The 89,317-nt window shown below is 59.8% G+C and carries 93 protein-coding genes and 1 pseudogene; 67 read left to right on the top strand and 27 right to left on the bottom strand.

All coding sequences use genetic code 11. The features are described from left to right. The 16 genes from WA145_RS05105 to WA145_RS05030 form a co-directional block, all read left to right on the top strand. The coding region (locus WA145_RS05105) for a hypothetical protein (RefSeq protein ID WP_422580522.1) at window positions 1-244 on the top strand (244 nt) is incomplete at its 5' end. A 10-nt stretch (window positions 245-254) separates the two neighbouring features. Then, complete coding sequence (locus WA145_RS05100) at window positions 255-1,361, top strand: polysaccharide pyruvyl transferase family protein (RefSeq protein ID WP_422580521.1); 1,107 nt, start codon at window positions 255-257, stop codon at window positions 1,359-1,361. Next, a complete protein-coding gene (locus WA145_RS05095) occupies window positions 1,358-2,479 on the top strand; it encodes a glycosyltransferase family 4 protein (RefSeq protein ID WP_422580520.1) in 1,122 nt (373 codons plus the stop codon). The genes WA145_RS05100 and WA145_RS05095 overlap by 4 nt, the downstream gene beginning before the upstream one ends. Window positions 2,480-2,560: 81 nt before the next feature. Next, on the top strand, window positions 2,561-3,670 hold the full coding sequence (locus WA145_RS05090) for a DUF1972 domain-containing protein (protein ID WP_422580519.1): 1,110 nt from the start codon (window positions 2,561-2,563) through the stop codon (window positions 3,668-3,670). Window positions 3,671-3,682: 12 nt separating this feature from the next. Next, window positions 3,683-4,744, top strand: a complete 1,062-nt coding sequence (gene rfbB, locus WA145_RS05085) for a dTDP-glucose 4,6-dehydratase (protein WP_422580518.1) — start codon at window positions 3,683-3,685, stop codon at window positions 4,742-4,744. A 164-nt stretch (window positions 4,745-4,908) separates the two neighbouring features. Further along, the gene (locus WA145_RS05080) at window positions 4,909-5,265 is read left to right on the top strand and encodes a four helix bundle protein (RefSeq protein WP_422580517.1); all 357 of its coding nucleotides are present in this window, start codon (window positions 4,909-4,911) and stop codon (window positions 5,263-5,265) included. A 119-nt stretch (window positions 5,266-5,384) separates the two neighbouring features. Beyond that, on the top strand, window positions 5,385-6,308 hold the full coding sequence (gene rfbA / locus WA145_RS05075; protein ID WP_422580516.1) for a glucose-1-phosphate thymidylyltransferase RfbA: 924 nt from the start codon (window positions 5,385-5,387) through the stop codon (window positions 6,306-6,308). Beyond that, window positions 6,305-6,838: a dTDP-4-dehydrorhamnose 3,5-epimerase gene (gene rfbC, locus WA145_RS05070; protein ID WP_422580515.1), complete on the top strand. Its 534-nt coding sequence runs from the start codon at window positions 6,305-6,307 to the stop codon at window positions 6,836-6,838. The genes rfbA and rfbC overlap by 4 nt, the downstream gene beginning before the upstream one ends. A gap of 623 nt (window positions 6,839-7,461) precedes the next feature. After that, window positions 7,462-8,343: a dTDP-4-dehydrorhamnose reductase gene (gene rfbD, locus WA145_RS05065; RefSeq protein ID WP_422580514.1), complete on the top strand. Its 882-nt coding sequence runs from the start codon at window positions 7,462-7,464 to the stop codon at window positions 8,341-8,343. A 60-nt stretch (window positions 8,344-8,403) separates the two neighbouring features. After that, a complete protein-coding gene (galU, locus tag WA145_RS05060; RefSeq protein WP_422580513.1) occupies window positions 8,404-9,237 on the top strand; it encodes a UTP--glucose-1-phosphate uridylyltransferase GalU in 834 nt (277 codons plus the stop codon). Between the two features lie 654 nt (window positions 9,238-9,891). Beyond that, complete coding sequence (locus tag WA145_RS05055; protein WP_422580512.1) at window positions 9,892-11,205, top strand: undecaprenyl-phosphate glucose phosphotransferase; 1,314 nt, start codon at window positions 9,892-9,894, stop codon at window positions 11,203-11,205. Window positions 11,206-11,525: 320 nt separating this feature from the next. After that, window positions 11,526-12,776: an O-antigen ligase family protein gene (locus tag WA145_RS05050; protein WP_422580511.1), complete on the top strand. Its 1,251-nt coding sequence runs from the start codon at window positions 11,526-11,528 to the stop codon at window positions 12,774-12,776. Between the two features lie 143 nt (window positions 12,777-12,919). Beyond that, the gene (locus WA145_RS05045; protein ID WP_422580510.1) at window positions 12,920-13,888 is read left to right on the top strand and encodes an NAD-dependent epimerase/dehydratase family protein; all 969 of its coding nucleotides are present in this window, start codon (window positions 12,920-12,922) and stop codon (window positions 13,886-13,888) included. Further along, entirely contained in the window at window positions 13,885-14,892 is a 1,008-nt protein-coding gene (locus WA145_RS05040; protein ID WP_422580509.1) for an MraY family glycosyltransferase, read from the top strand. Before WA145_RS05045 ends, WA145_RS05040 begins: the two co-directional genes overlap by 4 nt. 450 nt (window positions 14,893-15,342) lie before the next feature. Further along, window positions 15,343-17,343 carry a polysaccharide biosynthesis protein gene (locus WA145_RS05035; RefSeq protein WP_422580508.1) on the top strand — a complete coding sequence of 667 codons (2,001 nt, stop codon included), beginning with the start codon at window positions 15,343-15,345 and terminating at the stop codon, window positions 17,341-17,343. Window positions 17,344-17,510: 167 nt separating this feature from the next. Beyond that, window positions 17,511-17,834 carry a ComEA family DNA-binding protein gene (locus WA145_RS05030; protein ID WP_422580507.1) on the top strand — a complete coding sequence of 108 codons (324 nt, stop codon included), beginning with the start codon at window positions 17,511-17,513 and terminating at the stop codon, window positions 17,832-17,834. Between the two features lie 73 nt (window positions 17,835-17,907). Here the strand turns inward: WA145_RS05030 and WA145_RS05025 are convergent, their stop codons facing one another. From WA145_RS05025 to WA145_RS05015, 3 genes are read right to left on the bottom strand one after another with little or no spacing between them, the layout of a single operon-like run. Next, window positions 17,908-18,624 carry a glycerophosphodiester phosphodiesterase gene (locus WA145_RS05025; protein ID WP_422580506.1) on the bottom strand — a complete coding sequence of 239 codons (717 nt, stop codon included), beginning with the start codon at window positions 18,622-18,624 and terminating at the stop codon, window positions 17,908-17,910. Further along, a complete protein-coding gene (locus tag WA145_RS05020; RefSeq protein WP_422580505.1) occupies window positions 18,621-18,923 on the bottom strand; it encodes a phosphodiesterase in 303 nt (100 codons plus the stop codon). Before WA145_RS05020 ends, WA145_RS05025 begins: the two co-directional genes overlap by 4 nt. A gap of 12 nt (window positions 18,924-18,935) precedes the next feature. Then, window positions 18,936-19,517 carry a PilZ domain-containing protein gene (locus WA145_RS05015; RefSeq protein WP_422580504.1) on the bottom strand — a complete coding sequence of 194 codons (582 nt, stop codon included), beginning with the start codon at window positions 19,515-19,517 and terminating at the stop codon, window positions 18,936-18,938. Between the two features lie 93 nt (window positions 19,518-19,610). Here WA145_RS05015 and WA145_RS05010 point away from each other — a divergent pair, with 93 nt between their 5' ends. Genes WA145_RS05010 through WA145_RS05000 form a run of 3 tightly spaced genes read left to right on the top strand, consistent with a single transcriptional unit; the run spans window position 19,611 to window position 22,796 of the window. Further along, a complete protein-coding gene (locus tag WA145_RS05010) occupies window positions 19,611-20,861 on the top strand; it encodes a lipoprotein-releasing ABC transporter permease subunit (protein WP_422580503.1) in 1,251 nt (416 codons plus the stop codon). A gap of 7 nt (window positions 20,862-20,868) precedes the next feature. After that, the gene (gene lolD / locus WA145_RS05005) at window positions 20,869-21,552 is read left to right on the top strand and encodes a lipoprotein-releasing ABC transporter ATP-binding protein LolD (RefSeq protein WP_422580502.1); all 684 of its coding nucleotides are present in this window, start codon (window positions 20,869-20,871) and stop codon (window positions 21,550-21,552) included. Further along, window positions 21,552-22,796, top strand: coding sequence for a lipoprotein-releasing ABC transporter permease subunit (locus WA145_RS05000; RefSeq protein ID WP_422580501.1), 1,245 nt, complete (start codon window positions 21,552-21,554; stop codon window positions 22,794-22,796). The genes lolD and WA145_RS05000 overlap by 1 nt, the downstream gene beginning before the upstream one ends. A 51-nt stretch (window positions 22,797-22,847) precedes the next feature. On the opposite strand, the gene WA145_RS04995 is transcribed toward WA145_RS05000, so the two are convergent. Further along, window positions 22,848-23,381, bottom strand: coding sequence for a DUF2062 domain-containing protein (locus tag WA145_RS04995; RefSeq protein ID WP_422580500.1), 534 nt, complete (start codon window positions 23,379-23,381; stop codon window positions 22,848-22,850). A 134-nt stretch (window positions 23,382-23,515) separates the two neighbouring features. Between WA145_RS04995 and WA145_RS04990 the strand changes: the two genes are divergently transcribed. From WA145_RS04990 to murB, 8 genes are all read left to right on the top strand, one after another. Continuing rightward, the gene (locus WA145_RS04990) at window positions 23,516-25,741 is read left to right on the top strand and encodes a DNA internalization-related competence protein ComEC/Rec2 (RefSeq protein WP_422580499.1); all 2,226 of its coding nucleotides are present in this window, start codon (window positions 23,516-23,518) and stop codon (window positions 25,739-25,741) included. Window positions 25,742-25,813: 72 nt separating this feature from the next. Then, window positions 25,814-26,446, top strand: coding sequence for a MotA/TolQ/ExbB proton channel family protein (locus WA145_RS04985; protein ID WP_422580498.1), 633 nt, complete (start codon window positions 25,814-25,816; stop codon window positions 26,444-26,446). Further along, the gene (locus tag WA145_RS04980; RefSeq protein WP_422580497.1) at window positions 26,443-26,871 is read left to right on the top strand and encodes an ExbD/TolR family protein; all 429 of its coding nucleotides are present in this window, start codon (window positions 26,443-26,445) and stop codon (window positions 26,869-26,871) included. The genes WA145_RS04985 and WA145_RS04980 overlap by 4 nt, the downstream gene beginning before the upstream one ends. Window positions 26,872-26,884: 13 nt before the next feature. Beyond that, window positions 26,885-27,886, top strand: a complete 1,002-nt coding sequence (lpxK, locus tag WA145_RS04975; RefSeq protein WP_422580496.1) for a tetraacyldisaccharide 4'-kinase — start codon at window positions 26,885-26,887, stop codon at window positions 27,884-27,886. 61 nt (window positions 27,887-27,947) lie between these two features. Continuing rightward, window positions 27,948-28,133, top strand: a complete 186-nt coding sequence (locus tag WA145_RS04970; protein WP_422580495.1) for a Trm112 family protein — start codon at window positions 27,948-27,950, stop codon at window positions 28,131-28,133. Continuing rightward, window positions 28,134-28,898: a 3-deoxy-manno-octulosonate cytidylyltransferase gene (kdsB, locus tag WA145_RS04965; RefSeq protein WP_422580494.1), complete on the top strand. Its 765-nt coding sequence runs from the start codon at window positions 28,134-28,136 to the stop codon at window positions 28,896-28,898. Continuing rightward, window positions 28,898-29,362 carry a low molecular weight protein-tyrosine-phosphatase gene (locus WA145_RS04960; protein ID WP_422580493.1) on the top strand — a complete coding sequence of 155 codons (465 nt, stop codon included), beginning with the start codon at window positions 28,898-28,900 and terminating at the stop codon, window positions 29,360-29,362. The genes kdsB and WA145_RS04960 overlap by 1 nt, the downstream gene beginning before the upstream one ends. After that, window positions 29,359-30,378: a UDP-N-acetylmuramate dehydrogenase gene (murB, locus tag WA145_RS04955; RefSeq protein ID WP_422580492.1), complete on the top strand. Its 1,020-nt coding sequence runs from the start codon at window positions 29,359-29,361 to the stop codon at window positions 30,376-30,378. The genes WA145_RS04960 and murB overlap by 4 nt, the downstream gene beginning before the upstream one ends. A 96-nt stretch (window positions 30,379-30,474) precedes the next feature. Here the strand turns inward: murB and rne are convergent, their stop codons facing one another. Beyond that, complete coding sequence (rne, locus tag WA145_RS04950) at window positions 30,475-33,570, bottom strand: ribonuclease E (protein WP_422580491.1); 3,096 nt, start codon at window positions 33,568-33,570, stop codon at window positions 30,475-30,477. Between the two features lie 580 nt (window positions 33,571-34,150). On the opposite strand from rne, the gene rluC reads away from it, so the two are divergent. Genes rluC through sppA form a run of 3 tightly spaced genes read left to right on the top strand, consistent with a single transcriptional unit; the run spans window position 34,151 to window position 36,792 of the window. Then, window positions 34,151-35,104 (top strand): 23S rRNA pseudouridine(955/2504/2580) synthase RluC, encoded by a 954-nt coding sequence (gene rluC, locus WA145_RS04945; protein ID WP_422580490.1) that lies wholly within the window; start codon window positions 34,151-34,153, stop codon window positions 35,102-35,104. 7 nt (window positions 35,105-35,111) lie between these two features. Continuing rightward, complete coding sequence (locus WA145_RS04940; protein WP_422580524.1) at window positions 35,112-35,822, top strand: HAD-IA family hydrolase; 711 nt, start codon at window positions 35,112-35,114, stop codon at window positions 35,820-35,822. Further along, window positions 35,812-36,792, top strand: a complete 981-nt coding sequence (gene sppA / locus WA145_RS04935; RefSeq protein ID WP_422580489.1) for a signal peptide peptidase SppA — start codon at window positions 35,812-35,814, stop codon at window positions 36,790-36,792. Before WA145_RS04940 ends, sppA begins: the two co-directional genes overlap by 11 nt. Window positions 36,793-36,841: 49 nt before the next feature. Here sppA and WA145_RS04930 read toward each other — a convergent pair whose 3' ends face one another. Next, the gene (locus WA145_RS04930; protein ID WP_422580488.1) at window positions 36,842-37,420 is read right to left on the bottom strand and encodes a Maf family protein; all 579 of its coding nucleotides are present in this window, start codon (window positions 37,418-37,420) and stop codon (window positions 36,842-36,844) included. Window positions 37,421-37,540: 120 nt separating this feature from the next. Here WA145_RS04930 and WA145_RS04925 point away from each other — a divergent pair, with 120 nt between their 5' ends. From WA145_RS04925 to WA145_RS04865, 13 genes are all read left to right on the top strand, one after another. After that, window positions 37,541-38,068 carry a YceD family protein gene (locus tag WA145_RS04925; protein WP_422580487.1) on the top strand — a complete coding sequence of 176 codons (528 nt, stop codon included), beginning with the start codon at window positions 37,541-37,543 and terminating at the stop codon, window positions 38,066-38,068. A gap of 13 nt (window positions 38,069-38,081) precedes the next feature. Next, a complete protein-coding gene (gene rpmF / locus WA145_RS04920; RefSeq protein ID WP_411185231.1) occupies window positions 38,082-38,264 on the top strand; it encodes a 50S ribosomal protein L32 in 183 nt (60 codons plus the stop codon). 3 nt (window positions 38,265-38,267) lie between these two features. Then, complete coding sequence (gene plsX / locus WA145_RS04915; protein WP_422580486.1) at window positions 38,268-39,278, top strand: phosphate acyltransferase PlsX; 1,011 nt, start codon at window positions 38,268-38,270, stop codon at window positions 39,276-39,278. A 104-nt stretch (window positions 39,279-39,382) separates the two neighbouring features. Then, entirely contained in the window at window positions 39,383-40,321 is a 939-nt protein-coding gene (gene fabD, locus WA145_RS04910) for an ACP S-malonyltransferase (RefSeq protein ID WP_422580485.1), read from the top strand. A gap of 15 nt (window positions 40,322-40,336) precedes the next feature. After that, the gene (gene fabG / locus WA145_RS04905; protein WP_422580484.1) at window positions 40,337-41,080 is read left to right on the top strand and encodes a 3-oxoacyl-ACP reductase FabG; all 744 of its coding nucleotides are present in this window, start codon (window positions 40,337-40,339) and stop codon (window positions 41,078-41,080) included. Between the two features lie 196 nt (window positions 41,081-41,276). Next, window positions 41,277-41,510: an acyl carrier protein gene (gene acpP / locus WA145_RS04900; RefSeq protein WP_058066290.1), complete on the top strand. Its 234-nt coding sequence runs from the start codon at window positions 41,277-41,279 to the stop codon at window positions 41,508-41,510. Window positions 41,511-41,617: 107 nt separating this feature from the next. Further along, window positions 41,618-42,862, top strand: a complete 1,245-nt coding sequence (gene fabF / locus WA145_RS04895) for a beta-ketoacyl-ACP synthase II (RefSeq protein ID WP_422580483.1) — start codon at window positions 41,618-41,620, stop codon at window positions 42,860-42,862. Continuing rightward, window positions 42,862-43,677 carry an aminodeoxychorismate lyase gene (gene pabC / locus WA145_RS04890; protein WP_422580482.1) on the top strand — a complete coding sequence of 272 codons (816 nt, stop codon included), beginning with the start codon at window positions 42,862-42,864 and terminating at the stop codon, window positions 43,675-43,677. The genes fabF and pabC overlap by 1 nt, the downstream gene beginning before the upstream one ends. 3 nt (window positions 43,678-43,680) lie before the next feature. After that, window positions 43,681-44,733: an endolytic transglycosylase MltG gene (gene mltG, locus WA145_RS04885; RefSeq protein WP_422580481.1), complete on the top strand. Its 1,053-nt coding sequence runs from the start codon at window positions 43,681-43,683 to the stop codon at window positions 44,731-44,733. Between the two features lie 9 nt (window positions 44,734-44,742). Then, on the top strand, window positions 44,743-45,375 hold the full coding sequence (gene tmk, locus WA145_RS04880; RefSeq protein ID WP_422580480.1) for a dTMP kinase: 633 nt from the start codon (window positions 44,743-44,745) through the stop codon (window positions 45,373-45,375). After that, entirely contained in the window at window positions 45,368-46,354 is a 987-nt protein-coding gene (locus WA145_RS04875) for a DNA polymerase III subunit delta' (RefSeq protein WP_422580479.1), read from the top strand. The genes tmk and WA145_RS04875 overlap by 8 nt, the downstream gene beginning before the upstream one ends. 36 nt (window positions 46,355-46,390) lie before the next feature. Further along, on the top strand, window positions 46,391-46,747 hold the full coding sequence (locus tag WA145_RS04870; protein WP_422580478.1) for a PilZ domain-containing protein: 357 nt from the start codon (window positions 46,391-46,393) through the stop codon (window positions 46,745-46,747). A gap of 62 nt (window positions 46,748-46,809) precedes the next feature. Then, complete coding sequence (locus WA145_RS04865) at window positions 46,810-47,592, top strand: TatD family hydrolase (RefSeq protein WP_422580477.1); 783 nt, start codon at window positions 46,810-46,812, stop codon at window positions 47,590-47,592. 301 nt (window positions 47,593-47,893) lie between these two features. On the opposite strand, the gene WA145_RS04860 is transcribed toward WA145_RS04865, so the two are convergent. Further along, window positions 47,894-49,027: an aminotransferase class V-fold PLP-dependent enzyme gene (locus tag WA145_RS04860; protein ID WP_422580476.1), complete on the bottom strand. Its 1,134-nt coding sequence runs from the start codon at window positions 49,025-49,027 to the stop codon at window positions 47,894-47,896. A gap of 76 nt (window positions 49,028-49,103) precedes the next feature. Between WA145_RS04860 and WA145_RS04855 the strand changes: the two genes are divergently transcribed. The 5 genes from WA145_RS04855 (at window position 49,104) to WA145_RS04835 (ending at window position 52,959) form a co-directional block, all read left to right on the top strand. Continuing rightward, window positions 49,104-49,742, top strand: a complete 639-nt coding sequence (locus tag WA145_RS04855) for a TetR/AcrR family transcriptional regulator (protein WP_090247979.1) — start codon at window positions 49,104-49,106, stop codon at window positions 49,740-49,742. A gap of 79 nt (window positions 49,743-49,821) precedes the next feature. After that, entirely contained in the window at window positions 49,822-50,790 is a 969-nt protein-coding gene (locus WA145_RS04850; protein WP_422580475.1) for a GTP 3',8-cyclase MoaA, read from the top strand. Between the two features lie 27 nt (window positions 50,791-50,817). After that, complete coding sequence (locus WA145_RS04845; protein WP_422580474.1) at window positions 50,818-51,708, top strand: radical SAM protein; 891 nt, start codon at window positions 50,818-50,820, stop codon at window positions 51,706-51,708. A gap of 75 nt (window positions 51,709-51,783) precedes the next feature. Continuing rightward, window positions 51,784-52,386: a DUF4823 domain-containing protein gene (locus WA145_RS04840; protein ID WP_422580473.1), complete on the top strand. Its 603-nt coding sequence runs from the start codon at window positions 51,784-51,786 to the stop codon at window positions 52,384-52,386. A 3-nt stretch (window positions 52,387-52,389) separates the two neighbouring features. Next, window positions 52,390-52,959, top strand: coding sequence for a DUF1285 domain-containing protein (locus WA145_RS04835; RefSeq protein WP_422580472.1), 570 nt, complete (start codon window positions 52,390-52,392; stop codon window positions 52,957-52,959). A 231-nt stretch (window positions 52,960-53,190) separates the two neighbouring features. Here WA145_RS04835 and WA145_RS04830 read toward each other — a convergent pair whose 3' ends face one another. Beyond that, a complete protein-coding gene (locus WA145_RS04830; protein WP_422580471.1) occupies window positions 53,191-53,481 on the bottom strand; it encodes a hypothetical protein in 291 nt (96 codons plus the stop codon). A gap of 190 nt (window positions 53,482-53,671) precedes the next feature. Here WA145_RS04830 and WA145_RS04825 point away from each other — a divergent pair, with 190 nt between their 5' ends. The 4 genes from WA145_RS04825 (at window position 53,672) to htpG (ending at window position 57,885) form a co-directional block, all read left to right on the top strand. Next, window positions 53,672-54,136, top strand: a complete 465-nt coding sequence (locus WA145_RS04825) for a PaaI family thioesterase (RefSeq protein WP_422580470.1) — start codon at window positions 53,672-53,674, stop codon at window positions 54,134-54,136. Then, window positions 54,133-54,579, top strand: coding sequence for a PaaI family thioesterase (locus WA145_RS04820; RefSeq protein ID WP_090253305.1), 447 nt, complete (start codon window positions 54,133-54,135; stop codon window positions 54,577-54,579). The genes WA145_RS04825 and WA145_RS04820 overlap by 4 nt, the downstream gene beginning before the upstream one ends. A 49-nt stretch (window positions 54,580-54,628) precedes the next feature. After that, entirely contained in the window at window positions 54,629-55,882 is a 1,254-nt protein-coding gene (locus WA145_RS04815; RefSeq protein ID WP_422580469.1) for an MFS transporter, read from the top strand. A gap of 98 nt (window positions 55,883-55,980) precedes the next feature. Next, window positions 55,981-57,885 (top strand): molecular chaperone HtpG, encoded by a 1,905-nt coding sequence (gene htpG, locus WA145_RS04810; protein ID WP_422580468.1) that lies wholly within the window; start codon window positions 55,981-55,983, stop codon window positions 57,883-57,885. 255 nt (window positions 57,886-58,140) lie between these two features. On the opposite strand, the gene WA145_RS04805 is transcribed toward htpG, so the two are convergent. The 3 genes from WA145_RS04805 to WA145_RS04795 form a co-directional block, all read right to left on the bottom strand. After that, window positions 58,141-58,542 (bottom strand): META domain-containing protein, encoded by a 402-nt coding sequence (locus tag WA145_RS04805; RefSeq protein ID WP_422580467.1) that lies wholly within the window; start codon window positions 58,540-58,542, stop codon window positions 58,141-58,143. A gap of 20 nt (window positions 58,543-58,562) precedes the next feature. Next, a complete protein-coding gene (locus WA145_RS04800; protein WP_422580466.1) occupies window positions 58,563-58,991 on the bottom strand; it encodes a hypothetical protein in 429 nt (142 codons plus the stop codon). 63 nt (window positions 58,992-59,054) lie between these two features. Next, on the bottom strand, window positions 59,055-61,805 hold the full coding sequence (locus WA145_RS04795; RefSeq protein ID WP_422580465.1) for a response regulator: 2,751 nt from the start codon (window positions 61,803-61,805) through the stop codon (window positions 59,055-59,057). A 149-nt stretch (window positions 61,806-61,954) separates the two neighbouring features. On the opposite strand from WA145_RS04795, the gene cysM reads away from it, so the two are divergent. The 5 genes from cysM to WA145_RS04770 all read left to right on the top strand — a co-directional run bounded on the left by cysM (window position 61,955) and on the right by WA145_RS04770 (window position 68,209). Next, entirely contained in the window at window positions 61,955-62,866 is a 912-nt protein-coding gene (gene cysM, locus WA145_RS04790; RefSeq protein WP_422580464.1) for a cysteine synthase CysM, read from the top strand. Further along, window positions 62,866-64,218, top strand: a complete 1,353-nt coding sequence (rlmD, locus tag WA145_RS04785) for a 23S rRNA (uracil(1939)-C(5))-methyltransferase RlmD (RefSeq protein ID WP_422580463.1) — start codon at window positions 62,866-62,868, stop codon at window positions 64,216-64,218. Before cysM ends, rlmD begins: the two co-directional genes overlap by 1 nt. Window positions 64,219-64,390: 172 nt before the next feature. Then, entirely contained in the window at window positions 64,391-66,634 is a 2,244-nt protein-coding gene (gene relA, locus WA145_RS04780) for a GTP diphosphokinase (protein ID WP_422580462.1), read from the top strand. 150 nt (window positions 66,635-66,784) lie between these two features. After that, window positions 66,785-67,618 carry a nucleoside triphosphate pyrophosphohydrolase gene (gene mazG, locus WA145_RS04775; protein ID WP_422580461.1) on the top strand — a complete coding sequence of 278 codons (834 nt, stop codon included), beginning with the start codon at window positions 66,785-66,787 and terminating at the stop codon, window positions 67,616-67,618. A 51-nt stretch (window positions 67,619-67,669) separates the two neighbouring features. After that, window positions 67,670-68,209 carry a DUF2058 domain-containing protein gene (locus tag WA145_RS04770; RefSeq protein ID WP_422580460.1) on the top strand — a complete coding sequence of 180 codons (540 nt, stop codon included), beginning with the start codon at window positions 67,670-67,672 and terminating at the stop codon, window positions 68,207-68,209. A gap of 91 nt (window positions 68,210-68,300) precedes the next feature. Here WA145_RS04770 and WA145_RS04765 read toward each other — a convergent pair whose 3' ends face one another. From WA145_RS04765 to purM, 3 genes are read right to left on the bottom strand one after another with little or no spacing between them, the layout of a single operon-like run. Beyond that, window positions 68,301-69,017 carry a DUF3108 domain-containing protein gene (locus WA145_RS04765; protein ID WP_422580459.1) on the bottom strand — a complete coding sequence of 239 codons (717 nt, stop codon included), beginning with the start codon at window positions 69,015-69,017 and terminating at the stop codon, window positions 68,301-68,303. Between the two features lie 12 nt (window positions 69,018-69,029). Then, entirely contained in the window at window positions 69,030-69,680 is a 651-nt protein-coding gene (gene purN, locus WA145_RS04760; RefSeq protein ID WP_422580458.1) for a phosphoribosylglycinamide formyltransferase, read from the bottom strand. Then, window positions 69,680-70,738, bottom strand: coding sequence for a phosphoribosylformylglycinamidine cyclo-ligase (gene purM / locus WA145_RS04755; protein ID WP_422580457.1), 1,059 nt, complete (start codon window positions 70,736-70,738; stop codon window positions 69,680-69,682). Before purM ends, purN begins: the two co-directional genes overlap by 1 nt. Before the next feature lie 310 nt (window positions 70,739-71,048). Here purM and WA145_RS04750 point away from each other — a divergent pair, with 310 nt between their 5' ends. The 3 genes from WA145_RS04750 to hda all read left to right on the top strand — a co-directional run bounded on the left by WA145_RS04750 (window position 71,049) and on the right by hda (window position 74,017). After that, a complete protein-coding gene (locus WA145_RS04750) occupies window positions 71,049-72,098 on the top strand; it encodes a DUF2066 domain-containing protein (protein ID WP_422580456.1) in 1,050 nt (349 codons plus the stop codon). Between the two features lie 126 nt (window positions 72,099-72,224). Next, the gene (locus tag WA145_RS04745) at window positions 72,225-73,316 is read left to right on the top strand and encodes an AI-2E family transporter (protein WP_422580455.1); all 1,092 of its coding nucleotides are present in this window, start codon (window positions 72,225-72,227) and stop codon (window positions 73,314-73,316) included. Beyond that, window positions 73,313-74,017 carry a DnaA regulatory inactivator Hda gene (gene hda, locus WA145_RS04740; RefSeq protein WP_422580454.1) on the top strand — a complete coding sequence of 235 codons (705 nt, stop codon included), beginning with the start codon at window positions 73,313-73,315 and terminating at the stop codon, window positions 74,015-74,017. Before WA145_RS04745 ends, hda begins: the two co-directional genes overlap by 4 nt. Window positions 74,018-74,189: 172 nt before the next feature. On the opposite strand, the gene WA145_RS04735 is transcribed toward hda, so the two are convergent. The 3 genes from WA145_RS04735 to arsC are packed head-to-tail and all read right to left on the bottom strand — an operon-like array spanning window position 74,190 to window position 75,545. Continuing rightward, a complete protein-coding gene (locus WA145_RS04735) occupies window positions 74,190-74,597 on the bottom strand; it encodes a DUF2069 domain-containing protein (RefSeq protein WP_422580453.1) in 408 nt (135 codons plus the stop codon). After that, window positions 74,590-75,195, bottom strand: a complete 606-nt coding sequence (gene wrbA / locus WA145_RS04730; protein WP_422580452.1) for an NAD(P)H:quinone oxidoreductase — start codon at window positions 75,193-75,195, stop codon at window positions 74,590-74,592. Before wrbA ends, WA145_RS04735 begins: the two co-directional genes overlap by 8 nt. Beyond that, a complete protein-coding gene (gene arsC / locus WA145_RS04725; RefSeq protein WP_422580451.1) occupies window positions 75,192-75,545 on the bottom strand; it encodes an arsenate reductase (glutaredoxin) in 354 nt (117 codons plus the stop codon). Before arsC ends, wrbA begins: the two co-directional genes overlap by 4 nt. 104 nt (window positions 75,546-75,649) lie before the next feature. Here arsC and WA145_RS04720 point away from each other — a divergent pair, with 104 nt between their 5' ends. Continuing rightward, on the top strand, window positions 75,650-76,879 hold the full coding sequence (locus WA145_RS04720; protein WP_422580450.1) for a virulence factor BrkB family protein: 1,230 nt from the start codon (window positions 75,650-75,652) through the stop codon (window positions 76,877-76,879). 167 nt (window positions 76,880-77,046) lie between these two features. Further along, window positions 77,047-77,268 (top strand): hypothetical protein, encoded by a 222-nt coding sequence (locus tag WA145_RS04715; protein ID WP_422580449.1) that lies wholly within the window; start codon window positions 77,047-77,049, stop codon window positions 77,266-77,268. Between the two features lie 49 nt (window positions 77,269-77,317). Here the strand turns inward: WA145_RS04715 and WA145_RS04710 are convergent, their stop codons facing one another. Together WA145_RS04710 and WA145_RS04705 are read right to left on the bottom strand one after the other, a co-directional pair. Then, window positions 77,318-77,710 (bottom strand): hypothetical protein, encoded by a 393-nt coding sequence (locus WA145_RS04710; RefSeq protein ID WP_422580448.1) that lies wholly within the window; start codon window positions 77,708-77,710, stop codon window positions 77,318-77,320. Window positions 77,711-77,849: 139 nt separating this feature from the next. Beyond that, window positions 77,850-79,259 (bottom strand): PilZ domain-containing protein, encoded by a 1,410-nt coding sequence (locus WA145_RS04705; protein WP_422580447.1) that lies wholly within the window; start codon window positions 79,257-79,259, stop codon window positions 77,850-77,852. A gap of 30 nt (window positions 79,260-79,289) precedes the next feature. Here WA145_RS04705 and WA145_RS04700 point away from each other — a divergent pair, with 30 nt between their 5' ends. Further along, on the top strand, window positions 79,290-79,769 hold the full coding sequence (locus WA145_RS04700) for a TlpA disulfide reductase family protein (RefSeq protein ID WP_422580446.1): 480 nt from the start codon (window positions 79,290-79,292) through the stop codon (window positions 79,767-79,769). A gap of 4 nt (window positions 79,770-79,773) precedes the next feature. Continuing rightward, window positions 79,774-80,049 (top strand): acylphosphatase, encoded by a 276-nt coding sequence (locus WA145_RS04695; protein ID WP_422580445.1) that lies wholly within the window; start codon window positions 79,774-79,776, stop codon window positions 80,047-80,049. Window positions 80,050-80,198: 149 nt separating this feature from the next. Here WA145_RS04695 and WA145_RS04690 read toward each other — a convergent pair whose 3' ends face one another. From WA145_RS04690 to WA145_RS04680, 3 genes are read right to left on the bottom strand one after another with little or no spacing between them, the layout of a single operon-like run. Next, window positions 80,199-80,771, bottom strand: coding sequence for a transglycosylase SLT domain-containing protein (locus tag WA145_RS04690; RefSeq protein ID WP_422580444.1), 573 nt, complete (start codon window positions 80,769-80,771; stop codon window positions 80,199-80,201). Window positions 80,772-80,777: 6 nt separating this feature from the next. Continuing rightward, the gene (locus WA145_RS04685) at window positions 80,778-81,731 is read right to left on the bottom strand and encodes a hypothetical protein (RefSeq protein ID WP_422580443.1); all 954 of its coding nucleotides are present in this window, start codon (window positions 81,729-81,731) and stop codon (window positions 80,778-80,780) included. A gap of 26 nt (window positions 81,732-81,757) precedes the next feature. After that, window positions 81,758-83,473 (bottom strand): proline--tRNA ligase, encoded by a 1,716-nt coding sequence (locus WA145_RS04680; protein ID WP_422580442.1) that lies wholly within the window; start codon window positions 83,471-83,473, stop codon window positions 81,758-81,760. Window positions 83,474-83,591: 118 nt separating this feature from the next. On the opposite strand from WA145_RS04680, the gene WA145_RS04675 reads away from it, so the two are divergent. After that, window positions 83,592-83,999: a PaaI family thioesterase gene (locus WA145_RS04675; RefSeq protein ID WP_422580523.1), complete on the top strand. Its 408-nt coding sequence runs from the start codon at window positions 83,592-83,594 to the stop codon at window positions 83,997-83,999. Between the two features lie 65 nt (window positions 84,000-84,064). Here WA145_RS04675 and WA145_RS04670 read toward each other — a convergent pair whose 3' ends face one another. Continuing rightward, the gene (locus WA145_RS04670) at window positions 84,065-85,348 is read right to left on the bottom strand and encodes an OprD family porin (RefSeq protein ID WP_422580441.1); all 1,284 of its coding nucleotides are present in this window, start codon (window positions 85,346-85,348) and stop codon (window positions 84,065-84,067) included. 751 nt (window positions 85,349-86,099) lie between these two features. Between WA145_RS04670 and WA145_RS04665 the strand changes: the two genes are divergently transcribed. Both WA145_RS04665 and WA145_RS04660 read left to right on the top strand, forming a co-directional pair. Continuing rightward, complete coding sequence (locus WA145_RS04665; protein ID WP_422580440.1) at window positions 86,100-86,525, top strand: HIT family protein; 426 nt, start codon at window positions 86,100-86,102, stop codon at window positions 86,523-86,525. 3 nt (window positions 86,526-86,528) lie between these two features. Continuing rightward, window positions 86,529-86,735 carry a SlyX family protein gene (locus WA145_RS04660; protein WP_160015123.1) on the top strand — a complete coding sequence of 69 codons (207 nt, stop codon included), beginning with the start codon at window positions 86,529-86,531 and terminating at the stop codon, window positions 86,733-86,735. Window positions 86,736-86,954: 219 nt separating this feature from the next. Here WA145_RS04660 and WA145_RS04655 read toward each other — a convergent pair whose 3' ends face one another. From WA145_RS04655 to WA145_RS04640, 4 genes and pseudogenes are all read right to left on the bottom strand, one after another. After that, window positions 86,955-87,179: a cold-shock protein gene (locus tag WA145_RS04655; protein WP_169852850.1), complete on the bottom strand. Its 225-nt coding sequence runs from the start codon at window positions 87,177-87,179 to the stop codon at window positions 86,955-86,957. A gap of 57 nt (window positions 87,180-87,236) precedes the next feature. Further along, a pseudogene (locus WA145_RS04650) lies at window positions 87,237-87,557 on the bottom strand (cold shock domain-containing protein membrane protein); the annotation flags it as partial. A gap of 166 nt (window positions 87,558-87,723) precedes the next feature. Beyond that, on the bottom strand, window positions 87,724-88,791 hold the full coding sequence (locus WA145_RS04645; RefSeq protein WP_422580439.1) for a GGDEF domain-containing protein: 1,068 nt from the start codon (window positions 88,789-88,791) through the stop codon (window positions 87,724-87,726). Window positions 88,792-88,892: 101 nt separating this feature from the next. Beyond that, on the bottom strand, window positions 88,893-89,317 hold a 425-nt coding region (locus tag WA145_RS04640), incomplete at its 5' end, for a Dps family protein (protein WP_422580438.1).

The following is an 89,317-nucleotide window of genomic DNA, read 5'->3' as shown; positions in this document are numbered from 1 at the left end:
TCTTTTTAAGGTGATTATGTCTGTGTGCTCGGTTTATATGCTTCTTTTCCGCTCGGGCTGGTTAAGAGTTTTTCCTGGAATTATGGGAGTTGTTTTATTGGTTGGTTCTTTGTGTTTCTTTATGGAGGAAGGTGAGTTGATTCGGTTTTATAAAATTGTAATAGTCTCGAATTTTTTTGCCGCTTGTTTTTCTCTATTTCTATTTCTGGGGTTGGCTTTGAGGAAAGGGGTGAGATTTGTCTAGGGTTATACTTATGGGTGGTTTTGGTGGAGACAATTTAGGGGATGAGCTTATTTGCTTGTCTATGATAGCTTCACTCGTTAAGGCACGTTCTGAACAAGAAATAAAAGTATTCACTTTTGATAAGAACGTATCGAGGAAGAACTTTCCAAATTTCGAGGGCGAGTTTGTTGATTACTGCTGTATCTGGGATTTTGTGCAGATAATAAAGAACTTTATTCGTTTGCGCTTGTGTCGTAGATTTAGGTTTCATAGTGGGGATGTTGTTGTTATCGGCGGTGGTGGGTTGTTTTATGAATATAGTATGGGGCATCTGGTATCTTGGTTCTCAAGAGTGCTGTATTTGCGATTAAGGCATATTGATTATGTAGTGCATGCTAATAGTTTTCACTCTCCCAAAGGATGGCTTGGTGTTTTTTTTGTAAAAAAAATAGTTGGATGGGCTAAATTTGTAACTGTTAGGGATAGGTTGTCGCTTCGTAACTTGCGTCTATATGGAGTAAGTAGAGATATTGAGCTATGTAATGATGTTGTATTTGGTATCCCTGCGAAACGTTCAGAGGTAAATGGGAGTAGTGGGCGGAGTCAAGTTGCTTTTATTTTAAGACCTTGGGTGTCCTATGGCGATGTTCAGGTTGCTTTCTGGGCGGAAAAGATACAAGAAGTTTTAAGGGAAGGGGGGGGGGTAGACTTGTTGTGCTTTGATTTGAGAGAGGATGTGTCTTTCGCTCATGCTATTCGAGAGCAGGTTGGTGTGGATTCATTGGGGATTAAGCCTCTTTCAGCTGATATGGGTATTGGATCAATCCTTTCAGTTATTTCCGGCTATGGCGCTATTGTTAGTATGCGGTTTCATGGTTTGGTTTTAAGTGTTATGGCTGGAGTTCCAGTGTTGTCTATTGCTTATGATGACAAGATTCTGGGGCTCTGTAGCGAGTTGGGAATGGATGACTTTTGTAAGGTTCTACAAGGCGATGATTTGGCTTTGACTGACTTGGCTGATGTGCTTGACGACGTTCGCTCAAGAGAAAGCTCTTTCCTTGATTCTTGCGAACGTCTGACGGCAGATAAAAGCTACGAGAATTTACTGATTGATGCTGTAAGAAGGTGCGGAAAATGAAAGTCCTTTTTCAAAGTAGGGTTACGCTTTTCTCAAGCCCAGGTGGAGACACCACTCAAATATTGAAAACGGCTGAGTATTTGAGGAATCTAGGTGTTGTTGTTGATGTGACGACAGATCTTGAACCTGATGTTTCAGCGTATGATGTAGTTCATGTTTTTAATCTTAGAAATCCACAGGAAATTTACCTTCAGATAAAAAATGCCAAATCATATGGTAAGCCGGTCGCTCTTTCTACTATTTGGGGTGAGTATGTAGAATACGATAGGTATGCCCGTGGTGGTATTTATGGTGTGCTTTCTAATATTCTTGGAAATTATTCTATTGAGTATTGTAAGGTTGCGGCTCGGGCTGTTTTAAATGGGGAGTTTCATAAGGGGACAATCAAGTTGTTGATGACTGGATACCATCGTCTTCAGTTGCAGGCTTGCTCAATGGTTGATGTTTATTTGCCAAACTCAGAGTCGGAGATGAGGCGGGTGGAGCAAGATATGAACTTGAATGGTGTTGAATATGTTTCGGTGCCCAATGCTGTTGATGTGAATGTATTCAATTACGACTCTGTTTCTATTCCTGAAAAGTATATGGCTTTTGAAGGTTGCCTTTTAAGTGCTGCTCGTATTGAGGGAAGAAAGTGTCAGCTTCAACTGATCCGTGCTATGGAAGGGCTCCCATATAAGTTGGTGATAGTTGGTAAGTCAGGGCCTAACGCTCAAGGGTATTATCAGCAGTGCTTGGCTGAAGCACCTGAGAATGTACATTTTATTGATTACTTGCCTCATGAGGAGCTTCCGGCTCTATATAAAGTTGCTAAGGCTCATGCCTTAGTCTCTTGGATGGAGACTCCTGGCCTTTCGTCTTTAGAAGCTGCCGCCATGAGATGTAACCTATTGATTACCGAGAAGGGTGATACCAGGGATTACTTTGGCTCTTATGCAAGGTATTGTGATCCGTCCTCTTTGCAAAGTATAAGGCAAGGTGTGGTTGATGTTATGACGCAGGATTTTGACCAGCGTATGCATGATAGAGTTGTCTCGAATTACACGTGGGATAAGACTGCAGAAGCGACTCTTCAAGGTTATAGCAAAGCTGTTTCTAGAGTAAAGGCTTTTGCATAATTTTATATGTTGAAATGTGTTGGGGGTTATAGTTTTTTGCTTGCGGGTTTGGCTGATTAAATTTTGATTTGGTGATCTTGGATGGAGTATCGGATTTCTATTTTAGGCATTCGAGGCATACCAGCTAAGCATGGTGGCTTCGAAACGTTTGCTGAAAAGCTCTCTCTTTTTCTCGTGGCCAAGGGATGGCAAGTTACTGTTTATTGCCAAGAGAATGGTGAAGGTGATCGCTGGGAAAGTAACTGGCAAGGCGTGCGCCGTATACACATTCCGGTCAGTCGGGATGGTGCCGCAGGTACTGTGATTTTTGACTTGAAGGCGACCCGTCACGCACTTTCTCAGCAGGGCCTTTTCCTGACGCTAGGTTACAACACTGCGATTTTCAATTTGATGCAGCGTATCAAAGGGCAGACCAATGTCATCAATATGGATGGTATTGAGTGGCGTCGCGATAAGTGGGGATTTATCGCCAAAACCTGGTTCTGGCTTAACGAGCGCGCAGGCTGTTGGGTTGGTAATCATCTGGTAGCGGATCACCCGAAGATCAAGGAGCATCTTGCTACCCGTGTTAGCGCCGACAAAATCACCATGATCCCCTATGGTGGTGATCAGGTAGAGTCCGCTGATATCGATTTGCTGACCCCTTATGGTATTGAGCCGCATCAGTACTCAATCATTATTGCGCGTCCCGAGCCGGAGAATTCATTTCTGGAGATGGTGCGCGCTTTCAGTAAGACTCGCCGTAATCACAAGTTGGTCGTGTTGGGTAATTTCACACCGCAAAGCAATAGCTTTCATCGTCAAGTGATGGAAGCTGCCAGCGATGAGGTGATTTTCCCTGGGGCGATTTATGAGGCCTCCATCGTTCAGGCGTTACGTTTTTTCAGCCGTTTCTATCTGCACGGCCACCGTGTCGGCGGCACCAATCCATCCCTGGTTGAAGGTTTGGGTGCGGGATGTGCGGTGATTGCTCACGATAACCACTTCAACCGCTGGGTGGCCGGTCCTGGCGCTGCCTATTTTAAGGATGAGTCAGCCTGTGCAGCTGCGTTTGATAGCTTGTTGGCGGATGACGCGGCTATGGCGCGGATGAAGGCTGCAAGCCTGGCACGCTTTCATGAGCGTTTTACCTGGCCCCAGGTATTACGCGAGTACGAAGAATTGCTGACCCGTTGGTACCCAAGTAAATAAGATGAGTACGTTATGACTTCTCGCATTCTTGTCACCGGCGGTGCCGGTTTTATCGGCTCTGCTGTGGTTCGTCACCTGATTGACAATACCGCCACCGAGGTGGCCAACCTCGACAAGCTGACCTATGCCGGCAATCTGGAGTCTTTGGCTTCCGTGTCCGATTCGCCGCGTTACCACTTTTATCAGGTGGATATCTGCGATGGCGCGGCCCTGGATGCGGTGTTTGCCGAGTTCAAGCCAACGGCGGTGATGCATCTGGCTGCGGAGTCCCATGTGGACCGCTCCATTGATGGCCCTGCGGATTTTATTCAGACCAATATCGTTGGTACCTACAGCCTGCTGGAGGCCAGCCGCCGTTATTGGAACGGCTTGGCGGACGAGCAGAAGGCGGTGTTCCGCTTTCATCATATTTCCACCGATGAGGTATATGGCGACCTTGAGGGGACGGATGATCTGTTCACCGAAACCACGTCCTATGCGCCCAGCTCGCCTTATTCGGCCTCCAAAGCCAGCTCCGACCATCTGGTGCGTGCCTGGCAGCGCACCTATGGCCTGCCGGTGCTGTTGACCAATTGCTCGAATAACTACGGGCCTTTCCACTTCCCGGAGAAGCTGATCCCGCACGTTATCCTCAATGCCTTGGCTGGCAAGCCATTGCCGGTATATGGCGACGGCTCGCAGATTCGTGACTGGCTGTATGTGGAAGATCATGCGCGGGCCCTGTGCGAGGTGGTCAGCCGCGGCGTGGTGGGTGAGACCTATAACATCGGCGGGCATAACGAGAAGCGCAATTTGCAGGTGGTGGAGACGATCTGTGACCTGCTCGATGAGCTGGTGCCGTTGGATGCGGATCGCGGCTCCTACAGGGCGTTGATTACCTTTGTGAAGGATCGACCGGGGCATGACCGCCGTTATGCTATCGACGCCAGCAAGATCGAGCGCGAACTGGGTTGGAAGCCGGAGGAAACCTTCGAAACGGGGCTGCGCAAGACTGTACAGTGGTACCTCGACAATCGCCAGTGGTGGGAACGGGTACTGAGCGGCGAATATCAATTGGAAAGGATTGGTTGTTAGGGGTGAATGGTAAGGGGTGAGGGGTAATAGCGAGGCTCGCGCGCTCCTTACACCTCTCAGTGTGAGGGGAGGTGTTAGGGAAGAGAGGTAAAGCGAGGGCGCGTGCCTTCCTCACCCTTCACCCCTAACCCCTAATAACCCCCTCCCAAGCAAGGACGCTGTTAATGAGAACTCACCACAACTTACGAGCCTGGAAGTTGAGCATGCAGCTGGTCGAGGATATCTACCAGTTGACCAAGAATTTTCCGGCTTCCGAGCAATATGGGCTGACCAGTCAAATGCGACGAGCGGCAGTTTCTGTGCCCAGTAATATCGCTGAGGGTGCTGCGCGAGAGAGTATGGCCGAATTCCTGCGCTTTCTGGTCATTGCTCGCGGCTCGCTCAGCGAACTGGAAACGCAATGTTTGCTTGCGCAGCGGGTCGGTTTTATCCGCAGCGCCGAAGAGCCTCTTGTGCTCATCGATCAGGTTTTTGCGCAACTCGGCGGCTTGATTAACTCCTTGAAGAGCCCGGTACAGTAAGGGGAGAAGAGTAAGGGGAGAGGGGTAAACGCAAGAGCGTGCGATGCATCTCGCACCGCTCCACCCCTAGCTCCTAACCCCTCGCCCCTCACCAATTAACTTTGAGACAGCGGACTGATATGACAAACAGCAACCCCCTCACTACTCACCCCTCACCCCTCTCCCGTAAAGGCATTATTCTCGCCGGTGGTTCCGGTACGCGCTTACACCCCATTACCCGGGGCGTTTCCAAGCAATTGCTGCCGGTTTATGACAAGCCGATGATCTACTACCCCTTGTCGGTGCTGATGCTGGCCGGCATTCGCGAGGTATTGATCATTTCCACCCCGGAAGACTTGCCGAATTTCCGCAAGCTGCTGGGCGATGGTTCCGAGTTCGGCATCGAGTTGAGCTATGCCGAGCAGCCTTCGCCGGATGGCTTGGCGCAGGCGTTTCTGATCGGCGAGTCGTTTATCGGCGATAGCAGCGTATGTCTGATCCTCGGCGACAATATTTTCTACGGCTATGGCTTCAGTTCCATGCTGCGCGATGCCGCCCAACGCGAAAGCGGTGCCACGGTATTCGGTTACCACGTGTCCGACCCCGAGCGCTTTGGTGTGGTGGAATTCGACAGCGCTGGTAAGGCGATCTCGATTGAGGAAAAGCCCTCGGCACCCAAGTCCAGCTATGCGGTGACCGGTTTGTATTTCTACGACAACTCCGTAGTGGAAATTGCCAAGCAGGTAAAACCATCCCATCGCGGCGAGCTGGAAATCACCGATGTGAACAACGCCTATCTGCAGCGCGGTGACTTGCATGTCAGCCTGCTTGGCCGTGGTTTCGCCTGGCTGGATACCGGCACCCACGACTCGTTGATGGAGGCCAGCCACTTTGTGCATACCATCGAGGCGCGCCAGGGTTTGAAGGTGGCCTGTCTGGAAGAAATCGCCTACCACCAGGGCTGGCTCGCCGCCGAGCAACTCGCCAGGCAAGCCGAAGCGCTGAGTAAAACCGGGTATGGACAATATCTTCAGCGCCTACTGACCCAGGAGGCCGTTCAGTGAAGGTCATCGAGACAGTCCTGCCCGGTGTATTGATCATCGAGCCCAAGGTGTTTGGCGATCATCGCGGTTTTTTCCTCGAGTCGTTCCAGGTCGAGCGCTATCGCCAGGCGGGCATCGATCTGCCCTTTGTCCAGGACAACCATTCGCGCTCGCAGCGTGGGGTCTTGCGTGGTTTGCATTTCCAGCGCACCCGGCCCCAGGGCAAGCTGGTCAGTGTCAGCCGCGGCGCGGTATATGACGTGGCTGTGGATATCGACCCGCAATCGCCGACCTGCGGCCAGTACGTTGGGGTGGAGTTGAACGACGAAAACCACCGTCAGCTCTGGGTGCCGCCAGGCTATGCCCATGGTTTCTGTGTGCTGAGCGAGGTGGCGGACTTTCAGTACAAGTGCACCGACCTGTACTTCCCGGAAGACGAGGGCGGGCTGATCTGGAATGACCCGGATGTGAATATTCCCTGGCCCATCAGCGAGCCGCAATTGTCGGCCAAGGATATGCGTAACCCCGGGTTGCGTGATCTGGTTCGTTAATCGAGGTGCTGAGGGGCAAAGGATGGCTAGTGTCGCGACAGGGGTCAACTGTCGCAAACCTGTAGGAACCGCGGGGATGCCTAATCCATGCGTGCGAATCGCCGGCATGGCGGAGTGCCGCCCAACGGAGTGCCGTCCAGCGGAGTGCCGCCCAACCGCTCCTACAAGCCAGATGGCTAACGGCGCATGGGGTTCCACGACAAATGATCTGTGACCCGACACTAGGGCGGGCGGCAGTGCTTATTCCAGCCTGATGCCCGTCAGCCAGGCTTTGCACTCTTGCCCATGGTCGGGTTATCGACTCGTAGCGTGGCTAGACCCCCCTCTCTTGGGTGAGAGGATGTTTGGTGTTGCTGGGAATGGTGTACGGCCAGGACATTTTCCCCTCACCCCAGCCCTCTCCCCTAAGGGCGAGGGAGTTGAATGTGCATGGCGGTAGATGGCGGCGATAGGATTTAGGGCGGCTCGGGATGCCGGCTGTTCAGGATCGTAGCGACAACCTGGCCACTTTATGCGGCGACGATAAGCTACGGTGCACTGCCTGCGGCGAGTGGCACCCTAGGGGTCGTCAACCCTCGGCTGCGACATCACGCCTGATATTTTTCCAATCTTGAGACTTTTATATGCGTGTATTGATTACCGGTGCTCATGGCCAGGTCGGTCATGAGCTGATGCGCCTGGTACCTGCGGGGTTCGAGGCGATAGGTCTGGGCTCGGCAGAGCTGGATATTGCCGATGCGGCGCAAGTGACGGCAGTGGTTGAGCGGGTGCAACCGCAGCTGATCATCAATGCGGCGGCCTACACCGCGGTGGACAGGGCCGAGAGCGAGCCGGAGCGGGCTTACGCGGTGAATCGCGACGGGGTCGCCTATCTGGCGGTCGCCGCCGAGCGGCTGGGCGTCCCCTTGCTGCATATCTCCACCGACTACGTGTTTGCCGGGGATGCCACCACCCCTTATGACGAGCAGGATGCAACTGCCCCCAGCGGGGTCTACGGCGCGAGCAAGCTGGCAGGCGAGTTGGCCCTGGCGACGGGCTGCAGCCGCTATATGATCCTGCGCACCAGCTGGGTATTCGGCGCGCATGGCAACAACTTCGTCAAGACCATGCTTCGCCTGGGGCGTGAACGCGATGAGCTGTCGGTTGTGGCCGATCAGCAAGGCTGCCCGACCTCGGCGGCGAGTATTGCCCGTGCGCTATGGACCCTGGCGCAGCAGTACCACGACAGCGGTGCCTTGCAGTGGGGGCTCTATCATTACAGCGGCATGCCGGCCTGCAGTTGGCATGGCTTTGCGCAGGAGATCTTCGCCCAGGCCCACGAGCTGTGCATGCTGCCGCGGGTGCCTGTGGTGCATGGCATCAGCACGACGCAGTACCCCACGCCGGCAAAGCGCCCGGCCTGGTCGGTCATGGATTGCAGCCGCCTGCAACAGGCCCAGCAGATAACACCTGCCGATTGGCGCGATGAGTTGCGCGCCGTCTTGCTGGAGCTGGCAGGGCAGTAGCTGAGTACATGCCTCGCTTGATCTATCCGTTTTTTCGTCTTTAAGGTTTAAGGGTTTCACATGATCCGCAAATGTCTCTTCCCCGCAGCTGGTTACGGCACGCGCTTTCTCCCGGCCACCAAGGCCATGCCCAAGGAGATGCTGCCCATCGTCAACAAGCCGCTGATCCAGTATGGCGTCGAGGAAGCACACGCGGCCGGCCTGCAGCATATGGCGGTGATCACCGGGCGCGGCAAGCGCGCGCTGGAGGATCACTTCGATATCAGCTACGAGCTGGAGCATCAGATCCAGGGCACGGATAAAGAGCGTTATCTGGATAGCACGCGGCTGCTGATCGATGCCTGTACCTTTTCCTATACCCGTCAGGTGGAAATGAAGGGCCTCGGGCACGCCATTCTGTGCGGGCAGCAACTGATCGGTGACGAGCCCTTCGCCGTGGTGCTGGCCGACGATCTGTGCGTCAACCCCGGGGGCGACCCGGTGCTGTTGCAGATGATCGAGCTGTATCGTCAGTTCCGTTGCTCGATTGTCGCGATTCAGGAAGTACCCCGCGAGGAGACCCACAAGTATGGCGTGATCGCCGGCGAGATGATCCGCGACGATCTCTACCGCGTCAGCCATATGGTCGAGAAACCGAAGCCCGAAGAGGCCCCCTCCAATCTGGCGATTATCGGTCGCTATATTCTCACCCCCGATATCTTCTCGCTGATTGCCGATACCGAGCCCGGCAAGGGCGGCGAGATACAGATTACTGACGCCTTGATGAAACAGGCCCGGCAGGGCGCTGTGCTGGCTTACAAGTTCAAGGGTCAGCGTTTCGATTGCGGCAGTGCCGAAGGCTATGTCGAGGCGACTAATTATTGTTTTGAGCAGTTTTACAAGAAGGAACAGTAAGGTAGCCGCCCGCTACATAATCCCTGGGAGGGGCTTTGGCGGCGATGTGGTGGAAGCTTGTCGAGGCTAAAACCCGCTTGTAAAACTAAAAATGGGCTATGTACCGATTATGTGTTGCAGGCCGATTTTGTAGGGTGGGTTAGCGGCGTAGGAGGTGTGGTTATGGGGGCGCCACGCCATTCGAGCGCCGCGTAACCCACCATTGCGGTTTCCCGTTAGACCATCATGGTGGGTTACGGCGCGTGAGAGCCGATGGTGTTTGCTTGTTCCCGGCTCGCGCCTAACCCACCCTATGTATTACCGCGCTTCATGCACTGTATAACTGTTCGAGACGATTCAACACATAACAGGTACATAGCCTAAAAATAACCCGTTCTATACATGTAAAAATCAAATCTGCACGCTGGCTCCTACACAGTTTCTGCGCGACAGCGCGGCGTCTGGACGACGGGAGTCTCTCACAATGTTGTGCTGGGGGTTGAAGTTGAGGGCTGGTGGCATTTTTCATGGGCTTTTGCGGTGCTGAGCATTAACATTCGTTGTTTTTAACATTTAATTGTTTGGAGTTTTGTAAAGGATATGCAATCCATTCCGAGTTATCAGCCTACTTTTGCTGAACGTTATCCCGTTCCGCTATTTGTTGCGCTCCTGGACATGGCTCTGGTGATTGCCGCAGGTTTTTTGGCCCATTACTGGCGTTTTCATGCCTTTGAAATGACCGGGCGCTACGAAACGGCAACCCTGCTGACCGCCATCGTCCTGGTGTTTAGCCTGGGTATGAGTGGGGCCTATGGCTCACAGCGTGGCAAGCCGTTTCTGCGTCAGGTCAGCCGGTTGTTAATCGGCTGGATAGCCGCTGCCGGCATACTCTTGTCCCTGTCGTTTTTCCTCAAGGTGTCGGGGGACTATTCGCGGCTATGGTTTATCACGTTATTGCTTATCGGGTTCTCGTTGAGCCTGTTGATGCGCCTTGGGGTTTTTCTCTTGCTACGTCAGCTCCGCGCCGGTGGTCGCAACCTCAAGTCAGTACTGTTGGTGGGCGCGGGCGGTGAGACAGAGCAGCGCCTGAGTAATGGCCGTGCGCTGGGCGAGTCCGGCTTTACCATTGCCCATACCCTGGCCTTTGCCGAAGGTGGCCCGCAATGGCTGGATGACTTGGTCCAGGCTGTCAACGAGCATGCCGTGCACGAGGTGTGGTTGTGCTTGCCGTTGAGCGAGGGTGGGGCGTTGCGCTCGATCCTCTATGCCCTGCGTCACCATACGGTCGAAGTACGTTTTATTCCCGAGTGGGGCGACATCCCCCTACTCAATCACAAGGTCAGCCATATCGCCGGGCTCTATTCCCTGGACCTGAGCTGCAGCCCGATGGATGGCCCGGCGCGGGTGATCAAGCGTCTGGAGGATATGCTGCTGGGCGCGCTAATCAGTCTGATGATAGTGCCGGTGTGCCTGGCCATCGGTATTGCCATCAAGCTCACTTCGCCTGGGCCTATTCTGTTCAAGCAGCACCGTACGGGTATCAACGGTAAGCGTTTCAAGGTGTACAAGTTCCGCTCGATGGTGCTGCATCAGGAAGAGTCTGGTGGGGTGACTCAGGCTACTCGCAGCGATGCTCGCATCACTCCCTTGGGGGCTTTTCTGCGCCGTACCAGCCTGGATGAGCTCCCGCAGTTCTTCAATGTGCTGCAGGGCCGTATGTCCATCGTTGGCCCGCGCCCCCATGCCCTGGCCCATAACGAGTATTACAAGGACCTGGTCGAGTCCTATATGCAGCGGCACAAGGTCAAGCCTGGTATCACCGGCTGGGCTCAGGTCAGCGGCTACCGTGGCGAGACCGATACTCTGGAGAAGATGCAGAAGCGCGTCGAGTATGACCTTTGGTATATCGACAATTGGTCGCTCTGGCTGGATTTAAAGATTGTATTCCTGACGGTGTTCAAGGGTTTTATCAACAAGAACGCCTATTGACGGGCTATGCACCGGTCATGTGTTGTCTTGCCGGACGCGATTTGCCCCCCTCTCCCTGCCGGAGGGGCTGGAGGTGAGGGGGCTATTCGGCGTAAGCCGTGCCATCGTGCAACGCTCCATTGTGGTTTGTCGCCAGACCGCCATGGTGGGTTACGGCGCGTTGAGCGTCGATGGGGCTTACCTGATCCTGGTTCGTGCCTAACCCACCCTACGTATTATCGAGCCGTTCGGGATGACTCAACACATATCTGCTGCTTAGCCTATTGAAAGCCCCTGCTGGGCTAGGGCTGTTTGGTCTCAGAAAACTGGAAGGAAGATTTGTGCGTTTTACTCAGCGATTGACGACACCCGGTGCGGTACTACCCACGGTCTGGTTATGGATTCTGGCACTGGGCCTGTTTGTGCAGTTGACCGGGCTGCTGTTTAACAACGACGGCAGCCGCTACGCGACGCAGATGTATCTGCTGTTGTTTGTGCCGGCATTGCTGCTGTTGCTGTGGCGGCGCTTGTCGCTGGACACCTGGCGTCAGGCTCCCGGGCTTGTCTTGCTAGGTCTGTTGGCCTGGGTGGTGCTATGCAGCGTGTTCAACTCAGGCTCCGCTAAAGATTCGGCCTACTGGCTGAAAATCGTTGGGCTGATTCTGCTGTACGTCTTTGCCGTGGCCAACCTGGTACGCCATCAGAAAGCTTTTAACGGCTTGCTGGTTGCCGTGGTGGTTCTGGCCGCGCTCTTTGCCTGGCTGACCCTTTATTACCAGTTCGGCGTGCTCGACAAATCGCTGGAGTACAACAAGATTCGCTTTGCCGGTCGCTTAAGCGAATTGGGCTGGCGTGGCCTGGCGGACCTCAAACATCCGGTTATCGCGGGTCTGTACTATGGTGTGTTTGCGGTACTGCTGACCTACCTGTTCGTCGGGTTAAAGCTGCGTGTCTGGCAGGCCATTGTGCTGGCGTTGGGTATGCTCGGGTTGCTGGCCTATGTGCTGCTCACCTTCTCCCGGGGGGCCTGGTTTTCCACAATGGCGGGCGGTCTTGTGCTGTTGCTGCTATTTCCCAATACCCGCTCGCGCAGCCTGCTCGGCGCGGGCTGCGTGTTGATACTGATCGCTGTCTATCTATTCTGGCCTGAGATCCAGAATGAACGAGCTGTGGGCGTTAACAATCGTGACCTGATCTGGGGCAACTGGAGTGAGCGTTTACCCGCATTCTGGTTAGCCGGAGCCGGCGCCGGCGTCGATTTTCAGTTCGCCTTTCCACGACCTCACTATTCCAGTGTGATCCACGCCCATAGCCTGTACCTGCAACTCTGGTACGAATACGGCATTGTCGGCATCGTTCTGTTCGTCCTGCTACTTTTGAGTCTGCTATGGAAGGGCTGGCAATGCCGGGCTCAGCCCTTGGCGCGGCTGGGCATAGCGCTGCTGGTGTATGCCATGGTCGCCATGGTGTCGGATGTCTACGCCATCTTCCATCGTCCGAGCCCGTACTGGGTGCTGTTCTGGTTCCCGGTGGGAATTCTGCTGGGCGTGCAGCCCGGTAAGGCCGACGAGCAGTCTGCGGGCAGCGCTTAACTCGACACCTGGGCTTCAGGTGTGGGTGGTACTGGTTTCGCCCCGGCGAGCATGTATTGTGTCGAGCGAATCGAAGCTTATCTGCGGGAGCGGACCATGCAGGCAATGACCCCGGCTGTAGTCGAATCCTCAGGTGCCGCCTGATGCGAGTGCTGGTTAGCGGGGCCAATGGCTTTGTCGGGCGGGCGCTGTTGCAGCGCTTGCTGGCCCTGGACGGGGTTGACGCGGTTGCGGGGTTGCGCCAGGCGAGTGCGCTGGCCGAGGACGAGCTACCCTGTGAGCGACGCGTGCTGGGCGATTTGGCGCTGGCGGCGGTGAGCCCCGAGTCGTTGCAAGGCATCGATGTACTGGTGCATGCGGCGGCGCGGGTGCATGTGCTGGATGAAACGGCCACGGATCCGCTGACCGCCTTTCGCGCGGTGAATGTCGCGGGCATGCTGCGTTTGGCCACGGCCGCCGCCGAGGCCGGGGTGAAACGTTTCGTGTTGATCAGTTCGGTCAAGGTCAATGGCGAGGAAACCCCGCCGGGGTGCGCCTTCGGCGCAGCCGATCGGCCTCGTCCGGGTGACGCTTACGGGCTCTCCAAGTGGGAAGCCGAGCAGGCCTTGCAGGCCCTGTGTGAGCGCACGGGGATGCAGTGGGTGATTATCAGGCCGCCACTGGTTTATGGCCCTGGGGTGCGGGCCAACTTCCAACGCCTGATGGGCAGCCTGGCCCGTGGCCTGCCGCTGCCTCTGGGGGCGCTGGATAACCGGCGCAGCCTGGTCTCGCTGGATAATCTGCTGGGCCTTGTACTGGCCTGCCTGGCGCATCCGGCGGCGGCGAACCAGACCTTTATGGTCAGCGATGGCGATGATTGGTCCGTTGCCGAACTGGCGAGGCATCTGGCCCACTCGCTGCAGCGTCCCGCCCGGTTGCTGCCGGTTCCGCGGAGCTGGTTGCGCAGCGGTCTGCAACTGGTGGGCCGGCGCGCGGTGGCTCAGCGCCTGTGTGGCGAGCTGCGTGTGGATATTGAAAAGACCAGAACGCTGCTGGGCTGGCAACCCGCACATGCAGTGTCCGAGGCCTTGAGAAAAACCGCTGAAGACTTTCTCGCGCGGCCTGACCAATGATGATCGGCTTATTGCTACTGATCGTGCTGCTGTCCTGGTTCCTTACCGGGCGCATGCGACGCTATGCCCTGGCGCGCAGCCTGCTTGATATTCCCAACGGACGCAGCTCCCATTCGGTGCCGACCCCGCGCGGTGGCGGGGTGGCGCTGGTGTTGGCTTTTCTGTTGGCCTTGCCTTGGCTGGCCTACCGCGGCGGCCTGGACGATGCGCTGATGTGGGCCATGCTGGGCTCCGGTAGCGGGGTCGCCCTCCTGGGGTTGCTTGACGATCATGGCCATATTGCGGCCCGCTGGCGTCTGTTGGGGCACTTCGTTGCGGCCGCCTGGGCTCTGTACTGGCTCGGTGGCATGCCGCCCGTGGCGGTAATGGGGGGTTCGCTGGAGCTGGGCTGGCTGGGGCATGGGTTGGCCGCTTTGGGCCTGGTCTGGCTGTTGAACCTGTACAACTTTATGGACGGTATCGATGGTATCGCCAGTGTGGAGGCACTCGCCGTCTGCCTGGGGGGCGCATTGTTGTACGCGCTGAGCGGGCATGCCGAACTGCTGTGGGTGCCCTTGGCGCTGGCGTGTGCGGTACTGGGGTTCTGTTACTGGAACTTCCCGCCGGCGCGGATTTTCATGGGCGATGCGGGGAGTGGTTTTCTCGGCATGGTTCTGGGCGTGATGCTGTTGCAGGCGGCCTGGATCTCGGCCGAGCTGCTCTGGGCCTGGCTGATTCTGCTGGGAGTGTTTGTGGTCGACGCCACCCTGACGCTGCTGCGTCGCCTGCTCGGCGGCGAGCGGGTGCATGAGGCGCATCGCAGCCATGCCTATCAGCACGCGGCGCGGCGCTGCGGCAGGCACTTGCCGGTCACCCTGGGCGTGGCGTTGTTGAATCTGTGTTGGCTATTGCCGATTGCGCTGTGGGTGGTGCTGGGTGGGCTGGATGGCCTGGCGGGCTTGCTGATCGCCTATACCCCGTTATTGGTGCTGGCCTGGAAACTGCGCGCCGGAGTTGCCGAATAAATAGGCTCTGTCCCAATTGCGTGTTGCGAGGCGATAAACCATAGGTTGGGTTGAGGAGTGCAGAGAAGCCCAACGATCTACGCCAACGCCTGTTGGGCTTCGCTGCGCTCAGCACCAACCTAACGCTTGTGTGTTGAATAGTAGTTATACGGTGCATAAAGCGCGGTAATACGAAGGGCGGGCGGCCTCGAATTGCGTGGCGTCCCGATAACCAGTGCTAGCGCCGCTAACCCACAAAAGCGGTCTGCAACATAGTTTTGGGACATAGCCTTTTCTATCGGCCGCGATGTGTGGGCAAGCTTGCTTCTATACGAGCCTTAACCGCCGACAACAGTTGGCTTGGCATAGCCTGACAGATTGCCTTGGCTATACCGAACCACGCTGAGCTAAGCTGTGCGCGGCCATCGTTCGATGCGCTGCGGTTGCTCCGGTGAGTGATGGTGGAAAGGGATGACGGATAAGCTGCGCATTACATTGTTAAGTCTTCCAAGGCGTTACAAGCGTTTGTTGCAAGTGGTCGTGGACGTTGTATTGGTCTGGTTGGCGCTTTGGCTGGCGTTTGTCGTGCGGATGGGTTTTGACAAGCGCATCGATCCATTTGGCGATCATGCCTGGCTGTTTATCGCCGCGCCGGTTATCGCCATCCCGCTGTTTATTCGACTGGGCATGTACCGCGCTGTGATGCGCTATTTCGGTAATGACGCCCTAGTGGCGATCTTCAAGGCCGTGACGATTGCCGCGCTGCTTCTGTCCCTTGCGGTTTACTGGTATCGAGGTGCGCCGGCCCTGGTGCCGCGTTCTCTGGTATTCAACTATTGGTGGTTCAGTCTGTTGCTGGTGGGCGGCCTGCGTTTGTTGATGCGCCAATACTTTATGGGTGATTGGTATGTAGCAGCTCGCCAGTTATCTTTTGGCAATCCTGGGCGACGTGATTCACTGCCCAGGGTAGCGGTCTACGGGGCGGGAGCGGCGGGCAACCAGTTAGTGTCGGCCTTGCGTGCAGGGCGCTCGGTGCAGCCTGTGGCTTTTGTCGACGACGATAAAAGCATTTCCACGCAGATCATTGCCGGGCTGCAGGTTTACAGGCCTGTGCATATCCAGCGGATGCTCGACGACACAGGCGCTCAGGAAATTCTTTTGGCGGTTCCTTCGCTTTCCCGCTCGCGGCGGCGGGAAATCCTCGAGTTGCTTGAAGGCTTCCCGCTGCATGTGCGTAGCGTGCCGGACTTTATGGATCTGGCCAGTGGGCGAGTCAAAGTCGACGATCTGCAGGAAGTGGCGATTGCCGACTTGCTCGGCCGTGACGCGGTACCGCCCAATCTGGAACTGTTGGAACGCTGTATCCGAGGCCGCGTGGTGATGGTGACCGGGGCTGGTGGCTCCATCGGTGCGGAGCTGTGCCGGCAGATTGTCGCGGCCGGTCCCGCGACCTTGCTGTTGTTCGAGCACAGCGAGTTCAATCTCTACAGCATTCATAGCGAACTGGAGCAGCGTATCCGTCGCGAGTCGTTGTCTATCCGTCTGGTACCGATACTGGGTTCTATCCGCAACTCTGGACGTTTGTTTGATGTGATGCGCACTTGGAAAGTGAATACGGTTTATCACGCTGCGGCTTACAAACATGTGCCTATGGTTGAGCACAACATTGCCGAAGGTGTGCTGAATAATGTGTTCGGTACGACATTAACTGCTCAAGCAGCTGTGAAGGCGGGTGTTGAAAATTTTGTGCTGATTTCCACTGATAAGGCTGTACGTCCCACCAATGTGATGGGCAGTACCAAACGGTTGGCGGAAATGGTGTTGCAGGCGTTGAGTGCTGAGCAGGCTCCTGTATTGCTTGATGATGAGGGTGTTCATCGGGTTAATAAAACACGTTTCACTATGGTGCGTTTTGGCAACGTATTGGGTTCTTCTGGTTCGGTTATCCCATTGTTTCATGAGCAGATTCGTCGTGGTGGGCCGGTTACGGTGACGCATCCCAACATTACTCGCTATTTCATGACGATCCCTGAAGCGGCTCAATTGGTGATTCAGGCCGGAGCCATGGGCCAGGGGGGGGATGTGTTTGTGTTGGATATGGGACAGCCGGTAAAAATTGCCGAGTTGGCCGAGAAGATGATCCATCTGAGTGGTTTGAGTGTTCGCTCCGAGAAGAATCTGCATGGTGATATTGCCATCGAGTTTTCCGGCCTGCGCCCTGGCGAGAAGCTCTATGAGGAGCTGCTGATCGGCGATAACGTTAGCCCGACGGAGCACCCTATGATCATGCGCGCCAATGAGGAGCATCTGCCATGGGAGGCCTTCAAGGTGGTGCTCAGTGAGCTTTTGGCGGCAGTTGAGCGTGATGACTATGACCGGGTGCGCCAGCTGTTGCGCGAGACGGTTAGCGGTTATAAGCCAGAAGGCGAGATTGTTGATTGGATACATATGAAGCGTCGGCTTGATCCGTAGGATTATCCCGTAAGGCCTTGGTGAACGGGGCATGAGTTGCAGGCGGCTGCTGATTCGGTCAGAGATGCATCGAGTTATTTGACAAGTACATAACAGCAGCTAGTTTTCAAAGGCGTGGAGAGGGAAGTCCCACGCACTGAGAGAAAACTAACGAAAGGATGCGCTACATGCTAAAAGCTAAATTGTCGTCTCTGCTGTTCGCTGTTCTTGCTTCCATGTCCCTGGCGGTTTCCGCCGCTGAAACTCAGACCCAGCCCGCTTCTGTTGTGGAAACAGCACAAGTGGCCCCGGTCGCTAAAGTCAATCTCAATACTGCTGATGCGGCCACTCTGCAACGTGAGTTGCTGGGGGTTGGCGAGGTTAAGGCACAAGCGATTGTTGCTTACCGTGATGAGCACGGCGACTTTGCTTCGGTGGATGAGTTGTTGGAGGTCAAGGGTATTGGTGAGGCAACTCTGGAGAAGAACCGCGATAAGTTGAGTATCAACTGACGCATGCAGTAGTTGTAATAAAGGCCGGTTATTGACCGGCCTTTTTGCTGTAACACAGTCTTGGGGCAGAGCCTTACTTTAGGGTCGCCACAGCCAGGCCGGGGAAGTCGGTAATAATGCTGTCCGCACCGAAATCCGCCAGGCGACGCATCAGTGCCGGTTCGTTGACCGTCCATACCGAAACATGCAAGCCGGCTTTCTGTGCTTTCAGTAGGCGCTCCGGGGTGCACAGCGTCCAGTTCAGGGCCAGTAGGTGGCAGGCGTAATGTTTGGCGACTTTCAGCGGGTCGAGCCAGGCGTATTCGGCCACTAGACCGCGCTGCAGATGCGGCGTCAGGTGCTTTAAGGCACCGAGCACTTCGCGGGAGCTGGAGGTTACGGTGACTTTTTCAGTCAGGTTGTAGCGCTTAGCCAGTTCGGCAATCGCCTTGACCATCCGCGCCGAGCGCACCTTGGAAGCACTTTTGACTTCCAGCTGCCAGTGCTCGAAATCGCACTGCTGGAACAGTTCCTCCAACCGTGGGATTGGGCAGGGCGTGACGGCGCCAGGGCCGCCTTTACGCGCGTCGTAGCGCACCAGTTCGGCGGCGTCATGCTCGACTACCTTGCCGCGATGGCCGGTGGTGCGCTTGAGGGTTAGGTCGTGAATCACCATCAGTTGGTTATCGCGCGACAGGTGCAGGTCCAGCTCGCAGCGGCGCACGCCATGCTTGAGGCATTGCTCAAAGCTGGCCAGGGTGTTTTCCGGCACCTCGCCTTTGGCGCCGCGATGTCCATAGATGACTGTCACTGTTGCTCCTTGTCGTGCAGGGCGGCGCCGGGCTGGTGATGGCGCACGGTGTTGATCACGTGTTTGTGTTCGAAGTAGACGCTGAATTCGCGGTAATCCCAGCGGGTGATCGGCGGGTTGCCAACGCTGGGGTGCTCTACATCGGCCAGGCCGAAACGCTCCAGCACCGCGCGCTGTGATTCGCCGAATTGCGGCAGCCGCAATTCGCCGGCACCCTGCTGGCCGATGGGGATTTGCAGAGTATCGGCATGCGCGCCGAGGGGCAGGAGCAGGGCGAGAAGCAGCAACAGACGGGGCATAGTGGTTCGCTTTCAGGGTTGCAGGGGGTGTTCGCGGGCCTGGCGACGTTCCAGGGCCTGGCGTTGCAGGATATGCCGGGCAAGTAGCTGGCGTTGGGCATCGCTCAGGGCTTCGAATTCCGCGCCGATCTCAAATTGTTGCGACGGCAGTGCTTGGCAATGCACCACCTTGGCCCTTAGCAGCAAACCCAGGGCCTGCGGCATCAGCACCATCTTCACCGCCAGATGCGCGCCGGTAGCCACGGGCTGAGGGTTGTTGAAGCTGACGCCGCCCTCGGACAGGCTGACCTTGCGTGGCGTGCCGATGTCGCGCAGCAGGCTCTGCGCCACGGCCTGGCCAAGCAGGTCGATGCGCTTGTTCATCACCTTGAGGTAATTGGCCAGGGTGCGATCACGTTCGGTGATATGTCGCAGTAGATGCTGCGACTCGAAGTCCATCAGGTGCAGATCGCTGAGCAGATTGAACAGCGGTGAGCTGTCGTGAAGCTCGTCACTGGCCAGGGCTTCGGCACCTGAGAGCAGGGTGAATTCCAGTGCGATCGTATCGTCGATACGATAGTATTCGCGGCGATCATCTTCATCTTGAGTCGGCATGGTGAACCCATGGCAGCAGTAGTAGTCAGAGTGTAAGGCTGCTCGCCAAGCCCCCACAAGGACGTTTCTTTTTCCCTCGAATCAGCCCCCGACATGTTCAGACCTCTGTTCGTATTTATCGGCACGCGCTACACGCGGGCCAAGCGTCGCAACCACTTCGTATCCTTTATTTCCCTGACCTCGATGATCGGGCTGGCACTGGGTGTGCTGGTGATGATTCTGGTGCTGTCGGTGATGAACGGCTTCGACCATGAAATGCGCACCCGCGTGCTCGGCATGGTGCCGCACGCCACGGTCGAGAGCGCCACGCCGCTCAAGGATTGGCGCAGCCTGGCCGAACAGGCGCAAAGCAACCCGCAGGTGCTGGCGGTTGCGCCGTTCAGCCAGATGCAGGGCCTGTTGACCAACGATGGCAAGGTGCAGAAAGTGCTGATCAATGCGGTCGACCCGCTGGAAGAGGCCAAGGTCTCGATCATCGGCAACTTCTTTCAGCAGGGCCGCCTGGAGGCACTGCAGCCCGGTGAGTTCGGCATGGTGCTGGGCGACAAGGCCGCCGCCAAACTCGGCGTCGGCCTGGGTGACAAGGTCACCTTTGTGGCGCCGGAGGTGACGGTCACTCCGGCTGGCATGTTCCCGCGCCTCAAGCGCTTTACCGTGGTCGGCATCTTCCATGTCGGCGCCGGCGAGATCGACGGCCACCTGGCCCTGACCCATGTGCAGGATCTGGCGCGTCTGCAGCGCTGGCAGGCCGATCAGGTGCAGGGCATTCGCCTGAAATTCGCCGACCTGTTCGAAGCCCCGCGTACCGCCTGGGCGCTGGCGCAGACCTTGGGCGATGGCGATTACTACGCCCGCGACTGGACCCGCACCCACGGCAACCTGTATCAGGCGATCCGCATGGAGAAGGCGATGATCGGTCTGTTGCTGCTGCTGATCGTCGCGGTCGCCGCCTTCAACATCATCTCCACCCTTGTCATGGTGGTCACCGACAAGAAGGGTGATATCGCCATTCTGCGCACCCTCGGCGCGACGCCTGGGCAGATCATGGCGATTTTTATGGTGCAGGGTACGGTGATCGGGGTATTCGGCACCGCCATAGGCGCTGTCCTCGGCATCTTCGCCGCGCTCAATGTGAGTTCCGCCATCGCCGCTCTGGAGTCGCTGCTGGACATGCAGTTTCTCAATGCCGATGTCTACTTTATTGACTACATCCCCTCGCAACTGATGCTCCAGGATGTGCTGCTGGTGTGTGCCGCGGCGCTGCTCCTGAGTTTCCTCGCCACCCTTTATCCAGCCTGGCGCGCGGCCCGTACCCAGCCCGCGGAGGCTTTGCGCTATGAGTGATCAGGTTATGCAAGATCGTGCAGTGTTGAGTTGTCGCAACCTCGGTAAAAGCTACGACGAGGGCCCGCAATCGGTGGTGGTGCTGCAGGATCTGCAGCTGGAACTGCACCCCGGCGAGCGCGTGGCGATCGTTGGCAGTTCCGGTTCGGGCAAGAGCACCTTGCTGAATATGCTTGGCGGTCTGGATACGCCGAGCAGCGGCAGCGTTTGGCTGGCGGGCGAGGAGTTGTCGGCGCTGAATGAAAAACAGCGCGGCTTGCTGCGTAACCGCGCCCTGGGCTTTGTTTATCAATTCCATCACCTGCTGCCGGAATTCACCGCGCTGGAGAACGTGTGCATGCCGCTGTTGATTGGCCGTACGCCGATCAGCGAAGCGCGTCAGCGTGCCACTGCTTTACTGGAGCGGGTCGGCCTCGGCCATCGCCTGGCGCACAAACCGTCCGAGCTGTCCGGTGGTGAGCGTCAGCGGGTGGCGATTGCCCGCGCGCTGGTCAATCAGCCGGGTCTGGTGCTGCTCGATGAGCCCACCGGCAACCTCGATCACCACACTGCGCAAGGCATTCAGGACCTGATGAAGGAGCTGAGCAGCGCGTCGCAGACCGCCTTCTTAGTGGTGACTCATGACCTGGAGCTGGCCCAGCAGATGGACCGCATCCTGCGTCTGGAAGACGGCAAGCTGGTGGCCGCCTGATGTTTCGTCCGCTGAGTATCTTTATCGGTATCCGCTATACCGGAGCCAAGCGGCGCAACCACTTTATTTCCTTTATCTCGATGACCTCGATGATTGGCCTGGCCCTCGGTGTGTTGGCGATGATCGTGGTGCTGTCGGTGATGAACGGTTTCCAGAAGGAAATGAGCACGCGCATTCTCGGCATGGTGCCGCACGCCAGCATCGCCGGGGCGCAGCCGCTGGATGACTGGCAGCAGGTCGCGGCTGCCGCGAAGAACAATCCGCAGGTGCTTGCCGCGGTGCCGTTTGCCGAGCTCGAAGGCATGCTCTCGGTGCGCGGTGCAATGCAGCCGGTGCAGCTGCACGGCGTCGATCCGGCGCTGGAACCGCAGGTGTCGATCATCGACCAGCATATGCAGCAAGGCCGTCTGAGCGACTTGCGTGAAGGCGAGTTTGGCGTGGTGCTCGGTGAGATCACCGCGCGGCGCTTCCAGTTGCGCGTGGGTGACAAGCTGGCGTTGATCGTGCCGGAGCTGAGCAACGTACCGGGCGGTATCAGCCCGCGTATGCAGCGCCTTAACGTGGTCGGTATCTTCAAAGTCGGCGCCGAGCTGGACAGCTCGCTGGCGCTGATTCATGTCGCCGATGCGGCGCATATCCAGCGTATGCAGCCGGGCCAGGTGCAGAGCGTACGGCTGAAGCTGCAGGATCTGTATCAGGCGCCGCAAGTGGCCGCGCAGATTGTTGGCGAGCTGGGTGCGGGTTACCGCGCCACTGATTGGACCCTGACCCAGGGCAGTCTGTTCAGTGCGATGAAAATGGAAAAGACCATGATCGGTCTGTTGCTGTTGCTGATCGTCGCGGTGGCGGCCTTCAATATCATCGCCACGCTGATCATGGTGGTGGCCGACAAGGGCGCGGACATTGCCATCCTGCGTACCCTGGGCGCCACGCCGGGGCAGATCATGGGCATCTTTATGGTGCAGGGCACGGTGATCGGCGTGATCGGTACGCTGATCGGCGCGGTGCTGGGCATTCTCGCGGCGCTGAATGTCAGTCAGCTGGTGGCCTGGATCGAGCGCTTGAGCGGTCAGCAGGTGATGAGCTCGGATGTGTACTTCATCAGCAACCTGCCGTCTGAACTGCTGCTGTCTGATGTGCTGTTGATCTGCGGGGCGGCGTTCAGCCTGAGCTTTTTGGCCACCGTCTACCCGTCCTGGCGGGCGGCGCAGATTCAGCCGGCCGATGCGCTGCGTTACGAATAAGCTACGCTGGCAGAAACAAAAAAGCCGTTACTCAGTAACGGCTTTTTTGTATCAGTGCTGTGCGCCTTGCTGACGGCGTTTTTCCTGGCGTTTGCGCCAGTTGTGCCGCACCCACCAGCGCCAGTAGGCGTTGGTGCCAAAATAGCCGATCAAGGCAAGCAACAGGCCGAGTACCAGAGAGCCCAGATACAGCGGCTGCCAGTGGGTTTGTAGAACGTGGCCAACCCAGCTGAGGGTGATGTGCTCAGGCATTTGCAGGGTGGGTGTGCTCATCAGCCAGGCGCCGAACTTATAGCTGCAATAGAACACTGGCGGCATGGTGATCGGGTTGGTTAGCCAGACCAGGCCAATCGAAATCGGCAGGTTGCCCCGGGCCGGTATGGCCACGATGGCGGCAGCGGCCATTTGCAGAGGCATGGGGATCATCGCCCAGAACAGGCCAATGGCCATGGCGCGTGAAACAGAATGGCGGTTGAGGTGCCAGAGATTGGGATCGTGGATCAGGCTACCCAGAAAACGCAGGGATTTATTGCCCTTGATGCGGTCTGGGTGAGGCATGTAGCGCTTGAATAAACGACGCGGCATGAAGGCTCTCTGGCGGGTAAAAGCGCCGACATTATGCACCCTTTGATGACAGCCTGCTTTCACACTTTGTGACAGCACATAAGCAAAAGCTGATCGACAGGTTAAATGCAGTATTCGACTCATGGAGCGAGTCTATGCGCACAGGGATATTGGCGCTGGTGGCCGGGCTGCTGGTGCTGCGCTTTCTTCCGGCCTTGCCGCCGCTGTGGTTGTTGGTTCTTTTGCCGATCTTCGGCTTGATGCTGTTGCCGTTTCGCAGTTATCCCCTCGCCTTGTTGCTATTCGGTTTCACCTGGGCGTGCGTATCGGCGCAGTGGGCGCTGGATGATCGTCTGGCGCGGCAGCTGGATGCGCGCACCCTGTGGCTGCAAGGGCAGGTGGTCGGCCTGCCTGAGGTGGACGAGGGCGTGGTGCGCTTTGAGTTGCAGCGGGTGACGTCACGCCGCGACCAGTTGCCGGCCCGTATACGCCTGGCCTGGTATGACGGACCAACAGTGCGCGCGGGTGAGAGCTGGCGCCTGGCAGTGCGGCTTAAGCGCCCCCATGGCCTGGTTAACCCGCAGGCATTTGATTACGAGGCCTGGCTACTGGCGCAGCGCATCGGCGCCACGGGCAGCGTAAAAAGTGGCGAGCTGGTTGCCCCAGCCAGTGGCGCCGGGGCCTGGCGTGACCGCTTGCGTCAGCAGTTATTGGCAACGCCTGCCCATGGCCGCGAGGGGGCGTTGACGGCGTTGGTGCTGGGTGACGACTCGGGGTTGTCGCCGGCCGATTGGCAGGTGCTGCAGAACACCGGCACGGTGCATCTGATGGTCATCTCCGGTCAGCATATTGGTCTGCTGGCGACGCTGTTATATGGCCTGGTTGCCGGCTTGGCGCGCCTGGGGTTCTGGCCGCGTAGCTGGCCCTGGCTGCCCTGTGCGTGCGTGCTGGCCTTTGTCGGCGCGTTGGCTTACGGGCTGCTGGCAGGTTTTGCGGTGCCGGTGCAGCGCGCCTGTGTGATGGTGGGGTTGGTGCTGCTCTGGCGCTGGCGCTTTCGTCATCTGGGCGTGTGGCTGCCGGTGTTGCTGGCACTGCTTGTGGTGTTGCTGGGTGAACCGTTGGCCAGTTTGCAGCCGGGCTTTTGGTTGTCCTTTGGTGCGGTGATGCTGTTGATCCTGATCTTCAGCGGCCGCCTGGGCGCCTGGCCCTGGTGGAGTACCCTGTTGCGTGCGCAATGGGCCATGGCCATCGGCTTGTTGCCATTGCTGCTGGCCCTCGGTTTACCGGTGAGTGCCAGTGGTCCCTTGGCCAATTTACTGGCCGTGCCTGTGGTGGGATTACTGGTGGTGCCGCTGGCATTGCTCGGTACGCTATTGCTGCCCTTGCCTGGGGTGGGGGCTGCGCTGCTTTGGGTCGCAGGCTGGGTGTTGGGCCTGCTGTTCTCTCTGCTCACGCAACTGGCTCTGTGGCTGCCGGCCTGGTTGCCCAGTGTCTTGCCATTTTGGGCCTGGCTGCTGGTGGCGCTTGGCGCGTTGGTGTTGCTATTACCGGCCGCCTTGCCGATGCGCAGCCTGGGTGCATTACTGCTGCTGCCCTTGTTGTTCAGCCCACAGCAGCGTCCTGAATATGCACGAGCCGAAGTGTGGCTGCTGGATGTTGGCCAGGGCCTGGCGGTGCTGGTGCGTACCCAGGGGCATGATCTGCTGTATGACGCCGGCCCGCGTTTTGGTGAGTTCGATACCGGCGAGAGGGTGGTGCTGCCATCGTTGCGCGCGCTGGATGTGCGCGGGCTCGATCTGCTGCTGATCAGCCATGCCGATAACGACCATGCCGGTGGCGCCGCAGCGATCAAGCGCGGTCTGCCGGTCAGGCAGGTGCTCAGTGGCGAGCCGGATAAGCTCGCACCTTTATTACAGGCCAGCGCCTGTGTCAGCGGGCAGCGCTGGCAGTGGGATGGCGTTGAGTTCAGCACCTGGCGCTGGGCGGATGCGAGCGATGGCAATCAGGCTTCCTGCGTGCTGCGCATCGAGGCCAATGGCGAGCGGCTGTGGTTGACCGGTGATATCGATAGCCACGCCGAGCGGGCACTGCTCAGCAGCGGTTTGCCAATGCCGGCACAGTGGCTGCTGGCGCCGCACCATGGCAGTCGCAGTTCATCCTCTGTCGCCTTGTTGGCACAGGTCAGGCCTACAGCCGTGCTGATCTCTCGTGGCGCGCACAATGCCTTTGGCCATCCGCATGCCGAGGTGGTTGGCCGCTATCGGGCGCTGGATGCGCGGCTGTACGACACGGCTCTGCACGGCGCGCTACGGATTCGTTTGGGGGCATTCGAGCAGGCGCAGGGTTTGCGCTCTCGAGCACGTTTTTGGCGGGAAAAATGAGAACGGCAGCGGTCGGCGAGGCCGCGACCCTATGCTAGAGTGGCGCCACTTTTGTGAAGGGGATCTGCCACCGTGTGGGAACTGGTAAAAGCTGGCGGCTGGATGATGCTGCCGATCATTCTGTGTTCTATCGCTGCGGCCGGCATCATTGCCGAACGCCTGTGGACGCTGCGGCCGAGCCGCATCACCCCAGCCAACCTGCTCGGTCAGGTGTGGAAGTGGATCAAGGATAAAAAACTCAATAACCAGAAGCTCAAGGAGCTGCGCGCAGGCTCGCCCCTGGGGCAGATCCTCGCCGCTGGCCTGGCCAACTCCAAACATGGTCGCGAGATCATGAAAGAGTGCATTCAGGAAGCCGCCGCCCGGGTGATTCATGACCTGGAGCGCTACCTCAATGCCCTGGGCACCATCGCCGGCATCGCGCCGCTGCTGGGTTTGCTCGGCACGGTGCTGGGCATGATCGAAATCTTCAGCTCCTTTATGGGCTCGGGCATGGCCAATGCGTCCTTGCTGGCGGGCGGTATTTCCAAGGCGCTGATCACTACGGCGGCGGGTCTGATGGTGGCCATTCCGGCACTGTTCTTCCACCGTTACCTGCAACGGCGGATCGATGAACTGGTGGTCGGTATGGAGCAGGAAGCGATTCGCCTGGTGGAAGTGGTGCAGGGCGACCGTGATGTCGACTTGGGCGAGGACAAGGCGTGAAATTCCGGCGCAAACCGCGGGAGAACGTCGAGATCAATCTGGCCTCGTTGATCGACGTGGTGTTTATCCTGCTGCTGTTCTTTGTGGTCACCACCACCTTTACCCGTGAGACCCAGCTCAAGGTCGATCTGCCGGAGGCCGCCACTGGCACGCCACCAGAGCAGACCGAACTCAAGCAGCTGGAAATCCTGATTGCCGCTGATGGCAGCTACTCGCTGAATGCCAAGCAGTTGCTGAAAAGTGACCTGGAAAGCCTGATGGTGGCGCTGCAGAAAGAGTCGGAAGGCGATAACAGTCTGCCGCTGATTATCAGCGCCGACGCCAAGGCGCAGCATCAGGCGGTGATTACCGCCATGGACGCGGCCGGCAAACTGGGTTTTGCTCACCTGCGCATGACCACCATTGAGGCGCAAGCCGCGCCTTGAGGCTTGCCTGCTGATGAGCCTGCCTGCACGACTCACTGCTGCCTGGTACGCCGGTCATCCGGCGCTGGGCCTGCTGCGTCCGCTGGAGTGGCTGTATCGCGCGGTGGTACAGCGCAAGCGTGCGCGCTTTCTCGCCGGTGAGGGCGAGATCTACCGTGCGCCCGTGCCGGTGGTGGTGGTCGGTAATATAACCGTCGGCGGCACCGGCAAGACCCCCATGATTCTCTGGCTGATCGAGCATTGCCGCCGCCAAGGGCTGCGCGTCGGTGTGGTCAGTCGCGGCTATGGCGCTCAGCCGCCGCAGCTGCCCTGGCGCGTGCAGGCTGATCAAGCCGCCAGCGTGGCCGGTGATGAACCGCTGCTGATTGTGCAACGCAGCGGCGTGCCGCTGATGATTGATCCGGATCGCGGCCGCGCCGTGGCGGCTTTGCTGGCGGCCGAGCCGCTGGACCTGATCCTCAGTGACGACGGTCTGCAGCACTACCGTCTGGCCCGTGATCTGGAGCTGGTGCTGATCGATGCCGCGCGCGGCCTGGGCAATCGCCATTGCTTGCCAGTCGGCCCGCTGCGTGAGCCGGTCGAGCGTCTGCAGAGCGTCGATGCGCTGCTGTATAACGGCGCTGCCAGTGATACGCAGGATGGTTACGGTTTTACCCTGCAACCGCGCACCTTGGTCAATCTGCGCAGTGGTCAGCAGCATCCGCTCAGTCACTTTCCGGCCGGTCAGGCCCTGCATGCGGTGGCCGGTATCGGCAACCCGCAGCGTTTCTTCAACACCCTCGAAGGGCTACACTGGCGGCCTGTCGCGCATGCCTTTGCCGACCACGCGCCGTACAGCGCCGAGTTGCTGAATTTCAGCCCGGCGCTGCCGGTGCTGATGACGGAAAAGGATGCGGTCAAGTGCCGGGCCTTTGCGGCTGACGATTGGTGGTACCTGGCGGTGGATGCCGAGCCTTCGGCCGCGTTTGTCGCCTGGTTTGATCAGCAATTGCAGCGTCTTGTGCCGCGCGCCTGACTGTTCTGATCATTCGGCGGTCTCGTCCGCCCCAGCAGCTGCTTCCTATCAAGGATCTTCCATGGACCCGAAACTACTCGACATTCTCGCCTGCCCGCTGTGCAAGGGCCCACTGAAGCTCGCCGCTGACAAGCGCGAGCTGATCTGCAAGGCCGATGCGCTGGCTTTCCCGGTTCGCGATGGCATCCCGGTGATGCTGGAAAGCGAAGCCCGCACCCTCACCGTCGACGAACGCCTGGACAAGTAAATGAGTACTGCCTTTACCGTTGTGATTCCGGCGCGTTTCGCCTCCAGCCGCCTGCCGGGCAAGCCGCTGCAGGATATTGCCGGCAAACCGATGATTCAGCATGTCTGGGAGCAGGCCTGCAAAAGCAGCGCCCAGCAGGTGGTGGTGGCCACCGACGATGCACGCATCGTTGAGGCCTGCCGAGGCTTTGGTGCGCAGGTGGTACTGACCCGCGTCGACCATAACTCCGGCACCGACCGCCTGGCTGAAGTAGCTACGGCGCTTGGCCTGGCGGCCGACGCCATCGTGGTCAACGTGCAGGGCGACGAGCCGCTGATTCCGCCATCAATCATCGATCAGGTGGCGGCCAATCTGGCGGCAAATCCACAGGCGGCAATCGCCACCCTGGCCGAGCCGATTGAGGATGTGCAGGCGCTGTTCAACCCCAATGTGGTCAAGGTGGTCAGCGACAAGACTGGCCTGGCCCTGACCTTCAGCCGTGCGCCGCTGGCCTGGGCGCGGGATGCCTTCGCCAAGAGCCGTGACGAGCTGCCAGCAGGCGTGCCCTATCGCCGGCATATCGGCATCTACGCCTACCGTGCGCAGTTTCTGCATGACTTCGTCGCCTGGGGCCCGTGCTGGCTGGAAGACACCGAGTGTCTGGAGCAGCTGCGCGCGCTCTGGCATGGCGTGCGCATCCATGTCGCCGATGCCCTGGAGGCACCGCCTGCCGGCGTCGATACGCCGCAAGACCTGGAGCGGGTTCGTTGCCTGCTGGGGGCCTGATGCGCGTTCTGTTCGTCTGCCTGGGTAATATCTGCCGTTCGCCCACGGCCGAAGGTGTGCTGCGCCACAAGCTGCGTGAGGCGGGGCTGGAATGGCGCGTCGAGGTCGATTCGGCCGGCACCGGCGACTGGCATGTGGGCAAGCCGGCGGATAGCCGCACGCGTCAAGCCGCGCAGCAGCGAGGCTATGACCTGTCCGCGTTGCGCGCTCGGCAGGTCAAGGCGGCGGATTTCCATGCCTTCGACCTGATTCTGGCGATGGACAACAGCAACCTGCATGACCTGCAGCAGCTGCGCCCTAGCAATGCTGCGGCCGAGCTTGACCTGTTTCTGCGCCGTTATCAGCTGGCGCTGGATGAAGTGCCGGACCCCTATTACGGTGGTGAAGCCGGGTTTGCCCAGGTGCTGGATTTGCTCGAGCAGGCCTGTGATGCCCTGGTGCGCGAACTTAAGGGACGGCTATGAGCCTGCATATTCAGACCCGGGTATCGCTCAAGCCCTATAACAGCTTTGCCGTCGAGGCCCAGGCCAGCCATTTCGCCGAAGCCGAGAACGATCAGCAGGTGCGCGAGGCGCTGAGCTATGCGCAAACACAACAGCTGCCGCTGTTGTTGCTCGGAGGCGGCAGCAATCTGCTGCTCACCAGCGATGTCGAGGCGCTGGTGCTACGCATGGCCAGTCGTGGTATTCGTGTGTTTGAGGATGACGGCGAGCGGGTATTGATCGAAGCGGAGGCGGGCGAGCCCTGGCATCCGTTTGTGCAGTGGACGCTGGCCCAGGGCTTTGCCGGCCTGGAAAACCTCAGCCTGATTCCCGGCACGGTGGGCGCCGCGCCGGTGCAGAATATCGGCGCCTACGGCGTTGAGCTGAAAGACTTGTTTGCCGGTTTGACCGCCCTGGACCGGCACACTGGTGAACTGCGTGAGTTTTCTCTGCAGGACTGCGCCTTTGCCTACCGCGATAGCCTGTTCAAGCGCGAAAGCGGGCGCTGGGTCATCCTCCGGGTACGCTTTGCCTTGAGCCGCGCGGCTGCGCTGCATCTGGATTACGGCCCGGTGCGTCAGCGTCTGGCGGAGCAGGGCATCAATGCCCCGACGGCGCTGGATGTCAGTCAGGCCATCTGCGCCATTCGTAGCGAGAAACTGCCTGACCCGGTTGAGCTGGGCAATGCCGGCAGCTTCTTCAAGAATCCGCTGGTATCGAGTGAGCTGGCGCAGCGTTTGCGCGCTGAGCATACCGATCTGGTGGCGTATGCCCAGGCGGATGGGCAGGTCAAACTGGCAGCAGGCTGGTTGATCGAGCGGGCGGGCTGGAAGGGCTTTCGTGAGGGTGATGCAGGTGTGCATCGTTTGCAGGCACTGGTGCTGGTCAATTACGGCGCAGCCACAGGTGCGCAGTTGTTGGCACTGGCGCAGCGTATCCAGGCGGATATCGCCCAGCGTTTTGCGGTGGAGTTGGAGATCGAGCCAAACGTGCTGTAAGGCTTTTGGGCCAAGGGCTGTGTATTGATCGCGCTGTCATAAGCGCTAGAACGCAAAAGGGGATGCCGAAGCATCCCCTTTTTATTGCCTAGCGGATCAGATCTGCGGTTTGACCGCTTCTTTATCCTGCTCGTCAGCTTCTACTTCAGTAAACAGTGAGTTTTGCGGCTCCTGGCTTACTTCTGCTTCTGCTGGCGTGGCTTCGGCCTTGGGCTCGGCTGCTTCGGTGCTTGCAGGTGCTTCGGCTGCAGTTTCAACTACGGCTTCGGCAGCCTCTTCTGCGGCCGGCTCTTCAGCTACCAGAGCAGCCGCTTCAACCTGCACGACCGCAACGGGTGCTTCGGCGGCGTCGCGGGCCAGGCGCTCGGCTTCACGCTGACGACGACGCACTTCGCGCGGATCGTTCGGTGCGCGACCGCTGCTGCTGACGGCGACTGCAGGTGCAACTTCAACTGCTACAACTTCAGCCACTGCCACTTCGGCAACCGGCTCGGGGGCGGCAACCACAGCGGGCGCTTCAACAACTTCTGCGACCGGGGCAGGCGCCTCTTCAACAGCAGGTGCTGGTGCAGCTTCGCTAACTTCGGCGACCTGTACCGGTGCTGCGCTGGCCTCGACAACCGGGCTGCTTACTGCTTCTACAACAGCGGTTTCAGCAACGGCTTGTGGCGCTTCAACTGCCGCGGTTTCGCGTGGCTGCTCCTGCTCGGCAACTACCGGTGCTGCTTCAACATTTGTTGGAGCGGCTTCGTCCGTGGTCGTAATAACGGCGGCGGTGACTGCTGCAGCGACCACTGTGTTGTCGGCATCGGCTGGAGCTTCTGCGGTTTCTTCGCTGCCTTCGATCGGGTTGCCGTTGGCATCGTTCTGGCGCTCGCGACGATTGCTGCGACGACGCTGACCACGGGAGCGGCGACGTGGGCGATCGCCACCTTCGCTGCCTTCCTGCTCATCGTCCTGCAGTGTTTCTTCAGCGTTCAGTACTTCTTCATCGCTGGCGTCTGCAGCCTGTTCGGTACGCGGCTGGCGCTCTTCACGCGGTGGGCGCGGCTGGCGTGGTTCACGTTGTGGACGTTCGGCGCGGACTTCTTCGCTCACCGTAGCGCTATCGCCAGGTGCGGCATCCAGCGGCTCACGCAGTTCGCGTGGCTGGCGCTCTTCACGGGGCTTGCGCTCACGCGGCTGACGCTCTTCACGCGGTGGGCGCGACTGACGCACTTCCTGTGGCTCGCGAACTTCTACGACGTCACGTGGGCTGCGTTCTTCGCGCGGTGCGCGTTCCTCACGGGGAGCACGTTCTTCACGGGCGGCGCGTGGCTGACGCTCTTCACGCGGTGCGCGTTCTTCACGTGGGCCACGCTCTTCGCGCGGCTTGCGCTCTTCGTTGCGGCCACCGCGGCTGCGGTTCTGCTGGCGACCATTGCGACGCTCATCGCTGCGCTGCGGGCGTTCGCTGGTTTTCTTCTCGATGACAGCAGGTTTTTCTTCTTCCTTGCTGGCGAACAGGCTGACCAGCGACTTGACCAGACCCTTGAACAGGCTTGGCTCGGCGGCGGCAACCGGCTGAACGGCAACGGCTTCAACCGGGGTTGGCGCGGTACGCTGCGGCGCGGTCTTGATCGCGGCTTCCTGGCGAACCAGGGTGCGCGTTGCGGCAGCCTGCTTCTCTTCTTCCACTTCAACGGTCGCCATTTCATAGCTGGATTGAGTGGACTGAGCTTCCGGGCTGTCGTCACGAATGCGGGTGACTTCGAAGTGCGGGGTTTCCAGGTGATCGTTCGGGATGATTACGATACGGGCACGGGTACGCAGTTCGGTCTTGGTGATCGAGTTGCGTTTTTCGTTGAGCAGGAAGGCAGCAACTGGAATCGGCACTTGGGCACGAACTTCGGCAGTGCGGTCTTTCAGGGCTTCTTCTTCGATCAGGCGCAGAATCGCCAGCGACAGCGATTCGACGTCGCGGATGATGCCTTGACCGTTGCAGCGCGGGCAGACGATGCCGCTGCTCTCGCCCAGGGACGGGCGCAGGCGCTGACGGGACATTTCCAGCAGGCCGAAGCGCGAGATGCGACCGACCTGTACGCGGGCACGGTCGGCTTCCAGGCTTTCGCGGACTTTTTCTTCCACGGCGCGTTGGTTCTTCGCCGGGGTCATGTCGATAAAGTCGATCACGATCAAGCCGCCGATGTCACGCAGGCGCAGCTGGCGGGCGATTTCTTCAGCCGCTTCCAGGTTGGTCTGCAGGGCAGTTTCTTCGATGTCGCTGCCTTTGGTCGCACGCGCCGAGTTGATGTCGATGGACACCAGGGCTTCGGTTGGGTCGATGACGATGGAGCCGCCGGACGGCAGTTTCACTTCGCGCTGGAAGGCGGTTTCGATCTGGCTTTCGATCTGGAAGCGGTTGAACAGCGGCACGCTGTCTTCGTACAGCTTGATCTTGCTGGCGTACTGCGGCATCACCTGATTGATAAAGCTCAGGGCTTCCTGCTGCGCTTCGATGCTGTCGACCAGTACTTCGCCGATGTCCTGGCGCAGGTAGTCGCGGATGGCGCGGATGATCACGTTACTTTCCTGATAGATCAGGAAAGGCGCGGCGCGGTCCAGGGAGGCTTCTTTGATCGCGGTCCAGAGTTGCAGCAGGTAATCGAGGTCCCACTGCATTTCTTCGCTGGAGCGGCCCAGGCCTGCAGTGCGCACGATCAGGCCCATGTCGCTCGGCGCGACCAGGCCGTTCAGCGCTTCACGCAGTTCGTTACGCTCTTCGCCTTCGATGCGCCGCGAGATGCCACCGGCACGCGGGTTGTTCGGCATCAGCACCAGGTAACGACCGGCGAGGCTAATAAAGGTGGTCAGGGCTGCGCCCTTGTTGCCACGCTCTTCTTTCTCGACCTGAACGATGACTTCCTGGCCTTCCCGGAGCACGTCTTTAATGTTGACGCGACCTTCGGGGGCCTTGCTGAAGTATTCGCGGGAGATTTCTTTGAGCGGGAGAAAACCGTGGCGCTCGGAGCCGAAGTCGACGAAAGCGGCTTCCAGGCTAGGTTCTACGCGGGTGATTTTACCCTTATAGATGTTGGATTTTTTCTGCTCACGGGCGCCGGACTCGATGTCCAGGTCGTAGAGTTTTTGCCCATCTACCAGGGCAACACGCAACTCTTCGGGCTGAGTTGCGTTAATCAGCATTCTTTTCATGTAGTACCGTCGGTTTCCGGTGCTGGCGGAAGCGGCGTTCGGCACACACGACTTCAGGGGTCGGTGTCAGGTGCGTCAGGAACGGTCGTAAAGCGTTCCAGTGTCTAGCGGCGGTCAGCCAATTGTGCTGGGCCGCGACGGACGTCTCCTGCTCGCTGTGATAACAGAAAGCACTAAGTCAGGAGGAGGAATCAGCTGTTGGTAGCGGACGAGATAAAGCGTCTTGGTAAAGCGAGCTGCTACGCGGACCAACAGTTGTACATCTCCACCCTACACGTATCGCTGAAACTCGGGTGCCGCTCGCGAACATCCGCAGCGGGTTAACTATTACCGCAACTGTCCAGAGGGGCAGGTTGCGCATCATGGCTTAAAGGCTTTATTTCCGAGTTATTCACAGCCTTGCAGGCTTTTCTTTCGTTGAATAACCCGTCGGACGGCCTCACGTCCCGAATGGGTTGCGTTGGTTGGGGATGGCAGTTTTGGCGATCATCCGCAAACCAGGCCGCTTTTGGCGGCGTTCCCGACTATAGCAGCAATGATTAAGTGCTTCAATTCCATAAAAAATTGTTATGATTGCGCGATGACGACTCCTACCTCTCCAACCTCTGGCGTTCAGCTACTTGAGGTTGCGCCGGAACTTGCCGGCCAGCGCATCGATAACTTTCTCCGCACCCAGCTCAAAGGCGTGCCCAAGACCTTGATTTACCGGATTTTGCGTAAAGGCGAAGTGCGCGTGAATAAGGGTCGGATCAAGCCCGAATACAAGCTACAGGCCGGTGACATCATCCGCGTGCCGCCACTGCGCCTGGCTGAGCGCGATGAGCCCGAGCCGCTGGCGCAGGGGCTGTTGCAGCGCCTTGAAGCGGCGATTGTCTATGAAGACAAGGCGCTGATCGTGCTGAATAAGCCGGCCGGCATCGCTGTGCATGGAGGTAGCGGCTTGAATTACGGGGTGATCGAGGCCTTCCGTCAATTGCGCCCGGACGCCAAGGATCTGGAGTTGGTGCATCGCCTGGATCGTGATACTTCGGGTCTGCTGATGATTGCCAAGAAGCGCAGCATGTTGCGTCACCTGCACGAAGCCCTGCGTGGCGATGGCGTGGACAAGCGCTATATGGCGCTGGTGCGTGGCCACTGGGCGACGGCCAAGAAGCAGGTCAATGCGCCGCTGTTGAAGAGCAATCTGCGTTCCGGTGAGCGCATGGTTGAGGTCAATCCTGAAGGTAAGGAAGCGCTGACCGTCTTCCGTGTGCTACGCCGCTTCGGCGAGTTCGCCACCTTGGTCGAGGCCAAGCCGGTGACCGGGCGTACCCATCAGATTCGTGTGCATGCCCAACATGCCGGGCACTGTATTGCCGGTGACAGCAAGTACGGCGATGATGATTTCACCAAGGAGATTCGTGATCTGGGCGGCAAGCGCCTGTTTCTGCATGCCTATGAGCTGGTCGTGCCGCTGCCCGAGGGTGGGCAGCTCAAGCTTGCCGCCCCGGTCGATGACATGTGGGCGCGAACCCTGGAGCGTCTCGGTGCCTGATTCTCAGATGCGTGGCTGTCAGGAGCGTGGCTACCAGCTATTGATCTTCGATTGGGATGGCACCTTGGTCGATTCCATCGGTCGGATTGTTGCGGCGATGCACCTGGCGGCCGATGCCTGTGAGTTGCCGCGCTGCACCGATGAGCAGGTGCGCGGCATCATTGGCCTGGGTTTGCCTGAGGCGATTCGTTGTCTGTATCCGGATATGCATGATGCGCTTCGGGCGCAGCGTCTGCGGCAAAGCTACGGTGAAAACTATCTGTCGCTGGAGTCCGAGCCTTCGCCGCTGTTTTATGGTGTGGCGGAGGGGTTGGCGGCTTTTCGTGCCGAGGGCTATCGCCTGGCGGTGGCGACCGGTAAAGGGCGGCATGGCTTGCAACGGGTGCTGGCTGATCGCGGCTGGTTGGATTATTTCGACTACAGCCGCTGCGCCGATGAAACGGCGAGCAAGCCGGATCCGCTGATGCTGCACGAAATCCTTGCGCAAAGCGGCATTGCTGCCAGTCAGGCGTTGATGGTGGGCGACTCGTCCTTCGATCTGTTGATGGCGCAGCGTGCTGGTATGGATTGTGTCGCGGTCGGTTATGGCGCGCAGCCGTTGCAAGCGCTGCGTGAATGTCAGCCAACGCTGGCGATAGAATGTTTTACCGAGTTGCGCGCCTGGCTAGGTCGGCGTGCGTCTAATCAGTCAGTTGAGGTGGTGTTGCATGGCAGATGAATGGAAGGCGTCGGCAGCGGCTGATGACGCTGATGGCAAGAGCTGGCAGCTGCTGGAGAAGACCCTGCTGGCTGGTGTGCAGGAGCAGCGCCGCGCGCGGCGTTGGGGGATTTTCTTCAAGCTGCTGACTTTTATTTATATCTTCGGTGCGCTGGCGTTGTTCTCGCCCATGCTGGAGATGAAAAAAGGCGCGACCACCGGCAGTCATACTGCGGTGATCGAAGTGCGTGGGATGATTGCCGATCAGGAGTCGGCCAGCGCCGACAATATCGTCAGCAGCCTGCGTGCGGCGTTTGAGGATGCCAATACCAAGGGTGTGATTCTGCGCATCAATAGCCCGGGCGGCAGTCCGGTGCAGTCGGGCTACATCTATGACGAAATTCGTCGCCTGCGCGCCGAATACCCGGCGATCAAGCTGTATGCGGTGATCACCGATCTGGGTGCGTCGGGTGCCTATTACATCGCCAGTGCGGCCGATGAAATCTATGCCGATAAGGCCAGCCTGGTCGGCTCCATCGGTGTAACGGCGGCGACCTTCGGCTTTGTTGGGGTGATGGAGAAGCTGGGTGTGGATCGCCGGGTATATACCTCAGGTGAGCACAAGGCGTTTCTCGATCCGTTCCAGCCGCAGAAGGCCGAAGAGACCGAGTTCTGGCAGGGTGTGCTGGAAACCACTCATCGTCAGTTTATTGCCAGCGTCAAGCAGGGGCGGGGTGAGCGTTTGAAGGATGCCGAGCACCCTGAGCTGTTCTCGGGTCTGGTCTGGTCGGGTGAACAGGCTGTGCAGTTAGGCTTGGTCGATGCCTTGGGCAATACCAGCTATGTGGCGCGCGAGGTGATTGGTGAGAAGGAAATCGTCGACTTCACCGTGCAGGAGTCGCCGTTCGATCGCTTTGCGAAAACCCTGGGTGCCAGCATGGCCGAGCGCATTGCCCTGTGGATGGGGTTTCAGGGGCCGGCACTGCGTTAGTCGTCACGCACGCTAGAAGCAAGCCCGGTTAATGACCGGGCTTGTTGTTTTAAGGGATTTCAACGCCGCAGGTTTGCAGCATATCCACTAAGCGAATCAGGGGTAGGCCGATCAGGCTGTTGCTGTCGCTGCCTGCTGTTCTGCGAAACAGGCTGATGCCCAGGCCTTCGGCCTTGAAGCTGCCGGCGCAGTCGAAGGGTTGTTCGGCGCTTAGGTAGCGCATGATTTGCGCTTCGCTGAGTGGGCGCAAATGCACGGTAAAGGGTACGCAGTCGGTTTGCTGCTGGCCGGTGGCGCTATTGAGCAGGGTAAGTCCGGTCAGAAAGGTCACGCTGTTGCCGCTGGCGGCCAGTAACTGTTCGCAGGCGCGTTCCAGTGTGTGCGGTTTGCCGAGGATCTGCGTGCCGAGAACCGCGACCTGATCCGAGCCGATGATCAGGTGCTGTGGGTGGGTTGCGCGGAGTGCCTGGGCTTTTTCCAGCGATAGGCGGCGCACCAGGGCATCTGCGTCCTCATTGGGTTGCCGAGTTTCGTCGATTTGCGGTGCGCTCCAGGTAAATGGCAGGCGCAGGCGGCTGAGTAGTTCGCGTCGGTAGGGTGAGCTGGAGGCGAGCACCAGAGGCAGCACGGCGATTTCCTTCTATATAAGAGTCTGTAGATGGTTGGCGATTCTAGCGGTCGGTCCATATGCTGGACAGGCCGAATTTCCTTTGACAGCGGCGGGTTGCATCCCTAAAATGCGCCGCCTATGTCAAATGGCCCGATTCCACCTCACGTTGATCCGCGCAAATTAGCCGATCGCAGCGCCACCCTCGAAGGTGAGCTGCAGCTGTCCGATTTGCAGCGACTCTGCGGCCCGCTTGCCGATAACCAAGGCATGGTGCGTACGAAGTTCTTCTTCGAGCGCGACGAGCGCAATGCTGTAGTTTTTCACAGCGAGCTTGAGGTTGAAGTGAAGATGGTTTGCCAGCGTTGTCTGGAGCTGGTCACTTTGCCGATCCATAGCGCCTGTGATTACGCTGTGGTGAAAGAGGGTGCGAATACCCAGTCAGTGCCGCAAGGCTATGACGTGATTGAGTTGGGTGAAGACCCATTGGATCTGCTGGCGCTGGTTGAGGAGGAGCTTTTGCTTGCCTTGCCCATTGTCCCGGCTCATGACCCTAAAGATTGCCAGCAACCAACCGGCCTCGAAGAGCCCGAGTTGATCGAGGACGAGGTAACGCGGTCCAACCCGTTCAGTGTATTGGCGCAGTTAAAGCGTGACCCAAACGTTTAGGAGTTAATTAGTTATGGCTGTTCAGCAGAACAAAAAATCCCGTTCCGCCCGTGACATGCGTCGTTCCCACGATGCTCTCGACGCCAGCACGCTGTCGGTCGAAAAAACCACTGGTGAAATCCACCTGCGTCACCACGTATCGCCAGAAGGCGTTTACCGTGGTCGTAAAGTGATCGACAAGGGCGCTGACGAGTAAATCTTGTCCGCTCCGATCATCGCGATTGATGCAATGGGTGGGGACTTCGGTCCCCACTGCATTGTTCCAGCCTGCATTTCTTGTCTGGCTGAATACCCTTCGTTGCACCTGGTCCTCGTTGGCCAATCCTCGCTTCTTGAATCCCTGATTGCCCGTTATCCCAGCGTTGATCGTGCACGCCTGCGTGTTGAGCATGCCGGCGAAGTTATCGCCATGGACGAGCGGCCGGCGCAGGCGCTGCGTGGCAAGCCGGATTCGTCGATGCGCATCAGTCTTGAGTTGCTGCGCAGTAGTGCGGTGCAGGCCTGCGTCAGTGCCGGCAATACCGGGGCGTTGATGGCGCTGTCGCGTTATGTGCTGAAAACCCTGCCGGGGATTGATCGGCCGGCCATGGTCACGGCCATTCCGACGCAGGCGGGCTTCTGCCATCTGCTCGACCTGGGTGCCAATGTCGATTGCAGTGCCGAGCATCTTTATCAGTTTGCCGTGATGGGCTCGGTGACCGCCGAGGCGCTGGGTACAGTGCGGCCGCGGGTGGCGTTGCTGAACGTTGGCACTGAAGACATCAAGGGCAATCAGCAGGTCAAGCTGGCGGCGAGTCTTTTGCAGCAGGCGGAAGGCTTGAACTACATCGGCTTTGTCGAGGGCGATGGGTTGTATCGCGGTGAGGCCGATGTGGTGGTGTGCGACGGCTTTGTCGGCAATATCCTGCTTAAGTCCAGTGAAGGCCTGGCGGCGATGATTGCCGGGCGGATTGAGGCGCTGTTTAAGTCCAGCCTGGCTGCGCGCCTGGTGGGGGCTTTGGCGTTACCGCTGTTGCGGCGTTTGCAGGCTGAGCTGGCCCCGGCGCAGCACAATGGTGCGAGTTTTGTCGGGTTGCAGGGTATTGTGGTGAAAAGCCATGGCGCAGCCGGGCCGGATGGCTTTAAAAGCGCTATTCGCCGAGCATTGCGGGAGATTGAAGAAAATCTACCGCAGCGTTTGCACGGTCGCCTGGGTGAGCACCTGCTTTAGAATGTGACCGCGGCGGGCAGCCTGTCATCCAACTGTCAGTTTCTTGCGCTTGGCTAGACTGGGCGCGTATTACCGACGATCACGATCATTAGGAACAGGTTTCCATGTCTGCATCTCTCGCATTCGTCTTTCCCGGTCAGGGTTCCCAGTCGCTGAGCATGCTCGCCGAGCATGGTGCGCAACGGCCACTGATCCTCGAAACCTTCGCCGAGGCTTCCGAAGCCCTCGGTTATGACCTCTGGGCGCTGACCCAGCAAGGTCCTGAAGAGCAACTCAATCAAACTGACAAAACCCAGCCGGCGATTCTCACTGCCTCTGTTGCGTTGTGGCGTGCCTGGCTGGCCGAGAGCACGGCGCGTCCGGCTTTTGTCGCCGGGCACAGCCTGGGCGAGTATTCGGCACTGGTCGCAGCGGGCAGCTTGTCGCTGGCCGCTGCGGTGAAGCTGGTGGAGCATCGTGGCCAGTTGATGCAGCAGGCGGTTCCGGCCGGGCAGGGCGGCATGGCAGCGATTCTCGGTCTGGAAGATGCTGATGTGCTGGCGGCTTGCGCCGAAGCGGCGCAGGGTGAAGTGGTTAGCGCGGTAAATTTCAATGCGCCGGGCCAGGTGGTGATTGCTGGCGGCGTTGCTGCGGTCGAGCGTGCTATTGAGGCGTGCAAGGCGCGTGGTGCCAAACGCGCCATGCCCTTGCCGGTTAGCGTGCCGTCGCATTGTGCGTTGATGCGTCCTGCGGCTGAGCGCTTTGCCGAGGCGGTGGCCGCCATCGACTGGCAGACCCCGCAGATCGCGCTGGTGCAGAACGTCAGTGCCGCGGCAGTGACTGATCTGCAAGGGCTCAAGCGTGACCTGTTGGCGCAGCTGTACAGTCCGGTGCGCTGGGTCGAGTCGATCGTCTGCCTGTCTACGCAGGGCGTGACGGATCTGCTTGAGTGCGGTCCGGGCAAGGTGTTGTCTGGTTTGAACAAGCGCTGCGTCAAAGGCATCAATACCCATAACCTGGACACCCCGGACGCCTTCGCTGCGGCGAACGCGGCCCTGGTCTGATTAAGGAGAAATGTTATGAGCCTGCAAGGTAAAGTTGCACTGGTCACCGGCGCGAGCCGTGGCATTGGCCAGGCGATTGCCCTGGAGCTGGGGCGTCAGGGGGCGGTGGTTATCGGCACCGCCACATCCGCTTCGGGCGCTGAGCGTATTGCGGAAACCCTCAAGGCCAATGGCATTGAAGGGGCGGGTCTGGTACTGGATGTGAGCGACAGCGAGTCGGTCGCCAGCACCCTCGAACATATCCAGCAACATCTTGGTCAGCCGTTGATTCTGGTCAATAACGCCGGCATCACCCGCGATAACCTGATGCTGCGGATGAAAGATGACGAGTGGTTTGACGTTATCAACACCAACCTGAGCAGCCTGTACCGGCTGACCAAGGCGGTGCTGCGCGGCATGACCAAGGCGCGTTACGGTCGCATCATCAATATCGGTTCGGTGGTGGGTGCCATGGGCAACGCCGGGCAGGTCAACTATGCTGCGGCCAAGGCCGGGCTGGAAGGTTTCGGTCGTGCGCTGGCGCGTGAAGTGGGCTCCCGGGCGATTACCGTAAACGCCGTGGCACCGGGCTTTATCGACACCGATATGACCCGCGAATTGCCGGAAGCGCAGCGTGATGCGCTGCTGGCACAGATTCCGTTGGGCCGTTTGGGGCAAGCCGAAGAGATCGCAAAAGTGGTCGCTTTCCTCGCTTCTGATGGCGCGGCTTACGTCACAGGCGCTACTATCCCTGTGAACGGCGGGATGTACATGAGCTGAATGTGACGGATGGCTTCAGAAAACTGTCATAGATGCTGTCTAAAATCCGTTATAAAGCTGCAACAGGTTTATAGGCAGGTCGTTGAAGTGTTTGTGGGGCACCCCGGCATTGCGCTTGAAATGCTAAAAACCCTTTCTATACACTTGGCCGCAGCACAGTGGCCAAGATTTGTCCCATTAGGAGTGAGAACAACGTATGAGCACCATCGAAGAACGCGTCAAGAAAATCGTTGCCGAGCAACTGGGCGTCAAAGAAGAGGAAGTAACCAACAGCGCTTCCTTCGTTGAAGACCTGGGTGCCGACTCGCTTGACACCGTTGAGCTGGTGATGGCTCTCGAAGAAGAATTCGAGACCGAGATCCCGGACGAACAAGCCGAGAAGATCACCACCGTTCAGGAAGCGATCGACTACGTTACCGCTCACGCGTAAAACGTAATCGTCGGATCCCGACTCGGAAAAGCCGCACTCCCTTCATCAGGCGTGCGGCTTTTCTTTAAGCGCTTTCCAGGCGTTGAAAACTAGAAAAGGAGATTGCTGTGTCGCGTAGACGCGTCGTGGTTACCGGTATGGGCATGCTGTCGCCATTGGGTAACGATGTGCCGAGTAGCTGGCAGGGCATTTTGGCTGGCCGCAGTGGCATTGGCCTGCTTGAGCATATGGATCTTTCCGCTTACTCCACGCGCTTTGGTGGTGCGGTAAAGGGCTTCAACGTCGAGGAATATTTGTCTGCCAAAGAGGCGCGCAAGCTCGATCTGTTTATCCAGTACGGCCTGGCTGCCAGCTTTCAGGCGGTGCGCAATTCCGGTCTGGAAGTCACCGATGCCAACCGTGAGCGTATTGGTGTGGCCATGGGCTCCGGCATCGGCGGCCTGACCAATATCGAGAACAACTGTAAATCGCTGCACGAGCAGGGGCCGCGGCGCATTTCGCCGTTCTTCGTGCCTGGCTCGATCATCAATATGATTTCCGGCTTCCTGTCGATCCACCTGGGGCTGCAGGGGCCTAACTACGCCATCGCCACGGCCTGTACCACCGGTACGCACTGCATCGGCATGGCGGCACGCAACATCATATACGGCGAGGCCGATGTGATGGTCGCCGGTGGCGCCGAGATGGCCGCCTGCGGCCTGGGCATGGGCGGCTTCGGTGCGGCCCGTGCGTTGTCCACGCGCAACGACGAGCCGGCCAAGGCCAGCCGTCCGTGGGACAAAGACCGCGATGGTTTCGTGCTCTCCGACGGGGCAGGCGCGCTGGTGCTGGAAGAGTTGGAGCACGCCAAGGCGCGCGGCGCGACCATCCATGCCGAGCTGATCGGCTTTGGCATGAGCGGCGACGCTTACCACATGACCTCGCCGCCGGAAGATGGCGCAGGTGCGGCGCGCTGTATGACCAATGCCCTGCGCGATGCCGGGCTAAATCCTGAACAGGTGCAGTACATCAATGCGCACGGCACCTCGACCTCGGCCGGTGACAAAGCTGAAGTGGCGGCGGTGAAATCGGTGTTCGGTGAGCATGCCTACCAACTGGCGGTCAGCTCGACCAAGTCCATGACCGGTCACCTGCTTGGTGCGGCCGGTGCGGTGGAGGCGATCTTCAGCATCCTCGCGCTGCGTGATCAGGTGGCGCCGCCGACCATCAACCTGGATAACCCCGACGAAGGCTGTGATCTGGACTTTGTCGCGCACCAGGCCAAGGCCATGGCGCTGGATGTCGTGCTGTCCAACTCCTTTGGCTTTGGCGGCACCAACGGCTCGCTGGTGTTTCGCCGGTTCGCCGGTTGATGCTGAGCTGGGTCGATGGTCAGCCGGCCGAGCTGCTGTCCGTAAAGGATCGCGGCCTGGCCTACGGCGATGGGCTGTTTGAGACCATCGCCGTAAATGCCGGGCAACCGGTTCTGTTGGAGCGTCACCTGGCGCGCTTGGCCGAAGGTAGTGTGCGGCTGAACATTCCGCTCGACCTACCCGCTGTACGCGACCAGCTGCTGGCCTTCAGTCAGCAGCTGGGTGAGGGCGTGGCCAAGCTGATCCTTACTCGGGGTGACGGGCTGCGTGGCTATACGCCGCCGCAACCTGCGCAACCGCGCGTGATTTTGCAGGCGGCGGCTAAACCGGTTTATCCCGCAGCCTATGCCGAGCAGGGCGTACGCCTGTTTGCCTGCGCCACGCGTCTGGCCGAGCAGCCGTTGCTGGCGGGTCTGAAGCATCTCAATCGACTGGAACAGGTGCTGGCGCGTAGCGAATGGCAGGACGCCGAGCATGCCGAGGGCCTGATGCTGGACAGCAGCGGCCGGGTGATCGAGGGCGTTTACAGCAACCTGTTGCTGGTCAGTGGTGGTGTGCTGGTGACCGCCGACCTGTCGCGTTGTGGGGTTGCCGGGGTGATGCGCGCCGAGTTGCTGGCCCAGGCGGCTGCGCAAGGGATCGAGTGTCAGGTACGGGATATCAGCTACGCCGAGTTGCTGGCGGCTGATGAAGTCATGCTGTGCAACAGCGTCTATGGCGTGTGGCCAGTTCGCGCTTTGCTTGCACACGACTGGCCGGTCGGCCCGCTCACCCGTAAACTGCAGGCCATTGCCCGCGATCTACTGGACTGCTGATTCGTGATACGCAAATTTTTGCTGCTGTTGGAAGGCGGTGTGCTGCTGGCTGGCTTACTGGTTGCGTTTGCCGCCTGGCAACAGCATACGGCGTTGCACCAGCCGCTGAACCTTACCGAAGAGTATCTGGTGGATGTGCCGGCAGGCGCGACGCCAGGTGGCGTGCTCAATCGTCTTGAAGCCGATGGTATCCTTGATCAGGCTTTCTGGCTGCGTCTTTACTGGCGCTTCAATCTGCGCAATCAACCGTTGCACAGTGGCGAGTATCGCCTGACTCCCGGGTCTACTGCGCTGGATATGCTCGGCCAGTGGCGGCGCGGTGAAGTGCTGCAATACAGCCTGACGCTGGTTGAAGGCTGGAATTTCCGCCAGGTACGCGCCGCACTGGCACGCGAAACACGCCTTGAGCTGACCCTGAGCGAGTTGAGCGATGCCGAGCTGATGAAGAAGCTTGGTCTGCCGGGTTTGAACCCAGAGGGACGTTTTTTTCCCGATACCTACAGCTTTGTGCGTGGCATGAGTGATCTTGAACTGCTCAAGCAGGCGCATGCGCGGTTGGAGCAGGTGCTGGCTGAGGAGTGGGCGCAGCGGGCCAAGGACCTGCCGTACAAAGAACCTTATGACGCGCTGATCATGGCCTCGATGATTGAAAAAGAAACCGGAGTGCCGCAAGAGCGTGGCGAAATTGCCGGAGTATTTGTGCGCCGTCTGCGCATCGGCATGCGCCTGCAAACCGATCCAACGGTGATCTACGGTATGGGCGAGCGCTACAACGGCCGCATCACCCGTGATGATCTGCGTCAGCCCACGGCTTACAACACCTACACCATCGACGGTATGCCGCCGACGCCGATTGCCTTGGTCGGCCGTGAAGCGATCCATGCGGCGCTCAATCCGGTGGCCGGCAGCAGTCTGTACTTCGTCGCCCGTGGCGATGGCAGCCATGTATTTTCCAATACCCTGGAACAACACAACCGGGCCGTGCGTGAGTATCAGCTTAAGCGCCGCGCGGATTACCGTTCCAGTCCGGCCCCGGCCGTGCCCAATAATCAGTAAGGACAGCCTGTGAGCGGTTTGTTTATCACCCTGGAAGGCCCGGAGGGCGCCGGCAAGAGCACCAACCGTGATTACCTGGCCGAGCGCTTGCGTGAGCACGGCATCGATGTGCTGTTGACCCGTGAACCGGGCGGCACGCCCTTGGCCGAGCGGGTGCGCGAGCTGCTGTTGGCACCCAGTGATGAGCCGATGGCGGCCGATACCGAGCTGCTGCTGGTGTTTGCCGCGCGCGCCCAGCACCTGGCGCAGGTGATTCGCCCGGCCTTGGCGCGTGGCGCTGTGGTGCTCTGTGATCGCTTCACCGATGCGACCTACGCCTACCAGGGCGGCGGTCGTGGCCTGTCCGAGGTGCGTATCGCCTTGCTGGAGGAGTTCGTTCAGGGCGCGTTACGCCCGGACCTGACCCTGGTGTTTGATCTGCCGATTGAAGTGGGCCTGGCCCGTGCAGCGGCGCGCGGTCGGCTGGATCGCTTCGAACAGGAAGGCCGGCAGTTCTTCGATGCTGTGCGCCAGACCTACCTGCGCCGCGCCGCCGAGCAGCCGCAGCGCTACCGCATTCTCGATGCCGCACGCTCCTTGAGCGAGGTGCAGCTGGCCTTGGATAAGCTGCTGCCACAACTGCTGGAGCTGCAGCGTGGCTGACGCGTACCCCTGGCAGGATTCTCTTTGGCAGCAACTGGCTGGCCGTAGCCAGCATGCCCATGCCTATTTGCTGCACGGGCCGGCCGGCATCGGCAAGCGCGCGCTGGCTGAGCGCTTGATGGCGCGCCTGTTATGCCAACAGCCCGCAGGCCTGGATGCCTGTGGCCAGTGCAAGTCCTGTCACCTGCTGGCGGCCGGCACCCATCCGGATAACTACATTCTGGAGCCGGAAGAGGTCGACAAGGCGATCAAGGTTGATCAGGTGCGTGAGCTGGTCAGCTTTGTGGTGCAGACCGCGCAGCTGGCCGGGCGCAAAGTAGTGCTGGTGGAGCCGACCGAGTCGATGAACGTCAACGCCGCCAACGCCTTGCTGAAAAGCCTGGAAGAGCCGTCCGGCAATACCGTGCTGCTGTTGATCAGTCATCAGCCCAGTCGCCTGTTGCCGACGGTGAAAAGCCGCTGCGTGCAGCAGGCTTGTCCGCTGCCAAGCGAGGCCATGAGCCTGGCGTGGCTGGCGCAGGCGTTACCGAGCTGTAGCGCCGAAGAGCATAACGAGTTGCTGTTTCTTGCCGCTGGCTCGCCGCTGGCGGCGCTGAAGATGCATGAGCAGGGCGTTATCGCGCAGCGTGCGCAGGTGGTTGACGGGGTGAAGAAGCTGCTCAAACAGCAGATCGCGCCCAGCCAGTTGGCCGAGAGTTGGAATGCGGTCTCCCTGCAGTTGCTGTTCGACTGGTTCTGCCAGTGGTCGCAGCTGATGCTGCGTTACCAACTGAGCCGTGATGAAGACGGGCTCGGGCAAGCTGATATGCGCAAGGTGGTGCAGTACCTGGCGGATAAAACCCCGCAGGCGAAAGTGCTGAGCATGCAGGATTGGTTGCTGGCACAGCGTCAGAAAGTTATCGGCAAGGCTAACCTTAACCGTGTCTTGCTTCTCGAAGCCTTGCTGGTGCAGTGGGCAAGCTTGCCCGGACCGGGCTAGAATCGGCCATTGAGTGAATAAAATCAGGAATGCCGCATGAGTCTGCCTCCTAACTTGGGCCCGCGTAACGGAATTTTGTCGCTGACAATCAAGGACAAATCCGTGCTCTATGCCGCTTACATGCCCTTTATCAAGAACGGCGGCCTGTTTATTCCCACCAACAAGAACTACAAGCTTGGTGATGAAGTGTTCATGTTGCTCAACCTGATGGATGAGCCGGAAAAGATTCCGGTGGCCGGCAAGGTGGTCTGGATCACTCCCAAGGGCGCTCAGGGCAATCGCGCCGCTGGTGTAGGTGTGCAGTTCAATGATGGCGACAACACCGCGCGCAACAAGATCGAAACCTACCTGGCCGGTGCACTGACCTCGGATCGCCCGACGCACACCATGTAAGTGGTTTTTCCTCCGTACCACGGTGTCCGCTTTGCGGCACCGACTCTCAAGTGATTGCTTCCATGCTGGTTGATTCCCACTGTCACCTTGACCGCCTCGATCTGGCCGCCCATGGCGGTTCACTCGACGCGGCACTGGATGCTGCGCGGGCGCGCGGTGTTGGTCATTTTTTGTGCATCGGCGTTAGCGCAGGCAACGCCGCTGCGGTCAAAGGTCTGGCCGAGCGCTATAGCGATGTCGATTGCTCGGTCGGTGTGCATCCGCTGGACCTTGAGCCCGGCGCGGCCCCGGCGCTGGACTGGCTGCTCGGTGAGTTGAATCACCCCCAGGTGGTGGCCATCGGCGAAACCGGGTTGGATTATCACTACGAGCCGGAATCTGCGGCGCTGCAGCAAACGTCCTTCCGCCTGCACCTGGATGCGGCGCGGATTACCGGCAAACCGGTGATCGTGCATACCCGCGAAGCGCGTGCCGACACCCTGGCGCTGCTGCGCGAAGCGGCGTTGGCGCAAGCCGGTGTGCTGCACTGCTTTACCGAAGACTGGGAAATGGCCAAGGCCGCGCTGGATATCGGGTTCTATATCTCGCTGTCCGGCATCGTCACCTTCCGCAATGCCGAGGCGCTGCGTGAAGTGGCGCGCCAGGTGCCTGCCGATCGCCTGCTGGTGGAGACCGACTCGCCTTACCTGGCGCCCATCCCACATCGCGGCAAGCCCAACCTGCCCGAGTATGTGCGTGATGTGGCTGAATACCTGGCGGTGCTGCGTGGCGTGAGCTTCGAGCAATTGGCTGAGCAGACCACGGCCAATTTCAAGCGCTTATTTCCGCTGGCTCGGGTGAACTGAGTTCCCCAGGTTCAGCGCAAAAAATTGCCTGGAGCAATTTTTAACGTCGCGTAGCGACGGCCCGAAGGGTGGCCGCCATGGATGGCGGACATAAAAAAAACCCGGGCTCTGGGGGATGAGACCGGGTTAAGACCATTAGGAGTAAATCAAGGTACGCGGTCCACGGTACCTTGCCTGGCGGGGCGCTTGGGGGATACGCCGCACACCAGTACCCATCAGTATTGGTGAAGATTGCCGAACGTCCAGGCCATTTACCGGCATTCTTAAACGGATTTGGAATACGCACCGTGCTGCTGAGTCCTCAAGCAGTGGCCAGCTGCTGTAGCAGCGCCAGCGTATCTTCAATAACTCTGGCGTTGGTGTAGAAATGTGGCGACAGGCGGATGCCTGCACCGCGTTGCGCGCAGATCACCTGTTCGTCGCGTAGGCATTGATACAGGGCCTGGTTATCCCAGCCATCGAGGCTAAAGGTGAGGATGCCGCCGCGTCGCTGCGGGTTCAGCGGGCTATGCAGGTGGCTATGCGGAATTCGCAGCAGGCCATCGAGCAGCCATTGCATGCGCTCCTGCAAGGCACGTTCGACCTCGGTCATGCCCACCTCTTCGAGCAGCGACAGGCTGGCCTCCAGGGCCATGGCGCCGAGCATATTCGGGCTGCCGCATTCAAAACGCCGGGCGCTGCGGGCGGGCTCCCAGGTGCTGCGCTGGTAGTCGCCGGCATGTTCGAGCATATGCCAGCCGTATTCATGCAGTTTGAGCTGGGCGCGCAGGTCGCTGCGGCAATAGAACACGCCGAGGCCTTCCGGGCCGAGCAGCCATTTATGCCCGTCGGCCATGGCAAAGGCGCATTGGCTGGTCTGCACGTCGAAGGGCAGGGCGCCGAGTTGCTGGATGGCATCGATGCACAGCAGCACGCCGCGTGTTTGGCAGCCCTGGCCCAGGCGCGGCAGTTCCAGACGCAGGCCGCTGGCATATTGTATAGCGCTGATTGCCATCAGTCGGGTTCGTGGGCCGCAAGCGGCCAGCAGGGCGGCTTCGGCATTACCGCTGTGCAGGTTGACCTGCACCACCTCAACGCCCAGAGGCGCGAGCGCTTCCCAGACAATCCGGTTGGAAGGGAATTCTTCGTCGCTGATTACCACCTGATCACCGGCCCGCCAGTCCAGGCCGAAGGCGACAAAGGACAACGCCTCGGAGGTGTTCTTCACCAGGGCGATATCGCCGCAGCTGGGCGCGTTGAGCAGGCGCTGCAGACGCTCGCGCAGGCGGCGCTCGATCTGCAGCCAGGTTGCGTAGTCGCGCGCGCCGGTTTGTGCGTTCTCGCTGGCAAAGCGGCTGACCGCATCGACGGCCCGTTGTGGCCAGGGCGAAACGGCTGCGTGGTTCAGATAGCGCAGACCGGGAAGTTGCGGAAACTCGTCATGAACTGCGTACATGGTCGGATGATCCGTGCAATTTGCCGTTAGTTAGGCATAATACGCGCCTTCGTTTTTTTGACCCCGTAGTCCTTTTATGCATAAAGAACCCCGCAAGGTCCGTGAGTTTCGCCGCCGCGAACAGGAAATTCTCGACACAGCACTGAAGCTCTTCCTCGACCAGGGTGAAGACAGCGTGACTGTGGAAATGATTGCCGACACGGTTGGTATTGGCAAAGGCACCATCTACAAACACTTTAAATCCAAGGCGGAGATTTACCTGCGCCTGATGCTTGATTATGAGCGCGATCTCAACGAGTTGCTGCACTCGGCCGACGTCGACCGTGACAAGGAAGCGCTGTCGCGCGCCTACTTCGAGTTTCGCATGCGCGACCCGCAGCGCTACCGCCTGTTTGATCGCCTGGAAGAGAAGGTGGTCAAGGGCAATCAAGTGCCGGAGATGGTCGAGCAGCTGCACAAGATTCGCGCCTCCAACTTCGAGCGCCTGACCCAGCTGATCAAGGGCCGTATCGCCGAGGGCAAGCTGGAAGACGTGCCGCCGTATTTCCATTACTGCGCCGCCTGGGCCCTGGTGCACGGCGCCGTGGCGCTGTATCACTCGCCGTTCTGGAGCAATGTGCTGGAAGATCAGGAAGGCTTCTTCCAGTTCCTTATGGACATCGGCGTGCGCATGGGTAACAAGCGCAAGCGTGAGGGCGACACCCCGGCTAGCTGAGGTATTCAGCGCGTGGATAAGCACTCTGCTGGGCTGGCGGCGCCCCTATACTCGGCGCTTACCTTTGCTGGAGCCGTGCATGATCGTTGACCGCCAGGGCAGACGCTTTCGTAACCTGCGTATCAGCCTGACTTCCGCCTGCAACTATGCCTGCACCTACTGTGTGCCGGACGGCAAACGCCTGGTGGCCGCGCAGGATGAGTTATCCGCCGATGCCATGCTGCGTGGCGTGGCCTACCTGATCGAAGCCGCCGGCATCGAACGGCTGCGCATCACCGGTGGCGAGCCGCTGGTCAGCCCCAAGCTCGACGCTTTTTTGCGCGGCGTCAGCCAGCTCGGCTTGGCCGATATCAGCCTGACCAGCAATGGCCAGTTGCTGGCGCGCAAACTGCCACTGCTGCTGGAATGCGGCATCCGCCGCTTGAATATTTCCCTGGATACCCTCGACGCTGCGGCATTCCGCACTATTGCCCGTGGCGGCGACCTGGCCGCCGTGCTCGATGGCCTGCAGCAGGCGCGGGCGGCGGGCCTGCAGATCAAGGTCAATATGGTGCCGCTGCGCGGGCAAAACCTCGATCAGGTGCTGCCACTGCTCGACTACTGCCTGGCCAATGGCTTCGAGCTGCGCTTTATCGAGCTGATGCGCATGGGCCATCTGGCCCGCGATGGCAACGGCTTCCAGCGTCAGTTTATCGGCATGCCCGAGCTGCTGGAGCTGATCGGCAGCCGCTACGACTATGTCCAGGCTCACGCTGCGCTGGATGCCACCGCACTGCGTTTCGCCATTCCTGACGTGGGCCACTTCGGCGTGATCGCCAATGAAAGCGTGCCGTTCTGCCGCACCTGCTCGCGCCTGCGCCTGTCCTCGACCGGCTGGCTGCATGGCTGCCTGTCATCGAGCAACCGCCACTACATCGGCGACCTGCTCGACAAACCGCGCCACCAGGCGTTACCTGCGCTGCAGGGGCTGCTGATCAAGGCGCTGGGCGACAAGCAGGATGTGGCATTCTCCGGCGGCGCGACGGTGATGAAGATTATTGGCGGCTAAGGCTGCCGTCTGCCTTGAGTGAAGAGCATGCACGATTTCCCCATCAGTTATATCGAGCCCGTATTCCGTCCGCCCAGCGAAGCCCATTCGCTGATTCTGCCGGTGACCAATGGCTGCTCCTGGAACCATTGTGGCTTCTGCGAAATGTACACTCAGGAGCAGAAGAAATTCCGCGCCCGCGATGAGGCGCAGGTGCTCGAAGAGATTCGCCTGAGCGGCGAGCGGATGATTGTGCAGCGGGTGTTTCTTGCCGATGGCGATGCCCTGGTGCTGCCGACGCGGCGGCTGCTGAGCATTCTGCAGGCGATACGTACGCATATGCCGGAAGTTAAGCGGGTGTCGAGCTACTGCCTGCCGCGCAACCTGCGCAAGAAGTCGGTGGAGGAGCTCAAGGAGCTGGCCGATGCGGGGTTGCGCATGGCCTATGTCGGCTGCGAGTCGGGTGATGACGAGGTGCTGGCGCGGGTCAACAAGGGCGAAACTTATGAGTCCAGCTTGAGCGCGTTGGACAAGCTCGGCCAGGCCGGCATCAGCCGCTCGGTGATGATCCTCAATGGCCTGGGTGGCACAACCTTGAGTGAGCAGCACGCGGACAATTCGGCGCGGCTGATGAATGAGGCGCAGCCGGAGTTTCTCTCGACCCTGGTGGTGAGTTTTCCCCAGGGTGAAGCGCGCTTTCGCGAAGGCTTTGTCGATTTCCAACCACTCAACCAACAGCAGCTGTTTGTCGAGGTCGAGCGTTTGCTGAGCGCCCTTGAGCTGCGCGACACGGTGTTCCGCAGCGACCATGCCTCCAACTACCTGGTGCTCAAGGGCATTCTGGGGGCCGACAAGCCACGTCTGCTGGCCCAGGTGCGGCAGGCCATCGAGCAGCCGCAACAGGCGCGGTTGCGTCAGGAGTGGCAGCGCGGCTTGTGATGCGGCGCGCTGGCGTGGAATCTGCATCTAGGCGCTATCCGCCGGTTTTTTGTCACCGGCTGCGGGAGAAACGTGATGCGTAGTCTGTTGCTGACAGTGGCTGTGCTGCTGCTGAGTGGTTGCATGAAGGCCAGTGATCTGGCGGATCAAGCGATTTATCAATTGCGCGATGTCGGCGTGCTCGACCATAGCCAGATGCGCCGCGCCAGCCCTTGGCGCTTACAGGCTGATTCGTTTATCTATATTGCCCAGGGCCATTTTGTGCCGCCGGGCTCAGCCTATCCGCGGCCCAACGTGGTGGCCGAAGAGGCCTACAAAGGCTTTATCGAATATTTTCCCATGGTGCGTCGTGCCAAGGCGCCGCTTGGGCTGGAGGAGTCTCTCACTGCTGCTCGGGAAGCCGGAGCGCATTACCTGCTGTACAGCCGCTTTGCCTATGCCGATGACCGCATCGGCACGGTGGAGGAGTGGGAAGATCAGGAAGCGCTGGACCGTCTCGGTACCGATCGCGGGGTGATTCAGTTGATGCTGATCGAAACCAACACCCGCTATTTGGTCGATACCACGCGCATTCGTAGTCGCGGAGGCTTCCTGACGCTTTATGATGCCAAGCCTGAGGATCTGATCGGTCCGGCGCTGCAGGATTACGCGCGGCGTTTGTTGGGCTTGGGGCATTAAGTGATGACGGATACAGGCAAGGCCGGCGACCTGCTGGCGCAAATACCCAAAGGCGAGGGCAAGGGCTTGCCCCCGGTGCACCTGTGGAACCCGACGTTCTGCGGTGATATCGACATGCGTATCGCCCGCGACGGCACCTGGTACTACCTGGGTACGCCGATTGGCCGCAAACCGATGGTCAAACTGTTCTCCACCATCATCCGCCGTGACGGCGACAAGTATGTGCTGGTGACACCGGTGGAGATGGTCGGCATTCAGGTGGATGATGCGCCGTTCGTGGCGGTCTGCCTGCACGTGGACGGTGAGGGCGAGGCGCAGGTGCTGCGTTTTGTCACCAATGTCGAGGATCAGGTGGTGGCTGGTGCCGAGCACCCACTGCGGATCGAGTTGGACGCCCTGACTGGGGAGCCCGCACCCTATGTGCATGTGCGCAGCAATCTTGAGGCGCTGATTCACCGTAATGTGTTTTATCAGCTGGTCGACCTGGCGGTGCCGCGCGAGATCGATGGCAAGAGCTGGCTGGGGGTGTGGAGCAGCGGGGAGTTTTTCCCGATTGGTCCAGAGCCGGCGTAGCGTTGCGGTCTTCAGCCCCCAAAAGCTAGGCAGCCATTAGGTGTTGTGAGCACCTGTTATGGGCCGGGTGCGTGGCGCAGAGGGGGTAAATATGAGCGCAAGGCGCGCTGTTTGTAGCCAGCTACAACGTAAACGCCCCGAATTAATCGGGGCGTTCGTTATGCAGTGCCTGAGTTCAGAGGCTTTTCATACCCTCGGATTAAACGGGCCTGGTTGTTTCAGCTGGAAGGCTTACTGGCCGTCAACAGCGTCTTTGGCTTCATCGCCAGCTTCGCTGATGGCGTCAGCTGCGTCATCGGCAGCTTCTTCGATTTTCTCGCCAGCGGTTGGCTCGGTGCCCATCACTTCATTGGCTTTCTGCTCGATGGCTTCGCCGGTCTCTTTAGCGGCATCACCCATGGATTCGATGGCTTCAGCAGCGGACTCCTTGGCTGACTCTAGTTTGTCTTCCGGGGTTTTCTCGCAAGCTGCCAGGCCGAGCGCGGCGGCGAGAAGCAGGGCATAGGTGAATGGCTTTTGCACAGTTAATACTCCTTGTAATGTAGTAATCAATGCCTGGTCGCCCGGGCATAGCCATTAAACAACTCGGCTTCAGCGAAGTTCCCGAGTCCTTGCCCCGTAGTTCTCATCATCAGGCGGCCTCTGTGATGCCGTGCTTTCTGCCAGCGGGTATCATGCTCACCCTTTGTACAGCTGTCCTGAGTCTGAAGTCATGAGCGATTCCCCTATTGTTGAGCGGGCGCAGCGTTTTCTATCGGTATTACGCCATTGCCAGGTGCTCGGCATCAGTGTGCACAGCGCCGATGCGCAGGGCTTGATCCTGCGTTTGCCCTACAGCCCGCAGATTGTCGGCAACCCGGAAACCGGGGTGATTCACGGGGGGGCCATCACCACGCTGATGGACACCACCTGCGGCATTTCCACCGTGTGTGTGCTGCCTGAGTTCGAAATCTGCCCAACCCTCGACCTGCGCATCGATTACATGCGCCCGGCCGAACCGAACAAGGATGTATTTGGTTTCGCCGAGTGCTACCGGGTGACCGAGAACATCATCTTTACCCGCGGTTACGCCTATCAGGACAACCCCGATGAGCCGATTGCCCATGTGGTCGGTGCCTTTATGCGCATGGGTAAACCCGCCGATCTGCAACGTACTGCCAAGGGAGCTGGCCAATGAGTACGCTGAATCTCAACCAGTTGGTGCGTGAAGCCCACGAGCAGAATAACTACGACTCACTGATCAGCCTGATTCCCTACGCCAAGCTGCTCGGTATCGAGTGCCTGCGTCTGGGCGATGACATGGTGTTTCGCCTGCCGGCCAACCAGGACAATATCGGTAATCCAACCTTGCCCGCGCTACACGGCGGGGTGATTGCCGGCTTTATGGAACATTCGGCGATGCTGCATTTGCTGATGTTTATGGGTATTCCACATTTGCCGAAAATCATCGACTTCTCGATAGATTACCTGCGCGCCGGCCATTATCGTGACACCTTCGTGCAATGCCAGGTGTGGCGCCAGGGCCGTCGAGTCGCCAACGTGGCCATCACCGCCTGGCAAACCAACCAGACCGAGCCAATTGCTACGGCGCGGGCGCATTTTAAGGTCGATGAGCCCTGAGCGCGGGCTATCGATCACCACTGCTTTTATTATCGCGAAGGAATTCTGAATGGATGCGCTGCTGATTCTGGGTGGCTTGCTGCTGATCCTCGCCGGGTTGGTCTGGCTGGTGATGCGCTCCTTTGCGACCGGCCTGCTGTGGGGCTGGGCCAGTTTTCTGCCGCCGTTCACCCTGCTGTATGTGTTGCGCCATTGGCGTTCGGCGCGGCCAGCCCTGGCGTTGGCCGGTTTAGGGATTATTCCGCTGGTGGTCGGCCTGACCTTGCTGGCCAGCCATGATGCGCAGCGCCTGGAGGCCATCCTCAGCCTCAAGTGGCTCAAGCCCGAGGTGCAGGTACCCGCCGAGCTGGCCATTGATCTGCGCGGTGAGCTCAATGGCCGACCATTCGCGCCGCAGCAGGCTGAGTTGCTCGATGGCGTGCTGAGCTTGCGTGAGGGGCAGGATTTTTTTGCCCAGAGCGAGTTGGTGATTCGTCTGCCGAAAGTCGACAAGGGCCCGGTGCGGATCGATGTGCTGCCTGCCGATGAAGGCACACTGCCGGAAGTGGAAATCAGCTGGTTATTGCCGGAGCAGGAATTGCCCGAAGCGCGGCGTTTGAGCCGTGGTTACACCCTGCACCTGGATTTGCAGCCGCTGGCGCCGAACAAGCTGGCCGGGGATTTCCATCTGGTGCTGCCTGCGCAATTCAAGACCACCCTGAGCGGCAAGCTTGAGCTGTTTCGCAACGGTCTGCGCTACAAGGGCGGTAAAGTCGATCGTCAGTTCGACTCGGTCGATACCGTCAGCCATGTCATTCAGGACTACTTAGAACGCCGCTTTGCCACGCGCCGGGTGGAGCTGCAGCCCATCGGCAACCTGAACTTCCCCTTGCAGAGCATTGATCTGAACGTCCAGGCGCGGATCAATGGTGAGTTGCAGCAGTTGCCGATCCTGCTGCAGAAGCAGGACAAGCGTGGCTGGCAGGTAGCGGCCGATAGTTTTCCGCCATTGCCTAGCGCAGTTGCACCGCCTGTTGCCGAGGCCAAGCCGGCGGCAGTGGCGGCGGTCGCTCCCGAGCGAGTCAGCCGGCCTCTGGATCGGCGTGTGCGCTTCAGTCTCGACGGCTTGCTGCGCAGCCCCAACCGCTATGCAAACCTCAGCATGCGCGCGACCACCGAGCGCGGTAACAGTGCCGAAGGGCGTTTCCAGGGGGTCGATCAGGACGGCCGGATCATCCTGCGTCAGCGCATGAGCGGGCAGGGCGAAGTCAGCTACAGCCTGCTGCCGGAAGAGATTGTCCGTATCGAGTTGCTTGAGCCCTGAGGCAAGCTGCAGCCAAGCACTTGAAATCCCACAACATGCCCCCACCTGTAGGACATCCGCCGCGCTGCGGCTTCGTCAACAACGTGGAGTAAGAGAGCATGAGTGTGGAAACTCAAAAAGAAACCCTGGGCTTCCAGACCGAGGTGAAGCAGCTGCTGCACCTGATGATCCATTCGCTGTATTCGAACAAGGAAATCTTCCTGCGCGAGCTGATTTCCAACGCATCGGATGCCACCGATAAGCTGCGTTTCGAAGCGCTGGCCAAGCCCGAATTGCTCGAAGGCGGCGCTGAGCTGAAAATTCGCGTCAGCTTCGACAAGGACGCCAAGACCGTCACCCTCGAAGACAACGGCACCGGCATGAGCCGTGAAGAGGCGCTCACCCACCTGGGCACCATCGCCAAGTCCGGCACCGCCGACTTCCTCAAGCACCTGTCTGGCGACCAGAAGAAGGATTCGCACCTGATCGGTCAGTTCGGCGTGGGCTTCTACTCGGCCTTTATCGTCGCCGACAAGGTTGATGTATACAGCCGCCGCGCCGGTAGCCCGGCCAGCGAAGGCGTGCACTGGTCGAGCAAGGGCGAGGGCGAGTTCGAAGTCGCCACCGTTGAAAAGGCCGAGCGCGGTACCCGTATCGTCCTGCACCTGAAGAGCGGTGAAGACGAGTTCGCCGATGGCTGGCGTCTGCGCAATATCATCAAGAAATACTCCGACCATATCGCTCTGCCGATCGAGCTGCCGAAAGAGTTCCATGGCGAGGAGAAGGACAAGCCGGCCGAGCCCGAGTGGGAAACCGTCAACCGTGCCAGCGCCCTGTGGACCCGTCCGCGTACCGAGATCAAGGACGAGGAATACCAGGAGTTCTACAAGCACATCGGTCACGATTTCGAGAACCCGCTGAGCTGGAGCCACAACAAGGTCGAAGGCAAGCTGGAATACACCTCCTTGCTCTACACCCCGGCCCGTGCACCGTTTGATCTGTATCAGCGTGAAGCACCGCGTGGCCTGAAACTCTATGTGCAGCGCGTGTTCGTCATGGACCAGGCCGAGTCCTTCCTGCCGCTGTATCTGCGCTTTATCAAGGGCGTGGTCGACTCCAACGACCTGTCGCTGAACGTCTCCCGCGAGATCCTGCAGAAAGACCCGATCATCGATTCGATGAAGTCGGCGCTGACCAAGCGCGTACTCGACATGCTGGAAAAACTGGCGAAGAACGAGCCCGAGCAATACCAGAGCTTCTGGAAGAACTTCGGCCAGGTACTCAAGGAAGGCCCGGCGGAAGACTTCGCCAACAAGGAGAAGATCGCCGGCCTGCTGCGCTTTGCCTCCACCCGCACCGAGGGTGGCGAGCAAAGCGTTGGCCTGGGCGAGTACATCGCGCGTATGGCCGAAGGTCAGGACAAGGTTTACTACCTGACTGGCGAATCCTACGCGCAGGTGAAGAACAGCCCGCACCTGGAAGTGTTCCGCAAGAAAGGCATCGAAGTGCTGCTGCTCACCGACCGTATCGATGAGTGGCTGATGAGTTACCTGACCGAGTTCGACGGCAAGCATTTTGTCGACGTGGCCCGTGGCGATCTGGACCTCGGCAAGCTGGATTCGGAAGAAGATAAGAAAGCCCAGGAGGAAGTCGCCAAGGCTAAAGAAGGCCTGGTCGAGCGCCTGAAAACCGCACTGGGTGAGCAGGTTGCCGAGGTGCGTGTCTCCCATCGCCTGACCGACTCGCCGGCGATCCTGGCCATTGGTGAGCAGGACCTGGGGCTGCAGATGCGCCAGATCCTCGAAGCCAGCGGGCAGAAGGTACCGGAGTCCAAGCCGATCTTCGAGTTCAATCCAAGCCATCCGCTGATCGAGAAGCTCGATGGTGAGGCCGACGAAGACCGTTTCGCCGACCTCAGCCATATCCTCTTCGATCAGGCTGCCCTGGCCGCGGGCGACAACCTGAAGGACCCGGCTGCTTACGTACAGCGGCTGAACAAGCTGCTGGTCGAGCTGTCCGCCTGATACCTGCGGTAAACAATTGAGCCCGCCAAAGCGGGCTAATCAGACGTTCACTCTAGACGCCCTGCAAAGGCCAGCTTTTGCAGGGCGTTTTTCTTGGCTCTGGAGCTGTTATGTGTGGCGTCGTGCGCGGCGGTGTTTAAAGAGCCGTGCAAGGTGCCGCGCCACATGGCAGGCGTGGGGGCGTGAGTAAGGTGCGCGAAGTCAGGCTGAATCAGCCCCAGTCTTGGTTGTTGGCGACAGAGCGGGTTGGTGCGCTCAACGTTCTGGCCATAGGCGCAGTGGCTTGCCTTCGGCGGGCCACAGCTGCAACTGCTCGGTGGCGGAGAAATCCCAGCGCTGCACCTTGCTCAGGCTGTCGAGAAAGCGCGCTTCCTGCTCCATCAGCGCCGCTGCACAGATCTTGCGGGTGCTGCCCGCGGCGCTGAAGCTGAGTGTGTCACCCTCTAGGGTGTACCCGGCAAACCAGTGGTTGCAGCCGGCGTTGCCATAGGCGCGGCCATCATCACCGAGGGTAATGGTCAGGTGGCTGCTGTCGATCAGCGGGTGTGCGCCGATCCATTCGACCTGGTAGGTGTGCCCGGTTTCCAGCTGCGGTGCGGATGTGGCGCAGCCTGTGAGGCCGGCGGCTAGCAGACCCAAGGTCAGTACAGGGTTCATATCGCCTCCTTGGACGCGGCTTAGGTGCTGCATTTCGGGCACAGGTGCTTGGCGTTCTTTGATTGCCAGCCCAGTTCCTTGATCCGCGCCTCGGCGGCCGGTGCCTGGGCTTTTTTGCCGAGGGCGGCGTCGACGGCGAACTCAAAATCCAGCTGCGCGTTGCAGCTGTCGCAGTTGACCTGCCAATTGAAGACCGCCAGTTCCTTGAACGCCGGGCCGGTGGCCACAGCCACCCACTGGCCGCGCGGGTTGATCAGGTGGCGAACCTTGTCGGCCTGCAGGCGCATGGACAGTTCGCGGCTGCCTTTGAGGGTGACCAGCAGGGTGTCGCCACTCTGGATCGAGCCGCCATTGCCGGTGACCTGGTAACGGCCGGGCGCAAGGGCGCGGCATTCAATCAGGGTGTGCTCGGGGTTGAGCAGGTTGTAGCGAAAGTCGTGTTCAGCCATGAATCCTCCAAATGTGCACAAATGCTATCACGCGCTGCTCTCAGGCTACGCCCGCCAAGCGGTTCAGACGCTGACCTGGGCGTGCCGCGCCAGTCGCTCGATGGCAGCGTCCAGCTCATCCAGGGCGTACTGGGCGGCGGGGTCGTTCTGTTTTAGTAGGGTCTCGCTGCGCTGGCAGGCGGCGCGCAGCTGCGGTACGCCGCAGTAACGGGTAGCGCCGTGCAGGCGGTGTACACGTTCGATCAGGCTGTTGCGCTCGCCACTGTCACGCGCCTGGCGAATGGCCTGACGGTCACCGGGCAGGCCGGCCAGCAGCATGCTCAGCATATCGGCGGCCAGGTCTGCCTTGCCGGCGGCCAGGCGCAGGCCTTCATCGGCATCCAGCACACTGAGGTTGTTATGTGCAGCGCTGATGCCGGTGTGCTCGCTGCTCTGGTTACGCAGGGCCAGGCCAGTCCACTTGAGTACCACCTGGGCCAGCTGGCGCTCGCTGATCGGTTTGCTCAGGTAGTCGTCCATGCCGCTTTGCAGCAGGGCGCGTTTTTCGTTGGCCAGGGCGTGGGCAGTCAGCGCGACAATCGGCACCGGGCCCCGGCCGCGTTCGTTTTCCTGCTGGCGAATCGTCTCGGTGGCCTGGCGGCCGTCCATGCCGGGCATCTGCACGTCCATAAAAATCAGGTCGAACGACTGCTCGGCGGCTTTTTCCACGGCTTCATAGCCGCTGCTGGCGATGCTCACCTGTGCGCCCATATCCTCCAGCAGGGTTTGTACCAGCAGCAGGTTGGCCGGGTTGTCATCGACGCAGAGGATCAACGGTGGCCGGCTCGGTGCACTTTGTGGGTTTTCTGTGCGGCTCTGCCTTGGGCTGACCAGCTCGGCCAGGCCGCGCTGCAGCTTGCGCGTGCAGGCCGGCTTGGCTTGTAGCTGGCTGTACGCATCCGGTAGCAGGCGGTGGTACAGCGACTGCTCGGTGGTGGGGCACAGCAGCAGGGTTTTGCAGGACAGGCGTTCGAGTTCCCAGATGCACTGATCGAGGCGCTCCGGCGGCAGGGTCTGGGTGCTGACGCCGAGCACCGCCAGTTCAATCGGCTGGGCGCTATGTCGCGCCTCGGCCACGGCGGCGAGCAGGCTGTCGAGGTTGTCAAAACCACTGACCTGCAGGCCGCAGTCTTCCAGTTGATGCTGTAAAGCCTGGCGGGCCAGGTCGTGGTGTTCCAGGGCAGCCGCGCGGCGACCGAGCAGCGGTGGGCGCGGCAGGTCTTCGGCATCGTCGCGGGCCTTGGGCAGGCTTAGGGTGATCCAGAATTCCGAGCCTTCTGCGGGCGTGCTGTCGACACCAATCTCGCCGCCCATCTGTTCGATCAGACGCTTGGAAATTACCAGGCCCAGACCGGTGCCGCCGGCCTGGCGACTCAGCGAGTTGTCGGCCTGGCTAAAGGCCTGGAACAGTTCGCGCAGGTCTTCATCGGACAGGCCGATGCCGGTGTCCTGCACGCTGATGCGCAGCTGCGCGCGGTCGGCGCTTTCGTCTTCGAGCATCGCGCGGACAACGATGCTGCCGGCGCGGGTGAACTTGATCGCGTTACTCACCAGGTTGGTCAGCACCTGCTTGAGCCGCAGCGGGTCGCCGATCAGTGACAGTGGCGTGTCGCGGTAGACCAGGCTGAGCAGCTCCAGCTGTTTGGCGTGGGCGGCGGGAGCGAGGATGGTCAGGGTGTCCTGCAGCAGGTCGCGCAGGTTGAACGGGATATTTTCCAGCACCAGCTTGCCGGCTTCGATCTTCGAGAAATCGAGAATCTCGTTGATGATCGCCAGCAGGCTGTCAGCAGATTTCTCGATGGTGCCCAGGTAATCCTGCTGGCGCGGAGTCAGCTCGCTTTTCTGCAGCAGGTTGGTGAAGCCGAGGATGCCGTTGAGTGGGGTACGGATCTCGTGGCTCATATTGGCGAGGAATTCGGATTTGATCCGGCTGGCCTCGAGTGCTTCGCGGCGGGCGAAGTCCAGCTCGATGTTCTGGATTTCGATGGTTTCCAGGTTTTGCCGCACGTCTTCGGTGGCCTGGTCGACGCTGTGTTGCAGTTCTTCCTGGGCGTTCTGCAGCGACTCGGCCATGCGGTTGATGCCCGAGGCCAGCTCGTCCAACTCGTGGCTGCCCAGCGGCGGTAAGCGGGTTTCCAGGTGGCCGTCTTTGAGCTGGGCAACGCTGTGTTTGATCTGCCGTAGCGGGTCGTTGATGGTGCGACTCATGCGCACGGCGAGCAGGGCGGTGACCATCAGCCCGGTGGCAATCAGCAGCAGGCTGGCCAGCAGGCTGCGGTAGCCGCTGAGCAGGGTGCTGTGGTGTGACAGCTCCAGTTCGACCCAGCCGAGCAGCCGCGTACCGGGTTCAGGGGCGGCCTTGCCAGTCAGGCTCAGGTGTTGCTGATACACCGGTAAAAGAAAGCGCGTGGCCTGTTGATTGCTGTTCTGCGCGGGTTGCGGCCCGCCCATTGATGGTGGTGGGCTGAACATGCTCGGTCCGGCGTGGGCCAGGGTGCTGCGTTCGGCGGTGAGGAAACTCACGGCACGCACGTCCGGCTGCTCAAGTGCCTGGGTGGCAATGCGCTGCAGCACCTCGCTGTCGCCGGCATGCAGGGCCGGAGCGGCCAGCGGTGCAAGCTGTTCGATGATCATCTGTCCGCGCTGCAGCAGTTGCCCCTGCAAGCTGGACAGTTGCACCCAGGTGAAATAACCGCCCAACACCAGCGCCAACAGGCTGGTGGGCAGCAGCGTGAGTATGAGCACACGGCCTTTGATGCCTAAATCCTTTAACACGCGCGGCCTCCTGTATTGATCCGAGCAGTTTAGCGGTTGCGCCCGTTCTTATGGCAAATGCTGTTGCCCACAGTGGGTCGGTTATATGGCCCAGCGAGGTTTGCCGTTATCATGAGGGCCTTCTTTGCTTTTGGATTATTTCGTTCGCCATGAGCCCGCATTACCCAACCATCGCCGATTGCGTCGGCAACACCCCGCTGGTGCGTTTGCAGCGCCTGCCGGGTAACACCAGCAACACCTTGCTGCTGAAGCTGGAAGGCAACAACCCGGCGGGTTCGGTAAAGGACCGCCCGGCGTTGTCGATGATCACCCGCGCCGAGCAGCGCGGCGACATCCAGCCCGGCGACGTGTTGATCGAGGCCACCAGTGGCAACACCGGCATCGCCCTGGCGATGGCGGCGGCGATCAAGGGTTACCGCATGGTGCTGATCATGCCGGACAACTCCACCGCCGAGCGCAAGGCGGCGATGACTGCTTATGGCGCGCAACTGATTCTGGTCGGCGGCATGGAAGAGGCGCGCGACCTGGCTCTGCAGATGCAGGCCGACGGTAAGGGCAAGGTGCTCGACCAGTTCGCCAATAGCGACAACCCGATTGCCCACTACAGCAGCACCGGCCCGGAAATTTGGCAGCAGACGGGCGGGCAGATCACCCACTTCATCAGTTCGATGGGCACCACCGGCACCATCATGGGCGTGTCGCGTTTCCTGAAAGAGCAGAATCCCGAGGTGCAGATCATCGGCCTGCAGCCGATGGAAGGTTCGGCGATTCCGGGTATCCGCCGCTGGCCGCAGGAGTACCTGCCGAAGATCTATCAGGCCGAGCGGGTCGATCGCATTATCGATATGAGCCAGCAGGAAGCCGAAGACGTCATGCGCCGCCTGGCCCGTGAAGAAGGCATCTTCTGCGGGGTGTCTTCCGGCGGTTCGGTGGCGGCGATGCTGCGCCTGTCCCAGGAGGTGGAGAACGCGGTGCTGGTGGCGATCATCTGCGACCGTGGCGACCGTTACCTGTCCAGTGGCGTTTACGACGCCCCGAGCACTGATGGCCAGAGCAACTGATGGCCAAGAAAGACGGCGGTCTGCGCTTTCAGCCCAGCGGTGGTTCCCGTGCAACCCAGGTGCCGGTGGGCAAGAAGCACAAGCTGGCCATCGAGCGTCTGGCCAATGATGGTCGCGGCATCGGCTTTAGCGAAGGGCGTACCTGGTTTGTCAGCGGCGCCCTGGCCGGCGAGCAGATCGAGGCGCGGGTGCTGGGTGCCCATGGCAAGGTGGTCGAGGCGCGGGTCGAGCGGATTCTCACGGCCAGCCCTGAACGGCGTGACGAGGCCTGCGTGCATGCCAAGGTGTGTGGCGGCTGCAGCCTGCAGCATATGCCCCATGCCGATCAGCTTGCCCTGAAACAGCGCATGCTCGCCGAGCAGCTCAGCCGCCTGGCAGGCCTTGAACCGCAGCAATGGGCCGCACCGCTGGTCGGCCCGGAACTGGGCTATCGCCGCCGCGCGCGGATTGCCGTGCGCTGGGACAACAAGGCCAAGCGCCTGGACGTTGGCTTTCGCGCTGCGGCGAGTCAGGACATTATCGCCATCAGCGATTGCCCGGTGCTGGTACAGCCCTTGCAGCCGATCCTGCGCGCGTTACCGCAGGTGTTGCGTGAGCTGGATAAACCCCAGGCCATTGGTCATGTCGAGTTGTTCAGCGGCTGCAGCAGTGCTGTGCTGATACGGCATACCGCCGCATTGAGCGAGGCGGATTTGGCCCGTTTGCAGGCGTTCTGCACGGCGCAAAATGCACAGCTGTGGCTGCACGGCAGCACCGAGCCGCAGCCGTTTGAGCCGGCGCAGCCGCTGAGTTACCGCCTGGATGCGTTCGAGCTCGAGCTGGCGTATCGGCCCGGCGATTTTGTCCAGGTCAACCAGCCGGTGAATGACGCGATGATCGCGCAGGCGCTGGACTGGCTGGCGCCGCAGGCCGCTGAGCGGGTGCTGGATCTGTTCTGTGGTCTGGGCAATTTCGCCTTGCCGCTGGCCCAGCGGGTGGCTGAATTGGTGGCGGTGGAAGGGGTGGCCAGCATGGTCGAGCGCGCCGCCGAGAATGCCGCCAGCAATGGTCTGGGCAATGCGCACTTTTACCAGGCCGACCTATCCCAGCCGCTGGCCGATGCGAGCTGGGTACAGGGCGGTTTCGCCGCCGTGCTGCTCGACCCGCCGCGTGATGGCGCGTTGCAGGTGGTTAAGCAAATGACCGCGTTGGGCGCCAAACGGGTGCTGTATGTATCGTGCAACCCGACGACCCTGGCCCGCGACAGCGCCGAGTTGCAGGCGCAGGGTTATCGGCTGGAAAGAGCCGGTATCCTCGATATGTTTCCGCAAACCGCGCACGTCGAAGCGATGGCGCTGTTTGTCCGGCAGTAGATTGAACGCGCCTGAATAAGACGGCGGGGTGCTTGGTTTTATCCGCCCCCGCCCTTATCTAGGAGCAGCAGGGGCGCGAAGGAGTTGCGCCTTAGGTGGTTAAACCGACTGGCCTGAAAAGGCCGTCGACAGTTCGGCTGCCCCGCGGAGCAGCCTATGGAAGGTAAGCAAGATGGTTCAGGTCAGAGCGCATCAGCCGATCAATGACGACGGCAGCATCAACCTTGAAGCCTGGCTCAGGCATGTACTGAATGTCGATCCGGCACTGGATCGCGCAGCCCTGCGCGAGGCCTGCGAGTTTGCCCGCGAGGCGGAGCAGCAGGCCAATGCCGCGAAAAATCTATGGACTGAGGGCGCGTCGAGCTTCCGCTCAGGTCTGGAAATCGCCGAAATTCTTGCCGACCTCAAGCTCGATCAGGACTCCCTGGTCGCCGCCGTGATCTACCGCTGCGTGCGTGAAGGCAAGGTGCCGCTGGCGCTGGTGCATCAGCGCTTCGGTCCGGTGGTGGCCAAGCTGGTGGAGGGCGTGCTGCGCATGGCCGCCATCAGTGCCTCGATGAACCCGCGCGACTCCCTGGTACTCGGCTCCCAGGCGCAGGTGGAAAACCTGCGCAAGATGCTGATTGCCATGGTCGATGACGTGCGCGTGGCGCTGATCAAGCTGGCCGAACGCACCTGCGCCATTCGCGCGGTCAAACATGCCGATGACGAGAAGCGTCAGCGCGTGGCCCGCGAAGTCTTCGACATCTACGCGCCGCTGGCCCACCGCCTGGGCATCGGCCATATCAAGTGGGAGCTGGAAGACCTGTCCTTTCGCTACCTGGAGCCCGAGCAGTACAAGCAAATCGCCAAGCTGCTGCACGAGCGCCGCCTGGACCGTGAGCACTACATCAATGAAGTGATGGGCCAGCTGCGCACTGAGCTGGAGGCCACCGGGGTCAAGGCCGATATCAGTGGGCGGGCCAAACACATCTATTCGATCTGGCGCAAAATGCAGCGTAAGGGGCTGCAGTTCAGCCAGATCTACGATGTGCGCGCGGTGCGCGTGCTGGTGCCGGAAGTGCGCGATTGCTACACCGCCCTGGGTATCGTGCACACCCTGTGGCGGCACATCCCCAAGGAGTTCGACGACTATATCGCCAACCCCAAGGAGAACGGCTACCGCTCGCTGCACACCGCCGTGCTCGGCCCGGAAGGCAAGGTGCTGGAAGTGCAGATCCGCACCCAGGCCATGCATGAGGAGGCCGAGTTGGGCGTGTGTGCGCACTGGCGCTACAAGGGCACCGACGTCAAGGCCAGCTCCAACCATTACGAAGAGAAGATTTCCTGGCTGCGTCAGGTGCTCGAATGGCACGAAGAACTCGGCGATATCGGCGGCCTGGCCGAGCAATTGCGGGTGGATATCGAACCGGACCGGGTCTATGTATTCACCCCGGACGGCCACGCCATCGACCTGCCCAAGGGTGCCACGCCGCTGGATTTTGCCTACCGCGTGCACACCGAGATCGGCCACAACTGTCGGGGCGCGAAGATCAACGGGCGCATCGTACCGCTCAACTACAGCCTGCAGACCGGCGAGCAGGTGGAAATCATCACCAGCAAACACGGCACGCCGAGCCGCGACTGGCTGAACTCCAACCTCGGTTATGTCACCACCAGCCGGGCACGGGCGAAGATCGTCCACTGGTTCAAGCTGCAGGACCGCGACCAGAACGTCGCCGCTGGCAAGACCCAGCTGGAACGCGAGCTGCAGCGCCTGGCGCTGCCCCATGTGGACTTCGACAAACTGGCCGAGAAGGCCAATATGAAGACCAGCGAGGACCTGTTCGCCTCCCTCGGCGCCGGCGACCTGCGCCTGGCGCAGCTGGTCAACCTGGCGCAGCAGTTGGTCGAGCCGGATCGGGTCAATGAGCAGCTGGAGCTGATTCCGCGCAAGGCCCTGGGCTTCAAGCCAGGCAAGCGCGGCGATATCCAGATTCAGGGTGTCGGCAACCTGTTGACGCAGATGGCCGGCTGTTGCCAGCCGCTGCCGGGCGATCCGATTGTCGGCTACATCACCCAGGGGCGCGGGGTGAGTATCCACCGTCAGGACTGCGCCTCGGTGCTGCAGCTGGCTAGTCGCGAGCCGGAGCGGATTATTCAGGTCAACTGGGGCCCGGTGCCGGTACAGACCTACCCGGTGGAAATCATCATCAAGGCTTACGACCGTTCCGGCCTGCTGCGTGACGTGACCCAGGTGCTGCTCAACGAGAAGCTCAATGTGCTGGCGGTGAATACCCGCTCGAACAAGGACGACAACACCGCGTCCATGTCGATCACCGTGGAGATTCCTGGGCTGGATGCATTGGGTCGGCTGCTGGGGCGTATCAGCCAGCTGCCGAATATCATCGAGGCGCGCCGCCACCGCGTGTCGTAGGATGGGTTGAGCGTAGCGATACCCATGCTGTCGGGGGCATCCTCCATCATTGGCTCGATGGGTTATGCGGCGCGCGGGTTTATCACCGCCGCGTAATCCGTACTCCGCGCCGCCAACCCATCCTACGGATGCGTAATACCTGGATTTGTTATGTATCAACTCGACGACCTGCTGCACCTGATGGCCCGCCTGCGTGACCCGCAGCACGGCTGCCCCTGGGACCTTAAGCAGAGCTACGCGACCATCGTGCCGCACACTCTTGAGGAGGCTTACGAGGTGGCCGATGCCATCGAGCGCGGCGACTTCGAGCATCTGCCCGGTGAGCTGGGCGATCTGCTGTTTCAGGTGGTGTATTACAGTCAGCTGGCCCGCGAAGAAGGGCGCTTCGAGTTTGCCCAGGTGGTTGATGGCATCACCACCAAGCTGATTCGCCGCCATCCCCATGTGTTCCCCGATGGCGATCTGTATGGCGCCGTGGACATGGCCAAGCTGGACGAGGCGGCGGTCAAACAACGCTGGGAAGAGATCAAGGCCGAGGAGCGTGCCGAAAAGGCCGCCGCCCCTGAACAACTCTCCCTGCTCGATGATGTGCCCACGGCGCTGCCGTCGCTAAGCCGGGCGATCAAGCTGCAGAAGCGCGCCGCCCAGGTCGGCTTCGACTGGCCGGACGCCTTGCCGGTGCTGGACAAGGTGCGCGAAGAGCTGGATGAAGTGCTCGAAGCCATGAGCGAGAACGACCCCGAGGCGATTAGCGAGGAGATCGGCGACCTGCTGTTTGTGGTCGGCAACCTGGCACGGCACCTCAAGGTCGACCCCGAAACCGCCCTGCGTGCGGCCAATGCCAAGTTCGAGCGGCGCTTTCGTTTTATCGAGCAGGCATTGCGCGAAGCGGGGCGCAGCATGGAAGATTGCCCCCTGGATGAAATGGACGCGCTCTGGGGCGAAGCCAAGAAGCTGGAAAAGCAGCAAGCGCCCAGTTGCTAGCGAGATTATCGGTGGCCTTTGCCACCATTTATTGTTCGATAAAGGTAGGTTATGGCTCTCTCACTACGCGATCAGTTGCTCAAAGCCGGGCTGGTCAACGAAAAGCAGGCCAAGCAGGTCAGCAAGGAAAAACAGAAGAAGCAGCGTTTGGAGCAAAAAGGCCATATCGAGAAGGACGAGTCGCAGAAGCTCGCCGCTCAGCAGGCCATGGCCGAGAAGGCCGCCCGCGACCAGGAGCTGAACCGTCAGCAGCAGGACAAGATCGAGCAGAAGGCCCGTGCCGCCCAGATCAAGCAGCTGATCGAAGTGTCGCGCCTGCCCAAGCTGACCACCGAGGATTACTACAACTTCGTCGACGACAAGAAGGTCAAACGCCTGTCGGTCAACGCCCTGATGCGCAACAAACTCAGCAGCGGCTCGCTGGCCATCGTCCGGCATGGCGGCGGCTACGAAGTGATCCCGCGCGAGGCGGCGCTAAAGATTCAGGAGCGCGACGCCCAGCGCGTGGTGCTGCTCAACACCCCGACCGAAGCACCAGATGCCGATGATCCATATGCGGCCTATCAGGTGCCCGATGATCTGATGTGGTGATTGCCTGGGTTGAGCGCCGCTCAGCCTGGTTTTGCTGACACAGTCCAATAAAAAGCCGAGCACTTAGCTCGGCTTTTTTCATCGGTTTAACTCAGTCCTGGCGGCCTGCAACGGCCTTGCCGTCGACGGTGCCTTCCTTCAGCATGATCTGGTATTCCTTGCCGTCCTTCTCGACCTGGTGCAGGCGCACCAGCAGGAATTCCCAATTCTTGGCGAACCAGAGGATGGTCTTGCGGCTGCTCTGGGTCGGATCGCGCACACGTTCGACCTTGATTGCATCGATCAGGCCAGCCTGGGTACGCACTACTTCCTCGCCGAGTACGCGGAAGTCATAGGTTTCCACTTCATCGCCGTCGACCACCTGGTAGCTCATGCTCTTGGTGCCAGCGGCCACGTCGTATTGCAGGGCCAGTTGGTAGGTCGATTTGTCCAGCAGGCCACGGTTTAGCGGCAGACGCACCGGCTCGCCGCGGTCGCTGCCGATCACCTGCTTGGCGTCCCAGTCGAACTCCTGCTCGATCTTCTTGCCTTTGCCCAGGCCGTTGCGCTCGTACAGGTAGGTCTGCGGCAGAAATACTTCTTTATCCACGCGCAGGGTGCTTTGTTCGGTCAGGCTGGCGACCAGCATGGAAGCTTCGAAGTTGAGCTGCCACAGGCCGTTGTCCAGGGCTTGCAGGCTGCGTTCGGCGCTGCCGCTGACGGGCAGTTGCTTCCAGTCGGCGGTGTAGCTGGCGGAAAAGGGCTTCAGCTCGACGGCCAATGCCGGCAGGCTCAGAAGCGTTAGTGCGAACAGTAAGGCGCGACCCATGGTGTCTCCTGATTACGTTCGGATAAGGTGTCCGGTGCTCGGTAGCAGTTGCTCGTCCAACATGGCCCCGTGCGCCGTCAGCTGCAAACGGCCCTCGGCAAACCAGCGTACGGCTAGCGGGTAAATCACATGTTCCTGCTTGTGTACGCGTTGCGCCAGGCTGGTGGGTGAGTCATCCGACTGTACTGGTACCACTGCCTGTACGACCAGGGGGCCGCCATCGAGTTCCTCGCTGACGAAGTGCACACTGCAGCCATGCTCGCTGTCACCGGCGTCCAGCGCCCGTTGGTGGGTGTGCAGGCCTTTGTATTTGGGCAATAGCGAAGGATGGATATTCAGCAGGCGACCGGCGTAATGACGCACAAAGGCGGGCGTGAGGATGCGCATAAAGCCAGCCAGTACCACCAGCTGCGGTTGATACGCATCGATGGCTTCGACCAGCGCGGCATCGAAGGCTTCGCGGCCGTCGAACTGCTTGTGGTCGAGCACCTGAGTGGCGATGCCGGCACCTTGCGCACGCTGCAGGCCATAGGCATCGGCGCGGTTGCAGATCACCGCGCTGATACGTGCCGGATTGCCGTCATGGGCGATGCTGTCGATCAGCGCCTGTAGGTTGCTGCCGGAGCCGGAGATCAGCACCACCACATTGCACTGTGTCGGCATTAATGCTGTTTCAGGTTGTTCAGTACGACCTGGGCAGCACCTTCAGCCGCTACGCCGATCTGGCCGATCACCCATGGCTGCTCGCCAGCGGCGCTCAGGGTTTGCAGGGTGATCTCGACCTGATCCTGCGCCACGCAGATCACCATGCCAACGCCGCAGTTGAGCACGCGGTGCATCTCGTGCTCATCCACATTGCCTTTTTCCTGCAGCCAGTCGAATACCGCCGGGCGCGTCCAGCTGGCCACGTCGACCACGGCCTGGGCGCCTTTTGGCAGCACGCGCGGGATATTGTCGAGCAGGCCACCACCGGTGATATGGGCCATGGCCTTGACGGCGCCAGTGTCCTTGATCAGCTTGAGCAGCGGCTTGACGTAGATACGAGTCGGCGCCATCAGCAGGTCGGTCAGCGGCTTGCCGTCGACCTGGGTGGTTTCGATTTCGGTGCCAGACACTTCGATGATCTTGCGGATCAGCGAGTAGCCGTTGGAGTGCGGGCCGGAGGACGGCAGGGCGATCAGCGCGTCACCGGTGGCGACTTTCGAGCCGTCGATGATCTCGGCTTTTTCCACCACGCCGACGCAGAAGCCGGCCAGGTCGTAGTCTTCGCCTTCATACATGCCGGGCATTTCCGCGGTTTCACCGCCAACCAGGGAGCAGCCCGCCAGTTCGCAGCCGGCGCCGATGCCGGTGACCACGGTGGCGGCGACGTCGACATTGAGCTTGCCGGTGGCGTAGTAGTCGAGGAAGAACAGCGGCTCGGCGCCGCATACCACCAAGTCGTTGACGCACATGGCGACCAGGTCCTGGCCAATGCTGTCGTGCTTGTTCAGGTTCAGCGCCAGACGCAGCTTGGTGCCCACACCGTCGGTGCCGGAGACCAGCACCGGTTGTTTGTAGCCAGCCGGGATCTCGCACAGCGCGCCGAAGCCGCCCAGCCCACCCATGACTTCCGGACGCGCGGTGCGCTTGGCCACGCCTTTGATGCGTTCGACCAGGGCTTCGCCCGCGTCGATATCTACACCTGCGTCCTTGTAGCTGATGGAGGGTTGCTTGCTCATAGATCCAGGCCTTTAGGGGAAATTCGGATTGGCACCGGCGCTTGTGGCGGCGGTCTGCGAAGGCGCGCGATTTTATCAGGCTTACCCGGCAGCGGCCACCCGCTAAGGTTGCGGCTGTTGGGACGGCTGTTTAAGCTCGAAATCCGACTGCTGTTGGCAGTCTGCGGCTGAAAAGGGCTTGGGAGTGCGCCTTAACAGCACCTAAACTCGCAGTCTTGAGCCTGCGCCGCCTGCCTTGTGAGGCATGGGTTGGTCGCAACTGTTGTTAATCCGGCCTGCGGGCCACTTTCCGTCCGTCGAGAATCTATCCATGCGTTTGACCGCTCGCCTGCTTCTTGCCTGTTTGTCACTGTCCGGCCTGCCTGTTCTGGCCGCGCCGGTGAGTGATCTGTACCAAGTCCGCGAAGCGGTCAGCAGCCAGCAGCCGGAAGAGCGCGCTGCCGCCCTGACTCGCGCGCTGGATACCCTGGTGTTGCGCCTGACCGGCAAGGCCGATGCGGCGCAGAGCCCGGCATTGGCGGCGCTGCGCAAGGACCCGCAACAGATCGTCAGCCAATACGGCTATGAAGGTGATCAACTGCTGGTTGACTTTGACCCGCTGAGTACCGAGCGCAGCCTGCGTCAGGCGGGCCTGGCGCTGTGGGGCGCGAATCGTCCGAGCATTTTGCTGTGGTGGTTGAGTGATGCCAGTGACGGCAGCCGTCTGCTCGGTGATGGCCAGGCTGCTGCCGCGCCGCTCAATCAGGCGGCGCAGCACCGTGGTCTGCCGTTGCGTCTGCCGTTGGCCGATCTGGCCGAACAGTTGGTGGCCGTGCCGGAAAACCTTACGGCCAATGACCCTGCCGCCCTGCGTGAAGCCTCCGAGCGTTACGCCGCCGATGCCTTGTTGGCCGTTATAGCGCGCGAAGCAAACGGCCAGTGGCAGGCCGAATGGCGCCTGTGGCTAGGCGATGAACGTGAGCAGGGCAGTGTGCAGGGCGCTGATCAAGCCGCGTTGGCCGACGCCATTCTGTTGGTGGTCAATCAGCGTCTGGCACCACGTTTTATCGTGGCGGCCGGCGCCACCACGGGTCTTACTGTGGAAGTGCAGGGCGTCGACCTGGCGCGCTACGCCGAGTTGCAGCGCATTCTTGAGCCCTTTGCAGCGCAATTGCGCAAGGTTCAGGGTGACACGCTGACCTTTGCCGTCAATGCCAATGCCGAGCAGCTGCGTGCGCAACTGGGCCTGGCACGTTTGCAGGAAGTGCCGACAGAAGCCCCAGTGGTTGCTGCCAGCCAGGCCATTACGCCGCCTGTCCCCGGCGCTGAGCCTGCGGCGCAGGCCGCGCCGCGTGACAATGTACTGAGGTTTCGCTGGTAGACTGCGGCGATTGCACCCGTGCCCTGACTTGAAAACCGCAGCTACCGAGCTGCGGTTTTCTTATATAGCGGCCCTCGCAGGGTTGAAGATTTTCTGGATAAAACGTTGGCATAGGGAGCGCTGGACATGATCGATTCGCATCGTTGGATATGGATAGTCGCGGCGTTGCTGCTAGGCGGCCTGCTGTACCTGCTGGCGCCGATTCTCTCGCCGTTTCTGATCGGCGTACTGCTGGCCTATATGGGCGACCCACTGGTCGACCGTCTGGAGCGCTGGAAGCTGTCGCGGACCTGGGGCGTGGTGGTGGTTTTTGCCTTGATCACTCTGATCATGGCCATCCTGCTGCTGGTATTGGTGCCGATGCTGGGCAAGCAGCTGGTGCGCCTGTACGAGTTGATCCCGCAGATGCTCGACTGGGCACAGCATCAGGCTCTGCCATGGATTCAGCTCAAGCTGGGTTTAAATGAAGGCTTCTGGCGGTTTGATCAGCTGAAAAGCGCGTTTTCGGGGCAACTGGATAAAACCACCGATATCGTCGGCATGCTGCTGTCCACCGCCACCTCCTCAGGCCTGGCGCTGCTGGCCTGGCTGGCCAATCTGGTGCTGATTCCGGTGGTGAGCTTTTACCTGATGCGCGACTGGGACCTGATGGTCGGCAAACTGCGCGGCCTGCTGCCGCGCGGCCGTGAAGGGCTGGTTGTGCAGCTGTTCGGCGAATGTCACGAAGTGCTCGGGGCTTTCCTGCGCGGCCAGTTGCTGGTGATGCTGGCGCTGGGCGTGATGTATGCCGCCGGGCTGATGCTGATTGGCCTGGAACTCGGGCTGCTGATCGGCGTGCTGGCAGGCCTGGCCAGCATCGTGCCGTACCTGGGGGTGGTGGTGGGTATCGGCGCGGCGCTGACGGCGGGCCTGTTCCAGTTCGGCCTGGACTTCTACCCGCTGATGGGTATCGCTGCGGTATTTATCGTCGGGCAAATGCTCGAAGGCATGCTGCTGACCCCGATGCTGGTGGGCGACCGCATCGGCCTGCACCCGGTTGCAGTGATCTTCGCGATCATGGCTGGCGGCCAACTGTTTGGCTTCACCGGCATCCTCCTGGCTCTGCCGGTGGCAGCGGTGATCATGGTGTTAGTGCGTCATCTGCATGATTTCTATAAACTTTCCGATCTTTACGGTGAGCCAGCCAGCGGTTCCGACGAGCCGCCCAACCCAGCATGACACCCATACAACTGCCTTTAGGTGTGCGTCTGCGCGATGACGCTACGTTCGCCAATTACTACCCCGGAGCCAACGCTGCGGCGCTGGGCTATGTCGAGCGTCTGTGCGAAGCCGATGCTGGCTGGACGGAAAGCCTGATTTATCTGTGGGGCGGCGATGGCGTGGGGCGTAGCCACTTGTTGCAGGCGGCTTGTCTGCGTTTTGAGCAGCGCGGCGAGCCGGCGGTTTACCTGCCGCTGGCCGAGGTGGTCGAGTACGGCCCGGCGCTGCTGGATAACCTGGAACAGTGCGAGCTGGTGTGTCTGGATGATCTGGATGCAGTAGCCGGGCGCAGTGACTGGGAAGAGGCGCTGTTTCATCTGTTCAATCGTCTGCGCGACAGTGGCCGGCGCCTATTGCTGGCGGCCAGCAGCTCGCCGCGCGAGTTGCCGGTGCAACTGCCTGACCTGCAATCACGCCTGACATTGGCGCTGGTGTTCCAGCTGCAGTCACTGTCCGATGAGGACAAACTGCGTGCCTTGCAGCTGCGCGCGTCGCGCCGTGGGCTGCACCTGAGCGATGAGGTCGGGCGCTTTATCCTGACCCGTGGCGAGCGCAGCATGAGTGCGTTGTTCGAGCTGCTTGAGCGCCTGGACCAGGCGTCATTGCAAGCCCAGCGCAAGCTGACCATTCCCTTTCTTAAAGAAACCCTCGGCTGGTAAAAGTCCGGTTTAAAGCTGCTGTGCTCGAGCTTGCTGCGTTGAAACTCGGGCTGAAAATGCTCATTTACCTCAGTAAACTCCGCTTTCAGCCCGACTTTCGCCCTGCCTGCTCTTCGCTCGCGACGCTTTAATTCCGGCTTTGAATCACCCTGAACAATTGCTGTATTGGCGGTTATTCCCCAGCCAGCTTGCGTTCGTACTGAAAGCGCCAGCGGGTAAACATCAGTGCGGCGCAGAACAGGCTGAAGCTCAATCCCGTCAGCAGCCAGCCATACAGCGCTTTGCTTGGGTCGAAGGCGGCGAGAACGCCCTGGATAAAGTACAGATTGACCACAAAGCAGGCCCAGGCATGAGCGCGGGCGTTGCCCAGAATCAGGCCGGGGGCGAGCAGCAGCAGGGGCGCGAGCTGTACGCCGAGGATCACCCAGAGCAGTTTGCCGGGTACGTTGGCGAACCACAGGTTCCATACCAGCAGCGCGGCGGCCAGGCTGAAAAAGCTCAGCAGGCTGGCGATACGGCTGAGCTTCAGGCGCGGCTCTAGCCATTCCAGAGCCGGCAAGGGTTTGGCGGTTTTAGCCACGGGTGTTCTCCAGTTTTGCCGCGGTTTGTGCCAGGCGTTGGCCGAGTGCGCGGCACAGGGCAATTTCATGTTCATCGAGAGGGCGTTTGCCGTCGGCACCGGCATGGTGGCTGGCACCATAGGGTGTGCCGCCGCCGCGGGTTTCCAGCAACGCGGCTTCGCTATAGGGCAGGCCGGTGATCAACATGCCGTGGTGCAGCAGCGGCAGCAGCATCGACAGTAGGGTGGTTTCCTGGCCGCCGTGCAGGCTGGCGGTTGAGGTAAATACGCCGGCGGGTTTGCCAACCAGGCCGCCGGTCAGCCATAGGCTGCTGGTGCCATCGAGAAAGTATTTGAGCGGCGCGGCCATATTGCCGAAACGGGTCGGGCTGCCAAGTGCCAGGCCGGCGCAGTTCTTCAGCTCATCCAGACTGGCGTACAGCGCGCCTTCGGCCGGGATGTCCGCAGCCACTGCTTCGCACTCGCTGGAGACTGCCGGCACTGTCCGTAGACGCGCTTCCAGGCCGCCCATCTCGACGCCACGGGCAATCTGCCGGGCCATCTCGGCAGTGGCGCCGTGGCGGCTGTAGTACAGCACCAGGATATAAGGTGCGCTCACGGCAGAATCTCCAGAACATTTTCAGGTGGGCGGCCGATGATGGCCTTGTCGCCGACGACCAGAATGGGCCGCTCAATCAATTTCGGCTGGCTGGCCATGGCTGCAATCAGCTGCGCGTCAGTCAGTTGCAGGTCGCCCAGGCCGAGGGTTTTGTACTCATCTTCGCCAGTGCGCAGCAGTTGCCGTGGGCCGATGCCGAGCTTATCCAGCAGCGCCTGCAGCTGGGCGGCGCTCAGCGGGGTTTCCAGGTAGCGCACAATGGTTGGACTGTGCCCGCGGTCTTCCAGCAATTGCAATGCGCTGCGCGATTTTGAGCAGCGCGGGTTATGGTAGAGCGTCATAGCGGTCATGTTCGGGTCGCCGATTACCTTCGATGGCGGCTATTCTAACCGCTAACGGCATTCACGCCTGCGCCTGTAGCGCAGGCGTGAATGCAAATGGCTAAGGAGAGGGCATGCTGCAGCGCGTTAACAACCTGTTGGAGTTCTGGCGTTTTTTGGTGCAGCGCTTTATTGCCGATCAAGGCACCAGCAATGCGGCGGCCTTGACCTACACCACGCTGTTTGCGGTGGTGCCGATGATGACGGTGACCTTTTCCATGCTCTCGGCCATTCCGGCGTTTCAGGATACCGGCGAGCAGATTCAAAGCTTTATCTTCCGCAATTTTGTGCCTTCTGCCGGTGAAACCCTGCAGCAGTATCTGCGCGATTTCACCAGCCAGGCACGCCAGCTGACCTGGATTGGTGTGGCGGTATTGGCCGCGACGGCGTTCTGGATGCTGGTGACCATCGAGAAGACCTTCAACACCATCTGGCGCGTGCGCCAGCCGCGTCGTGGTGTGTCGAGCTTTCTGCTGTACTGGGCGATTCTCAGCCTGGGGCCGTTGCTGCTGGGCGGTGGCTTTGCCATCAGCACCTACGTTACCTCGCTGTCGCTGATTTCCGGGCCGGATGCCTTGCTCGGCGCCCAGACTCTGCTGAAATTTATGCCGCTGCTGTTTAGCGTGGCGGCGTTCACCTTGCTGTATGCCACGGTGCCGAATGCTCAAGTACCGCTTCGCCATGCGCTGTTGGGTGGCTTGTTCGCAGCCGTGTTGTTTGAGGTGGCGAAGATGCTGTTCGGCCTGTATGTGCGCCTGTTTCCCGGTTATCAGTTGATCTACGGGGCGTTTGCCACGGTGCCGCTGTTTCTGTTGTGGATCTACCTGTCCTGGCTGATCGTGCTGTTCGGCGCCGAACTGGTCTGCAACCTGGGGTTTTCCCAGCAGTGGCGCAAGCGTGCGGTACCGCGCTTGTTGATGGCGCTTGGGGTCTTGCGGGTGTTCTACGAGCGTCAGCAATCGGGCTTAAAAGTGCGCTTGCTGGATGTGCAGCGTCAGGGCTGGTCGCTGGCGGAACATGAATGGGAAGAAATTCTGGTGTTTCTTGAACAGCAGAAGTTGATCGCTCCGACCGGCGCCGGTACTTGGGTGTTGAGCCGCGACCTGGGCCATTATTCGCTGCAGCAACTGCTCAGCCACAGTCCCTGGCCGCTGCCCAGGGCGGAGAATTTGCCCGAGCAGCTCGATGAAGTCTGGTATCCGGCGCTGCGCAGTGGTTTGACTAAGTTGCAGGAAGAGCAGGCGGCGCTATTTGGTGAAGACCTGGCGAAGTGGTTGCAGGCAGAGGCTGAGCCGGTACAGTGACGTAAAACGTCAGTTTGCGGCGTTGGGCTGATGGCACATGCTGGCACCGGCGGCCATGAAGGGCGCCAAACGCGGTTAATAGGAAGCTGGCACGCTTCTGGCTAATTGCCTGGCAGATAGCGAGCAGGTTGCCAGCAGGGCAGGGATTGGCGGGGTATGAAGGCGTTATGACAGCCACTACAGGCAAAGTGATTCATCTGTACCAGCGTGACCCGCAAGAAGCCCTTGAGCGCCTCAATCGCATCACTGGCCTGCACTTCAGCAGCTGGCCGCAGTCTTTGGTCAATTCCAGTTCATCTGAGCAGCCCGACATTTCTGGCTCATCTGCAACCGTTGCGCAGCCTGATTGCGGCGCCACGTGTGAGCCTGCGGAAATGCACTCGCGCTAAACACAAAGTCCCGCGTCAGTGCGCGGGGCTTGTGTGTCGCGGCATACCATCAGGCGAGTGCCTGGCGTCTATCGGTGTGCGGCAACTCGAGCGCTTGCACAAACAGCTCTTCGACCACCAGGCTGCTCGCCGGCACGGCAGAGCGCAGGCGCACCTGCATGTCTTCGATTTTCAGCTTCACCGGCAGGCGTGCCACGCTGGAAAGCAGAATCTTACTGTGCTGATTGACCTTGCCGTGATCGACCATCACTTCGCGGCGGGTGCTGCCGTCGCGGTAGCTGATCAGCAGCGACACTGGCAGATTGGCCAACCCCGGCAGATGCAGCCAGGCCGCTACGTTGAACTCAGCCACGCGCCCTTCGTACGGGCTGACCTGTAAGCGAGCCAGGTTGGCAATGGCAGATGGCACGGGGCCGACCAACTTATCGAGGGCTTGGGTCATGGCGGTGTTCCAGGCTAATAACAGATCGCATCAAGCGTGAGTGCGATGGAGTATAAGCTCGGCCCCTCCGATGAAACTGTGCACTCGGCCGGCGTTCGGCGTGACCTTTCTCGCAGTTTTAGCGGATTGGCAACAGCGCCTAAGCCAGCTGCATCGGATAGCGCGTGACGGATGCGCTGAGCAGATTGGCGGTCGGCAGTTGCAGGATCGCTTGGTTGTGCGCGTTGGCCAGTTGCAGCCAGATATTTTCTCCTTCAACAAACTGCCCGTTGGGCAGCCATAGGCCGTGGTGCCAGCCATTACCCGGTGCGGGGGTGCTTTGCAGTACGCCTGGGTGAGTCTGGGCGCTGGGCGCACGACGAAGCCAGACCGGGCGCGGCAGGCCTTTCAGGTAGCGCAGGCCCAGGTGTAGACCTTCAGTGTTCAGATGCCGCCAACGCACCAGGGCCAGAGTCGGCGTGTCGCTGCCGGTGATCAATAGCACAAGCTGGCCAACCGACAGCAGCGCCGCCTGGTCGGCATTACACAGCAAACGTGCGCCGCCTGCGCTGGCGTCCAGCATCTGTGCGCTGGTGCGCAGCGGTCGTTGTTCCAGCAATTGGGCATGAATAGCGGGTAGACCGACCACCAGGTTGCATTCGGAGCTATGCTCGGTGCGGATATGCCGACGCTGCTGGCGCCCCAGCCAGTGCTGCTGCACACGCTCCAGCACCTGGCGTTCCGCTGTGCTCTGCAGCGGTGCCGGCTCATGCAGGGCGACCAGCAGGGCGCCCAGCTCGAAGCGGCGCAAATAGTTGGCCCCACCTTCCGGTATCTGCGCGTAGTCCAGGCAGGGTTGCGCCTCGGTCAGATCGATGGTTGGTCCTTCACCCTCATCATCCTCGTCCCAGGGCAGCAAACGGGCCAGACCAGCCAGTGGTGAGAGCGCCCCGAACAGCAGTGCACATTCACCATCGGCGAGATGGAACGGGTTACTTAGCGCGAGCAGCAGCATCTGCTGGTAGATGCCGCGCAGGGTGTTTGCAGGTTGTGGGGTAAACGCCGCGGCTACTGGCTCGTCCAGGCAATCCTGATGTTCGCCGATCCAGTACAGCAGATGGCTGTCGCGCCACAGGCTGGGCGGCGGCTCCTGATACAGCTGATAGTGGCGCAGCAGGCTCTGGGCGAGAAAGTGCTGGGCCATATAGAGGCACCAGGCCAGGTGCGGGCGTGATGGTTGGCGGCCTTGCAGGATTTGCAGGAGCAGGCGTTTGAAGCCGATGGCCAGTTCGCTGCACAGGTGCACAAACAAGGCCGTGGGGGGATTTTCGCCTTGATAGGCCGTGCTGTAATGCCGGTATTGCTCGCTGAAGCTTTGCAGTGCGCGCTGCCTTTCGAGTAAGGTCATGGCGCTGCGGTTCAGCCTGAAGAGCAGGCCGAGCGCCTGCTGCAAGGCCAGTTCCGGCGACTGCAGGCGGGCCTGGGCCAGTTGCTCGTTGAGGTCGGCCAGCGGCGCGACTTCGGTTTCGAGGATGTCTGGCACTTCCAGGCGCAAGGCATCTAACGTCATATCAACCTTATGGAATCAGGGAGCGAATGCATGGCAATGCGTTTCCAGGCGATCATTCGTGCTGTTGCAGGCGTAGGCATAGGTCTGATGCTGGCCGGTTGCGCTGAAGACATAGGCGTCGATCAATATGGACGAAAGGTAGCGGTTGAGCGCCTGGAAGGCCAGTGGTTAGTGATTAATTACTGGGCGCAGTGGTGCGCGCCTTGTCGCACCGAGATTCCTGAACTCAATGCCCTGGAGCAACAGCTCAAGGAGCAATCCGTGCAGGTGCTCGGGGTGAATTTCGATGCGCTGCAAGGTGAGAAACTGAGCCAGGCGGCGCAAGACATGGGTATCACCTTTACCGTGCTGGCACAGGATCCGGCCGAGCGCTATCAGCTGCCGCGTGCCGAGGTGCTGCCGGTGACCTATATCGTCGACGATCAGGTGCGTATGCGTGAGCGCCTGCTGGGTGAGCAGACGGCGGCCGGCCTGACCGCTCGCCTGGCCGCGCTCAAGGCGGAGGACTAAAGGCATGGCACGTATTTGCAAGCATGGTTACGTCAGCGGCCGCGTTCAGGGGGTGGGTTTTCGCCAGGCAACGGTGGAGCAAGTCGAGCGCCTTGATCTCGATGGTTGGGTGCGCAACCTGGTCGACGGGCGGGTCGAGGTGCTCTTTGAAGGCGATGAGGTTGCCGTAACCGAGTTGGCGAGCTGGTTAGAACAGGGACCGCCGGCTGCCGAAGTGACCACCCTGGAGCTACAGGATCAGGCGTTGCAGGGGGTTGCCGGATTTATTGTGCGGCGCTGAGAACCTGTTTACGATCTGCTGCGCGTCGGCCCTGCTGCGTTAAAAACAGGCTCGGAATGCTCATGTACAACAGTACACTCCGCTTCCTCGCCTGTTTTTGCCTTGCAGGTCTCTAGCTCGCGAGATCGTAATACAGGTTCGGTTACCAATTACGGTTTGACATACCAGAAGTCGTGCCAGAAGCCGACCACCTTGGCTGAGTAGGTGTGCTTGCCCAGGCTGCCGTTATAGCGCGCCAGAGCACGGTTGAGGTCGCCGTTTTCCTTGCGTAGATAAAAGCTGAGAATGGTGCAGCCATACCGCAGGTTGGTGGCGTTGTCGGTGAGGTTGTCTTGCGGGCGACCCAGTTCGGCTTTCCAGAAGGGCATCACCTGCATCATGCCCTGGGCGCCGACCGAGGAGATGGCGAAGCGGTCGAAATGGCTTTCGGCATGAATCAGTGCAATCACCAGGTCGGGACGCAAGCCGGCTTTGCTGGCTTCGCGATGCACCAGCCGCAGCAGGCTTAGGCGCTGCTCGGCATCCGGAATATAGCGGCGCATGCGTGTGGACATATCCAGCAGCCAGACCTCGGCCTCGAAACGATCCTGAAAGCTGTCGGCCTGGGCGACGGTCTGTTGCAGCAGTGTGCGCAGTTCCGGCTCTGGCGCCTGGCGCACTTGGGCATACGCCGGGCTGCAAAGCAGCAGGCCGAGTAGGGCGCAGGTCAGGCGCTGCAGCATGGGGCGTCAGTCGTTGCCAGGATCGGCGACCAGGCGGCCGGCATCTTTGGTCAGGGCCTGCAGGAAGATCTTCTGCAGTTCTGGATCATTGCGCGTCAGTTCGATCAGGCTCTGTTCCAGTTCGCTGGCTTCTTCTTCCAGGCCCAGCTCCGACAGGCGTTTGACTCGGTGCACCCACTGGGCCACATCGTCGCCCTCAAGGTCGGCGTAGATCAGCTCATGGGCTTCCTGCAGCTTGCCACGCAGGGTGCGGCTGACCAGCAGCGAGGCATCGGCGCGCGCCGAGCCCTGATCATCTTCAACCGTCAGCAGCAGGGTGCTGATGCGGGTGACATCTTCGTCGGCAAACGGACTGTCGAGCAGGTTCAGGCGCAAGATGCCGTTACGGTCGGTGAGCAGTTCATGCTTCTGCTCGCCGGCTTTAACCTGCACCGGACGTTCGGCCCACGGCAGGCTTGAATATTCCATGCGCGCGTCCTGACGGCGCTCTTCCAGGCTGGCGAGGTTTTGCTGCGAGCGGCCGTTGGACTCGACGTTGATTACCGGGTTGAGCCCGGCAAAACCGTAACTGATCCAGTCCTTGGTTGCACTGTCTGGCAGGCTGCCGAGCAGTACCACGTTCAGCACGTTGGCACTGATACCGCCGACCACCGCCAGCGCGCCGAGCGGCACTTCATACAGCTCACGCCAGGGCTGGTAAGGGGTGTAGCGGTCATAGCGACGTGTCACGTCAAACGCCGTGACCTCGAAGGTCTTCTGTTCATGCACGCGCACACGGCGTTGTGGTAATTCCAGTACGCGTGGTTCACCCACTTCGATCTGCAGGCTGTGATCGAGCAGTTTGCGCTCGACGCGCTCCTCGTGCTCGCTGCGTTGCGGCAACTGGTTGGCGCAACCGCTGAGTAGCAGAGAGCCACCCAGCAGGGTGGCGATAAGGCTGAGGGTGTTTCGCTTGAACATGACGACTCTTGCTAAAAGGGCTGAGATCAGTGGCTGATGCGGGCCTGGATAAAGCTCAGGATGTCGGCCACAGGTACGGCCTGGGCGTCGGTTTCCTTGCGGCTCTTGTATTCCAGATTGCCTTCGGCCAGACCGCGATCACTGACGACGATGCGATGCGGGATGCCGATCAGTTCCATATCCGCGAATTTGATGCCGGGGCTGGTCTTTTTGTCACGGTCATCGAGCAGTACTTCGTAGCCAGCAGCGGTCAACTGCGCATACAGGGTGTCGGTGGCTTCGCGCACGGCGTCAGTCTCGTAACGCAGCGGCACCAGGGCGATATGGAATGGCGCCAGGGCGTCATTCCAGAGGATGCCGCGGTCATCAAAGTTCTGCTCGATGGCAGCCGCCACCACGCGGGAAACGCCGATGCCATAGCAGCCCATGGTCAGAATCACCGGCTTGCCGTTCTCGCCGAGCACCTGGCAGTTCAGCGCTTCGCTGTACTTGGTGCCCAGTTGGAAGATGTGCCCGACTTCGATGCCGCGCTTGATTTCCAGGGTGCCTTTGCCATCCGGGCTCGGGTCGCCAGCCAGCACGTTGCGCAGGTCGGCCACCATCGGCAGGGGCAGGTCGCGCTCCCAGTTGACGCCAAAATAGTGCTTGTCGTCGATATTGGCGCCGGAGGCGAAATCGCTCATCAAGGCTACCGAGCGGTCGATGATGCAAGGGATCGGCAGATTGACCGGGCCTAGCGAGCCAGGGCCGGCGCCGATGGCCGCGCGAATTTCGGCTTCGCTGGCCATTACCAATGGGCTGGCAACCAGCTCCAGGTTGGCGGCCTTGATCTCGTTGAGCTCATGGTCGCCACGTATGATCAAGGCGACCAGGGTGCCTTTTTTCGCGCCGTGCACCATCAGAGTCTTGATGGTTTTTTCGATGGCCAGGCCAAAGCCCTGCACCAGCGCGTCGATGGTCCTGGTGTTCGGGGTTTCAACCAGACGCATGCTTTCAGTCGCCGCGCCACGGCTGCTTTCGCGTGGAACCGCTTCGGCTTTCTCGATATTGGCAGCGTAGTCGGAGCTGTCGCTGAAGGCGATATCGTCTTCGCCGGAGTCGGCCAGTACGTGGAACTCGTGGGAGCCCGTGCCGCCGATGGAACCGGTATCCGCCTGCACGGGACGGAAGTTCAGGCCCAGACGGGTGAATACATTGCAGTAGGCCTGGTGCATGCGGTCATAGGTTTCTTGCAAGGAGGCCTGGTCAACGTGGAAGGAGTAGGCGTCCTTCATGATGAACTCGCGGCCACGCATCAGGCCGAAACGCGGGCGGATTTCGTCGCGGAACTTGGTCTGGATCTGATACAGGTTGATCGGCAGCTGCTTGTAGCTGTTCAGCTCGTTGCGCGCCAGATCGGTAATCACTTCTTCATGGGTCGGGCCGGCGCAGAAGTCGCGGCCGTGACGATCCTTCATGCGCAGCAGTTCCGGGCCATACTGCTCCCAGCGCCCGGATTCCTGCCACAGCTCGGCTGGTTGAATGCCCGGCATCAGCACTTCCAGCGCGCCGGCGGCGTTCATTTCTTCGCGCACGACTTTCTCAACCTTGCGCAGTACGCGCAGGCCCATGGGTAGCCAGGTATAGAGGCCGGAAGCCAGCTTGCGGATCATCCCGGCACGCAGCATCAGCTGATGGCTGATCACCACGGCATCGGATGGGGTTTCTTTCAGAGTCGAGAGCAGGAACTGGCTGGTACGCATATTTGGCTGTTCTGTCGGTTGCAAGAGATTTTCGATGGCCCGCATTGTACGGTGCCTGTACAGATGCGTACAGGATGCTGGCGTGTGCTTATAAAAGAGGAGGGGGAGTGTGTCGATATTGACGGCGGAGCAGGTGCAGGCGCTGATTCGGGCAGGGTTGCCGATGGCAGAAGATATCAACCTGTGTATCGATCGACTGGACGACGATGGTGTACTGGCGCGGGTGCCGTTTCATAGCAAATTGGTTCGGCCGGGCGGCACCTTGTCCGGGCCAACCATTATGGCGTTGGCGGATGCGGCCATGTATGCGGTGGTGCTGGGCAGTCTCGGGCGGGTGGAAATGGCCGTGACCTCTAATCTAAATATCAACTTTCTGGTTAAGCCCAAGCCGGTTGATCTGTTAGCCGAGGCGCGGATATTAAGATTGAGTCGCAGGCAGGCTGTATGTGAAGTATCAGTGTATTCGCAGGGTAATGAAGAAGAGTTGGTGGCGCATGTAACCGGGACTTATGCGTTGCCGTTGTAAGTTTTCAGCAGGCAAGAAAAAGCCCGACCTAGGTCGGGCTTTCTTTACCTACTAAACAGTCTGAGTTACAGAACGCTCAGTGGGTATTCAACGATCAGACGGAGATCATTAAGATCGGAGCTGTAGTTGGCATTCGTCGAGTTGTTAGCACGGTAAATCGCGCTACGGACACGGAACGACAGGTCCTTGGCGGCACCTTCCTGGATTACGTACTTGGTTTCGAAGTTGAATTCGTTTTCTTCGCCTTCGTCAACGCCAGAGCCGTAGTCGATGTTGTCGCCAGTGATGTAGCGAGCCATAAAGCTCAGGCCAGGAACGCCATATTCGGCCATGTCCAGGTCGTAGCGAGCCTGCCAGGAGCGCTCGTCCTTGCTGTCGAAGTCGGAAATCTGTACCGAGTTGGACAGCCAGATGGTGCCGCCGCCGTCGATGCCATATTTGTAACCGGTATCACCAGAGGAGCGCTGGTGGGCCAGGGTGAATTTGTGAGCGCCCAGGGAGTAGGCTGCTGCCAGGCTCCAGATCTTGTTGTCCACATCCCCGGACAGCTTGCGACCGTCGTCTTCAGTTCTGTAGGCGTTAAGGTCGAAGTTCAGAGCCTGAGTATCCGCCAGCGGGAGGTTATAGTTCAGGTTGATGTACTGCTTCTTGAAGTGATCTTCAATGTCGGAGGCGTGAATGGCACCGCTGAAATTATCGGTGAAGCTGTAGCTGGCGCCGACGATATTAGCTTCGGTCAGTTCGCGAGTGTCGCGGCCAGTTGCAGTCTGGCGGCTAATTGCGGTAAAGCGACCAGCGCTCAGCTCCAGACCTTCGATCTCATTGCTGACCAAGTAGGTGCCAGTAGCAACTTCGGGCAGGATACGAGCATCGTCGGTGGAGAATACTGGGCTGCCTACGATCTGATTGCCGTACTTCAAAACGGTATCCGATACGCGGAATTTGATAGCGCCGCCAACTTCAGTCTGGGTATCGTCGCCGCGACCGTCGTCGGTTGTGGCGAACTGGCCGGTGCCAGTACGACCGCGACCGCTATCCAGCTTGATGCTGCTAAGGGAGTGGGCGTCAAAACCAACACCGACGGTACCTTGGGTGAAGCCAGACTCGTACATCAGGCGGATGCCCAGACCGGTCTCTTCGATGTAGCCATTTTCTTTGGCGTTGTAGCCATCGGTGCTGCTATCGGCGCCATTCTTAAAATCACGGTTCAGGTAGAGCATGCGATTGAAGATATTGAAGCTGCTGTCTTCAACAAAGCCCTTGGATTCGGACTGGCTGGATGCCACTGCCATTTGGGTGGTGCCCGCTGCTACTGCGAGGGCGATTACGCTCCACTTCATCACTTGCATCGTGATTGCTCCTTTGGTTTAGAAAAGTTGCGCCGTCCGGCTGGTTGTTATATGGACGACTCTTTCTTTTTGTGTCGGCGGTAACTTATAGCACGCTGCCAATGTTGGCGATAGTTGCAATCTACTCATTACGATTTCTTCACGGCGGTGTCGCAAAAGCTTATGAATCATGTCGCATTTTTGTAGATGCTGCTGGCGTGCTCGAAGCCAATGCTGACGGATTTTTGCGTCTGCTCGCTGGTTGCCGTCGGCAGCCAAACGGTGCAGTACGATTCGTCGCCAATTGCTTAGCAATAGTCGTGCACAAAATTCTGAAAGCCAATTTTTTATCCTCGATTTGACCTATGTGCTCAAGGTTTTCGGGCTTTGCATTGGTTTTTGGCCGATTTTTCAGCGGTTCTATCTATTTTCATGGCCAGTAAAAGGCATTTTCGTGGTCGCTTTCTGCTCTGTTTTCAGTTGCTTGTCGCCATCTGGCCGTTGTGTGGCATTCGGCTGCTACGCGGGGATTACCGAAGGGAACAGTTTTGGTGCGCGTGCTTGGGATGGTTTCGTGAATGCTGTCTATTGGTGCGTGATAGCCAGGGGGATCGTGGGTGCCGTGTTTTCAGCTTCGGCGTATCCTCCACAGCCTATGTTCACAGGCTGTAGTCTGAGCGTCAGTGGGCTGATCAGGCTTCAGGTGCTGCCGCTGGGTCTGTGCAATTTCTGTCAAAACCGAGTGAGTGGGTTTCCTTAAAGGTAGATCGTTATGTTTGTTCTGGATTCGCGTTTGCAGCAGGACACTGTCTGGTTGGGTGATTACCCGTTATGCAGTCTGCTGTTGATGAATGATGCGCAGTACCCTTGGTTTATCCTGGTGCCGCGCCGTGAAGATGTCAGCGAGTTATTTCAATTGGATGCGGCGGACCAGCTGCAGCTCTGGCGGGAAACCAACGGCCTTGCTGAGGTGCTCAAGGACTGTTTTGCGGCAGATAAGATGAATGTCGCGACCCTGGGTAATGTGGTCAGTCAGCTGCATATGCATGTCATCGTGCGGCGTCGCGAGGATGCGGCTTGGCCAGCGCCCGTCTGGGGCAAGCATCCAGCGCAGGCTTACACGGCTGAACAGTTGGCGGCTCTGAAAGCCCGTCTACGTCTGGTTTTGACCGGGAATTTTTGTTTTGCTGAGAGTTGACTGGTGGAAATAGAAGAACGCATCAATGACTTGCAAAGCCGACTGGCTTTTCAAGACGACACTATTCAGGCACTTAACGATGCGCTGGTGGCGCAGCAGCGGCTTTTGGAGCGCTTGCAGCTGCAGGTGGCTGCATTGATCAAGCGCCAGGACGAAGTAAGTTCGCAGTTCGGTATGGCCGAGGATGAGGCGCCGCCACCCCACTATTGATGGATCTGTCCTATGGTGTGTTGCGAGACGGGTAGCCGTAGGTTGGGTCGAGGAGCGCAGCGACGAAGCTCAACGAGCTATGCCAACGGCTGTTGGACTGCGCTGCGCATCACGCCAGGCGACCCGCTGCATACAGCAGGTCACGGATACAGAGCCCTATTGATTGGCTATAAAACGCAAAAGGCCCGCAGTGTGCGCGGGCCTTTTGCGTTTATGCGCTTAGCGTCGCGCAGGCAGCGCGGCGATCACGTCTTCGGCTTGCAAGCCTTTGTCGCGTTGCATGACGGCGAATTCGACCCGCTGGCCTTCGACCAGTACGCGGTGGCCTTCACCGCGAATGGCGCGAAAGTGCACGAAAATATCGTCGCCCGAATCGCGGGAAATAAAGCCGAAACCCTTCGAGGTGTTGAACCACTTAACCGTACCTGTTTCGCGATCGCCCAGGTCCTGAGAGCTTGAGGTGTTGCGCGATTTCAGGCGCAGATTGGTTGCCAGGTGCACGGCCACGGCTGCAGCGATGATCAGCAGGCTAAACAGGCTGGCCGGTTGGTTGGCGATTACCGGTAGCGGGGCGAGCAGAATCAGGGCTTGTAGCAGGGTGCCGAGTGCCAGCAGGGCAGAAACCAGGTTTTGCGCTTGATGGCGTAGGCCGCTGTGCCAGATGGGGAGTTGCGGGGCAAGCAGTAGGTTCAGCAGGCCGAACAGGGCAAGGCACAGTGCGCTGGGTTGTTCTAGGAGTGATTGGGGGGTGTCGCCAAGGTGTGAAGTAAAAGAAAGCAGCAGGGCAAGAGCACCCGTCAGAAGGTGGACAATTTTCAACATGTTCGATGAGCTCGCTTAATTTAAAGAGTCAACAGGAAGGGCTGGCTGCGCGTATTGGGTGCTGCAGGGGAGGAGTAAAAGCGCGTGGTACCAGCCTGTGCGCCGAACCATGGATGCGGTGTGGCGGCACGGGGCGTATTTAACAGCAAAGAGGTGGGGTTCTCAATCAAGCACTGAGCGCAGTTTTGCTTGAATTGGGACTTATCTGGTTGCGGCCATCGCGCTTGGCTTGATAAAGCGCATCGTCGGCGCGGGTAAGCAGGGTTTCCAGGTTGTCGCCTGGTTCTGCAAGAGCGAAGCCGAAAGACGCGGTGATGCTGTCGAGTACTTCGTCGGTGCGGCGCACTTTGATGCGTAATGACTGGATTTTCAGGCGTAATTGCTCGGCAAAGGCATAGGCCGTGGCGTTGTCAAAGCAATCGCGCAGGATAATGCAGAACTCTTCACCGCCATAACGCGCGGCCATGGCGCGGGGCGGTAGGAGGTCGCGCAACAATTGGCCAAAGTGCTGCAGTACGCGGTCACCTAAGGGGTGGCCATATTGATCATTGAACTGTTTGAAATGGTCGATATCCAGCATTACCAGGGCGACGCCTTCATGTTCGGTACTGAGGGTCTGCTCCAGCAGTCTGCTGAAGGCGTTACGGTTGAATACCTGGGTCAGGCTGTCCAGCGTGGCGGCGATATGGGCACGTTCGAGCTGGCTGCGCAGGCTCTTGATCTCTTGCTGAGCGGCATTCAGGCGATAGAGGAATTTGTCCTGCTGGTCTTGCATCAGTTGCGTGCTTTGCTGCAGCTCGCTCAGGACATTCGGCAGGTCATCGATGATTGGCTCCTGCAGCGCAGCCAGGCCATGCTCCAGGCTGACCTGATAGTTGCGGCTGCCCAGGATGCTGCGTGACACGTTGCCTTCGATGTCGTCGACCAGCTCGATAACCTGCTGTTGTCCGGCGCGGGCTTCTTCGAGCTCACCATGGATGATGTAGTCGCGGAACAGCTTGGCCGCGGTTTCCGGTGGGCAGCTGTCAAAGTCTGCGACGATTTTTTCCAGGCGGCGGTTGAGTTCGGGCTCCAGACCTTTGCTGTAGGTGTACCAGAGGGCGTAATGCACCGGGTTGGGCGGAATATCATGGCGCATCATCAAAGGTACTGCCTTCTTCAGAAGCGCCGCGGCGTCGCGGGTCTCCTCGGGGTACAGTTCAAGGATGCTGGGGGCTTTAGCGGGTTTGTTCATGCATGTCACTGTGGCCAAGTTGCAATTGACCAAAGCATAGAACAGCTGCTGGGCAAGCGCCTAGCAAAAGGCCCGTGGATAGGGACCTTTACCTGATTTACCTAGGCTGACAGCAGGCTGCGCAGCATCCAGGCAGTTTTCTCATGCACTTGCATGCGCTGGGTCAGCAAATCCGCAGTCGGCTCGTCGCTGACTTTGTCCAGCAGCGGGAAGATGCCGCGGGCGGTGCGCACGACGGCTTCCTGGCCTTGAACCAGCTGTTTGATCATGTCCTGGGCGTTTGGCACACCTTCTTCTTCTTTAATAGATGAGAGGCGGGCATAGGCGGCGTAGGTGCCAGGGGCCGGGAAGCCCAGGGCGCGAATGCGCTCGGCGATCTGGTCAACGGCCAACGACAGCTCGGTGTACTGACCTTCAAACATCAGGTGCAGGGTGTTGAACATCGGGCCGGTGACGTTCCAGTGAAAATTGTGGGTTTTCAGGTACAGGGTGTAGGTGTCTGCGAGCAGGCGCGACAGGCCTTCGG

Source organism: Pseudomonas sp. (genome assembly GCF_049301935.1).
GTDB lineage: Bacteria > Pseudomonadota > Gammaproteobacteria > Pseudomonadales > Pseudomonadaceae > Aquipseudomonas.
The sequence above is the reverse complement of the archived record's forward strand: the minus strand, read 5'-3'. Positions and strand labels throughout refer to the sequence as shown.

Excerpts from the sequence above, each read along its gene's own strand:
- WA145_RS05035 (WP_422580508.1), top strand. The coding sequence starts at position 15,343 with ATGACGGATAAGCTGCGCATTACATTGTTAAGTCTTCCAAGGCGTTAC.
- fabG (WP_422580484.1), top strand. The coding sequence starts at position 40,337 with ATGAGCCTGCAAGGTAAAGTTGCACTGGTCACCGGCGCGAGCCGTGGC.
- mazG (WP_422580461.1), top strand. The coding sequence starts at position 66,785 with ATGTATCAACTCGACGACCTGCTGCACCTGATGGCCCGCCTGCGTGAC.
- WA145_RS05015 (WP_422580504.1), bottom strand. The coding sequence starts at position 19,517 with ATGCCGACTCAAGATGAAGATGATCGCCGCGAATACTATCGTATCGAC.
- WA145_RS04815 (WP_422580469.1), top strand. The coding sequence starts at position 54,629 with ATGGATGCGCTGCTGATTCTGGGTGGCTTGCTGCTGATCCTCGCCGGG.
- purM (WP_422580457.1), bottom strand. The coding sequence starts at position 70,738 with ATGAGCAAGCAACCCTCCATCAGCTACAAGGACGCAGGTGTAGATATC.
- rne (WP_422580491.1), bottom strand. The coding sequence starts at position 33,570 with ATGAAAAGAATGCTGATTAACGCAACTCAGCCCGAAGAGTTGCGTGTT.
- WA145_RS04715 (WP_422580449.1), top strand. The coding sequence starts at position 77,047 with ATGACAGCCACTACAGGCAAAGTGATTCATCTGTACCAGCGTGACCCG.
- lolD (WP_422580502.1), top strand. The coding sequence starts at position 20,869 with ATGCAAGATCGTGCAGTGTTGAGTTGTCGCAACCTCGGTAAAAGCTAC.
- htpG (WP_422580468.1), top strand. The coding sequence starts at position 55,981 with ATGAGTGTGGAAACTCAAAAAGAAACCCTGGGCTTCCAGACCGAGGTG.
- WA145_RS04665 (WP_422580440.1), top strand. The coding sequence starts at position 86,100 with ATGTTTGTTCTGGATTCGCGTTTGCAGCAGGACACTGTCTGGTTGGGT.
- WA145_RS04835 (WP_422580472.1), top strand. The coding sequence starts at position 52,390 with ATGACGGATACAGGCAAGGCCGGCGACCTGCTGGCGCAAATACCCAAA.
- WA145_RS04700 (WP_422580446.1), top strand. The coding sequence starts at position 79,290 with ATGGCAATGCGTTTCCAGGCGATCATTCGTGCTGTTGCAGGCGTAGGC.
- WA145_RS04855 (WP_090247979.1), top strand. The coding sequence starts at position 49,104 with ATGCATAAAGAACCCCGCAAGGTCCGTGAGTTTCGCCGCCGCGAACAG.
- WA145_RS05090 (WP_422580519.1), top strand. The coding sequence starts at position 2,561 with ATGGAGTATCGGATTTCTATTTTAGGCATTCGAGGCATACCAGCTAAG.
- WA145_RS04680 (WP_422580442.1), bottom strand. The coding sequence starts at position 83,473 with ATGCGTACCAGCCAGTTCCTGCTCTCGACTCTGAAAGAAACCCCATCC.
- WA145_RS05000 (WP_422580501.1), top strand. The coding sequence starts at position 21,552 with ATGTTTCGTCCGCTGAGTATCTTTATCGGTATCCGCTATACCGGAGCC.
- WA145_RS05055 (WP_422580512.1), top strand. The coding sequence starts at position 9,892 with ATGGCTCTGGTGATTGCCGCAGGTTTTTTGGCCCATTACTGGCGTTTT.
- WA145_RS05030 (WP_422580507.1), top strand. The coding sequence starts at position 17,511 with ATGCTAAAAGCTAAATTGTCGTCTCTGCTGTTCGCTGTTCTTGCTTCC.
- purN (WP_422580458.1), bottom strand. The coding sequence starts at position 69,680 with ATGCCGACACAGTGCAATGTGGTGGTGCTGATCTCCGGCTCCGGCAGC.
- WA145_RS05100 (WP_422580521.1), top strand. The coding sequence starts at position 255 with ATGGGTGGTTTTGGTGGAGACAATTTAGGGGATGAGCTTATTTGCTTG.
- WA145_RS04840 (WP_422580473.1), top strand. The coding sequence starts at position 51,784 with ATGCGTAGTCTGTTGCTGACAGTGGCTGTGCTGCTGCTGAGTGGTTGC.
- WA145_RS05040 (WP_422580509.1), top strand. The coding sequence starts at position 13,885 with ATGATGATCGGCTTATTGCTACTGATCGTGCTGCTGTCCTGGTTCCTT.
- WA145_RS04670 (WP_422580441.1), bottom strand. The coding sequence starts at position 85,348 with ATGCAAGTGATGAAGTGGAGCGTAATCGCCCTCGCAGTAGCAGCGGGC.
- WA145_RS04645 (WP_422580439.1), bottom strand. The coding sequence starts at position 88,791 with ATGAACAAACCCGCTAAAGCCCCCAGCATCCTTGAACTGTACCCCGAG.
- WA145_RS04685 (WP_422580443.1), bottom strand. The coding sequence starts at position 81,731 with ATGTTCAAGCGAAACACCCTCAGCCTTATCGCCACCCTGCTGGGTGGC.
- WA145_RS04690 (WP_422580444.1), bottom strand. The coding sequence starts at position 80,771 with ATGCTGCAGCGCCTGACCTGCGCCCTACTCGGCCTGCTGCTTTGCAGC.
- WA145_RS04805 (WP_422580467.1), bottom strand. The coding sequence starts at position 58,542 with ATGAACCCTGTACTGACCTTGGGTCTGCTAGCCGCCGGCCTCACAGGC.
- WA145_RS04865 (WP_422580477.1), top strand. The coding sequence starts at position 46,810 with ATGCTGGTTGATTCCCACTGTCACCTTGACCGCCTCGATCTGGCCGCC.
- rfbD (WP_422580514.1), top strand. The coding sequence starts at position 7,462 with ATGCGTGTATTGATTACCGGTGCTCATGGCCAGGTCGGTCATGAGCTG.
- WA145_RS04800 (WP_422580466.1), bottom strand. The coding sequence starts at position 58,991 with ATGGCTGAACACGACTTTCGCTACAACCTGCTCAACCCCGAGCACACC.
- WA145_RS04845 (WP_422580474.1), top strand. The coding sequence starts at position 50,818 with ATGCACGATTTCCCCATCAGTTATATCGAGCCCGTATTCCGTCCGCCC.
- WA145_RS05010 (WP_422580503.1), top strand. The coding sequence starts at position 19,611 with ATGTTCAGACCTCTGTTCGTATTTATCGGCACGCGCTACACGCGGGCC.
- murB (WP_422580492.1), top strand. The coding sequence starts at position 29,359 with ATGAGCCTGCATATTCAGACCCGGGTATCGCTCAAGCCCTATAACAGC.
- arsC (WP_422580451.1), bottom strand. The coding sequence starts at position 75,545 with ATGACCGCTATGACGCTCTACCATAACCCGCGCTGCTCAAAATCGCGC.
- WA145_RS04770 (WP_422580460.1), top strand. The coding sequence starts at position 67,670 with ATGGCTCTCTCACTACGCGATCAGTTGCTCAAAGCCGGGCTGGTCAAC.
- cysM (WP_422580464.1), top strand. The coding sequence starts at position 61,955 with ATGAGCCCGCATTACCCAACCATCGCCGATTGCGTCGGCAACACCCCG.
- WA145_RS04825 (WP_422580470.1), top strand. The coding sequence starts at position 53,672 with ATGAGCGATTCCCCTATTGTTGAGCGGGCGCAGCGTTTTCTATCGGTA.
- fabD (WP_422580485.1), top strand. The coding sequence starts at position 39,383 with ATGTCTGCATCTCTCGCATTCGTCTTTCCCGGTCAGGGTTCCCAGTCG.
- WA145_RS04925 (WP_422580487.1), top strand. The coding sequence starts at position 37,541 with ATGTCAAATGGCCCGATTCCACCTCACGTTGATCCGCGCAAATTAGCC.
- sppA (WP_422580489.1), top strand. The coding sequence starts at position 35,812 with ATGGCAGATGAATGGAAGGCGTCGGCAGCGGCTGATGACGCTGATGGC.
- WA145_RS04750 (WP_422580456.1), top strand. The coding sequence starts at position 71,049 with ATGCGTTTGACCGCTCGCCTGCTTCTTGCCTGTTTGTCACTGTCCGGC.
- pabC (WP_422580482.1), top strand. The coding sequence starts at position 42,862 with ATGCTGAGCTGGGTCGATGGTCAGCCGGCCGAGCTGCTGTCCGTAAAG.
- WA145_RS04705 (WP_422580447.1), bottom strand. The coding sequence starts at position 79,259 with ATGACGTTAGATGCCTTGCGCCTGGAAGTGCCAGACATCCTCGAAACC.
- rfbA (WP_422580516.1), top strand. The coding sequence starts at position 5,385 with ATGACAAACAGCAACCCCCTCACTACTCACCCCTCACCCCTCTCCCGT.
- acpP (WP_058066290.1), top strand. The coding sequence starts at position 41,277 with ATGAGCACCATCGAAGAACGCGTCAAGAAAATCGTTGCCGAGCAACTG.
- WA145_RS04870 (WP_422580478.1), top strand. The coding sequence starts at position 46,391 with ATGAGTCTGCCTCCTAACTTGGGCCCGCGTAACGGAATTTTGTCGCTG.
- WA145_RS04970 (WP_422580495.1), top strand. The coding sequence starts at position 27,948 with ATGGACCCGAAACTACTCGACATTCTCGCCTGCCCGCTGTGCAAGGGC.
- WA145_RS05080 (WP_422580517.1), top strand. The coding sequence starts at position 4,909 with ATGAGAACTCACCACAACTTACGAGCCTGGAAGTTGAGCATGCAGCTG.
- WA145_RS04995 (WP_422580500.1), bottom strand. The coding sequence starts at position 23,381 with ATGCCGCGTCGTTTATTCAAGCGCTACATGCCTCACCCAGACCGCATC.
- WA145_RS04940 (WP_422580524.1), top strand. The coding sequence starts at position 35,112 with ATGCGTGGCTGTCAGGAGCGTGGCTACCAGCTATTGATCTTCGATTGG.
- rfbB (WP_422580518.1), top strand. The coding sequence starts at position 3,683 with ATGACTTCTCGCATTCTTGTCACCGGCGGTGCCGGTTTTATCGGCTCT.
- WA145_RS04765 (WP_422580459.1), bottom strand. The coding sequence starts at position 69,017 with ATGGGTCGCGCCTTACTGTTCGCACTAACGCTTCTGAGCCTGCCGGCA.
- rpmF (WP_411185231.1), top strand. The coding sequence starts at position 38,082 with ATGGCTGTTCAGCAGAACAAAAAATCCCGTTCCGCCCGTGACATGCGT.
- WA145_RS04710 (WP_422580448.1), bottom strand. The coding sequence starts at position 77,710 with ATGACCCAAGCCCTCGATAAGTTGGTCGGCCCCGTGCCATCTGCCATT.
- WA145_RS05045 (WP_422580510.1), top strand. The coding sequence starts at position 12,920 with ATGCGAGTGCTGGTTAGCGGGGCCAATGGCTTTGTCGGGCGGGCGCTG.
- WA145_RS05020 (WP_422580505.1), bottom strand. The coding sequence starts at position 18,923 with ATGCCCCGTCTGTTGCTGCTTCTCGCCCTGCTCCTGCCCCTCGGCGCG.
- lpxK (WP_422580496.1), top strand. The coding sequence starts at position 26,885 with ATGAGCCTGCCTGCACGACTCACTGCTGCCTGGTACGCCGGTCATCCG.
- WA145_RS05095 (WP_422580520.1), top strand. The coding sequence starts at position 1,358 with ATGAAAGTCCTTTTTCAAAGTAGGGTTACGCTTTTCTCAAGCCCAGGT.
- WA145_RS04850 (WP_422580475.1), top strand. The coding sequence starts at position 49,822 with ATGATCGTTGACCGCCAGGGCAGACGCTTTCGTAACCTGCGTATCAGC.
- rlmD (WP_422580463.1), top strand. The coding sequence starts at position 62,866 with ATGGCCAAGAAAGACGGCGGTCTGCGCTTTCAGCCCAGCGGTGGTTCC.
- WA145_RS04720 (WP_422580450.1), top strand. The coding sequence starts at position 75,650 with ATGCTGCAGCGCGTTAACAACCTGTTGGAGTTCTGGCGTTTTTTGGTG.
- WA145_RS04820 (WP_090253305.1), top strand. The coding sequence starts at position 54,133 with ATGAGTACGCTGAATCTCAACCAGTTGGTGCGTGAAGCCCACGAGCAG.
- galU (WP_422580513.1), top strand. The coding sequence starts at position 8,404 with ATGATCCGCAAATGTCTCTTCCCCGCAGCTGGTTACGGCACGCGCTTT.
- WA145_RS04990 (WP_422580499.1), top strand. The coding sequence starts at position 23,516 with ATGCGCACAGGGATATTGGCGCTGGTGGCCGGGCTGCTGGTGCTGCGC.
- relA (WP_422580462.1), top strand. The coding sequence starts at position 64,391 with ATGGTTCAGGTCAGAGCGCATCAGCCGATCAATGACGACGGCAGCATC.
- WA145_RS04745 (WP_422580455.1), top strand. The coding sequence starts at position 72,225 with ATGATCGATTCGCATCGTTGGATATGGATAGTCGCGGCGTTGCTGCTA.
- WA145_RS04695 (WP_422580445.1), top strand. The coding sequence starts at position 79,774 with ATGGCACGTATTTGCAAGCATGGTTACGTCAGCGGCCGCGTTCAGGGG.
- rluC (WP_422580490.1), top strand. The coding sequence starts at position 34,151 with ATGACGACTCCTACCTCTCCAACCTCTGGCGTTCAGCTACTTGAGGTT.
- hda (WP_422580454.1), top strand. The coding sequence starts at position 73,313 with ATGACACCCATACAACTGCCTTTAGGTGTGCGTCTGCGCGATGACGCT.
- WA145_RS04860 (WP_422580476.1), bottom strand. The coding sequence starts at position 49,027 with ATGTACGCAGTTCATGACGAGTTTCCGCAACTTCCCGGTCTGCGCTAT.
- kdsB (WP_422580494.1), top strand. The coding sequence starts at position 28,134 with ATGAGTACTGCCTTTACCGTTGTGATTCCGGCGCGTTTCGCCTCCAGC.
- WA145_RS04960 (WP_422580493.1), top strand. The coding sequence starts at position 28,898 with ATGCGCGTTCTGTTCGTCTGCCTGGGTAATATCTGCCGTTCGCCCACG.